At 69.4% G+C, this 115,343-nt stretch carries 96 protein-coding genes, 2 tRNA genes and 2 pseudogenes; 50 read left to right on the top strand and 50 right to left on the bottom strand.

Going from position 1 to position 115,343, the window contains the following annotated elements; translation table 11 throughout:
• The first annotated feature begins 290 nt into the window (after nt 1–290).
• The 4 genes from AC07FN_RS19145 to purM all read left to right on the top strand — a co-directional run bounded on the left by AC07FN_RS19145 (nt 291) and on the right by purM (nt 4,785).
• On the top strand, nt 291–1,091 hold the full coding sequence (locus AC07FN_RS19145) for a helix-turn-helix domain-containing protein (protein WP_132482171.1): 801 nt from the start codon (nt 291–293) through the stop codon (nt 1,089–1,091).
• Nucleotides 1,092–1,457: 366 nt separating this feature from the next.
• Nucleotides 1,458–1,847: a sterol carrier family protein gene (locus AC07FN_RS19140; RefSeq protein WP_397527784.1), complete on the top strand. Its 390-nt coding sequence runs from the start codon at nt 1,458–1,460 to the stop codon at nt 1,845–1,847.
• 131 nt (nt 1,848–1,978) lie between these two features.
• A complete protein-coding gene (gene purF, locus AC07FN_RS19135) occupies nt 1,979–3,565 on the top strand; it encodes an amidophosphoribosyltransferase (protein ID WP_478396819.1) in 1,587 nt (528 codons plus the stop codon).
• A gap of 107 nt (nt 3,566–3,672) precedes the next feature.
• Nucleotides 3,673–4,785, top strand: coding sequence for a phosphoribosylformylglycinamidine cyclo-ligase (purM, locus tag AC07FN_RS19130; protein ID WP_478396818.1), 1,113 nt, complete (start codon nt 3,673–3,675; stop codon nt 4,783–4,785).
• A 453-nt stretch (nt 4,786–5,238) separates the two neighbouring features.
• On the opposite strand, the gene AC07FN_RS19125 is transcribed toward purM, so the two are convergent.
• Nucleotides 5,239–5,427, bottom strand: a complete 189-nt coding sequence (locus AC07FN_RS19125; RefSeq protein WP_093264158.1) for a DUF3073 domain-containing protein — start codon at nt 5,425–5,427, stop codon at nt 5,239–5,241.
• Nucleotides 5,428–5,664: 237 nt separating this feature from the next.
• Between AC07FN_RS19125 and AC07FN_RS19120 the strand changes: the two genes are divergently transcribed.
• On the top strand, nt 5,665–6,552 hold the full coding sequence (locus AC07FN_RS19120; RefSeq protein WP_478396817.1) for a DUF8083 family protein: 888 nt from the start codon (nt 5,665–5,667) through the stop codon (nt 6,550–6,552).
• Nucleotides 6,553–6,644: 92 nt separating this feature from the next.
• On the opposite strand, the gene AC07FN_RS19115 is transcribed toward AC07FN_RS19120, so the two are convergent.
• The 4 genes from AC07FN_RS19115 to AC07FN_RS19100 form a co-directional block, all read right to left on the bottom strand.
• The gene (locus AC07FN_RS19115; protein ID WP_478396816.1) at nt 6,645–7,454 is read right to left on the bottom strand and encodes a methyltransferase domain-containing protein; all 810 of its coding nucleotides are present in this window, start codon (nt 7,452–7,454) and stop codon (nt 6,645–6,647) included.
• Nucleotides 7,455–7,617: 163 nt separating this feature from the next.
• Nucleotides 7,618–8,178, bottom strand: coding sequence for an RsiG family protein (locus tag AC07FN_RS19110; RefSeq protein ID WP_478396815.1), 561 nt, complete (start codon nt 8,176–8,178; stop codon nt 7,618–7,620).
• A 127-nt stretch (nt 8,179–8,305) separates the two neighbouring features.
• A complete protein-coding gene (ygfZ, locus tag AC07FN_RS19105; protein ID WP_452613218.1) occupies nt 8,306–9,448 on the bottom strand; it encodes a CAF17-like 4Fe-4S cluster assembly/insertion protein YgfZ in 1,143 nt (380 codons plus the stop codon).
• Nucleotides 9,445–9,885: a Fur family transcriptional regulator gene (locus tag AC07FN_RS19100; RefSeq protein WP_478396814.1), complete on the bottom strand. Its 441-nt coding sequence runs from the start codon at nt 9,883–9,885 to the stop codon at nt 9,445–9,447. Before AC07FN_RS19100 ends, ygfZ begins: the two co-directional genes overlap by 4 nt.
• Nucleotides 9,886–10,038: 153 nt before the next feature.
• Here AC07FN_RS19100 and AC07FN_RS19095 point away from each other — a divergent pair, with 153 nt between their 5' ends.
• Nucleotides 10,039–10,887 (top strand): aminodeoxychorismate lyase, encoded by an 849-nt coding sequence (locus tag AC07FN_RS19095; protein WP_452613219.1) that lies wholly within the window; start codon nt 10,039–10,041, stop codon nt 10,885–10,887.
• Between the two features lie 178 nt (nt 10,888–11,065).
• Here AC07FN_RS19095 and AC07FN_RS19090 read toward each other — a convergent pair whose 3' ends face one another.
• Together AC07FN_RS19090 and AC07FN_RS19085 are read right to left on the bottom strand one after the other, a co-directional pair.
• A complete protein-coding gene (locus tag AC07FN_RS19090) occupies nt 11,066–11,578 on the bottom strand; it encodes a DinB family protein (protein WP_478396813.1) in 513 nt (170 codons plus the stop codon).
• An 80-nt stretch (nt 11,579–11,658) separates the two neighbouring features.
• Nucleotides 11,659–12,300 (bottom strand): heme-binding beta-barrel domain-containing protein, encoded by a 642-nt coding sequence (locus tag AC07FN_RS19085; RefSeq protein ID WP_478396812.1) that lies wholly within the window; start codon nt 12,298–12,300, stop codon nt 11,659–11,661.
• A gap of 247 nt (nt 12,301–12,547) precedes the next feature.
• Here AC07FN_RS19085 and AC07FN_RS19080 point away from each other — a divergent pair, with 247 nt between their 5' ends.
• Nucleotides 12,548–13,294: a class I SAM-dependent methyltransferase gene (locus AC07FN_RS19080; RefSeq protein ID WP_397527791.1), complete on the top strand. Its 747-nt coding sequence runs from the start codon at nt 12,548–12,550 to the stop codon at nt 13,292–13,294.
• 65 nt (nt 13,295–13,359) lie between these two features.
• On the opposite strand, the gene AC07FN_RS19075 is transcribed toward AC07FN_RS19080, so the two are convergent.
• The 7 genes from AC07FN_RS19075 to AC07FN_RS19045 all read right to left on the bottom strand — a co-directional run bounded on the left by AC07FN_RS19075 (nt 13,360) and on the right by AC07FN_RS19045 (nt 17,424).
• Entirely contained in the window at nt 13,360–13,659 is a 300-nt protein-coding gene (locus tag AC07FN_RS19075; protein WP_478396811.1) for a DUF1416 domain-containing protein, read from the bottom strand.
• 38 nt (nt 13,660–13,697) lie between these two features.
• Nucleotides 13,698–14,546 (bottom strand): sulfurtransferase, encoded by an 849-nt coding sequence (locus tag AC07FN_RS19070; protein WP_358581457.1) that lies wholly within the window; start codon nt 14,544–14,546, stop codon nt 13,698–13,700.
• A gap of 30 nt (nt 14,547–14,576) precedes the next feature.
• The gene (locus AC07FN_RS19065; RefSeq protein WP_478396810.1) at nt 14,577–15,026 is read right to left on the bottom strand and encodes a DUF4395 domain-containing protein; all 450 of its coding nucleotides are present in this window, start codon (nt 15,024–15,026) and stop codon (nt 14,577–14,579) included.
• Nucleotides 15,027–15,135: 109 nt separating this feature from the next.
• On the bottom strand, nt 15,136–15,210 hold the full coding sequence (locus tag AC07FN_RS19060) for a putative leader peptide (RefSeq protein WP_358389814.1): 75 nt from the start codon (nt 15,208–15,210) through the stop codon (nt 15,136–15,138).
• A 163-nt stretch (nt 15,211–15,373) separates the two neighbouring features.
• Nucleotides 15,374–15,817, bottom strand: a complete 444-nt coding sequence (locus AC07FN_RS19055; protein WP_478396809.1) for a TlpA family protein disulfide reductase — start codon at nt 15,815–15,817, stop codon at nt 15,374–15,376.
• Entirely contained in the window at nt 15,814–16,617 is an 804-nt protein-coding gene (locus AC07FN_RS19050) for an LmeA family phospholipid-binding protein (RefSeq protein ID WP_478396808.1), read from the bottom strand. Before AC07FN_RS19050 ends, AC07FN_RS19055 begins: the two co-directional genes overlap by 4 nt.
• Before the next feature lie 48 nt (nt 16,618–16,665).
• Entirely contained in the window at nt 16,666–17,424 is a 759-nt protein-coding gene (locus AC07FN_RS19045) for an alpha/beta hydrolase (RefSeq protein WP_478396807.1), read from the bottom strand.
• Nucleotides 17,425–17,611: 187 nt separating this feature from the next.
• On the opposite strand from AC07FN_RS19045, the gene AC07FN_RS19040 reads away from it, so the two are divergent.
• Nucleotides 17,612–18,355: a winged helix-turn-helix transcriptional regulator gene (locus AC07FN_RS19040; RefSeq protein WP_358581468.1), complete on the top strand. Its 744-nt coding sequence runs from the start codon at nt 17,612–17,614 to the stop codon at nt 18,353–18,355.
• A 271-nt stretch (nt 18,356–18,626) separates the two neighbouring features.
• Here the strand turns inward: AC07FN_RS19040 and AC07FN_RS19035 are convergent, their stop codons facing one another.
• Entirely contained in the window at nt 18,627–19,850 is a 1,224-nt protein-coding gene (locus tag AC07FN_RS19035; protein ID WP_478396806.1) for an APC family permease, read from the bottom strand.
• A gap of 402 nt (nt 19,851–20,252) precedes the next feature.
• Between AC07FN_RS19035 and mshD the strand changes: the two genes are divergently transcribed.
• The 5 genes from mshD to pstB all read left to right on the top strand — a co-directional run bounded on the left by mshD (nt 20,253) and on the right by pstB (nt 25,364).
• Nucleotides 20,253–21,206: a mycothiol synthase gene (gene mshD, locus AC07FN_RS19030; protein WP_478396805.1), complete on the top strand. Its 954-nt coding sequence runs from the start codon at nt 20,253–20,255 to the stop codon at nt 21,204–21,206.
• Nucleotides 21,207–21,424: 218 nt separating this feature from the next.
• Entirely contained in the window at nt 21,425–22,540 is a 1,116-nt protein-coding gene (gene pstS / locus AC07FN_RS19025) for a phosphate ABC transporter substrate-binding protein PstS (protein ID WP_478396804.1), read from the top strand.
• Nucleotides 22,541–22,706: 166 nt separating this feature from the next.
• The gene (gene pstC / locus AC07FN_RS19020) at nt 22,707–23,666 is read left to right on the top strand and encodes a phosphate ABC transporter permease subunit PstC (RefSeq protein WP_478396840.1); all 960 of its coding nucleotides are present in this window, start codon (nt 22,707–22,709) and stop codon (nt 23,664–23,666) included.
• A complete protein-coding gene (pstA, locus tag AC07FN_RS19015) occupies nt 23,663–24,577 on the top strand; it encodes a phosphate ABC transporter permease PstA (protein ID WP_358581475.1) in 915 nt (304 codons plus the stop codon). The genes pstC and pstA overlap by 4 nt, the downstream gene beginning before the upstream one ends.
• Before the next feature lie 10 nt (nt 24,578–24,587).
• Entirely contained in the window at nt 24,588–25,364 is a 777-nt protein-coding gene (gene pstB / locus AC07FN_RS19010; RefSeq protein ID WP_452613228.1) for a phosphate ABC transporter ATP-binding protein PstB, read from the top strand.
• Between the two features lie 207 nt (nt 25,365–25,571).
• Here pstB and AC07FN_RS19005 read toward each other — a convergent pair whose 3' ends face one another.
• A complete protein-coding gene (locus tag AC07FN_RS19005) occupies nt 25,572–26,159 on the bottom strand; it encodes a TetR/AcrR family transcriptional regulator (protein WP_478396803.1) in 588 nt (195 codons plus the stop codon).
• A gap of 87 nt (nt 26,160–26,246) precedes the next feature.
• On the opposite strand from AC07FN_RS19005, the gene AC07FN_RS19000 reads away from it, so the two are divergent.
• Together AC07FN_RS19000 and AC07FN_RS18995 are read left to right on the top strand one after the other, a co-directional pair.
• A complete protein-coding gene (locus AC07FN_RS19000) occupies nt 26,247–27,131 on the top strand; it encodes a zinc-binding dehydrogenase (protein WP_478396802.1) in 885 nt (294 codons plus the stop codon).
• 1 nt (nt 27,132) lies between these two features.
• The gene (locus AC07FN_RS18995; RefSeq protein WP_478396801.1) at nt 27,133–28,026 is read left to right on the top strand and encodes a TIGR03564 family F420-dependent LLM class oxidoreductase; all 894 of its coding nucleotides are present in this window, start codon (nt 27,133–27,135) and stop codon (nt 28,024–28,026) included.
• Between the two features lie 268 nt (nt 28,027–28,294).
• Here the strand turns inward: AC07FN_RS18995 and AC07FN_RS18990 are convergent, their stop codons facing one another.
• Nucleotides 28,295–28,651: a nuclear transport factor 2 family protein gene (locus AC07FN_RS18990; protein WP_478396800.1), complete on the bottom strand. Its 357-nt coding sequence runs from the start codon at nt 28,649–28,651 to the stop codon at nt 28,295–28,297.
• 106 nt (nt 28,652–28,757) lie between these two features.
• Between AC07FN_RS18990 and AC07FN_RS18985 the strand changes: the two genes are divergently transcribed.
• Nucleotides 28,758–29,636 (top strand): helix-turn-helix domain-containing protein, encoded by an 879-nt coding sequence (locus tag AC07FN_RS18985; RefSeq protein ID WP_478396799.1) that lies wholly within the window; start codon nt 28,758–28,760, stop codon nt 29,634–29,636.
• A gap of 269 nt (nt 29,637–29,905) precedes the next feature.
• Here AC07FN_RS18985 and AC07FN_RS18980 read toward each other — a convergent pair whose 3' ends face one another.
• The 6 genes from AC07FN_RS18980 to dusB all read right to left on the bottom strand — a co-directional run bounded on the left by AC07FN_RS18980 (nt 29,906) and on the right by dusB (nt 37,454).
• Entirely contained in the window at nt 29,906–30,751 is an 846-nt protein-coding gene (locus tag AC07FN_RS18980) for a helix-turn-helix domain-containing protein (protein WP_478396798.1), read from the bottom strand.
• Between the two features lie 133 nt (nt 30,752–30,884).
• Nucleotides 30,885–31,532, bottom strand: a complete 648-nt coding sequence (gene phoU, locus AC07FN_RS18975) for a phosphate signaling complex protein PhoU (RefSeq protein ID WP_478396797.1) — start codon at nt 31,530–31,532, stop codon at nt 30,885–30,887.
• A gap of 99 nt (nt 31,533–31,631) precedes the next feature.
• On the bottom strand, nt 31,632–34,406 hold the full coding sequence (locus AC07FN_RS18970) for an LCP family protein (RefSeq protein ID WP_478396796.1): 2,775 nt from the start codon (nt 34,404–34,406) through the stop codon (nt 31,632–31,634).
• A 254-nt stretch (nt 34,407–34,660) separates the two neighbouring features.
• On the bottom strand, nt 34,661–35,533 hold the full coding sequence (locus tag AC07FN_RS18965; protein WP_478396795.1) for a GGDEF domain-containing protein: 873 nt from the start codon (nt 35,531–35,533) through the stop codon (nt 34,661–34,663).
• A 295-nt stretch (nt 35,534–35,828) separates the two neighbouring features.
• Nucleotides 35,829–36,170: a hypothetical protein gene (locus AC07FN_RS18960; protein WP_478396794.1), complete on the bottom strand. Its 342-nt coding sequence runs from the start codon at nt 36,168–36,170 to the stop codon at nt 35,829–35,831.
• A gap of 135 nt (nt 36,171–36,305) precedes the next feature.
• The gene (dusB, locus tag AC07FN_RS18955; protein WP_478396793.1) at nt 36,306–37,454 is read right to left on the bottom strand and encodes a tRNA dihydrouridine synthase DusB; all 1,149 of its coding nucleotides are present in this window, start codon (nt 37,452–37,454) and stop codon (nt 36,306–36,308) included.
• Nucleotides 37,455–37,599: 145 nt separating this feature from the next.
• Here dusB and AC07FN_RS18950 point away from each other — a divergent pair, with 145 nt between their 5' ends.
• From AC07FN_RS18950 to AC07FN_RS18940, 3 genes are all read left to right on the top strand, one after another.
• On the top strand, nt 37,600–38,493 hold the full coding sequence (locus AC07FN_RS18950) for a hypothetical protein (protein WP_478396792.1): 894 nt from the start codon (nt 37,600–37,602) through the stop codon (nt 38,491–38,493).
• 84 nt (nt 38,494–38,577) lie between these two features.
• A complete protein-coding gene (locus AC07FN_RS18945; protein ID WP_478396791.1) occupies nt 38,578–38,892 on the top strand; it encodes a hypothetical protein in 315 nt (104 codons plus the stop codon).
• Nucleotides 38,893–38,900: 8 nt separating this feature from the next.
• A complete protein-coding gene (locus AC07FN_RS18940) occupies nt 38,901–39,923 on the top strand; it encodes a WXG100-like domain-containing protein (protein ID WP_478396790.1) in 1,023 nt (340 codons plus the stop codon).
• 7 nt (nt 39,924–39,930) lie between these two features.
• Here the strand turns inward: AC07FN_RS18940 and AC07FN_RS18935 are convergent, their stop codons facing one another.
• From AC07FN_RS18935 to AC07FN_RS18925, 3 genes are all read right to left on the bottom strand, one after another.
• Nucleotides 39,931–40,617 (bottom strand): YqeB family protein, encoded by a 687-nt coding sequence (locus tag AC07FN_RS18935; RefSeq protein ID WP_478396789.1) that lies wholly within the window; start codon nt 40,615–40,617, stop codon nt 39,931–39,933.
• Complete coding sequence (locus AC07FN_RS18930; RefSeq protein ID WP_478396788.1) at nt 40,614–41,222, bottom strand: TetR/AcrR family transcriptional regulator; 609 nt, start codon at nt 41,220–41,222, stop codon at nt 40,614–40,616. The genes AC07FN_RS18935 and AC07FN_RS18930 overlap by 4 nt, the downstream gene beginning before the upstream one ends.
• Before the next feature lie 198 nt (nt 41,223–41,420).
• Nucleotides 41,421–42,038 carry a superoxide dismutase family protein gene (locus AC07FN_RS18925; protein WP_478396787.1) on the bottom strand — a complete coding sequence of 206 codons (618 nt, stop codon included), beginning with the start codon at nt 42,036–42,038 and terminating at the stop codon, nt 41,421–41,423.
• A gap of 217 nt (nt 42,039–42,255) precedes the next feature.
• Here AC07FN_RS18925 and AC07FN_RS18920 point away from each other — a divergent pair, with 217 nt between their 5' ends.
• Nucleotides 42,256–43,179, top strand: a complete 924-nt coding sequence (locus AC07FN_RS18920; RefSeq protein ID WP_478396786.1) for a DMT family transporter — start codon at nt 42,256–42,258, stop codon at nt 43,177–43,179.
• 152 nt (nt 43,180–43,331) lie between these two features.
• On the opposite strand, the gene AC07FN_RS18915 is transcribed toward AC07FN_RS18920, so the two are convergent.
• Nucleotides 43,332–44,477, bottom strand: a complete 1,146-nt coding sequence (locus tag AC07FN_RS18915; protein WP_478396785.1) for a S8 family serine peptidase — start codon at nt 44,475–44,477, stop codon at nt 43,332–43,334.
• A 473-nt stretch (nt 44,478–44,950) separates the two neighbouring features.
• Complete coding sequence (locus AC07FN_RS18910; RefSeq protein WP_478396784.1) at nt 44,951–48,166, bottom strand: right-handed parallel beta-helix repeat-containing protein; 3,216 nt, start codon at nt 48,164–48,166, stop codon at nt 44,951–44,953.
• A gap of 390 nt (nt 48,167–48,556) precedes the next feature.
• Between AC07FN_RS18910 and AC07FN_RS18905 the strand changes: the two genes are divergently transcribed.
• On the top strand, nt 48,557–49,357 hold the full coding sequence (locus AC07FN_RS18905; protein WP_478396783.1) for a sensor histidine kinase: 801 nt from the start codon (nt 48,557–48,559) through the stop codon (nt 49,355–49,357).
• Nucleotides 49,358–49,507: 150 nt separating this feature from the next.
• On the opposite strand, the gene AC07FN_RS18900 is transcribed toward AC07FN_RS18905, so the two are convergent.
• The 4 genes from AC07FN_RS18900 to AC07FN_RS18885 form a co-directional block, all read right to left on the bottom strand.
• On the bottom strand, nt 49,508–50,359 hold the full coding sequence (locus tag AC07FN_RS18900; protein ID WP_478396782.1) for an oxidoreductase: 852 nt from the start codon (nt 50,357–50,359) through the stop codon (nt 49,508–49,510).
• 129 nt (nt 50,360–50,488) lie between these two features.
• Nucleotides 50,489–51,367 carry a helix-turn-helix transcriptional regulator gene (locus AC07FN_RS18895; RefSeq protein WP_478396781.1) on the bottom strand — a complete coding sequence of 293 codons (879 nt, stop codon included), beginning with the start codon at nt 51,365–51,367 and terminating at the stop codon, nt 50,489–50,491.
• Between the two features lie 341 nt (nt 51,368–51,708).
• Entirely contained in the window at nt 51,709–51,987 is a 279-nt protein-coding gene (locus AC07FN_RS18890) for a hypothetical protein (RefSeq protein WP_478396780.1), read from the bottom strand.
• A 76-nt stretch (nt 51,988–52,063) separates the two neighbouring features.
• Nucleotides 52,064–52,279, bottom strand: a complete 216-nt coding sequence (locus AC07FN_RS18885) for an HC3 family zinc finger protein (protein WP_478396779.1) — start codon at nt 52,277–52,279, stop codon at nt 52,064–52,066.
• 114 nt (nt 52,280–52,393) lie between these two features.
• Here AC07FN_RS18885 and AC07FN_RS18880 point away from each other — a divergent pair, with 114 nt between their 5' ends.
• Nucleotides 52,394–53,236 (top strand): helix-turn-helix domain-containing protein, encoded by an 843-nt coding sequence (locus AC07FN_RS18880; protein WP_478396778.1) that lies wholly within the window; start codon nt 52,394–52,396, stop codon nt 53,234–53,236.
• Nucleotides 53,233–53,517: a DUF397 domain-containing protein gene (locus tag AC07FN_RS18875; RefSeq protein ID WP_478396777.1), complete on the top strand. Its 285-nt coding sequence runs from the start codon at nt 53,233–53,235 to the stop codon at nt 53,515–53,517. Before AC07FN_RS18880 ends, AC07FN_RS18875 begins: the two co-directional genes overlap by 4 nt.
• 6 nt (nt 53,518–53,523) lie before the next feature.
• On the opposite strand, the gene AC07FN_RS18870 is transcribed toward AC07FN_RS18875, so the two are convergent.
• Together AC07FN_RS18870 and eccCa are read right to left on the bottom strand one after the other, a co-directional pair.
• A complete protein-coding gene (locus AC07FN_RS18870; RefSeq protein ID WP_478396776.1) occupies nt 53,524–54,255 on the bottom strand; it encodes a response regulator transcription factor in 732 nt (243 codons plus the stop codon).
• A gap of 55 nt (nt 54,256–54,310) precedes the next feature.
• On the bottom strand, nt 54,311–58,291 hold the full coding sequence (gene eccCa / locus AC07FN_RS18865) for a type VII secretion protein EccCa (protein WP_478396775.1): 3,981 nt from the start codon (nt 58,289–58,291) through the stop codon (nt 54,311–54,313).
• A 303-nt stretch (nt 58,292–58,594) separates the two neighbouring features.
• Between eccCa and eccD the strand changes: the two genes are divergently transcribed.
• The 11 genes from eccD to AC07FN_RS18810 all read left to right on the top strand — a co-directional run bounded on the left by eccD (nt 58,595) and on the right by AC07FN_RS18810 (nt 90,876).
• The gene (eccD, locus tag AC07FN_RS18860; protein WP_478396774.1) at nt 58,595–59,965 is read left to right on the top strand and encodes a type VII secretion integral membrane protein EccD; all 1,371 of its coding nucleotides are present in this window, start codon (nt 58,595–58,597) and stop codon (nt 59,963–59,965) included.
• A 165-nt stretch (nt 59,966–60,130) separates the two neighbouring features.
• Entirely contained in the window at nt 60,131–61,564 is a 1,434-nt protein-coding gene (eccB, locus tag AC07FN_RS18855; RefSeq protein ID WP_478396773.1) for a type VII secretion protein EccB, read from the top strand.
• Nucleotides 61,565–61,670: 106 nt separating this feature from the next.
• Nucleotides 61,671–62,012 (top strand): hypothetical protein, encoded by a 342-nt coding sequence (locus AC07FN_RS18850; RefSeq protein WP_478396772.1) that lies wholly within the window; start codon nt 61,671–61,673, stop codon nt 62,010–62,012.
• Between the two features lie 12 nt (nt 62,013–62,024).
• Nucleotides 62,025–62,306, top strand: a complete 282-nt coding sequence (locus AC07FN_RS18845; protein WP_478396771.1) for a hypothetical protein — start codon at nt 62,025–62,027, stop codon at nt 62,304–62,306.
• A 20-nt stretch (nt 62,307–62,326) separates the two neighbouring features.
• On the top strand, nt 62,327–62,650 hold the full coding sequence (locus AC07FN_RS18840) for a hypothetical protein (RefSeq protein ID WP_478396770.1): 324 nt from the start codon (nt 62,327–62,329) through the stop codon (nt 62,648–62,650).
• Between the two features lie 99 nt (nt 62,651–62,749).
• The gene (locus AC07FN_RS18835) at nt 62,750–64,834 is read left to right on the top strand and encodes a coiled-coil domain-containing protein (protein WP_478396769.1); all 2,085 of its coding nucleotides are present in this window, start codon (nt 62,750–62,752) and stop codon (nt 64,832–64,834) included.
• 34 nt (nt 64,835–64,868) lie between these two features.
• Entirely contained in the window at nt 64,869–65,297 is a 429-nt protein-coding gene (locus AC07FN_RS18830) for a YbaB/EbfC family nucleoid-associated protein (RefSeq protein WP_478396768.1), read from the top strand.
• The gene (locus AC07FN_RS18825) at nt 65,287–65,607 is read left to right on the top strand and encodes a hypothetical protein (RefSeq protein ID WP_478396767.1); all 321 of its coding nucleotides are present in this window, start codon (nt 65,287–65,289) and stop codon (nt 65,605–65,607) included. Before AC07FN_RS18830 ends, AC07FN_RS18825 begins: the two co-directional genes overlap by 11 nt.
• 163 nt (nt 65,608–65,770) lie before the next feature.
• A complete protein-coding gene (locus AC07FN_RS18820; RefSeq protein WP_478396766.1) occupies nt 65,771–89,053 on the top strand; it encodes a scabin-related ADP-ribosyltransferase in 23,283 nt (7,760 codons plus the stop codon).
• Nucleotides 89,054–89,264: 211 nt separating this feature from the next.
• The gene (locus tag AC07FN_RS18815; protein ID WP_478396765.1) at nt 89,265–89,792 is read left to right on the top strand and encodes a type VII secretion system-associated protein; all 528 of its coding nucleotides are present in this window, start codon (nt 89,265–89,267) and stop codon (nt 89,790–89,792) included.
• Between the two features lie 139 nt (nt 89,793–89,931).
• Nucleotides 89,932–90,876, top strand: coding sequence for a hypothetical protein (locus tag AC07FN_RS18810; RefSeq protein ID WP_478396764.1), 945 nt, complete (start codon nt 89,932–89,934; stop codon nt 90,874–90,876).
• Between the two features lie 25 nt (nt 90,877–90,901).
• On the opposite strand, the gene AC07FN_RS18805 is transcribed toward AC07FN_RS18810, so the two are convergent.
• Both AC07FN_RS18805 and AC07FN_RS18800 read right to left on the bottom strand, forming a co-directional pair.
• Nucleotides 90,902–91,336 (bottom strand): MerR family transcriptional regulator, encoded by a 435-nt coding sequence (locus AC07FN_RS18805; RefSeq protein WP_478396839.1) that lies wholly within the window; start codon nt 91,334–91,336, stop codon nt 90,902–90,904.
• Between the two features lie 51 nt (nt 91,337–91,387).
• Nucleotides 91,388–92,383 (bottom strand): GlxA family transcriptional regulator, encoded by a 996-nt coding sequence (locus AC07FN_RS18800; protein ID WP_478396763.1) that lies wholly within the window; start codon nt 92,381–92,383, stop codon nt 91,388–91,390.
• A gap of 141 nt (nt 92,384–92,524) precedes the next feature.
• Between AC07FN_RS18800 and AC07FN_RS18795 the strand changes: the two genes are divergently transcribed.
• Nucleotides 92,525–93,115, top strand: a complete 591-nt coding sequence (locus tag AC07FN_RS18795; protein ID WP_478396762.1) for a cysteine hydrolase family protein — start codon at nt 92,525–92,527, stop codon at nt 93,113–93,115.
• A gap of 81 nt (nt 93,116–93,196) precedes the next feature.
• On the opposite strand, the gene AC07FN_RS18790 is transcribed toward AC07FN_RS18795, so the two are convergent.
• Complete coding sequence (locus AC07FN_RS18790) at nt 93,197–93,697, bottom strand: hypothetical protein (protein ID WP_478396761.1); 501 nt, start codon at nt 93,695–93,697, stop codon at nt 93,197–93,199.
• A 221-nt stretch (nt 93,698–93,918) separates the two neighbouring features.
• Between AC07FN_RS18790 and AC07FN_RS18785 the strand changes: the two genes are divergently transcribed.
• The 3 genes from AC07FN_RS18785 to AC07FN_RS18775 all read left to right on the top strand — a co-directional run bounded on the left by AC07FN_RS18785 (nt 93,919) and on the right by AC07FN_RS18775 (nt 96,537).
• Nucleotides 93,919–95,100, top strand: coding sequence for a hypothetical protein (locus AC07FN_RS18785; protein ID WP_478396760.1), 1,182 nt, complete (start codon nt 93,919–93,921; stop codon nt 95,098–95,100).
• A gap of 28 nt (nt 95,101–95,128) precedes the next feature.
• Nucleotides 95,129–95,587 (top strand): hypothetical protein, encoded by a 459-nt coding sequence (locus AC07FN_RS18780; RefSeq protein ID WP_478396759.1) that lies wholly within the window; start codon nt 95,129–95,131, stop codon nt 95,585–95,587.
• Nucleotides 95,588–95,922: 335 nt separating this feature from the next.
• The gene (locus tag AC07FN_RS18775; RefSeq protein WP_478396758.1) at nt 95,923–96,537 is read left to right on the top strand and encodes a response regulator transcription factor; all 615 of its coding nucleotides are present in this window, start codon (nt 95,923–95,925) and stop codon (nt 96,535–96,537) included.
• 211 nt (nt 96,538–96,748) lie between these two features.
• Here the strand turns inward: AC07FN_RS18775 and AC07FN_RS18770 are convergent, their stop codons facing one another.
• Entirely contained in the window at nt 96,749–97,864 is a 1,116-nt protein-coding gene (locus AC07FN_RS18770; RefSeq protein ID WP_478396757.1) for a sensor histidine kinase, read from the bottom strand.
• A 149-nt stretch (nt 97,865–98,013) separates the two neighbouring features.
• On the opposite strand from AC07FN_RS18770, the gene AC07FN_RS18765 reads away from it, so the two are divergent.
• Both AC07FN_RS18765 and AC07FN_RS18760 read left to right on the top strand, forming a co-directional pair.
• On the top strand, nt 98,014–99,087 hold the full coding sequence (locus tag AC07FN_RS18765; protein WP_478396756.1) for a carbohydrate-binding protein: 1,074 nt from the start codon (nt 98,014–98,016) through the stop codon (nt 99,085–99,087).
• A gap of 101 nt (nt 99,088–99,188) precedes the next feature.
• The gene (locus AC07FN_RS18760) at nt 99,189–99,314 is read left to right on the top strand and encodes a hypothetical protein (RefSeq protein ID WP_478396755.1); all 126 of its coding nucleotides are present in this window, start codon (nt 99,189–99,191) and stop codon (nt 99,312–99,314) included.
• 59 nt (nt 99,315–99,373) lie between these two features.
• Here the strand turns inward: AC07FN_RS18760 and AC07FN_RS18755 are convergent, their stop codons facing one another.
• Nucleotides 99,374–99,811 (bottom strand): nitroreductase family deazaflavin-dependent oxidoreductase, encoded by a 438-nt coding sequence (locus AC07FN_RS18755; RefSeq protein WP_478396754.1) that lies wholly within the window; start codon nt 99,809–99,811, stop codon nt 99,374–99,376.
• A 93-nt stretch (nt 99,812–99,904) separates the two neighbouring features.
• Nucleotides 99,905–100,627: a DUF4232 domain-containing protein gene (locus tag AC07FN_RS18750; RefSeq protein ID WP_478396753.1), complete on the bottom strand. Its 723-nt coding sequence runs from the start codon at nt 100,625–100,627 to the stop codon at nt 99,905–99,907.
• Nucleotides 100,628–100,962: 335 nt separating this feature from the next.
• Between AC07FN_RS18750 and AC07FN_RS18745 the strand changes: the two genes are divergently transcribed.
• The 6 genes from AC07FN_RS18745 to AC07FN_RS18720 all read left to right on the top strand — a co-directional run bounded on the left by AC07FN_RS18745 (nt 100,963) and on the right by AC07FN_RS18720 (nt 104,096).
• A tRNA-Lys gene (locus AC07FN_RS18745) sits at nt 100,963–101,038 on the top strand.
• Between the two features lie 608 nt (nt 101,039–101,646).
• Nucleotides 101,647–102,012: a DUF1622 domain-containing protein gene (locus tag AC07FN_RS18740; RefSeq protein ID WP_478396752.1), complete on the top strand. Its 366-nt coding sequence runs from the start codon at nt 101,647–101,649 to the stop codon at nt 102,010–102,012.
• Between the two features lie 48 nt (nt 102,013–102,060).
• Nucleotides 102,061–102,156 (top strand) — tRNA-OTHER (locus AC07FN_RS18735).
• Nucleotides 102,157–102,269: 113 nt separating this feature from the next.
• On the top strand, nt 102,270–102,659 hold the full coding sequence (locus AC07FN_RS18730; RefSeq protein ID WP_478396751.1) for a hypothetical protein: 390 nt from the start codon (nt 102,270–102,272) through the stop codon (nt 102,657–102,659).
• A 223-nt stretch (nt 102,660–102,882) separates the two neighbouring features.
• Nucleotides 102,883–103,509 carry a ClpP family protease gene (locus tag AC07FN_RS18725; protein WP_478396750.1) on the top strand — a complete coding sequence of 209 codons (627 nt, stop codon included), beginning with the start codon at nt 102,883–102,885 and terminating at the stop codon, nt 103,507–103,509.
• Nucleotides 103,506–104,096, top strand: a complete 591-nt coding sequence (locus AC07FN_RS18720) for a ClpP family protease (protein WP_452613281.1) — start codon at nt 103,506–103,508, stop codon at nt 104,094–104,096. The genes AC07FN_RS18725 and AC07FN_RS18720 overlap by 4 nt, the downstream gene beginning before the upstream one ends.
• Nucleotides 104,097–104,105: 9 nt before the next feature.
• Here AC07FN_RS18720 and AC07FN_RS18715 read toward each other — a convergent pair whose 3' ends face one another.
• From AC07FN_RS18715 to folP, 3 genes are all read right to left on the bottom strand, one after another.
• Complete coding sequence (locus AC07FN_RS18715; protein WP_478396749.1) at nt 104,106–104,453, bottom strand: helix-turn-helix domain-containing protein; 348 nt, start codon at nt 104,451–104,453, stop codon at nt 104,106–104,108.
• A gap of 284 nt (nt 104,454–104,737) precedes the next feature.
• A complete protein-coding gene (locus AC07FN_RS18710; RefSeq protein ID WP_478396748.1) occupies nt 104,738–105,487 on the bottom strand; it encodes a dihydrofolate reductase family protein in 750 nt (249 codons plus the stop codon).
• Complete coding sequence (folP, locus tag AC07FN_RS18705; protein WP_478396747.1) at nt 105,487–106,302, bottom strand: dihydropteroate synthase; 816 nt, start codon at nt 106,300–106,302, stop codon at nt 105,487–105,489. Before folP ends, AC07FN_RS18710 begins: the two co-directional genes overlap by 1 nt.
• A gap of 261 nt (nt 106,303–106,563) precedes the next feature.
• On the opposite strand from folP, the gene AC07FN_RS18700 reads away from it, so the two are divergent.
• Nucleotides 106,564–106,956 carry a VOC family protein gene (locus AC07FN_RS18700; protein WP_478396746.1) on the top strand — a complete coding sequence of 131 codons (393 nt, stop codon included), beginning with the start codon at nt 106,564–106,566 and terminating at the stop codon, nt 106,954–106,956.
• A gap of 60 nt (nt 106,957–107,016) precedes the next feature.
• Here AC07FN_RS18700 and AC07FN_RS18695 read toward each other — a convergent pair whose 3' ends face one another.
• A complete protein-coding gene (locus AC07FN_RS18695) occupies nt 107,017–107,958 on the bottom strand; it encodes a bile acid:sodium symporter (protein WP_478396838.1) in 942 nt (313 codons plus the stop codon).
• Nucleotides 107,959–109,255: 1,297 nt separating this feature from the next.
• Between AC07FN_RS18695 and AC07FN_RS18690 the strand changes: the two genes are divergently transcribed.
• Nucleotides 109,256–109,912 (top strand): YeeE/YedE family protein, encoded by a 657-nt coding sequence (locus AC07FN_RS18690; protein WP_478396745.1) that lies wholly within the window; start codon nt 109,256–109,258, stop codon nt 109,910–109,912.
• Nucleotides 109,912–110,328 carry a YeeE/YedE thiosulfate transporter family protein gene (locus AC07FN_RS18685; RefSeq protein ID WP_358580050.1) on the top strand — a complete coding sequence of 139 codons (417 nt, stop codon included), beginning with the start codon at nt 109,912–109,914 and terminating at the stop codon, nt 110,326–110,328. Before AC07FN_RS18690 ends, AC07FN_RS18685 begins: the two co-directional genes overlap by 1 nt.
• Nucleotides 110,329–110,464: 136 nt before the next feature.
• Here AC07FN_RS18685 and AC07FN_RS18680 read toward each other — a convergent pair whose 3' ends face one another.
• The 4 genes and pseudogenes from AC07FN_RS18680 to AC07FN_RS18665 form a co-directional block, all read right to left on the bottom strand.
• On the bottom strand, nt 110,465–111,496 hold the full coding sequence (locus tag AC07FN_RS18680) for a tetratricopeptide repeat protein (RefSeq protein ID WP_478396744.1): 1,032 nt from the start codon (nt 111,494–111,496) through the stop codon (nt 110,465–110,467).
• A 196-nt stretch (nt 111,497–111,692) separates the two neighbouring features.
• The gene (locus AC07FN_RS18675; RefSeq protein ID WP_478396743.1) at nt 111,693–112,094 is read right to left on the bottom strand and encodes an arsenate-mycothiol transferase ArsC; all 402 of its coding nucleotides are present in this window, start codon (nt 112,092–112,094) and stop codon (nt 111,693–111,695) included.
• Nucleotides 112,091–112,980, bottom strand: a pseudogene (arsB, locus tag AC07FN_RS18670) (ACR3 family arsenite efflux transporter). The gene AC07FN_RS18675 and the pseudogene arsB overlap by 4 nt, the downstream one beginning before the upstream one ends.
• A 188-nt stretch (nt 112,981–113,168) precedes the next feature.
• Nucleotides 113,169–113,531 carry an ArsR/SmtB family transcription factor gene (locus AC07FN_RS18665; RefSeq protein ID WP_478396742.1) on the bottom strand — a complete coding sequence of 121 codons (363 nt, stop codon included), beginning with the start codon at nt 113,529–113,531 and terminating at the stop codon, nt 113,169–113,171.
• An 80-nt stretch (nt 113,532–113,611) separates the two neighbouring features.
• Here AC07FN_RS18665 and AC07FN_RS18660 point away from each other — a divergent pair.
• A pseudogene (locus tag AC07FN_RS18660) lies at nt 113,612–114,049 on the top strand (ArsI/CadI family heavy metal resistance metalloenzyme); the annotation flags it as partial.
• A 2-nt stretch (nt 114,050–114,051) separates the two neighbouring features.
• Here the strand turns inward: AC07FN_RS18660 and AC07FN_RS18655 are convergent.
• Nucleotides 114,052–114,699 carry a cation efflux transmembrane domain-containing protein gene (locus tag AC07FN_RS18655; RefSeq protein ID WP_478396741.1) on the bottom strand — a complete coding sequence of 216 codons (648 nt, stop codon included), beginning with the start codon at nt 114,697–114,699 and terminating at the stop codon, nt 114,052–114,054.
• Nucleotides 114,696–115,034 carry a Cd(II)/Pb(II)-sensing metalloregulatory transcriptional regulator CmtR gene (gene cmtR / locus AC07FN_RS18650; protein WP_358580035.1) on the bottom strand — a complete coding sequence of 113 codons (339 nt, stop codon included), beginning with the start codon at nt 115,032–115,034 and terminating at the stop codon, nt 114,696–114,698. The genes AC07FN_RS18655 and cmtR overlap by 4 nt, the downstream gene beginning before the upstream one ends.
• Between the last annotated feature and the right edge of the window lie 309 nt (nt 115,035–115,343).

The following is a 115,343-nucleotide window of genomic DNA, read 5'->3' as shown; positions in this document are numbered from 1 at the left end:
GCGACACGCGGGCCCTTCCTGGATCGCCAGGAAGGGCCCGTCCGCGCTTGACGTCGAGCCGCACAAGGGCTTTCCAGCCGAGTGGCCGCCTGGCGTCGATTGCTCCATACGGGGGATCTTGGGATGCGGCCAAAAGGGGTCAATCAAAGGTCGATCCGCTGCATCCGGCGAAAGTCGGTTCCTGCGGTCGTTCCCGGTGGATACGTTGCCAACACGGGGGTGTTTCAGTGTCCGTCGCGGTGCCGATGCCTAATCGGTGCTGCTGGGGGCACATCGAGGAGGGGTGTGCCGTGTTACCCGGATACACCGAGGAGCTGACGCAGTCGCCGACTGCGGTGGACGAGCCGGCCAGGGACACCGCCACGACCGAGCCGCTGACCGAGCGGGCCGTGCGGGCGCAGGTCGCGTCGGTGACGCGCGCCGCCCGGGCCCAGTCGGGCAACGGCGGCGTGTTGCAGGTCGTGCACGGGGCCAAGCGGGTCGGCTGGGCCGCGTACGAGCTGCAGCGCAACGCGACGCAGCTGGTCCAGGGCGTGGCGAAGCCGCCGTACGTGACGACGGGTCCACTGGACTCGCTGGAATCGCGCAAGCTCGCCGAGGGCGTCCAGTACCAAGTGCTCTACGACCGGTCCGCGCTGGCGCGCCCGCCGCAGCTGGACATCACCACCAAGCTGGTCGCGATGGGCGAGCAGGCGCGGGTGATCCACGTGGCGCCGACCAAGCTGATCATGGTGGACAACGAGATCGCGCTGCTGCCGCTGACGGTGAGCGAGACCTCGGTGGAGAGCGCCGTGGTGGTGCGCAGCTCGGCGATGCTGGCGGCGATCGCCAGGATCTTCGAAGACCTGTGGCGCTTCGCGGCGCCGTTCACCGCGGACCAGGACCTGTCGGGGCACGAGCTGCAGCCGACGGAGGAGGAGCGGTGGATCCTGTCGCTGCTCGCCTCCGGTGCCACGGACGACACGATCGGCAGGCTGATGGGCTTCAGCGCGCGCACGGCGCATCGCCGGGTGCGGGAGCTGATCTCGAGGCTGGGCGTGGAAACCCGCTTCCAGGCGGGCATGCAGGCGGTCAAACTCGGCTGGCTCTGACCCCCTGGTGATCCGCAGTTTCAATTGAAACTGCGGATCATCGGCGTGTCGCACCCCGACACGCCGACGCCTGTGGACAACTTCCGCAATTTCAATGGAAATCGGACCTTCGATTTCCATTGAAATTGCGTGTCCCCGGTCCCCGAGGAGGCCCGTGCCCGGTGCCGGGAGGACGGTGCCGGGAGGCCGGGGTCGGGAGGCCGGGGTCCGGGGTCGGGTGCCTGGAGTCCAGGGTCTGGAGTCGGGTGCCTGGTGCCTGGTGCCTGGTGTCGGAGCCCGGAGCCCGGGTCTGGGTCCGGGGCCGGAGTCGGGGCCGGGGCCCGGAGTCGGGGGTTTGGGTGTCGGGTGCGTTCGTAGGCTTTGGGCATGCCCAGTCGCCGTGCCGTTGATCCCGGGGAGATGCGCGATGCCGTGCTGGCCGTTCGGTCTTGGCTGGACGGCGAGGCGGCGCAGCCGGCGCGCGCCGAGCTCGCCGCCGCCGTGCGGTTGAGCCTGCGGACGTTGGAGCAGGTCGCGCCCGGCAACAGCGTCGAGGTCCGGGTGCCGCCGTTCGCGGCCGTGCAGTGCGTCACCGGCCCGCGGCACACCCGTGGCACGCCGCCCAACGTCGTCGAGACCGACCCGCGCACCTGGCTGCTGCTGGCGACCGGGCGGCTCGACTGGGCCGCCGCCCTGGAGCGCGGGGCGCTCACCGCCTCCGGCTCCCGCTCCGACGTTTCGCAGTGGCTTCCGCTGGTCCGGATCGACGAGCCGTGACCGAACCTGCACGTCGCGTCGACCGCCGGTCCGAGGATGAGATGGCGAACACGCATCGGGGCGGAGTTGGGCCGGTTGCCACCTGTTTACACTGAGGTGTAACTCCGGCTTCGTCCTTCAGGGAGTTCTCGGTGGTCACCGACCGGCCCGAACCGGCAAACGCAAGTACCCCAACGGACCTCTCCAGCCTCGAGCGCGACATCCCCCGCGAGGAATGCGGCGTCTTCGGCGTCTGGGCACCCGGCGAAGAAGTCGCCAAGCTCAGCTTCTACGGGATCTTCGCCCTCCAGCACCGCGGGCAGGAGGCCGCCGGCATCGCCGTCGGCGACGGCTCGCAGGTGCTCGTCTACAAGGATCTCGGCCTGGTCAGCCAGGTCTTCACCGAACAGACCCTGGCGTCGCTGCGCGGCCACGTCGCCGTCGGGCACGCCCGGTACTCGACGACCGGCGGCGGCAGCTGGGAGAACGCCCAGCCGACCTTCCGCACCACGGCCACCGGCAACGGCCTGGCCCTGGGTCACAACGGGAACCTGGTCAACACCGCCGAGCTGCTGGACCGGGTCGTCGCCGAGGGCGTCGACACCACGGCCAACACGTCGTCGCCGGCCAACGGCTGCGAGCGGGCCACCAGCGACTCCGACCTGGTGACCGGCCTGCTGGCCGCGCTCGCCGTGGACAAGGGTCTCGAACAGGCCGCGATGGAGCTGTTCCCGACGGTCCGCGGCGCGTTCTCGATGGTGTTCTGCGACGAGCAGACGCTCTACGCGGTGCGCGACCCGCAGGGCGTCCGCCCGCTGGTGCTCGGCCGGCTGGAACGCGGCTGGGTGGTGGCCAGCGAGACGGCCGCGCTGGACATCGTCGGCGCGTCGTTCGTCCGCGAGGTCGAGCCCGGCGAGCTGCTCGCCATCGACGGGGACGGGCTGCGCTCCCAGCACTTCGCCAGCCCGAAGCCGAAGGGCTGCATCTTCGAGTACGTCTACCTGGCCCGCCCCGACACCACGATCTCCGGCCGCTCGGTGCACGGCACCCGCGTCGAGATCGGCCGCCGGCTGGCCAAGGAGCACCCGGTCGACGCCGACCTCGTGATCCCGGTGCCCGAGTCCGGGACGCCCGCCGCGATCGGCTACGCGCAGGCCTCCGGCATCCCCTACGGCAACGGCCTGGTGAAGAACTCCTACGTCGGCCGGACCTTCATCCAGCCGTCGCAGACCATCCGCCAGCTCGGCATCCGGCTCAAGCTGAACCCGCTGCGCGAGGTGATTCGCGGCAAGCGGCTGGTCGTGGTGGACGACTCGATCGTCCGCGGCAACACCCAGCGCGCCCTGGTCCGGATGCTCCGCGAGGCCGGTGCGATCGAGGTGCACGTCCGGATCGCTTCGCCGCCGGTGAAGTGGCCGTGCTTCTACGGCATCGACTTCGCCTCCCGCGCCGAACTGGTCGCCAACGGCCTGGACATGGACGGGGTGCGCCGCTCCATCGGCGCGGACAGCCTCGGCCACGTCTCGCTGGACGGGCTCGTCGCCGCCACCGAGCAGCCCCGCACCCGGCTGTGCGCGGCCTGCTTCGACGGCGACTACCCGATCCCGCTGCCGGAGGACGCCCGGCTCGGCAAGTACCTGCTGGAGGGCCTCAACCAGGCCGAACGCGGTGTCGCAGGGCCGGCCGAACCGGTGCTGCCGAGCAGCTACGGCGCGGCCGACGCGCTGCAGCGGCCCTGAGAATCGCACCGTTCCCGCACCCGGGTTCGCCATCGGCGCGTAGCGTTGTCCGTGCTACACATGCGCGTCCGGCGAACCGAAACTCGCACCAAGATGTGGAGCCAGTCGTGTCCGAAGACCTGCTCGCAGGGTCTGCCCAGACCGGTAGTCCGAAAGCCACCTACGCCGCCGCGGGCGTGAGCATCGAGGCCGGTGACGAGGCGGTCGAGAAGATGCGCCCGTGGGCGAAGCGCGCGACGCGGCCGGAGGTGATCGGCTCGCTCGGCGGCTTCGCCGGGCTGTTCCAGCTCAAGCTCGACCGCTGGAAGGAGCCGGTGCTGGCCTCCTCCACGGACGGCGTGGGCACCAAGCTGGCCGTCGCGCAGGCCATGGACGTGCACGACACGGTCGGCATCGACCTGGTCGCGATGGTGGTGGACGACCTGGTGGTGTGCGGCGCCGAGCCGCTGTTCCTGCAGGACTACATCGCGGTCGGCAAGGTCGTGCCGGACCGCATCGCCGACCTGGTCAAGGGCATCTCGGAGGGCTGCGTGCAGGCCGGCTGCGCGCTGCTGGGCGGGGAGACCGCCGAGCACCCCGGCATGATGGCGCCCGGCGAGTACGACATCTCGGCCACCGGCGTCGGCGTGGTCGAGGCGGACGCGATGCTCGGCCCGGACAAGGTCCGCCCGGGCGACGTGGTGATCGCGATGGGCTCGTCGGGCCTGCACTCCAACGGCTTCTCGCTGGCCCGGCACGTGCTGCTGGACATCGCCAGGATGCCGCTGGAGGGCCACGTCGAGGAGTTCGGCCGGACCCTCGGCGAGGAGCTGCTGGAACCGACCCGGATCTACGCCAAGGACTGCATGGCGCTGGCGGCGGAGGCGGGCGTGCGGACGTTCGCGCACGTCACCGGCGGTGGGCTGGCGCAGAACCTGGCGCGGGTGATCCCGTCGGGGCTGACCGCAGTGCTGGACCGGGGTAGCTGGACGCCGGACCCGGTGTTCCGGCTGATCGCCCAGCGCGGCCGGGTCGAGGCCGACGAGATGGAACGCACCTTCAACATGGGCATCGGCATGGTCGCGGTGGTGACGGCCGAAGACGTGGACCGCGCCCTCGCGGTGCTCACGGCCCGCCACGTGCCGGCCTGGGTCCTCGGCGAGATCGCCAAGCAGCCCACCGTCGAAGGCACGAACGAAGAAGATCGAGTGCTCCTCCGCGGCAACCACCCGCGCTTCTGAGAACACTTGCGGGCGCGGTTCGGGTTCTGTCCCGAGCCGCGCCCGAAACACGTGATCGCGGCCGGGAATCCTGATGGGGTCTCGGTCGTTGAACCGATTGTCGGCGTGCGCGTGTGCCCCCGGGCTCCAACTATCGCCTGCTGGGAATACCGTTCGGCTGGAGCCCAGCAGCGCCACCCGCCGAGAGGCGGCCCGCGCGCGCCGGCTTCGTCTTGCCCGCCGGACTTCCGCGCGCGCGTTCGCCTTCTTGCTCAGGCCTTTTCGGATTGCAGCGCACAGACGTGAGTGGCGTCGCCGGTGAACCCGGCAACGCCACTCACGGTGCTCCTCCTATGTGGGACTTGCGAACTCGTCAACCCCACCCGCTCCTTGACATCGGGTCAGACGAACGACTCCGACGTACCTCGCCATCGAGCGAACAGCGTTCATCCGCTGTCCCCGTGGAGAAGTGCTTCAACGTCGGTCGTAGTCGTAGTCGTCATACCCATCGTCGCGCGAGTCATCGCGGTCCTCACGGGACCACTCGCCGGACTCCGAGACGGACAGCTCGCGCTGCAACGCCTCTATGTCCATGGACGGGGAACTGTACTTCAGCTCGCGGGCCACCTTCGTCTGCTTGGCCTTAGCCCGGCCGCGCCCCATGGCTCGACCCCCTCGCACAGGGTTGCGGGGCGGACAGGGGAATGTCGGCCCCGCATGATCTCGACAACTTTTCCTGTAACTACCGTACCGTGTCGAGGCGGTTCAACGCGACGTGGTGCCATGACTGAGTGCCCGTGTCTTGGGTGACGTCCAACTCTCCCCCTCCGAGGGCCCTTCCCACCCCTGTTTTCGCTGCCCGGAGAGCCAGCCGCAGGCGATCCCGGGGCGCATGACACGATGCTCGCTGTGCCAGAGCCGTTCGTCGCCTACCTGAGGGTGTACGAGCCCCTGTCGGCCTTCGACTCGCCGCTGCGCGAGGAGCTCGAGGCGGCCGTCGCGCAGGGGCCGGTCGACCCGTTCGACGCCGGAGTGCGGGAGCAGGACGTCTGGCTGCGCAGCCAGCTCGCCTCGCCGCCCCGGCTGCTGCCCGGCGAGACCGCCGACGGTGCGATCGCGGGCGTCGGCGACGTGCTGGTGCTCGATCCGGCGGACGTGCCGAGCGCGCCGTCGGCCACGGTGGGGCCGGGCCCGCTGGTCTGCCCGCTGGACCTGCGCGGGCGGTCCGCCGCGGCGCTGGTCGGCTTCCTGGGCGATGCGGAGGTCCCGCTGCGGACCGCGGCGCTGCAGGTGCCCGCGGAGAAGGCCAAGGTGCGCGCCACCGCGGTGGTCAGCGAGCTCGCGGGCGGCGGAGTACACGTGCTGTCGTCCACCTGGACCGTCCCGCTGCCGTGGTTCGTGCTGATCGATCCGGCGGAGCGTTGCGTGTTCACCGAGCCGGGCCGGCGCCGGGTGTGCTGGCGGGCGGCGATGGCCGACGCGCGGCGCCGGGTCGCCCGGGCGCACTCGATCGGCCGGAAGTCCATCGGCGAGGAAGGGCCGACGCGGATCCTGCGGGAGACCGGCCGCTGGCTGGAGCGCTTCCACCCGCATTCGGCGGTGGAGCTGGACTACGGCGGCCTGGTGCAGCTGATGACGTCCAGCGACCTGGACGCGGACACGTCGGCGGAGGACGTGCACGCGATCGTCGACGCGATGGAAGCCGACGACGCCGAAGACGTCGCGACCCACTACGAGTCCCTGCGGGACTTCTGGGCGGAATTCGCCGCTCGCGAACGCCACAACTGACGACGAACGCACCACGCGCCACCCTCGCGGAGCTGGTGGGCCCGTGAGTGTTCTGGGGCGCTACAGCACCCCAGAACACCCACAGCCGGAGGTCAGGGGCGGCAGGTGATCTCGCCGTTCAGGACGGCGAACCAGCCGTCTTCGGCGGCGATCCAGGTGTGCCAGGCCGCCGCCAGTTCCTCCAGCTCCTCGCGCGTCGTCAGGCCGTGGGTGAGGGCCTGTTCGGCGAAGGACGACCGGCGGATGCGGTCCGCCCACAGGTTGCCCCACCAGGAACGCTCCTCGGGCGCTGCGAAGCACCACGCCGACGCCGTGCACGTGATGTCCTCGAAGCCCGCCTCCAGCGCCCAGGTCTTGAGGAAACGGCCGCCGTCGGGGAATGCCTGGTTGCTCTGCGCCACCTGCCGGTACAGCTCCAGCCAGCGGTCCAGACCCGGATTGCCCGGCGACCAGCGCATGCCGCCGTAGTCCGCGTCGCGGGCCGCCACGACGCCGCCCGGCTTGCACACGCGCCGCATTTCCCGAAGCGCGGCAGGCGGATCGGTCAGGTGCTGCAGCACCTGGTGGGCGTGCACGACGTCGAAGGAGTCGTCGGCGTAGGGCAGGCGGTAGACGTCGGCGTTGGCGAAGGCGATGTTGTCCAGGCCGCGTTCGGCGGCTCCGGCCCGGGCGATCTCCAGCGGCTCGTCGACATTGTCGATGCCCAGCACCTCGCCGGGGCCGACCAGGGTGGCGAAGTCCAGCGTGATGGTGCCCGGCCCGCAGCCGATGTCGAGCACGCGGGTGCCCGGCCGCAGGTGCGGGATCAGGTAGGCGGCGGAGTTCTCGGCGGTCCGCCAGCGGTGCGACCGCAGCACGCTCTCGTGGTGTCCGTGGGTGTAGGTGTCCGGCTGCGCACTCATGACATCCATCTCAAAATATGGGAGATCAGTACCAATATGTGAGCGTACTCTGAGGAAAGTCCAGTTGGGAAGAAAAAAACTCGTGAGCGTTCGATCCGGTGAGAACCGGATCGAACGCTCACGAGCTGCGTTCAGATCGTCTACTTAGGACGCCGTTCGGCGGTCAGGGCCGGTCGCGTTCCTCCGCGAGCCGGTCGTCCACGGATGCCGCGCCCTCGCGGTAGCGGCGGGCGATATCCGCGTTCAGCCGGTCCACCACGCCCTGCACCTCCCGGCGGCGCTGGGACACCGAGTCCTCCTCCGCGGTGTAGGCGCCGAGGGCCTGGTCGAGCTTGGCCTCCGACAACGACATCACGTCCGAGAGGTCGACATCGGAGATCAGCGCCTCTACGTGCCTGCGGTGCGCCTCGGCCCGCGACGGCTCGGTCGTCTGGTGGCGGCCGGAACCGGCGGCCGGCCCGACGGCGTTGTCCGACAGGATGTTCACCAGCTGCTCGACGACCGAGGCGGATCCGCCCTCGCGGCGCCGCCGCTGCTCGGCGCGCACGATGTCGATCCGCGCGTGCAGAACCCGGCGCAGGTAGGAGAGATCCGTTTCCTCCTGCGCCGCCTCGTCCCGCAACGCGCGCACCTCGCCGAGCGTGCGCTGTTCGATATCGCTGGTGTAGTCCGGGGCCAGGACCCTGTCGATTCGGCGCCGTCCACCCGGGCGGACTTCGATCACGTGGCCATCCTCCGGCAATTCTGTGCAGTTCGCCAACAGTTCGGGCGATGTTGTTGCAACAACGGTGCTCCCCCGGCGCGTTGGATCACGCGCGGGGTGGCGCCTCCAGACATACCCGCCTCGTCAACTACCGGCCGCGAAGCCCCTGGGCCGCGATCCGCCCCGGCGGCTCGCCGGTGTCCGGCGGTACCGAGTCCGGATCCACCGCGGCCGCCACCGCGCGATCCTGCTCCGGATCGCCGGCGACCAGTTCGCCGTCCACCGGCGCCGACCGCTTGAGCAGCGCCAGCGCCACCGGCCCGAGCTCGTGGTGCTGCACCACGCTGCCCACCCGGCCCACCTTGCGCTCGCCGAGCCACACCGGATCACCGGTCTCCGGCAGGATCTCCGCCGAACCGTCCAGGTGCAGCAGCACCATCCGCCGCGGCGGCTTGCCGACGTTGTGCACCTTGGCGACGGTTTCCTGACCGCGGTAGCAGCCCTTGGCCACGTGCGCCGCCACGTGCACCCAGCCGAGCTCGTGCGGGATCGCGCGCTCGTCGGTGTCCAGCCCGACCCGCGGCCGCAGCGCCTCCACCCGCAGGGCCTCGAAGGCGAGCGTGCCGGAGGGCCGGATGCCCGCGTCGGTCAGCTTCGTCCACCACTCCACCAGCGATGCGCGCGGCACCACGAGGTCGATGGTGGGCAGCGCGCGGAACGGCACGTACCGGCTGAAACCGCCGCCGGGCAGGGATTTCACCTCGTACGGCTTCGACGGCACCGGCGCGAACTGGGCGAGGATGCCGCCCGCGTCCGGGCCGACCGCGGTCAGCACCGCGAACTCCTCGGTGGCGTCCCGGGGCTCCACTTTGGACCAGAAGCGCATGGCGTCGAGGTACTCCAGCAGCGACTGCCTGCCGTCCACGCCCATCGTCGGTAACGCGCTGGTGGCCTGGGCCCCCGCATCGGCGTCCAGGTAGACGACCCCGTCGTGGTGCGCGACGAGCACGTGGCAGTCGACGCGGCCCTGGCTGTCCAGCACCAGCGCCTCGGTGCCCTGCCCGTCCGGCAGCTCCGTCAGGTGCTGCGAGAGCACCAGGTGCAGCCAGCTCAGCCGCTCTTCGCCGGGCACCGCGATGATCTGCCGGTGCGAGCGGTCCACCAGCACGGCGGAGCGGGTCGCCGACCGCTGCTCGGCGAACGGGTCGCCGAAGTGCCAGGGCACACCGGCGTCCACCGCATCGTCCGGCGCGGGCACCGCACCCGGCAGGTCCAACAGGGGTGAGCTCATCGGCGCTCCTCGGCGGCGTCGGTGTTGCGGCAGTTCCGGCAGGTGCCGGACAGGGCCAGGTGGGTGGCGTCCAGGGCGAACCCGAACCGCGCGAGCAGGTCGCGGCCCAGGTCGTCCAGCAGCTCCGTCGAGACCTCGTCGATGGTCCCGCAGCGGTGGCACGCCAGGTGGACGTGCTCGTGCTCCTCGACGGAGTAGGTCGGCGCGCCGTGCCCCAGGTGCGTGTGCCGCACCAGGCCCAGCTCCTCGAGCAGGTCCAGGGCGCGGTAGATCGTCGTGATGTTGACCGTCGATGCGGTGCCCTGCACGCGCCGGCAGACCTGCTCCGGCGTCGCGTGCCCGAGCTCGCGCACCGCGTCCAGCACCAGCTGGCGCTGCGGTGTCATCCGCATGCCGCGTTGGTGCAAGGTGCTGCGCAGCGATCCCTGGTCGCTCAATGCCCGCTCCTGTGCTCGGCGCGCTTGAAGTTCCTTCGATCGTAACTCCGCGCCGGAATGCTCGGATCGGCTCGTTGAGCGGGGCGGGTGGTGTTGCCGGCCGCGTGCGCGGGGCGGCCGTTGTCTCCGGCGCGGAGGTTCTAGGCTTCCGGCATGCGCGTACTGGCACTTTTGGACGGGACCCTCGTTGATCCGGAGGCGCCGCTGTTCCGCGCCGACGACCTCGGCGTGATGCGCGGCGACGGCATCTTCGAGACGATCCTGGTCGCCGACCGGAAGCCGAGGGAACTCGGGCCACACCTCGACCGGCTGGAGCGCTCCGCCGGCCTGATGCAGATGCGGCTGCCCGAGCGCGCCGCGTGGGAGCGCGTCGTGCAGGTGGTCATCGACAACTGGCCGTGGGACACCGACCCGCAGATGGCGCTGAAGCTCGTGTGCACCCGCGGCGTCGACGGCGGCGACGGCACCCCCAACGGCTTCGCGATGGGCATGCAGATCGGCCCCGACACGCTGCGCAAGCGCGCCGAGGGCGTCGCGGCGGTGACGCTGGAGCGGGGCTACGCGCCGGACCTGATGGACCGCGCGCCCTGGCTGCTGCTGTCCGCGAAGACCCTGTCGTACGCGGTGAACATGGCCGCGATGCGGGAGGCCGAGTCGCGCGGCGCGGACGAGGTGATCTTCACCGCCACCGACGGTTCGGTGCTGGAGGGGCCGACCTCGACGGTCGTGCTCGCACAGGGCCGCACGCTGCTGACCACGCCGCCCAGCTCGGGCATCCTCAAGGGCACCACCCAGGGCGCGCTGTTCCGCGCCGCGGAGCAGGCGGGCTGGAAGACCGAGGTGGCGAAGTTCCCAGCCTCGGCGCTGTTCGAAAGCGACGGCGTGTGGCTGGCGTCGAGCGTCCGGCTGATGACCCAGGTGCACACCATCGACGGCACCGAGGTCAAGACCGACGCCGACCTGCACGCCGAGATCAACCGCCTCTACGAGTCCAACTACTGATCACCGGCACCGGGTGACCGACCGGCCGCAATTTCAATGGAAATCGAACCTTCGATTTCAATGGAAATTGCGGCCGGACGGCGTGTCGCTCCGCGACACGCCGAAGGTTGTGGATGACTTCCGCAAGTTCCATTGAAATTGGACCTTCGATTTCAATGGAACTTGCGGTCCCGCCAGGTCAGCCCATGGTCTTCTGGCCGTCGATCGTCTCGCGGATGATGTCGGCGTGGCCCGCGTGCTGGGCGGTCTCCGCCGCGATGTGCAGGAGCGCCCGGCGCACCGTCCAGCGCACCCCCTTCTCCTCCTGCCACGGGGCGTCCGGCAGCTGGTGGGAGAGGTCCAGGTCCGGCAGGGTCGCGACGATCTCGTCGGTCCGCTCCGCCACCTCCGCGTACTCCGCCAGCAGCGATTCCAGCGTTTCCTCGTCGGTCGGGTGGAAGGTCGCCACCTGCTCGGCGAACGCCGCCTCGTCGTAGGCGTCGAACTTGCGGCCGTTGCGGATGAAGTCGGCCCAGTTCCGCTCGACCGCGGTCACGTGCTTGATCAGCCCGCCGAGGCACAGTTCGCTCTTGGTCGGCCGCAGGCGGGCCTGCTCGTCGGTGAGGTTCTGCACCGTGTGCCGCAGGAAGCCGCGGTGCGCCCGCAGGAGTTCCAGGATGTCGGCGCGCTCGCCGGTGAGAGTGCTGGTCATGCTCTGCCTGCCTCGGGTTCGTCGGTCAGCTGATCAGAACGTAGCCCGGGGGTCTGACAAGGAACGGCCGAGCGGGGACGTCAGCCGACGACGCGGTCGAGCTTCGCGGACAGGCGCGGCTGCAGCTCGTGCTCCGAGGTGGCCCGCTCCTCGACGTAGGCCAGCGAGCCTTCGACGACGCCGTAGAGCCGGGTGGCCGCCGTGACGTCTTCGCTGGTCGGAGTGCGCAGGACCGCGTCGGTGCCGAAGTGCCAGGTGGTCTGGCCCTGCGGCTTGCCGAAGAACATCTCGGCGACGCCGGTCTCGTGCAGGATCATCAGCTCGATGGTGTCGTCCGCCTGGGGGCGCAAGAAGCCCACCTCGCGGAACGCGGGCGCGACGACCTTGCCGCCCTCGCCGTCGAGCCGCCACGCGCGGCTCTCGCAGGTCAGGAACGGGCGGCCGTCGTGCGCGATGGTCACCTGCTGGACGAACCAGTACGACTCGTCGAGCGACGGGTGCGACGCCTCGCCCTCGCCGCGCCACACGCCGACCAGCGGCAGCAGTGCGAGGCAGGCGTCGTTCAGCGACGGGCCCATCCGCAGGTTGGCGGTGTCGCCGACGCCGGGCAGGTCGTCGTACTCCGGGACGTTGCGGTCCCGGGTCAGCTTGGCGCGCTCCTCGGCCGCGGCGACCGCGGCGTCGCCGCTGCCGCGCTGTGGTTCGTTCGGCGTAGCAGTCATCGCGTCGAGATTACCGGGAGCCCCGGATCAGTCGCTGTGCAGGCGGTACACCACGTAGCAGGCGAACCAGATGGTGGCCAGCGCGGCGAGCCCGACGAGGGTGACGAGACCGTAGTGCAGGAAGTCGATAAGTTCCACGCGCAAAGGATAACCACCGCGGCGCCCGTCCGGAGTGTGGCGTCGGGCATGATCTGCGGGCGGATACCGCGCCGAACTGCGACGGGCCGACAGCAGGGACGGGGATCACATGGACTTCGAGACGTTGCGCGAGCGGGCGCTGGCCTTCCGCGAGGATCTGCTGGCGCGCAAGGACAAGATCGCGCCCGCCGACTTCGGCTGGTACCCGTACGACACGATGGCGAACATCTTCCACCTGGACGCGCTGCTGACCGGCGAGCAGCGCTCGGTGTTCGACCGGATCGCGGGTACCCGCATCGCGGACATCGGCGCGGCCGACGGCGACTTCGGCTTCTTCCTGGAGGCCGAGCTGGGCTGCCAGGTGGACGTGATCGACAACGCGCCGACGAACTTCAACGGGCTGCGCGGCGCGCGCCGGCTCGTCGAGGAGCTGGATTCCGGCGTGCAGGTGCACGAGATCGACCTGGACGCGCAGTTCCGGCTGCCCGCCGAGCACTACGGCGCGGTGTTCTTCCTCGGCCTGCTCTACCACCTGAAGAACCCGTACTTCGTGCTGGAGGAGCTGGCCAAGCGCGCCGACCTGTGCTTCGTGTCGACCCGGGTCGCGCAGGTCGCGCCGGACGGCACCCGGATCCAGCAGCTGCCGGTGGCGTACCTGCTGGACCCGGCCGAGGCCAACAACGACGCGACGAACTTCTGGATCTTCAGCGAGACGGGCCTGCGCCGGCTGTTCGACCGCACCGGCTGGGAGGTCGTGGACTTCACGACGGTCGGTTGCCAGGAGGACTCCGACCCGCGTTCCCAGGACCGCGACGAACGGGCTTTCGCCCTGCTCCGGTCCAAGTCCGCACGCTGACCGCAGTGGACGAAAGGGCGCCCCGCACCGAACCGGTGCGGGGCGCCCTTCGCGTTGGGAAGAACTCAGGCGACGGCGATGTCCACCGCGTGCACGCCCGGTCCGCTGGTGGTGACCGCGGTCTGGCCGTTGCCCTCGCGGTGGAGGGCCCGGACCGTCCAGTCGCCCGGGGCGGCGTAGAAGGTGAAGTCACCCTCCGGCGAGGAGACGACCTCCGCCGTGAACTCGCCCGAGGAGTCCAGCAGGCGGACGAAAGCCCCGCCGACCGGCTCGCTGCCGGCCCGCACCTTGCCCGTCACGACGACCTGGTCGGTGTCCTCGGCGACCGCCGTGCCCGACTGCTGCGGCGCTCCGCATCCGCTCATGCTCAACTCTCCTAACCTGGAAAACTGGACCGGGATGGTCAGTTCTTGGCCGCTTCGGCGGGGTTTTCGATCGGGACGCCGACGAGCGAGCCGTACTCGGTCCACGAGCCGTCGTAGTTCTTGACGTTGGCGTTGCCCAGCAGCTCGCGGAGCACGAACCAGGTGTGCGAGGAGCGCTCGCCGATCCGGCAGTAGGCGATGGTGTCCTTCGACGTGTCGAGCCCGGCGTCCTGGTAGATCTCGGTCAGCTCGTCGTCGGACTTGAAGGTGCCGTCCTCGTTCGCGGCCTTGCTCCACGGCACGTTGATCGCCGACGGGATGTGGCCGGCGCGCTGCGCCGACTCCTGCGGCAGGTGCGCCGGTGCCAGCAGCTTGCCCGCGAACTCGTCGGGCGAGCGGACGTCGACCAGGTTCTTGTTGCCGATGGCGTCCACGACCTCGTCGCGGAACGCGCGGATCGAGGTGTCCGGCTCCTGCGCCTTGTAGGTGGTCGCGGCCTTGTTCGGCTCGTCCTTGGTCAGCTCGCGGCCGTCGAGCTCCCACTTCTTGCGGCCGCCGTCGAGCAGCTTGACGTCACCGTGCCCGTACAGCTTGAAGTACCAGTACGCGTACGCGGCGAACCAGTTGTTGTTGCCGCCGTACAGGATCACCGTGTCGTCGTTGCTGATTCCCTTGGCGGACAGCAGCTTCTCGAAGCCCTCGCGGTTGACGAAGTCGCGGCGGACGTGGTCCTGGAGCTCGTTCTTCCAGTCCAGCTTGATGGCGCCCGGGATGTGCCCGCCGTCGTAGGCGGTGGTGTCCTCGTCCACCTCGGCGAACACCACGCCGGCGGTGTTCAGGTTCTGTTCGGCCCACTCGGTGGAAACCAGGACCTCTGCGCGGCTCATCGAGCGACTCCTTCGTTGATCTTCGGTGGTTCAGCGGGTGTCTGATGTGGACGCCCCGACGGGCGCGACGCGCCGGAGCAAGAGGTACATCTGGCAGCCGAGGCAGTAGCCGAACACCGCGTTGAGCAGCGCCGCCACCAGGGCGAACGCGTTCGCGACGAGGCCCAGCGTCGTCCACTCGGCGGCGTAGCCGATGGTGGCCACCAGCGCGAAGGCGAAACCGACCCCCTGGGAGAACCGGACCGGTGCCGGTTCTTCGCGTTCGGCCGGATCGACGGGCTCGAGGCGTGGTTGCACTGCCTGCCGGAACACGTAACCCCACGGGTTGAGCCGCATTCCGAGGAACGCGCACATCCCGAACAGCACCATCTGCGCTGCGAGCACCCGCCAACTCGCGGTGACCAGCCCGAGCGCGAGGATCGCGCTGGTCATCGCGGCGGTGAAGCGGACGCCACGCGGGTCGAGCGTTGCGGCGGACATGGGGCCTCCTGACTCAGTGGACTTCGACTGCCGAGTCCGTCAGGCGGTTTCGGAGAGCACACCCCAGCCACGCGCGGCCGTGCGATGTGCAAGACGTACTACCGCCCGGTCAGCGCCCGCAACACAGGCTGCTACCCACGCGGCAAAGATCCACCGCGCGCCTCCGGGTCAGCAGTACATGCACGGACCGGAGGTTACCGGCTAGACCGATCGGCGGGAAGGTCGTTCACAGGGTGAGACGGCGAGCGGTGGGCCTTGCCGGACGGCGGGGAACGTGATCGCGCTGCCGATCGGCGGTGTGATCACGGGTGCTCAAGGGCGTGGGAAATCGCCCGGATGGACCAGCGTCACGCGAGGTGGGGTTGCAGGGCGGTGGCGAGGTCGTCTCGGCGCGGGACGCCTCCGACGCGGAACAGCTCTCGGCCCGCGTCGTCGAGCACGAGCGTCGTCGGGGTGCGGTGCACTCCCAGCGGCGTCGACCACTCCGGGTGATCCGTGAGGTCGACCTCCACGTGGCGCACGCCTTCGGTGCGCCCGACGAAGTCGGCCAGCAGGATGCGGGTGTGCCGGCAGGGCGCGCAGAACGTGGTGGACAGCTGCAGCAGCGTCAGCTTGGCGTCGGTGTCCGGGGCGTCGGCGAGCTGCTGCCGCAGGCCCTCGGGAAGCTTGTCGAACATGCTCTCCTCGCCGCCGGTCGCCTTGCGCACTTTGCCTTCCCGGGCCCGCCACACCAGGCCGAACACCGCGGCGACGGCGACGGCGATCAGCAGTGCCCAGGTGCCCGCGTTCACCCCGTGGTCACCCCGCCGGCGTTGATGGTGACGTTCTCCGCGATGCCCTCGATGACCAGCGCGCCCCGCTCGACGCGCACGGCGGTCGGCTTGATCTCGAACGGCAGCATCCCCGGGTCGAGGGTGGTGCTGAACTGCTTGAGCACCGACTGCTCGAACAGCTTCGGCAGCTCGATGCGGCCCAGCGCGCTGTTGTTCAGGTCCAGCTTCCGCGGCTCGATCTTCATCTTGTCGTCGACCAGGGACAAGACCGCGATGACCCGCACCTTGTTGTCGGAGCCCGCGATGTTCACGGTGCCGTCCAGCTGGACCACGGCCTTGGTGTCGTCGGTGCCCGCCGCGAGCTGCTCGTCGGCGCTGCTGATGTTGCCGTCGTCGTCGGCCAGCGCGTCCTTGGGGGCCGGCTCGATCGTCAGGTCCTGGATGCCGATCAGCCGCGCGATGTCGGAGGCCTTCAGCTTCACCCGGCCGACGAGCTGGTCGACGGTGATGTGGTCGGCGGTGCCGGAGATCACGTCGGCGGTGGACACCCGCGCGCCGTGCAGGTCGGCCTCGATGCCGACCTCGTTGAGCTGCCCGACCTGCACCGCGTTGGCGGCCAGCTGCACGTCGCGGTAGTTCCCGGCGATGGCCTGGGTGAGGAACGGGAACCCGTTGATCCGCACGTCCGGGTTCTCGCGGAGCCGCATCTGCTCGGCGAGCCGCTTCGACACCTGGTACTCGGCGATCGCGGCAGCGCCGAAGTCGGCGCCCACCAGGAGGCCGACGATGATCACGAGGGCGATGGCGAGCTTCTTCACCGAGCGGTCCGTTTCTCGTCGGGGTAGCGGGCCGGTGGCCTTCGGGGTCTAGCGGCCACCACGATCGGGTGGCCCTACTGTATCGGCCGCCCAGCCGGCGATGCGGTCCACCAATTCGGCGCTGGTCGAGCTCTCGGCGTGTCGCATGCCCGGGACCAGCCAGAACTCGCCGCCGCCCGCCTCGCTGAGCGCCACCGCGTCGGCCACCGGGAAGTAGTGGTCCTGGTCACCGTGCACGACCAGCAGCGGCACCGGGATGCGCGACGCCAGCTCGATCGGCGAGATCGGCACGTCCGGCCAGGGCGGGGCGAGGCGGACGCCGAGCAGGCGGGCGCTCCAGCGGCCGTGCGGCTGCTCGAGCAGCCAGTGCACCCTGCGCATCGCGGGCGTCTCGCGGACCCACCAGCGCGCCGGGCTGCTCACCGAGATCACCGCGTCCGGCGGCGTGGACAGCGCCGCGTGCCGCAGCACCACCGAGCCGCCCAGCGAGAACCCGACGGTGACCACCTTGCGGCAGCCGAGCTCGCGGAGGCGCTCGACGGCGGCGGCGATGTCCAGCGCCTCGGCGGGCCCGACGGTGGTGCGGCCGCCGGAGCGGCCGTGCCCGCGGAAGTCGACCGCGAGCACCGGGGCGTGGCTCGCCAGCCGTTCCAGCACCCGCCGCACGGCGGGCTTGCGCACGTGGTTGGTGAAGCCGTGGCCGACCACGAAACCGAGGTCCGCAGGCAGGCCCCGACCGGGGTAGAGCAGACCGCGCAGCGACGTGCCGTCGGCGGCGGTGAGCGTGACGTGGCGCACCCGACACATGCCGGTAACAAATGGTCGCCCATCGTTCACAAATGTGATGCCGCCGGTTGGACCTGGGTTTTTCCGCCGCATTTCGGTTATTCTCCTTGCCATCCACAGGCAACGACGCCGGGCCGTCCCCCGATTGCGGATGGCCGCTCTCCCACCGGTCGTCGGTGTTTCTCGCCTTGGGACGGAGGCCCCTCTGATGAGCTCCGAACTGCTCCTGCTTACCAGTGAATCCGAGTGCGAAGCGGTGCTGCCCGCGCTGGCGCTGCTGCCGCACCGGGTCCGCACCCTGCCCGCCGATCCAGGCGCCATCCTCTCCGGCGGCGCGCACGACGTGATCATCGTCGACGCCCGCAACGACCTGGTCGGCGCGCGTGACCTGTGCCGCCTGCTGGCGGCCGGGGACGTGCCGGTGGTCGCCCTGGTGAACGAGGGCGGGCTGGTCACGATCAGCGCCGAGTGGGGCGTGGACGACATCCTGCTGCCGACCACCGGCCCGGCGGAGATCGACGCCCGCCTGCGGCTGCTGGTGTCGCGGCGCACCAGCGCGGGCTCCGGCGGCGACGGTTCGCTGAGCGTCGGCGACCTGGTGATCGAGGAGGCGACCTACACGGCGCGGCTGAAGGGGCGGGCGCTGGAGCTCACCTACAAGGAGTTCGAGCTGCTCAAGTACCTCGCCCAGCACGCGGGCCGGGTGTTCACCCGGGCTCAGCTGCTGCAGGAGGTGTGGGGCTACGACTTCTTCGGCGGCACCCGCACGGTCGACGTCCACGTGCGGCGGCTGCGCGCGAAGCTCGGCCCGGAGCACGACTCGATGATCGGCACGGTCCGCAACGTGGGCTACAAGTTCGTCCGCCCGAGCCGCGGCGGCTCCGCGCGGGCGGCCGAGCAGGCGCACCCGGAGCTCGAAGCGATCGAGCGCGAGACGGTCGACGCGTACTGATCCACCCGCGAAGGAGCCTCCGGCCGGGGCTCCTTCGCGCATTCCGGGCGATCCCCGGTGGAATTGTTGATCTTCGTCCAGTGTCGGATTCCTGCTTCTGCCTAGAATTGGGGCGCCCGATTTTAGGCAAAATTTGAAACTTCTCTTCCGCATTGCGGTATCATTCGGTGATGTTTAACTGCGGCGGGGTGCAATTTCGCGAGAAATTGACGTTCTCCGAGTGGTGGTCAACCAATTCCGCCCGCCCGACGACCACGCGGGGTGATCGAGGTCAGGCGCGGTGGCGCCAGGCCCAGACGGCGGCGCCGAGCGCGAAGCAGGCGAGGCCGCTGAGCACCGATGCCCACGGCAGCGCGAACGCCAGAACCGCGCAGCCGACGAGGCCGAGCACCGGGAGCGCGCGCGGGAACCAGCGCTGGTCGCGAGGCAAGGTGAACGCCGAAGCGTTGGCGATCGCGTAGTACACCAGCACGCCGAACGACGAAAAGCCGATCGCACCCCGCAAATCCGTGACGAGCACCAGCACGACGACAGCCGCGACGATCACCAGCTCCGCGCGGTGCGGACTCGCGAAGCGCGGGTGCACCGCGGCCAGCGGAGCGGGCAGATCGCGCTCCCGGGCCATCGCCAACGTCGTCCGGCCCACCCCGGCGAGCAGCGCGAGCAACGAGCCGAGCGCGGCAACCCCGGCGCCGACCACCGCAACCGGCGCCAGCTGCGACAAGCCGCCGGCGCGCACCGCGTCGGCCAGCGGAGCCGACGACGCCGCGAGGCCCGCCGGGCCGAGCGCCACCAGCAGCGAAACCGCCACCACGAAGTACAGGCACACCACGATCCCGAGCGCGACCGGGATCGCGCGCGGGATCGTCCGCCGCGGATCGCGGACCTCCTCGCCGAGCGTCGCGATGCGGGCGTAGCCCGCGAACGCGAAGAACAGCAGCCCGGCGGACTGCAGGACGCCCAGCGGCGCAGGCGGCGGGGACGCCGAGGCGGCAGCCGAGGCACCCCCGAGCCAGATCGCGAGCAGCGTGCACGCGAGCGCCGCGAGCGTGACCGCGAGCAGGATGCGAGCGAGCTTGGCGGTGCGGGTGACGCCGACGTAGTTCACCGCGCCCAGAGCCGCGGCGAACGCCGCGGCGACGGGCTTGTCGGCGGCGGGGGCGAGGTACTCGGCGGCCGTCAGGGCCATCGCCGCGCACGAGGCCGTCTTGCCGAGCACGAAGCCCCAGCCCGCGAGGTAGCCCCAGAACGGGCCGAGCCGTTCGCGGCCGTAGACGTAGGTGCCGCCCGCCGCCGGGTAGCGGGCCGCGAGTACCGCCGAGCTGCTCGCGTTGCAGAACGCGATGATCGCCGCGATGACCAGGCCGATGATCAGGGCCGATCCGGCCGCTGCCGCCGCCGGGGCGAAGGCGCTGAACAGGCCCGCTCCGATCATGGACGTCAGCCCGATCGTCACCGCGTCCGCGGTGTTCAGGCGTCGGCGGAGCTCGGTCACGTGGTCCTCGCATCTGTCGGCACATCTGCTCCTGAACTCGTCGACCCTCCGGCGGCCTCTCGCCCCGCCCCGCTCGGGGCCAGGGGCCAGGGCCGGGGCCGGCCACGATTTCAATGGAACTTGCGGATCAACGGCGTGTCGGGGCCCGACACGCCAGGGGATGTGGACAACTCGGGGTGGCTGTGGACAACTTCCGCAATTTCAATGGAAATCGGACCTCTGATTTCCATTGAAATTGCGGACCGGGACCCGGCTGGGCCCCAGGTTGGAGCGGGTTGGGGCTCAGGCCGGGACTCGGGGCGAGCGGTGGTGTTCGCCTGGGTTGGCCTTGGGGCGAGGTGGCTTCGGGAAATTAGCGTTCTGCTCGCGTCAACCGCAAGGTTCGTGGGTAACGTCGGTGGCGTGCAGCTGACTTGGCGAAACGGACTGGACAGCAGTGAAGCGGCCGAGGTCATGGCCCTGCTCGACAAGGCCGAGCAGGCCGACGGGGTGGCCCCGGTCGGCGAACACGTGATCTTGCGCCTGAAGGCGCATCGCGACGTCATCCACCAGATCGAGCCGGTGCAGGCCGACGTGCGCTCCGAGCACTTCGTGGTGCGCGACGCCGGGAGCGTCCTCATCGGGTACGCGCACCTGGACACCGAGCACGAGAAGACCGCCGGTCAGCTCGTCGCCGAGCTGGCCGTGCACCCCGACCACCGCCGCAAGGGCGTCGGCGCCCGCCTGGTCGAGGCGCTGCTGGACCGCGCCGAGCTCTCCCTGGAACCCGCGCCCGACCTGGGCCGCCTGCGGATCTGGTCGCACGGCGAGCACCCCGGCGCGGTGCGGCTGGCCGAGCGCTTCGGGCTCAGCCGGCCCCGCGAGCTGTGGCGGATGGGCCGGGACCTCGCCACCCCGGAGCTGCCCGAGCCAGAGCTCGCGGAAGGCGTGCGGATCCGCACCTTCCGGGCAGGCCGGGACGAACCCTCCGTGGTCGAGGTCAACCATCGGGCGTTCTCCTGGCACCCCGAACAGGGCGGCATGACCGAGCAGGACCTGCGCGCCAAGGAGCGCGAGGAGTGGTTCGACCCCGCCGGGTTCTTCCTCGCCGTGGACGGCAAGGACCGGCTGCTGGGCTTCCACTGGACCAAGGTCCACCCCGACGGCATGGGCGAGGTCTACGTCGTCGGCGTCGATCCGGCCGCGCAGGGCGGCGGGTTGGGTCGGTCACTCACGGTGGCCGGATTGCGTCACCTCCGCGACACTGGATCCCGTCAGGTGATGCTCTACGTCGAAGGTGACAACGCGCCCGCAATCAAGGTCTACCAGCGGTTGGGATTCGAGAAATGGGACACGGACGTGCAATTTGGGCGCTGATCGATCTTTGCCCTGAGTCACTGGTTCACCTGAGAACCGGGCCGCCAATCCCCCGTTCGACTGTGGGCCTGCTTACTTAGCGTGCCTTGTTCACCTTCCGTTCACTTCGATGGCGAAGGCCGTCCACCCCGACTCCCTAGCGTCCCTGGCGAGCGGCAAAACACGGGCCTGCGCCTGCTCGGCCGCGCAACCGCAGGGTTTCCAACTGGAGGAACGAAGTGAAGATCAAGCGGCACAGCGCTGCGTTCGCCGTTCTCGCCGCGGGCGCGCTCGTGCTCGCCGGCTGCGGGTCGGACCAGAACACCCCGCAGGGTGGCGGCAACCCGGCCCTGGACGGCCTCCAGGTCGAGTGCGGCACCAAGCCGGTCTCCGGTGAGGGCTCCTCCGCGCAGAAGAACGCCATGGATGTCTTCGCCCGTGACTACGGCCTCAAGTGCGCCGGTCAGAAGCTCAACTACACCAAGTCGGGCTCCGGCAAGGGTGTCGCCGCCTTCACCGCCGGCCAGATCGACTTCGGCGGTTCCGACTCGCCGCTGAGCGAGGAGAAGGGCGAGGTCGCCAAGGCCGCCGAGCGCTGCCAGGGCAACCCGGCCTGGAACCTGCCGATGGTGTTCGGCCCGGTCGCCATCTCCTACAACCTGCCCGGCGTCACCGACCTGACCCTCAACGCCGACGTGATCGCCAAGATCTACCAGGGCCAGATCAAGAAGTGGGACGACCCGGCGATCAAGGCGCTGAACCCGAACGCGCAGCTGCCCGCCAAGGACATCGTGCCGTTCTTCCGCTCGGACGAGTCCGGCACCACCGAGAACTTCCAGAAGTACCTGACCACCGCCACCGGCGGCACCTGGACCGGCAAGGGCAAGCAGTTCCAGGGTGGCCCCGGCATCGGCCAGGGCCGCGACGGCAGCGACCAGGTCGCGCAGTCGGTGAAGGCCACCGAAGGCAGCATCACCTACGTCGAGTGGTCCTTCCCGAAGAACCTCGGCCTGGGCATCGCCAAGATCGACAGCGGCGCCGGCCCGGTCGAGCTGACCACCGCCAACGTCGGCAAGGCCATCGAGGACGCCGAGATCAAGGGCGAGGGCAACGACCTGCGCGTCAACCTCGACTCGATCTACGGCAACAAGGCGCCGGGCGTCTACCCGATCGTGCTGAACACCTACGAGATCGTCTGCTCCAAGGGCTACGACGCGGAGACCGCGAAGTCGGTCAAGGCGTTCCTGACGGTCGCGGCCAACGCCAACCCGCAGGAGCTGGAGAAGGCCGGCTACGTGCCGCTGCCGGAGTCCTTCAAGACCAAGGTCCTGACTGCGGTCAACGCCATCTCGTGAGTAACCCGGGTCGCACGTACCCAGGGTGAAACAAGGGTCGAACGGACGAAGTGAGAGGCTGCAAACAGCAGTGACCGACTCGACTAGAGCCGATCAGCGCCCCGCGGACACCGACAACGGTGCGCCGCGGGGCGCTTCGGCGCCCAGTTCCGGACCGGAGGCTCCCATTTCCGCTCCCGAAACCACCGCGGGCACGAAGGTCCGCATCGGCGACCGGGTGTTCTCCACGGTTGCGACCGCCTCCGGCGCGTTCGTGGTCGCGCTCATCGCCGCGATCGGCATCTTCCTGCTGATCCGCGCCGTTCCCGCGCTGCAGGTCGACCAGGTGAACTTCCTGTTCAGCAGGGAGTGGAACACCTCGAACCCGAACGACCTGAGCTTCGGCATCATCGACCTGGCCTGGATCACGGTGGCCAGCTCGGTGGTCGCGCTGGTCATCGCGATGCCGATCGCCTGCGGGATCGCGCTGTTCCTCACCCAGTACGCGCCGCGGGCCCTGGCCCGCCCCTTCGCCTACATCGTCGACCTGCTCGCCGCGGTGCCGTCGGTGATCTACGGCCTGTGGGGCTACCTGGTGCTGGGCCCGGTGCTCAAGCCCGTCGCGCTGTGGCTGAACCAGAACCTCGGCTGGATCCCGATCTTCGCAGGCGGCAACGCGCCGACCGACTCCGGCGCGAACGTCTTCACCGCCGGCATCGTGCTGGCCGTGATGATCCTGCCGACCATCACCGGGGTGAGCCGCGAGGTCTTCCAGCGCACCCCGAACATGCACATCGAAGGCGCCCTGGCGCTCGGCGCCACCCAGTGGGAGGTCGTGCGCACGACGGTGTTCCCGTTCGGCCGCAACGGCTTCATCGGCGGGTCGATGCTCGGCCTGGGGCGCGCGCTCGGCGAGACCGTCGCGCTGACGATCATCCTGAGCATGAGCACCGCGCCGCCGAACTACAGCGTCTTCGACGCCGGCGCCACCTTCGCCTCCAAGATCGCGCTCGGCTCCGGGGAGTTCAACAACAACCTGCAGGTCGGCGCCTACATCTCGGCCGGTTTGGTGCTGTTCGTCATCACCTTCGCGGTCAACGCGCTCGCCCGTTGGATCGAGAACTCCAGCGGTAAGGGGAAAGCATGAGGACCGACACCGCTGACGTGGAGCAGCTCGCCACCCCGCCGGCGTTCCAGCGCATCAGCTTCGGGCGGAAGTTCAAGAACAACCTGGCCACCACGCTGTTCGGGGCGGCCTTCGTGGTCGCGGTGGTCCCGCTGCTGTGGGTGCTGTGGACGCTGCTGGAGCGGGGCCTCAAGCCGATGTTCGGCTCCACCTGGTGGACGAACTCGTTCAACGGGCTGCTGCCCAACGACTTCGGCGGCGGCATCAACCACGCCCTGATCGGCACCCTGCTGCAGGGCCTGGTGTGCGCGGTCATCTCGGTGCCGCTGGGCATCATGGTCGGCGTCTACCTGATCGAGTACGGCCGGGAGTCCCGGTTCGCGCGGATCGCGACCTTCATGGTCGACATCCTCAGCGGTCTGCCGTCGATCGTCGCGGGCCTGTTCATCTACGCGCTGTGGATCACCACCTTCGGGTTCAGCCGCAGCGGCTTCGCGGTGGCCCTGTCGCTGGTGCTGCTGATGCTGCCGGTGGTCGTGCGCGTCACCGAGACGATGCTGCTGATCGTGCCGGACGAGCTGCGCGAGGCGTCTTACGCGCTGGGCGTGCCCAAGTGGAAGACGATCCTGCGCATCGTGCTGCCGACCGCGCTGTCCGGCATCCTGACCGGCGTGATGCTCGGCCTCGCGCGCGTGCTCGGCGAGACGGCACCGCTGCTGATCTTGGTGGGTTACTCGAGCTCGATCAGCTACAACCTCTTCGGAGGTGAGATGGCGTCGCTGCCGCTGGTGATCTACATGGAGCGCAGCACCGGGACGGTGGCCGGTGACTACCGGATGTGGGGCGCCGCGCTGACCCTCGTGCTCGTCATCATGCTGATCAACCTTGTCGCGTCGCTGCTGTCCAAGCTGCTCGCGATCAAGACGAAGTAGGGACCGAAACATGGCCAAGCGTCTCGACATCAAGGACCTGAACCTCTTCTACGGCAAGTTCCACGCCGTGCAGGACGTGACCCTGCAGGTGCCCGCCCGCAGCGTCACCGCGTTCATCGGCCCGTCCGGCTGCGGCAAGTCGACCGTGCTGCGCTCGCTGAACCGGATGCACGAGGTCATCCCGGGCTCTCGGGTCGAGGGCAAGGTGATGCTCGACGGCGAGGACATCTACGCCAACGACGTGGACCCGGTGCAGGTGCGCAAGACCATCGGCATGGTCTTCCAGCGGGCCAACCCGTTCCCGACGATGTCCATCCGGGACAACGTGGTGGCCGGCCTGAAGCTGGCGGGCGAGAAGAACAAGAAGAAGCTCGACGACGTCGCGGAGCGGGCGCTGCGCGGCGCGAACCTGTGGGAAGAGGTCAAGGACCGGCTGAACAAGCCGGGCGGCGGCCTCTCCGGCGGTCAGCAGCAGCGGCTGTGCATCGCGCGAGCGATCGCGGTGCGGCCGGACGTGCTGCTGATGGACGAGCCGTGCTCGGCGCTGGACCCGATCTCGACGCTGGCGATCGAGGACCTGATCTCGCAGCTCAAGCAGGACTACACGATCGTCATCGTCACTCACAACATGCAGCAGGCGGCGCGGGTGAGCGACCAGACGGCGTTCTTCAACCTGCGCGCGGTCGGCGAGCCGGGCCAGCTGGTGGAGATCGACGAGACGGGCAAGATCTTCTCCAACCCGACGCAGAAGGCGACGGAGGACTACATCTCCGGCCGCTTCGGCTGATCATCCCCAGTTTCAATGAGGTTTTTCCAACCTCGTTTTGCGTGGCGGTGCGGGTAGCGGAACCTCAGAGGCTTCCTGGTCTGTGGGTGCCCCTCCTGATGTATGTCCGATACACGGCGGAGGGGCCGTCCTCGCCAGGAAGCCTCTGCCTCGGGTGTCCCAGTTTCAATTGAAACTGGTGTGGGTGCCCGACTCAGGACCCTGGTTTCAATTGAAACTGGGGTCCTCTTGCTTTCGGGGTGCGTCGAGCAGCGCGGTGACCATGGATTGGACCGCGCTCGTGAAGGCGCCGGGGCCGCGGGTCCGCATGTGGCGGATCAGGTCGGCGTCGAAGGTCGCCAGGATCGCGTGGCTCAGGAAGTCCGCGTCCAGGTCCGGGCTCTCCGCCGTGATCAGGTCCGCGATGTGCTGCGCCCAGAAGCGGTAGCTGGGGTCTTCGTGCTTGTGGTCGGCGCAGGCCGCTTCGTGCGCCGACAGGAGCGAGGCGTTCTGCTCGCCGATGCCGGTCAGCTCCACCAGGAACGCCATCAGCCGCTCGCGGGTCGGCGCGCCCGGGCCCAGCGGCGGCGGCCCGCTGGTGACGTTCTCGCGCAGCGCCCGGGAGCGCTCCTCCAGGATTTCCCTGATCAGGCCCGCGCGGCTGCCGAAGCGGCGGAACACCGTGCCCTTGCCGACCCCGGCCTCGGCCGCGACCTCGTCGAGCGAGACGTGGCCGCGCTCCGCCAGCAGCCGCTCGGCCGCTTCCAGCACCGCCTGGCGGTTGCGCGCCGCGTCGGCTCGCTCCTGCTTCGGCACATCCCCTCCTGAAGAACCGGACCGTCGGTCCGCCTATGCTACCGTCGATTAAGCGGACCGACGGTCCGGTTAATGCTTGGAGAGAACATGCGAGCACTCGTCGCCGATCCGGCGGCACCCGCGAAGTTGCGCCTTGCCGAGGTCTCGGAGCCGGAGCACGGGCAGGTGCTGCTCGACGTCCACCACATCTCGCTCAACCACGGCGAGATCGCCTTCGCCGGGCGGCTCGCCCCGGGCACCGTCCACGGCTACGACGCCGCGGGCGTCGTCGTGCGGGCGGCGGAGGGGAGCCCGCCGGTCGGTGCGCGGGTGATCGCCTTCGGCGCGGGCGCCTGGGCGGAGCGCATGGCGGTGAACGCCGATGCGGTGGCGGAGGTTCCGGCGGCGGCGGACCTGGCCGACGCGGCGGCGCTGCCGATGGCGGGCTTGACCGCGCTGCGCACGCTGCGGACCGCGCCGATCCTCGGCAAGCGGGTCCTGATCACGGGGGCTTCCGGCGGCGTCGGGCGCTTCGCCGTGCAGCTCGCCGCGATCGGCGGCGCGCACGTCATCGCGCAGGCCAGCCGGAAGGACGGCCTGGCGAAGCTGGGCGCGCACGAGGTGGTGTCCGACCTGGCCGGCGTGCGACCGGTCGACCTGGTGCTGGACAACGTCGGCGGGCAGCTGCTGGTCGACGCCTGGAAGCTGGTCAAGCTGGGCGGGAGCGTGCAGAACATCGGCTGGACCTCCGGCGAACCGGCGGTCTTCGAGCCCTACTCGATCTTCGCGGTCGGGCCGTCGAAGTCGCTCAACACCTTCGGCGACGTCGCCGCGCCCGCCGCGGATCTGTCCACATTGGCCGATCTGCTGGCGGCGGGCCGGATCTCGCCGGAGGTCGGCTGGCGGGGCTCGTGGGAACGCCTCGACGAGGCCGCCGAAGCGCTGCTGCAGCGGCGGGTTTCGGGCAAGGCCGTGCTGGACGTGAGGGGCTGACATGCGGATCGGGCTTTGCGTCGATGAGCGGGGGCTCTCGCACGGCGATCTGCTGGCAGTGGTTCGCGACGCCGCGGCCGACGGTTTCGGGAGCTTCTGGCTGGGCCAGCACGCGTCGTGGGACGTGCTGACCTCGCTGGCCGCGATCGGGGCGGCGGTGCCGGGCATCCGGCTCGGCACCGCGATCGTGCCCACCTATCCGCGCCACCCGCTGGTGCTCGCCGGCCAGGCGCTCACGGTGCAGGCGATCACCGGCGGCCGGCTCGACCTCGGCATCGGGCCGAGCCACCGGGTGATCGTCGAGGACCAGTTCGGCTACTCCTACGACAAACCCGCGCGGCACGTCCGGGAGTACCTGGCGGCGCTGGGGCCGCTGCTGCGCGGCGAAGCCGTCGACTTCCGCGGCGCGACGCTGCGGGCGGCCGGGCAGGTCGAGGTCCCGGGCGCCGAGCCGCCGTCGCTCCTGGTGTCGGCGCTGGGGCCGACGATGCTGCGGATCGCGGGCGAGCTCGCGGACGGCACGATCACGGTCTGGGCCGGGCCGCGGGCGCTCGACGAGCACATCGTGCCGACGATCCGGGCGGCTTCGGCACAACCGCGCGTCGTCGCGATGGTCTCGGTGTCGGTGGTGTCCGATGTGGACGATGCTCGCGAACGGTTCGCCGCGCAACTCGCGATCGCCGGCGAACTGCCCGCCTACCGGGCGGTGCTGGACCGCCAAGGGCTCGCGGGCCCGGAGGACGTCGCCGTCTTCGGCGACGACGCGGCGGTGGAACGCGCGCTGCGCCGCTACGCGGCGGCGGGAGCCACCGAGCTCATCGCGGCGCCCTTCGGGACCGACGAGGAGCAGCGGCGGACCCGCCGGCTCATGGCGGCGCTGAACGGCGCGGCCTGACCTGGTGTCGTGAGTGGCGATGGTCGCTGGAGAGCCTGTTTGCAAACTTGCTCTGCGTGGCGGTGCGGGTGGCGGAACCTCAGGTGCCTTCTCGCTGTGGAATCCCCGACTCATGAATAGCCGATTCACCACGTCGGGGCTGTCCTCGCGAGAAGACCCCTGAGAACCCGCGGCGGTGCGAGTTGCGGTAGGGCGGGCTAAGCGGCTTCGCCGCTTCAAAGACAACAACCCGCCCCACCGCACCTCAACATCCCTCAGGACTGGGGCATCACATCGCCGGGACCTTGTCGAGGAAGCCGTGCACCGCCCGGATCCGGGCGTTCTCGTCGAGGACCGCGACGTCGAAGCCGACCACCACGGCTTCGCCGCCCGCCGGGCCGAGCTCCCAGGTGAAGCGGGCGATGTCGTGGTGGGCGTCGAAGACCTCGCCCGGGCGGAACGCGTAGTCCGGGAACTGGGCCTGCACGGCCGCGATCGTCGCGTCGATGGCCTCCCGGCCCCGCACGTCGGCCAGCGGGTCGGTGTAGGTGCCGCCGTCGGCCCAGAGTTCGTCGACCATCGCGCGGCGCTTGTCGGCGTCCCGCTCGTTCCAGGTGGCGAGGTAGCGGTCGAGGAGCTCGTTCATGGTGGAAACCCTTCCGTTCTGCGGTTCGGTGAGCACCACTGTGCGGCGCGGAAGTCATCGCGTCGATTACCCGGGAGGTAATGGTGCCGGCGGCTAATGTCGTGGTGTGACAACGGTGAAACAGCGCCAGGTGGGCGTGCTGCTCCGGGAATGGCGGGAGCGTCGGAGGCTGAGCCAGCTGCAGCTCTCGCTGGACGCCGACATCTCGACGCGGCACCTCAGCTTCGTCGAGACCGGCCGCTCGAAGCCCACCAAGGAGATGATCCTGCGGCTCACCGAACGGCTCGACGTGCCGCTGCGGGAGCGCAACAGCCTGCTGCTGGCGGGCGGTTACGCCCCGGCCTACCCGGCGAGCGGCCTGGACGTGCCGGAGCTGGCGGCCGTGCGAGCGGCGCTGCGCCAGGTGCTCGCCGGGCACGAGCCGTACCCGGCGCTGGTCGTCGACCGGGCGTGGCAGCTGGTCGAGAGCAACGCCAGCGTCGGGCTGCTCCTCGAAGGCGCGGCCGCGGATCTGCTGGCGCCGCCGGTGAACGTCCTCCGGCTGAGCCTGCACCCCGAGGGCGTGGCGCCGAACATCGCCAACCTCGGCGAGTGGCGCGCCCACGTCCTCGGCCGGCTGCGCCGCCAGGCCGCGGCGACCGCGGACCCGGCGCTGGCCGAGCTGCTCGCGGAGCTCCGCGACTACCCGTGCGACCAGCCGGAACCGGAGGTCGAGCTACCGGGGGCGAGCGATGTCGTGGTGCCGCTGCGCCTCCGCCACGGCGACCGGGAGCTGTCGCTGCTCAGCATGACGACGGTCTTCGGCACCCCGCTGGACGTGACGGTCGCGGAACTGGCGATCGAGTCCTTCTTCCCGGCGGACCAGTCCACAGCGGACTTCCTCCGCGCACGCGCCCCGATTTCCCGTGAACCGTCCACAGGCTCCGATGAGTTGTCCACAGAGGACTTCAATTTCAATGGAAATCGGACCTTCGATTTCCATTGAGCGTTTTTCATCCTGGTCGGTCCGCAGCCGCGGGTCGCAAAGCTGCACGTCGGTGAGGTGTCGCATGCGCCGCAGGCGCATAGCCCACCTACGACGCCGGCACCGCCGCGGGTTCTCAGAGGTTTCCTGGCGAGGACGGCCCTGACGCCGTGTATTGGGCATACATAAGTCAGGGCACCCACAGTCCAGGGAGCCATTGAGGTTCCGCTACCCGCACCGCCACGCAAAACGAGGTTGGAAAAGCCTCATTGAAATTGGGGACCTCCGGGTCAGGCGGGGGATTCGTCGGCTATGGCTGAGATGAAGGCGCTGGAGTCCTTGGGGTTCAGGGCCCGGGTGCAGACCTGCTCGAACGACTTCAGGTAGTCCGCCGTGTCCTCGGGCTTGTCCAGGAACCGGGAGTTCGCCGAGTCGCCCAGGTGCACGACCTGCGGGTCGGCGTCGTCCGGGAAGGAGAACACCGCGATCCGGTCGCCCATCAGCGGATGCTCGCCGGTGCGGAACGGCAGCACCTGGATCGTGACGTTGCGCCGGTAACCCAGCAGCACCAGGTGCTCCAGCTGCTGGCGCATGACCGCGGGGCCGCCGACGGCGCGCCGCAGCGCCGCCTCGTCGAGCACCGCCCACAGCTCCAGCGGGCTCTCCCCGAGCAGCCGCTGCTGCCGGGTGGAGATCACCGTCAGCCGCTCCTGCAGCTCGTCCGCCTCGCCGGCGGTCAGCAGGGCCCGGCTGTACTCGGCGGTCTGCAGCAGCTCCGGCAGCGGATCCGAGCCGTAGCAGCTGACCGCCTTCGCCGAGGTCTCCAGGCCGAGGTAGGTCTGCAGGCCGGGCCGCTGCGCGGTGCTCGGGTACTGCTGCCACCAGCCGCGCTGCTTGGAGTCCTGCGCGAGGTCGACCAGCGTCGAGAGCTGCTCGGTCGTGGCGCCGTAGAACTCGGCCATCAGCCGCACGTCGGAGGTGCGCACCGGCACCCGGCCGAGTTCGATCTGGCTGATCTTGCCCTGGGAGCAGTCCAGGTGAGCGGCGACTTCGCGGTGCGTGCGGCCGGCGGATTCGCGCAGTCGCCGCAATTCGCTGCCCAGCCGTCGACGGTGCACGGTCGGACTCTTACGCACCGGACACCCCGCCGGAAGCAGTTCGGAATCTTCTCACCCGAACGAGCATCGCACACGACGATCGCAACATCGAGTACTGAGACCGAGTATTAATACTTTCCCGGCCGAATGACCCGTGACCTGCGACGACGGCTCAGCTGGTCGGCATCTTTCCGGTCACGACGAACACCACTCGGCGGGCCACAGAGACGGCGTGGTCGGCGAAGCGCTCGTAGAACCGGCCCAGCAGCGTGACGTCCACCGCGGCCGCCACCCCGTGCGACCACTCCGGGCTCATCAGCACGGTGAAGAGGTGGCGGTGGAGGTCGTCCATCTCGTCGTCGTCCTCTTCGAGCCCGCGCGCGGCCTCGACGTCCTGCGTGCGGATCACGGTGCGGACCCGGCCGGCCAGCTTGACGGCGATCCGGCCCATCTCGGCGAAGTACGGCTGCACGTCCTGCGGCAGCACGGCGTTCGGGTGGCGGCGGCGCGCGGTCTTGGCCACGTGCAGCGCCAGGTCGCCCATCCGCTCCAGGTCTTCGGCGGCGTGGATGGCGGAAATGACCGTGCGCAGGTCGCCGGCCACCGGCGCCTGCAGCGCCAGCAGGCCGAAGGCGTGCTCCTCGACGCGGGCCCGCGCCTCGTCCACCTGCGCGTCCTCGTCGAGGACCTGCTCGGCGAGCGACAGGTCGGCCTCCAGGAGAGCCTTCGTGGCGCGCTCCATGGCGGTGCCGACCATGGCCGACATCGAAGCGAGTTCATCGGCCAGCACGCCGAGCTGTTCCTGGTAAACCTCACGCATGACAACCAGGGTACTTCCCGCCGGAATCGGACAGAATGCCCTGTGGTGAACCGCCGGTGAACGGGCCGTGATGAACCAGTACTCGCGGCTCGGAGCGGTTCAGCCGCAGAGGTCCGTTCCGGCGTTCACCGTGGACAGCCCGTCCGGCACGGCCGGCGGCTGGTTCGGGTCCGCGGGCTGCTGCTGCATCAGGCCATTCGCTGCCACGGCACCCCCGCCGCTGGGCGTGGCGGTGACGGCCGCGGGTCCGCCGTTGCCCGACATGATCGGGGCGTCGTCGAGGATCGCCTGGAACAGCGACTTGGTGTCGCCCTCCCGCAGCACCTCCATGCCCTGCTCGTCGGCGTAGCCGGTCGTGGGCACGGTGATGAAGGTCACCCGGCTGGCGTCCAGGCCCTGCATCTGCTGGCCCAGGTCCATCAGCCGGTCGACGCCGATGTTCTCGCCGAAGGTGTTCGCGCTGACCGCCTTGACGAAGTCGCCCAGCTTGCCCGGGTCGAGCAGCACCTGGCTGGACATCGTCTTGCGCAGCAGCGCCGACAGGAACAGCTGCTGGCGCTGCATCCGGCCGTAGTCCGAGGTCGGGTCGCCCTTGACGTGGCGGGCGCGCACGTAGTTCAGCGCCTGCTCACCGGTGAGGGTCTGCCGGCCGGCCTGGGGCAGCACGGTCCCGAGCGTGGAGTCGATGATCGGCTTCTCGGTGCAGATCTCGACGCCCTGCACCGCGTCCACCATGGACTTGAAGCCCTGGAAGTCGATGCCCAGGAAGCTGTTCACGCGCAGACCGGAGATCTGCTGGATGACCTTCGTCGTGCACAGCGGACCGCCGACGGCGTAGGCCGAGTTCAGCCGCACGCCCTTGTCCGCCGGAACCTGCTCGCCGGTGTACTTGCCGGTCGTCGCGTCCCAGCGCTCGCAGGTGGGCCGGTCGACCTTGAGGTCGCGCGGGAACGACACCAGCACGACCCGGCTCCGGTCGGCCGGGATGTGGGCGATGATCGTGGTGTCCGAGCGCGCCCCGGGCTCGTCCTGCTCGCTGCCCACGCCGTCCTCGGCGGTGGCGCCCGCCCGGGTGTCCGAGCCGACCAGCAAGAAGTTCTGGTCGCCGGTCTGCTTGGCGATCTCCTTGATGGAGTCCGAATTCGGGTCCAGCGCCTGGACCGACGGCGGGCCCCAGAGCGTGGTGGCGCCCCAGGCGATGCCGAGGGTCAGGAACACGGTCAGCGACGCGGCCATCGCCACCGCCATCACGATCAGGTTCGTGCGGCGCTTGCGCTGCTTCTTCTTCCACTCCATCCGGGACTGGCCGTCGCGTCCCTCGACGAAGTCGAACGGGATGTCGGTGCCGAGCTCCGGCTCGCGGCGCTTGCCCAGCAGCCACGAGTACTTCTTGCGCCGGGCTTCCTCTTCGGCGGCGATCTCGTCGTGGACCGCGGAGAACCGCGCCAGCGTGGCGTCGATCTCCTTGATGTCGTTCTTGCGCTCCTCGCCCGTCTCACCGGGCTCGTCGGCGTCATCGACGTCGTCCAGGTCGTCGAAGTCGTCGAGGCCGTCGAGCTCGGCGGGCGCGACGATCGCCGTCTCCTCGGCGTCCGAGGTCGGCGGCGCCACCGGCTTGGCGATGGTGGTCTTGTCGTCCCGCTTGGGGCGCGCGACCATCGCGGTCTTCTCGGCCGGCGGCGGGCCCGCGGGCACGGCCGGGTGCTGGGTGGTGGCTTCCAGGTCCTCGTTCACCGGAGGCGGCACCGGGCGGCCCGCGGCGGGGCGCGGCGCGCGGCGCGGCGGCTTGGTGGGCGCAGGGGCGGACTCGCCGGTCAGCGCCTGGGTTATTCGGGTCGGTTCGGCCGCGGGCGGCTCGGCGGGTGCGCCGTTGCGGGCGGGCGGCTGACCGGGGGCTCCGCCGCGCATGGGCGGCTCGATCGGAGCGACGTTGCCGACGGGCCGCTCCGGCATGCCGTTGCGGGCCGGGGGCTCTGCTGGGGCGCCGTTGCGACCCGGCCGTTCGACCGGGGCCCCGTTGCGGCCGGCGGGCGGCTCTACGGGTGCGCCGTTGCGGCCGGCGGGCGGCTCTACGGGTGCGCCGTTGCGGCCGGCGGGCGGCTCTACGGGTGCGCCGTTGCGCCCAGCGGGCGGCTCTACGGGTGCGCCGTTGCGTCCGGCGGGCGGCTCCGCGGGTGCGCCGTTGCGGCCGGCGGGCGGCTCTACGGGTGCGCCGTTGCGCCCAGCGGGCGGCTCCGCGGGTGCGCCGTTGCGCGTCGGGAGGTCGGCAGGGGCGCCGTTGCGTGCGGCCGCTCCACCGGCGAACGCTGCGGCGGCACCGCCGAGGTTCGGGCGGGCGCGGCCCGAAGGGCCGTCGGCGGGCCGTGCGGGGGCCTCAGGGCGCGCGCGGCGGCGGCCCTGGCGGGGCTGCTCGCCGTTCGGAGCCTGGGGGGCGTGGGAGCCCGCCGCAGGCGGCGCCCAGCCGGGCGGCGGCGTGGCGGGCGGGGTGCCGGGGTTCGGCGGCGGCGCGGGGCGGGAGCGGCGCGACGCGCCCTCCGGCGCGGTCCACCCGCGCGGGTCTGACTGCTCCGCCGGGCCCGGCGGGATGTTCTGGGGCGGTCGCGCGGCGCGGCGCGGTTTCGACGCCTGCGGCGGCTGCGGTGCCGGGGGTGCTTGCGGGGGTTCCGGCTCGGCGGCGCGACGGTGGTTGGAGCCGTTGCCCGGGGCCTTGCCGTGCTTGGAGAGCAGGTCGATGACGCGGGTGCCGCCCGTGCCGTCGTCGCTCAATGCGCGCCTGCGTCGACCGGTCGAAGCGGCGGTGGCGTTGTCGGCGACGTCCTCGTCGGGGCGGGAACGCCGGTGCCCGAATTCGCCATGCCGGGGGTCTTGCGGCACGCGTTTTCCCTCCCACCTGCGAAAGCCAACGGTCTACGACTACTGCCGACGCGCTCGATACCCCCCGACGCGTATCGGTCGGCGCCTACGAGATAGTACGGCCGATCGCCCGAATTGACGATAGTGGGCGACAATTTCTTCACAATCAGTGCACGATCATGCCCTGGACCTCGTCGAATGCGGCCAACTGTGCTATGCAGGTTGACCGGAGTAAATGTTTCTCGAATACACCCTGTGCTTTCGCATGATCGCGATCAGTAACCGTCGGCCCGCCGACCCGCGGCCCCGCGCCGTCCCGCTGCAATTCCGGCCAAACGGACTTCGGCTCCGGTCCGGTACGCGACCGCGTTGCGCCCCGACTGCTTCGCGGCGTAGAGCAGAGCGTCCGCGCTGAGCAGCTGCTGCTCGGCCGACACCGGCGCGGAATCGGCCGTGGTGTGCTCGTGCGCCACGCCGGCGCTGACCGTCACCCGCAGCCCCGGTGCCATCTGCGCCCACGGGAACCGCTCCACCCGGCAACGTGCTGCTTCGCACACCGCGACGGCGGCCGCGGGCTCGATGTCCGGCAGCACCAGGACGAACTCCTCGCCGCCGTAGCGGGCGCAGAACGCGCCGGTCGGCAGCACCTCCTGCAGCAGGTCCACGACGCGCTGCAGCACCCGGTCGCCGAGCAGGTGCCCGTAGGTGTCGTTGACCTGCTTGAACCAGTCCAGGTCGACCAGTGCCACGGCCAGCCCGTGGTCGGTGCCGACGTGGTCGGCCAGCAGGTCGGCCAGTCGTTCGTCGAGGTAGCGGCGGTTGTAGCTGGCGGTCAGGCTGTCCCGCAGGCTCTGCTCGCGGGCCTCCGCGTGCTCCCGGCGCAGCCGGTTGACCTCGTGCCGCAGCTGCTCCGGCACCCGCGGCGCGTCCGCGGTGGACTTCAGGTCCAGCGCCGACCGCAGGTGGTGGTACGCCTGCCGCCACTGGCCGCGCGACGCGAGCAGGCTCGCGATCGACTCGTGCAGCTCGGCCATCCCGGTCCCGTTGGCCAGGTCCTGCCGGGAACGCCTGCCTGGAGGCAGCGCGATGGGCGGCTCGTCGTCACGCAGTGGCTCCGGCCCGGCGAAACCGTTGCGCAGTCCGGTCATCGCACTCACCTCCCGTCCGTGGTGTCGTCGGGTGGGACGGATCGCTTGAGCTGCTCTGACTCGCGCACCGCCCTAATTCGCTCGACCGGCTGACCCTGGCCTGGTCCGAATTGGCGAGCGCCGCGCGAATCCGCAGCTGCCTTGGATGTGTACCGGGCGGAGGGGTGTGTGTGGAAGCAAAACGGATCGGACCCACCCGCACGGACGAGCAGACCAGTGTGTGTTTCTCATCACCGCATTGCAAGTTCATCGGTTTGGCCCGTCCTTCGCGTTACAGCGCTTGAGCGCGCAACAATTACCAGGATGGACAAGGCGCGAATCCGTGCATTCGGCCGTCCATCAGCACCAGGTGTTGCGAACCGATCTGATGGCCGGTGGTGCTGCCCGCCGACCTGGTGGTCACCTCGACTCCGACCACCCAGATCTCGCCGCGCGGCTTGGCGCCGTCCGGGGCGAAACCCGGATCCGGCCGCAGCGTCGACAATGCCGGGTCGAGTTCGACCGTGATCGTTCCGAGATCGCAGGTCTGGTCCTGGAAATCGGGATGTTGCGTGCGGCGGAAGAACTCCTGTTGCGCTTGGGGTCCTTGCGCCGCGGCGGAGTTGTTCTCCGCGAAGTACTGCTCGGACAGTCGCATCGACTCGGATTCGGTTGGCGGCTGGGCACATCCGGCCGCGAAAAGCAGCGCCGACACGCCGACGAGGAAAACCGATCGGTGGCGAATTCGGCGCGCCGCAACGGAATCGCGGGTCGTGGTGCGCTGCGCGGTCACTCAGCCGCCGCTGCTGTCGATCTCCGCGCCGACCGGCACGGTGGCGTCCTCCGGGTCGTCCAGCCAGCCCTCCGGGAGCACGACCTTGCCCGCCGATCCCTGGCGGCCGCGCGGGCCCTCGCCGTCGGCCGGGAACGGCACGTCCGGGTCGAGCCCGGCGAGCAGGTCGTCGAGCTGGGCGAGGCTGGACACCAGGCCGAACTGGTGGCGCAGATCGGAGCCGACGGGGAAGCCGCGCAGGTACTGCGCCATGTGCTTGCGCAGGTCGCGCAGGCCCTTCTCCTCTCCCATGTGGTCGGCGAGCAGCTCGGCGTGCCGCCGGAGCACGGCGGCGACCTCGCCCAGCTTCGGCCCGGGCGGGATCGGCCGGCCGGCGAACGCGGCCTGCAGGTCGCGGAACAGCCACGGGCGGCCGAGGCAGCCGCGGCCGACCACCACGCCGTCGCAGCCCGTCTCGGCCATCATCCGGAGCGCGTCGTCGGCGCTGAAGATGTCGCCGTTGCCCAGCACCGGGATCGTCTTGACGTGCTCCTTGAGCCGCGCGATGGCGGTCCAGTCGGCGGTGCCGGAGTAGCGCTGGGCCGCGGTGCGGCCGTGCAGCGCGACGGCCGCGGCGCCGTTCTCCTCGGCGAGGCGGCCCGCGTCGAGGTAGGTGATGTGGTCGTCGTCGATGCCGATGCGGAACTTCACCGTCACCGGGACGCCCGCCGGTTCGGCGGCGCGGACCGCGGCCGAGACGATCTCGGCGAACAGCCGCCGCTTGTACGGCAGGGCGGAGCCGCCACCCTTGCGGGTGACCTTCGGCACGGGGCAGCCGAAGTTCATGTCGACGTGGTCGGCGAGGTTCTCGTCGACGATCATCTGCACGGCCTTGCCCATGGTCACCGGGTCGACGCCGTAGAGCTGCATGGAGCGGGGGTGCTCCTCCGCGTCGAAGGTGATCATTTCCAGGGTCTTCGGGTGCCGTTCGACCAGCGCGCGGCTGGTGATCATCTCGCACACGTACAACCCGGCGCCGTACTCCCGGCAGAGCCGCCGGAAGGCGACGTTGGTGATGCCGGCCATCGGCGCGAGCACCACCGGCGGATCGACCTCGTAGGGGCCGATCTTCAAGGCGGGCTTGGACAAGGTGGCGGTCACGCTGCCCATTGTCGCTGACGCCCGAAACGACCTTCAGCCGCCGCGACATCGATGGTCGCGCCGGGGTCATCGCCGACCGCGGACCGCCCGCACAGCCGCGGAGGCGCGGCGGAAGGCGGTGGTGTTTTCGCACGAAAACGGCCATCTTGTCCGCATGATCGCCTATCGCGGCTCAGGACCGTACTGCTACTCGCACAGCCTCGTCATGATGCTCGGTGCGGATGCGCCGGACGTCGGCGTCGTGGAGACGCTGACCGGGAGCCCGTTCGGCGTGCAGCTGGTCGGCGGGTCGCTGCCGTTCTTCGATCCGCCCGGCTGGGACCCCGAGATCGGCGTGGACGACGCCATGGCGGCCCTCGGTTGGGCCGCGGAGACCACCAGCGGAGGTGACGTCGATGCCGCGCTGGATCGTCTCTCGGCGAGCCTGGCGAACGGTCCGGTCATGGTCGGCCCCGTCGAGATGGGGCATCTGCGGTACCAGCCGGGCATGACCGGGCCGGTCGGCGCGGACCACTACCTCGTGGCACTCGGCATCGACGACGAGCACGTGCTGCTGCACGACCCGCAGGGCTACCCGTACGCACGCCTGCCGGTGGGCGACTTCGTCGCGGCGTGGGCAGGCGACACCATCGACTACGGCGAGCCGTTCACCTTGCGCACGAACTTCCATCGGACCGCGCAGGTCGATCCGGATGACGCCATCCGCGCATCGCTCGACCGCGCGGCCCACTGGTTGCGCGCCGAGCCGGGCAGCGGCACCGCCGCGCTCGCCCTGGCGGAGCTGTTCGAATCCGGCTGCGAGGACGACATGCGCGAACAGCTCGTCGACTTCGTGATCCGCGTTGGCGCGCGGCGGCTGTCGGACGCCGCGACGTGCTTGCACCGGGTCGGTCGCACCGAGGCGGCGGTCGTCCTCGCCGAGCAGGCGCGGCTGGTCGGTGCGCTCCAGCACCCGCTGGTCACCGGCGACGACCGCGCAGCAGCTGCGGTACTGCGCGCGCTCGCCCCGACCTACGACGTCCTGCGTGGCCACCTGGACGCGGGATAGGGCGCGGTCGGCAGTTCGCAGCCCAGCGTGGCCTGAAGCGGTCAGGGGGCCGCGGCGGGCCTTCTGGGGGGCCAGGCTTCAAACATGGCGGATCCCCAGTGCATCCACATGAAGCCCGAGGACTTCGAGCACCTGTCCCGGGTGCTCACCGCGGTCGGCGAGGACATGCAGACCGGGTGGAACCGGCACCGGGCGGCGATCGAGGCGGGTGAGTCGCGCATCGGCCGCGATCCGCTGGGGAGTGCGTTCCGGCGCGAATACGGCCCGGCCAGGGAATCCGTTGTTGCGCTGGCGGATCCGTTGCCGGGGCGGTGGCTGACGCAGGGGAAGAACGGCACGGACGCGGTGGCGATCTACTTCCTCGCCCAGCAGGACGCCGCCGGCTGCTTTCCGCGATAGGAGGGATCGTGTTCATCCCGGAACCGGCCGACCCGAACGGACTCTGGAATGCCGTGAAATCGACGGACGCCGAGTTCTGGTGGTGGCCCGAAACCGACCAGGACCGCATGCGCGAGCTGGCCGGAGCCTGGCGCGACGCCTCGCTGTCGTTCACCACACCTCCTGTCCATTCCGGCGAATTCGGCGAAGCGTGGCCGGACTCGGCGGGGCAGATCTTCGCGACGCACGTCGGCCACATCGTTGCCGCGACCGGTGTGGTGCGGCTGAGTTGTGTGCAGCAGGGCCACCACGTCGCCTTGTTCGCGGATATCGTCGAGGCCACCAAAAGCAAGATCAGCAACCTCATCTTCAGCAACAGCGAGGCGTACGGGGCGCTTCCGAAGATGCGGGAGAGGCTCGGCTCGTTCGCCGCGGACGTGGCCATCCAGGTCCGGCGCATCGTGGACGACGCCGCTCAGCAGGTCGAGTACCTCGATTCCGGTGTGGCCAGTCAGCGCAAACCCGGGGACGCGTTCGGGGAGTTCGGCGACATCGTGGCGTACATGACCGACGAGATGGTCGACAACTCCAAGGATCCCAGGGTTCTCGACCTGCAGGAGAAGAACCGGCCCGGCGGAATCCTGAGCGGTCTGGAGAAGGCCGGCGCCTACGTGGACTGGGGCAACCTCGTCAAACCCGGCGGGGAATGGGACCACAAGTCGAAGATCCTGGCCATGACGGTCGAGGACAACACGTACACGCCCATTCCCGGGGTGCCCGGCGAGATCCGGTACGACACGTGGTCGAACATCCACTACGGCTACGTCGGGCTGGAGGCGGGGTTCAGCGAGGACGAGCTGCACGCCGGCGCGAACGTCGCCGACTACGGCACGCAGGACCGGACCGACCCGACGGACCAGGCCGCCGTGCAGTTCGGCATGGACCTGCACGAGAAGTACGGGCCGGAGGAGCTCACGCCCGAGATCGTGCAGCAGGAGATCGTCGCGAACTACGCCGACCTGGTCCGGTCCGGCGTGATCCGTCCGATGTGACCCCCGATCAGCCGATCCGGCGGTACTGCTGGGTGTCGTCGCGGTCGCGGAGCACCACGCCCGCCGCCTGGAGCTGGTCGGCCAGGTCCGCCGCCGCGCCGGCCTGCTTGTCGGTCAGCGCCCGGGCGCGGGCGCGCAGCAGCCCGTTGGCGTGCTCGTCGAGGCCCGGCTGTCCGTCCGTCCAGCGCCGGAACTCCCGTTCGTGCGGATCGCTCATGCCCGCCCACGGGTAGCCGAAGCGCTCGAAGGTGGTGCGCACGGCGGTCTTGGAGAGGTCGGAGGCCTTGTGGCGGGCGATCTGCTTCGTCTGCGCGTCGAGGAACACCAGTTCCTTGCCGTCCAGGAACACCGAGCCGATCGCGTCGCGCGGGATGTGGCGGTCGGCCCCGTCCTGCCGCAGGCCCACGCACGCGGCGTTGACCGTCAGGACCAGGGCTTCCTTCTGCGCCGTGCTCGCCAGCCAGGCACCGATCAGGAGGCCGGCGAGGGTGAGGACGGGCACCGCCCAGACGGTCGGCAGGGCGGCGGCCAGCCGCAGCGGGCCGGGCGCATCGCCGACGGCGTCGACGATCCACTCCACGACCGGTTTGACGAGGAACCCCAGGCCGAAACCGGCGGCGCCGCAGCCTGTTCCGAGCAGCCACAGCACGACGTTGGACATGCGGAGGGTGACGGAGGTTTCGGTGGGGGTCATGCGGGTTCTCCAGCGGGTTCGCACGGGTGGGAGAGCAACTTCGCGACGATCCGGCGCAGCATCGGCCGCGGGTCGCGGCCGGGGTCGGCGTTGACGAAGGCGCCGTCGATGACGACCTCGATCGCCTCCGCCGTCTCATGTGGATCCAGCGCCGGATCGATGGCTCCGGCGCGGATGCCGCGCTCGACGAGTTCCGCGAACCCCGCGCGCAGGATCGCCGAGTTCTGGCCGATGACCTGCGCCAACTCGGGGTCCTTGCCGGCCTGCCGCAGGATTTCGACGAGGAGGCCGGGGGCGATCGGGCTCATCGCCTCGGCCGCCAGCTCGTCCACCATCGTCAGGATCGACGCCACCGGGTCCTCGCCCGCGGTGCACCGCTGCACCAGCTCGCGGGAGGTGGGCAGGTCCTGTTCGAACACCGAGCGGAACACGGCGCGCTTGTCGGCGAAGTAGTAGAAGACGCTTCCCGAGCTGACGCCCGCGGCCTTCGCGATCTCCGCCGCGGAGGTGTTCTCGAAGCCCCGCTCCGCGAACAACGTCGCGGCCGCCTCCGTGATCGCCTTGCGCCGCGCTGCGGAGCGTGCCGGGTCGACTGTTCGAGCCATGCCACCAGGCTAGCAAATTAACTGAGTACTCAGTTAAAGAATCAGACCGGAAGAGGGGGCGCCTCCGGCCGGATGGCCGACAGGCGCCCCTCCTACTGCCTTCTCGCATCGTGGAATCTTGGTTCTGTTTCCGCAATTTCAATGGAAATCGGACCTCTGATTTCCATTGAAATTGCGTTCCGCCGCGGTGCGGTCCGGTCAGAACGTGGCGTTGGTGCAGGCCAGGCGGCCGCCCGCCGTGCCCGCCTTGCCGGGCTCCGTGTGGGTGTGCATCTCGTGGATCACGAACGACTTCGCGTCCTGCCGGTTGTCGAAGGACCAGTTGCCCTCCGCGGTGGCCGTGCCGTTGCCCTGGGCGTCGGTGTGGAAGTCCAGCCACACCTCGTTCTGCGGGTTCGCGTAGGCCGGGTCGACCGACGGCTTCACCGGGTCGGCCTTCTCCTGGAAGTGCGGGCCCGCGTCTTCGCCGGTGGGGCCGCAGGGCTTGGTGTGCACGTGGGCGCCGTAGTCGCGGTTCGGCTGCAGGCCCTCGACGTTCACCGCGATCTTGGTCTGGCCGTTGGTGCGCTCCGAGGACAGGTTGACGCGGGAACCGGCCGGGACCTGCTCGGGGTTGTAGGTGATCGCGGTGGCGCCTTCCTTGTAGGGCTCGAAGGTCGCCGACGTCTGCTTGGCGGCCTGGTGCTCGCCGTGTTCCTGCGTCGCGGGCTGCTCGGAGGGCGCCGGGGCCTGCCCGCCGCCGCATCCGGCGATCAGCACGGCCGCCGTGCACAGGCCGAGGACCGAGCCGGTCAGGCGAGAGCTCTGGTGAAGCATGAGGTATCCGTCCTTTGTCATCACTGTCCGAATCGACGCCGATTCTGCCCGCGATCGCCGACGCGCCGAAACCGGCGTCCAGCGGTGGCCCGGATCGAGCGTATGGCGGCGGGCGGTCCGTGTCCTGTCGTATGAACAGGGGTACGAAAGCCGCAGATCGCGTCCCAGATGGCGAGCGGCCGGCCGGACGGGCGGGGCGAGATCATAGATTGTGGGCATGGGGTTATCGCGGGGCGCGGATCGGACCTGGCTGGTGGCGTTGGCCACCGCTATGTGGGGCACCGATGCCCTGTGGCGGCAGCCGCTCGCGACGAGCCTGCCGTCGGCGAGCGTGGTGTTCTGGGAACACGTGATCATCGTGGTGCTGCTGGCGCCGTTCCTGCCGCGCGCTTTGCGTGCTCTGCGGGCCTGCGGCTGGCGGGAACGCGTCGCGATCATCGTCGTCGGGGTCGGCTCGTCCGCGCTCGCGACCGCGCTGTTCACCGCCGCTTTCAAGTACGGCGACCCCGTGACGCCGCTGGTTCTGCAGAAGCTGCAGCCGATCTTCGCGGCCGTCGCCTCGTTCGCCCTGCTGCGCGAGAAGTTGCGCGGGCGCTATTTCGCCTTCGCGATCCCGGCCCTGATCGGGGCCTGGCTGCTGGCGTTCAAGAACCCGCTGCACATCGAGGTTTCGCAGGTGGTGCCTGCGCTGCTGGCGCTGGGCGCCGCGGTGCTGTGGGCGGCCGGGACGGTGCTGGGGCGGTTCGTCAGCCGCAGCGTTCCCGCGCGGGACGTCACGACCCTGCGGTTCGCCATCGGGCTGCCGGCGGCGTCGGTGATCTTGCTGTTCAGCGGGTCGCCGGTGGCGGTGGGCTGGCACAACGCGTTCGGGCTGGTGCTGCTGGCGCTGATCCCCGGGTTGCTCGCGCTTTGGCTCTACTACATCGGTTTGAGCACCACTCCTGCTGCGCGGGCGACGCTCGCCGAGCTGTCGTTCCCGGCGACGGCGGCGATCGTCGGCGTCTTCGTGCTGGGGGCGGAGTTGAGCGCGACCCAGTGGGTCGGGTTCGTGATCGTGGTGGCGATGGTGGCCGGGCTCGGCTGGCACGAGCGGGTCAGCACCACGAAGCTCGTCGAAGTTCCGGAGACGACGCGGGTCTGACCCCGGCGCGTTCCAGCGGCCGTGTTGGTTGCTGCAGGACGGTATTGGGCGTGATGGCGCTTGCCTGGGAAGTGGCGAAGTGCGGTGCGAGTTCTCGAGCCGTCGCGATGGGCGCTCAGCGGGCTTGCGGGCACCCGCCTTCGGGTGGGGGCTCAGGGGGCTGCGCGCCAGCCGCGCTTGCGGCCTCGGGGGATGATCACCGCCGCGATCGTCACGGCCGCGATCACGACCGTCGCCGCCGTTGCCACCACTGCCGCCGTCACCTCTGGCGTCGTGTCCACGGGCGGTGGCATGTGGACCGCTGCCGGGACGACGGGCGGCTTTCCCCCTGCGGTGGGGAATTCCGCCGTCAGCGCTGCGTCCGGATCGATGACTCCGCTGCCGAGCAGCGGGTCCGGGGCGTTGCCGGGCGGCGGGTAGGCGGTGTCGCGCAACCGGCGTGCCACCTCCTGCGGGGACAGCGCCGGGCGGTACGACAGGACGAGCGCTGCGGCGCCCGAGACCTGCGCCGCCGCCACCGCGTCGCCGCCCGAGACGAACAGGCCGTTGCCGCGCGGGCCGATCCCGGTCATCATCGCGCCCGGGGCGGCGAGGTCGACCTTGATCTCGGGTGCCGAGGCGCGGACCGGGGCGCCGTTCGGGGCGATCGCCGAGACCGCGATCACCTCGGGATATGCGCCGGGGAACGACGGGACCGCCTTGTCCGGGTCGCCGGTCGAAGCGGGCGCGATGACGACGGCTCCGGCCGCCGTGGCATCCCGGACTGCGGCGGCGAGAGCGCCGTTGCCCTCGGTGACCGCGGCCGAGACCTGGATGACCCGGGCCCCGCCCGCGATCGCCGAGCGGATGCCGTTGGCCACACCGTCCGCCGTGGCGTTGCCCGCCTGGTCGGTGGCGCGGACGGCCACGATGCGCGCGCCGGGGGCGATGCCGGTGAACCCGCCGCCCTGGCGGGGCGTGGCGGCGATCAGGCCCGCCACGAAGGTGCCGTGGCCGACGCAGTCCTCCCCGGCGTTGACGACCCGGCCGGCCAGGGCCGGGGACGTCGCGTCCACGCCGGTGTCGACGACCGCGACCGTCACGCCCGCGCCGTTCGCGTGCTGCCAGGCGCGGTCGGGACGGAGCATCGCCTGCGCCCACGGGATGTCGTTGGTGTCCACTGTAGACGCCGTGCGGCAGCCCTGGTAGATCGACAGGACCGGGGTGATCGGTGGCAGGTCCGGCGCGGCGCTCGCCGCCGGAGCGGAAAGCATCGAGATGACCCCGAAAACGGCCGACCACTTGGCACAAGTTCGCACGCCCCGAAGCTATGCCCTGACGCCCGAAGGCGACACGTCCCGAAAAGGGGATCGCCGTGCCGGGGCGGCCGCCGCCGGGTCTGCTGAGTCCGCAAGTTCATTGAGGTTTTTCCAACCTCGTTTTGCGTGGCGGTGAGAGGCTCCCTGGTCTGTGGGTGCCCCTCCTGATGTATGTCCAGTACACGGCGTCAGGGCCGTCCTCGCCGAGGGAACCCCGGAGGGGGCACCGTGAACCCGCGGTGTGAGTGTCGTAGGTGGGTTATGCGCCTGCGGCGCATGCGACACCCCATCGACATGCAGCTTTACGGACCCGCGGCTGCGGGCCGACCAGGATGAAAAACTTCGATTTCAATGGAAATTGCGGCCGGACGGCGTGTCGCTCCGCGACACGCCGAAGGTTGTGGATGACTCCCGCAAGTTCCATTGAAATTGGACCTTCGATTTCAATGGAAATTGCGGACCCCTGGGAGTGGTCAGAGGGGGAGGTCGGAGGGGTGGAGGTTCCGGAGGTCTTCGAGGGTCGGCGACTGGAGGGCGCTGATGCGGCCCGCTTGTCGGGTCATCGTCGACTCCAGGAGCTGGCGGGCGTAGCGGGCGTTGCCGAAGTTCCGGTCTCGCGGCACCTGCTCGAAGTGGTCCAGCAGCGCCGCTCGGACGGCCTCGCCGCACTCGTAGCCGTTGGTCTCCGCCGTGCGCTCGAAGATGCTGACCAGCTCCGATGCCGTGTAGTTCTCGAACTGCACGTGGCGGGAGAACCGCGAACCCAGGCCCGGATTCGAGTCCAGGAAGTCCTGCATCTCCGCCGGATAGCCCGCGACGATCACCACCACCTCGTCGCGGTGGTCCTCCATCAGCTTCACCAGCGTGTCGATCGCTTCGCGGCCGAAGTCGTTGCCGCCCGAGGACGTCAGCGTGTACGCCTCGTCGATGAACAGCACGCCGCCCCGCGCCCGCTCGAACGCCTCGCGGGTCAGCTGCGCGGTGTGCCCGATGTACTTGCCGACCAGGTCGGCTCGTGCGACCTCCACCAGCTGGCCCGTCGGCAGCACGTCCAGCCCGGTCAGCACCTCGCCGTAGAGCCGGGCCACCGTGGTCTTGCCGGTGCCGGGCGGCCCGGCGAACACCAGGTGGTTGCTGATCTTCGGCGTCGGCAGGCCCGCTGCGGCCCGCCGCTTGTTCGCCTCCAGCAGGTTGACCAGGTCTTCCACCGCCGACTTCACCGAGCCGATGCCGATCATCTCGCGCAGCCTGGTCAGCGCCGTCGGCTTGTCGTCCGCTGCGGATTCCGGCTCGGCGCCCACGTCTTCGGGCAGCATCCGGGACAGCTCCGGCCCGTCGGCGTCCGGCAGCGCGGCCAGCCGGACGGCCTGCCGGTCGATCATCTCCTCGAAGAGCTTGCGGGCGGCGCGGCCGTTGCCGAAGTCGGCGCCGCGGTGCATCCGCCCGAAGTGCTGGTCGAGGGCCTCGCGGGTGCCTTCGCCGAGCTCGTAGCTGTGCGCCTCGCACATCTTCCCGACGATGGTGACCAGCTCGGGCACCGAGTAGTTCTCGAACTCGATGGTGCGGTTGAACCGCGACGCCAGGCCGGGGTTGGAGGCCAGGAATCCCTGCATCTGCTCGGAATACCCGGCCGCGATGACCACCACGTCGTCGCGGTGGTCCTCCATCAGCTTCACCAGCGCGTCGACCGCCTCGCGGCCGAAGTCGGGGCCGCCGCCCTCCTGCGCGTTCAGCGTGTACGCCTCGTCGATGAACAGCACGCCGCCGAGCGCCTTGTTGAACGCCTCGGTGGTCTTGATCGCGGTGCCGCCGACGATCTGCGCGACCAGGTCGGCGCGCGCGACCTCCACCAGGTGGCCGCTGCGCAGCGCGCCGAGCGAGGCGAGCACCTCGCCGTAGAGGCGGGCGACGGTCGTCTTGCCGGTGCCGGGCGGCCCGGCGAAGATCAGGTGCCGGCTCATCGGCAGCGCGGGCAGCCCGGCCGCCTCGCGGCGCTTGGCCATCTCCGTCAGATTCACCAGCGTTGTGACCTGCTCCTTCACCCCGTCCAGTCCGACCAGCGCGGTCAGCTCGACCAGCGGCCCGGCCTCCGCGTCGGTGGTGTTGGCGTTGTCGCGGCTGTCCAGGTTCTCGATCTCCAGCCGGTCGCCGCCGCTGCCGGTGCTGTTCGGGGTGTTGACGCCCGAGCCGCCGTTGCCGGTGGCCGTGCAGTTGGTCACCGAGACCGGTTCGGTCGTCTCGACGCGGACGCCGTCGCGGGTGTTGTCGACCAGTTCGCACTCGTCGAGCGTGGCGCGGCCGCCGCCGCTCACCAGCACGCCGTGGCCGTCGTTCTTGCGGATCTTGCTGCGCAGCATGGTCAGTTCCGCGTGGTCGGCGACGGTCACGCCGTCGCCGGTGCAGTCCCGCACCTCGCAGTCCCGGAACATGCCGGTGCCGCCGGGTTCCACGGCCACGCCGGTGGCGGCCCGGATCACGGTGCCGCTGACGTACGGGTCGGCGTCCTCGCCGATCCGCAGGCCGACCTTGGCGACGTCGCCGATCTCGGACTCCTCGATCCGGCCGTGCCCGCCGCCGAACACCGAGATCCCGTCGCCGCGCGCCTCCTGCACGGTGACCCGCCGCAGCATCGGGTTCGCCCCGGCGCCCACGCTGATCCCGGTGCCCTCGACGTCGCGCACTTCGAGCCGGTCGAACTCCGCGACCGACTCGTCGGTGAGCACCACGCCTTCCTTCGCGCTGTCGTGCACGGTGGTCTCGCGGAAGCTCGGCCCGGCCAGCTCCCCGACGTGGATGGCGGCCTGCTTGGTGCCGAACACCCGCAGTTGTTCGTAGCTGCCCTTGGCCTTGTCGGTGATCAGCAGGCCGTGCGCCTTGCTGCGGCCGACGCGGCAGCCGGTCAGCACCGGCTCGCTGCCGCCGAGCACCACGACGCCGTGCTCCCGGGTGCCGGTGATCGAGCAGTCCCGCAGCGTCGGGCGGCCCGTGCTGTTCAGGTAGGCGCCGATCGCCACGTCCTTGACGGAGGTGTTGCTGATGGTGGTGCTGCTGGAGCCTTCCAGCGCGATGGCGGGCTTGTCGGTGCGGGAGATCTGGCAGTCCTCGACGGTGCCGCGGGATTCGGCGTTCGCGCAGATCCCGTTGCCGCGGCTGTCGCGGAGCACGCAGCGGCGGATCGTCGGCGCGGCGCGGTCGCTGATCACGATCGCCGAGCTGCCGAGGTGCTCGATCACGCTGTCCTCGACGACGCTGCCCGCCTCGGAGGTGTCCACGATCCCGGCGCCGGAGGCATTGGTGACCCGGCAGTCGCGCATCGCCAGCGAGCCGGATTCCCTTGCCAGCACGGCGGTCCAGGCCGAGCCGGTGACCTCGCAGTCGTCCATCGCGGCCTGACCGCGCGGAACGTCCACAGTGGGCAGTTCGGGGTCGCGGCCGCGCAGCACCAGGCCGCTGAGCTGCACGGCCTCGGACACCACCCGCACCGCGCTGCCGCGGACCGGGGCCAGCTCCACGGTGCGCGAGCCCTCGGCGGCGGTGATGGTGACGACCTTGGTGATCACCAGGTTCTCCTGGTAGCGGCCTGGGTGCACCGAGATGACCGCTCCCGGGCGGGCCTGCTCCAATGCCGCCGTGATGGTCCGATGACCGTCGGGCCCCTCCGGGCGGACCGAAAGCACAGGCCGTGCCACGCCACTCTCCTCCATCGACCGCGGATCCAACGACCGCTAAATCCGCTTTGCATTGAAACGGTGTTCCCAGCCTGCCTTGCGCGGTGCGCGAGCGTTAGTCCCAACAACGTCGCCCTCCGACCCCTTTTCATGGGACTCCCGGAGCGTGGTTGCCGGGAGGTTAAATGGAACGGACGATTCGGAGAGCCGGCCGTCCCACCCGGACCGGGCGAACGCACTTGAGGACTGTTTCGAGAGTGGCTTGCGCAGCAGTGCGGGTGGCGTGCAGGAAGGACCGCGCTCGCGGAGAACCCCGCGGGCAGGTCCGCGAGAACCCGCGGCGGCGCGAGCCGCGACCCGCACCGCGAGCGGCCACCGCCGCCGAAGGAACAGATCTCAGGGGTGACAGACGTGGCCAGGGTGAGCAAGGCGCTGGCTGCGATGTGCCTCGCATCGGGAGCGGTCGGGTGGGCGCTCGGGCGCTGGACCCGCCGCTACCCGCAGCCGGAACTCCGCTGGCTGCGCCAAGAACTCACGGCCGCGAGCAACGCGCTGATCGAAGCGGAGCAGGGCCGGGCCGACCTGCGGCGCGCGCAGCGCGAACTGATCACCGCCATCTCCCACGAGCTGCGCACCCCGCTGGCCACCATCCGCGCCGCGGCGGAAGCGCTGCAGGACGGCGTCGCGCAGGAACCCGAGCGATACCTGGAAAGCCTGGTCGGCGGCGCGCAGCGGCTGAACCGGGTGACCGGCGACCTCTTCGAGCTGGCCCGGATCCAGGCGGCGCCGGTGGACCGGATGCCGACCCGGCTGGCGGACCTGCTGGATTCGGCGCTGGCGACGGCGCTCCCGGTCGCCCTGGAGCGCGGAGTGCGGCTGCACGGCGTCGGCCTGGACAGCGCGACCGATCCGGTGCTGGTCGACATCGCGGTGACGACGCGGGCCCTGACGAACCTGGTGATGCATGCGGTGCGGCACACCGTGCCGGGCGAGCCGGTGACGGTGACGGCGGTGGTGTCGGGCGACGAGATCGAGGTGATCGTGGTCGACGGCTGCGGAGGGCTCATGGACCTCGGCGACTCCGTCGAGCCGGGCGACGTGGGCCTGGCGATCACCCGCGGCCTGATCCGCGCGCACGGCGGAGACGTCCGGATAGACCAGGTCACCGACGGCTGCCGCTTCATCGCCCGCGTCCCGGCGGGCATTTCGTGATGTGGGGGGACCGCCGGGATGCGGGAGAAACCTGCCAAGTGCTCGGGTAGTGCCTGGTACGGACTACCAGTTGGGTTCCCGCGGCGAGCAGGATAAGTCCGGCGCGGTCGCCTGACGGGGACCGCGCCGGACTTGCTGAATTGTCCAGCGTCAGGCGACTGTTACTCCGCCTTCGGTGGAGTCGGTGGAGCGGCTGAGGTTCTCCCAGGCGTCGAAGTCGTCCTGGACGCGTTGGCGCCCGGCGGCGACCAGGCGTAGCGCGTCCGAGCCGAGCAGGACGTGCACGGGAGGCTTCTCCACGTCCAGGAGGGTGAGGATGGCGTCGCCCGCGCGATCGGGGTCACCGATGCCCTGACCCGCGAGGGCCTGGCGGCGGGTCCGGATCGGGTCGAACAGCGCGTCGTAGTCGGCGATGCTGCGTGGTGCGCGGACCAGCGACCTACCTGCCCAGTCGGTTTTGAACGCGCCCGGAGCTACGGCGGTGACCCGCACGCCGAACTGGGTGACTTCTTGGGCGAGGGTGTCGGTGATGCCTTCCAGGGCGTGCTTGCTGCCTTCGTAGAACGCCAGTCCGGGGAAGGTGGTGTGCCCGCCCATCGAGGTGATGACGAAGATGTGGCCGCCGCGCCGTTCCCGCATGCCGGGTAGGACCGCTTTCACGGTCGCTACCGTGCCGAACACGTTGACCTCGAACTGGTGGCGCAGATCCGCCATCGATGACTCTTCGAAGGTGCCTTCGAGCCCGTAGCCGGCGTTGGCCACGAGCACTTCGATCGGGCCCAGTTCCGCTTCGGCGGCCCGCACCGTGGGGTCGATCCGGTCCTCGTCGGACAGGTCGAGGATGAAGGCCCGGGCGCGGTCGGGGTCCAGTGCCTGGAAGGCGGCCGCGTGCTGCTCGGTGCGCACGGTGCCCGCGACCCGGTGCCCGGCCGCCAGGGCTCGCCGGGCGATGGCCAGTCCGAGCCCGGTGCTGACGCCGGTGATCAGGAATGTCTTGCTCACTACGGGTGTCCTTTCGTGGATGAGTGCCAGGCCGCGGGGCGTGCGCGGGCACGGCGGCATCGACCCCGCGGGTATGGCGGGGTCGTGTCTGGGTGGTGTTGGTGCTGGATCGCCCGGTTCGGGCGGTCGTCAGGACTCGGCGGCGGTGTCCCGGGTAGTCCGCGCGGTGGCGGGTTCGCTGCCCCAGCTGGCCAGCAGTCGCAGGCGTTCCTGAGATGGCGAGCCGGACGGCGCGCAGTAGACGACGAGCGATTGGCCCGGGTCGGCGACCGAGTTGAAGATCTCGTACTGCAGTTCCAGGTCACCGACGACAGGGTGGTGGAGGCGTTTGAGGCCGGTGCTGCGTTCCTGGACGCGGTGTTCTGACCACCACGCCGGGAACTCGGGTGAGCGCATCATCAGCTCACCGATCAGGTTGGCAATGCGCTGGTTTTGCGGCTGGGCGGCGGCGGCCAGCCGCAACCCGTGCACGTAGTCGCGGGCGACGCGTTCCCAGTCGCACCACACCAGGCGAGCACGCGGATCCAGCAGCGTCCAGCGCGCCATGCTGCGTTCCCGGCGCGGCAGCTCGGCCACATCGGGAAACAGCAACGCCCACAACGTGTTCCCACCGACGACAGTGAGGTTCCGGTCGCTGACGAAAGCAGACGCCAGATCCATCGACTCCAGCACCTGTCGCAGCGCCGGTCGTAGCCGTGACGAGTGCTCGGCCCGGTCCTTGTGCCCGGCTGCGGTGCCCGCGAGGGCGAACAGATGCCGCCGCTCGATGTCATCGAACCGCAGCGCGTCGCAGAGGGCATGCAGTACCTGTTCGGACGGCTGCCGGGCGCGGCCTTGTTCCAGCCGGGTGTAGTACTCGGTACTCACCCCGGCCAGCTGCGCGACCTCACCGCGCCGCAGACCGGCGACCCGGCGACCGGCACCGAACTCGACCGGCAGACCGATCTCATCCGGCGTGAGTCCGGCACGGCGGGCCCGCAGGAAGTCGCCCAAGTCGTTTTTGCCCATGCCCTGAGTCTGCTCGTCACCCAGCCGATCACCAAGGGCGTGGCTGGCCCTGCCAGTACTACACACCAGGTCGTGCGAGGCCGCGAGACCCGGCGAGGTCCGCCGAGAAACGGGCATGGGTTATGCCAAGCCCATTGCAAAGAAGACTGCAAGCCGGGCGTGCTCGACGGCCTGCGGAGTCTGGTCAACGGTGACCGGGCGCGTGGGGTCGGGGGTATCGCGCCCGGTCACCGGGGTGGGCCGGTGCGGGTGGGGGGTTGGGGGAGGTCGCCGCACCGGCCCTGCTCGGGGTCTCGTGAGTGGTTTGGATTGCTATAGCGCTCCAAAGCACTCACGAGCGGTTACGGGCGCAGGTGGTGGCGTCCGGTGGGTTCGTCTGGGTCGGTGGTGGGGAATTCCGGTGGTATGCGGGGATGTTCGTGTTCCGATCCACGCTCGTCTTCGCGGGTTTCGGCTTCGATGTCGGCGATGAGGTGCCAGACCGTGTAGGCGCCTTCACCGCCTCCGGCGTGCTGCCCTGCCGTCGTGAACGCGATGGCTCGGGCGGGGATCTGGGTGGTGAGCATGGCGAGGATCAGCAGGTTGAACAGGACGAACGTGCTGAGCTGAATCCAGAACATGGTTTCTCCCTGGTGTTGATGTTTTCGCTGGTCAGTGGTCGTGAGTGGCTGTGGCTGCTCTAGCGGCCATAGCCACTCACGACCACCCGGCGGTGATGCGCCGCCAGCAGTCCATGCAGGTGTCCTCGCGGATCCAGTCCACTTCGGACCGGTCGTGCAGCTCTGCTGCGTCCGCTTCCGCTCCGCAGAACGCCACCACCGGCACACTGGCGGGGGTTTTCGTTGCTGTGATCGGGAAGGCGTGGCGGCCTCCTGTGACTGGGCGCCAGACGTAGGTCAAGTAGTCGGACATCCAGACCTCGCTTTCTGGAACGGTTTAGGCAAGCTTGCCCGAGATTGGGCAAGGTGATCAATTACACGAAAGAGCGAGATCAAACGGGTGGTAGGGCGCTCGTAAGCTGTGCCCATGTCGGACACCCCACGGGCACGCGCTCTGGCGAAGGAACTTCGGGCCGCTCGCAACGCTGCGGGCTTGACCGCGCGGGAGTTGGCTCGCGTGCTGGGCTGGTCCGAGGCGAAGGTCAGCCGGATCGAAACCGCGCGACGCGGAATCCTGGTGCAGAACGTCGAAGCGATGCTCGACGTCCTCGGGATGAAGGGCGAAGACCGCGAACGACTGCTGAAGATGGCCCGCGACATCCGCGAACCAGCCTGGTGGGAGCTCGGCCGTGAGCTTCCTCAGCAGCTGACGGCGCTGATCGATGCAGAACAGCGTGCAAAGACGATTACGGATGTGACGCTCAACGTGCTGCCCGGTTTGCTTCAGACCAGGGCATACACGCGGACGGTGATGGAAGCATCCGGTGTTCCCGAAGACCGGATTGACGACCACGTGTCGATTCGGCAAGTCAGACAGGGGATTCTGAGCAAACGGGATCCAGTGGCGTTGCGCTGCTTCATCGACGAGACCGCGTTGGCCAGGCCAATCGGCGGTGCCAAGGTGATGGCCGATCAGCTGCGGAAGGTCATCTCCGCCAGCGAGGAACCGAACGTCACGATCCGGGTAATCCCGCTTTCAATTGGCGCGCACGCTGGCTTGAGCGGCACCTTCGTGCTTTTCGAGTTCATCAAGACTCGACCTGTTGTGTACCTGGAAGCGCGGCGCTCGGGCGCGTTCATCGACGAGCCGAGCGACGTAGCGCTGTTCCTTGATGCAGTGGAACGACTGGAAGATCATGCTTCCTCCCTGGCGGCCTCGCAGGAGATACTGCAGAAGTACCTGGAGCAGTACGAAAGCGAGGCGACATGACGCCTGAGTTAGGCGGCTGGCGGGTGTCCGGCTACAGCGGCCCGCAGGGAAACTGTGTTGAGGTGGGTTGGTCGAAGTCCTCCTACAGCGGGAGCCAGTCGGAGTGCGTCGAGGTGGGTTGGTTGAAGTCTTCCTACAGTGCGGCTGAAGGCAACTGCGTCGAGGTTGCTTTGGCTCCCGGCATGGTTGGGGTTCGGGATACGAAGGACCGGGACGGGGGCACCCTGGTGTTCTCCCGGGCTCAGTGGGCCGCTTTCGTCGGCGGGCTTCGTCGCTGGTAGGTCGCCTTATGGCTGGGTGGGGCCGAAGCGGTAGCCGACTCCCCAGACCGTGATCAGGATCGTCGGGTTCGCCGGGTCCGTTTCGATCTTCTCGCGCAGTCGGCGGACGTAGACGCTCACCATCGACGAGTCGCCCACCTGCCACTGCCAGACGCGCTGCATCAGCTCGTCCTTGCGGAACGTCGTCCCCGGGTTCGCGAAGAAGAACTCCAGCAGGTCGCGCTCCCGCCCGGTGAAGCGCAGCGGCTTGCCCGCCTTGGTGACCTGGCGGGTCGTCGGGTCGAACGTCACGTCCTCGATCCGCTGGAGGTGGGATGGCGGCGCCTGCTGCGCGGGCGCCGAGCGGCGCAGCAGCGCCTGGGCGCGCAGCACGAGCTCGCGGGGGCTGAACGGCTTGGTGACGTAGTCGTCCGCGCCGAGTTCGAGGCCGTGGATCCGGTCGTCCTGCTCGCCGAGCGCGGTGACCAGGATGATCGGCACCGTGCTCTGCTCGCGGAGCTTGCGGCACACGTGCGTGCCGTCCAGGCGCGGCAGCATCCGGTCCAGGATCACCAGGTCCGGGTTGAAGGCGGCGAAACCGTCGAGCGCCATGACGCCGTCGCTGGCCACCGCGACCAGCATCCCGGCGTGGTTGAGGTAGCTGGCGATGACCTCGGCCATCATCGGATCGTCCTCGACCACGAGCACCCGATGCCGGCGCACCGCGCCCGGGCCCGCGCCGGAAGGTCCGCTGTCCACCGCCCGCCTCCGCTCAATCCCGACAGAGCCGAAGACTATCCGGTGAGCCGCCTCCTCAGCTCCTCCCGCCCGGCCCTGGGGCGGTTTCGCCGGAAACCGCCGGGTTCTTCCGGTGCGGGGTCTGGAGCTGGACGGTCTTCCGACGGGTGATGTACTGCGCTCGGCCGGTCGGGAGCTTCTTCGGGCGGACGTCGTGGAACACCTGGCCCTCCGACGGCGGGCAGGACAGCAGCACCGCCGGGGTGTTCACCTCCAGCAGCCGCCGCACCAGCGGGTCGTACATGGCGCGGGACAGGCCGTTGGCGCTGCGGGCGACGATCAGGTGCAGGCCGACCTCCTGACCTTGCGCGAGGCATTCCAGCATCGGGACGAACGGGTTGTCGCTCGGATCGGAGCTCAGCATGTCGTAGTCGTCGACGATCAGGAACAGCTCCGGGCCGGTCCACCAGTCGCGCTTGCTCAGACGCGCCGGACTGATCTCCGGGCCGGGCAGGCGCTCCCGCATCGCCCGGGACGTTCCCGCCACCGCCTCCCGCACGATGTCCTTCGAAACCGCGTAGCCCAGCCGGTACTCCTCGGGCACCACGTCGAACAGCTCGCGGCGGAAGTCCACGAAGGTGATCCGCGCCTGGTCCGGCGTGTACTGATGGGCGACGGAGGCGGCGATGTGCTGCAGCAGGTTCGTCTTGCCCGTCGAGTCGTCGCCAGCGATCAACAGGTGCGGGTGCTGGGTGAAGTCGTGCCACAGCGGCTCGATGTCCTCGCCGGACAGGCCGAGCGGGACCCGCAGCTGACCGGTCGGGGCCGGCAGGTCGGCGACGTCGAGGACCGCCGGCAGCATCTTCACCCGCGGCGCGGGCGGGCCGTGCCAGGCGGAAGCGATGGTGGTGATCAGCTCCTGGGTGCCCTCGGCGGTGTCGCCCGGGCCGTCCAGGCGCGGCAGGCCGGCGAGGAAGTGGGCCTGGTCGTCGGTCAGACCGCGGCCGGGGATCTTCGGCACGGTCGCCGCGGCGCGCATGTTGATCGTCGACTCGACCGCGTCGCCGAGCCGCAGCTCGAACCGGGTGCCCAGCTGATCCCGCAGGCCGGAGGCGACCTCGCCGCCGCGAGTGGCGGTGATGATGAGGTGGATGCCGTAGTTCAGGCCGCGGGTGGCGAGCAGGGTGAACTGCGGCACCAGCTCCATGAAGTCCTGGCGGATCGTGGCCCAGCCGTCCACGACCAGGAACACGTCGCCGTAGGGCTCGTCGGCGAGCTCGCCGGCCGCGCGCCGCCGCCGGTAGGTGGTCATCGAGTCCACGCCGAGTTGCGCGAACCGCTGCTCGCGCTCCTCCAGCAGGGCGTTCACCTGGTTGATGGTGCGCATCATCCGCTCGATGTCGAGGCGGCCGGTGACGCCGCCGACGTGCGGGAGGCCGGCCAGCGAGGAGAGCATGCCGCCGCCGAAGTCCAGGCCGTAGAACTGCACCTCGCGCGGGGTGTGCGTGAGCGCGAGCGTGGTGATCAGGGTTGCCAGCAGGGTGCTCTTGCCGCTCTGCGGGCCACCCGCGATGAACACGTGCCCGCCGGAGCCGGACAGGTCCGCCAGCAGCGGCTCGTGCCGCTGCTCGAACGGCCGGTCGATCACGCCGACCTGCACCTGCAGGGTGTGCTGCGCGGCGTCCACCGCGTTCAGACCGCGCTCCGGGTCGATCGCCAGCTGCGGCAGCATCTGCTCCAGCGTCGGTGAGACGTCCAGCGGCGGCAGCCAGACCCGGTGCGCGGGCGGCCCCGAGTCGATCAGCCGCTGCACGGCGATCTCCAGCAGCGATTCGCCGCCTTCCTCCTGCGGCACCTCGGGTTCCTCGGGCATCGGCGGCTCCCGAGGCGGGACGTAGGAGGTGCCGTAGGGCACGATCTGGCGGGCCACCACGGCCTGGCGGACCTCGCGCCGCGCCTGCCGGTAGGTGCCCGAGACGTAGGCGGCCTTGAACCGGATCAGAGTGTCCACATCGGTCTTGAGGTAGCCGGCGCCGGGCTGCGACGGCAGCTGGTGGGCGTCGGGAACGCCGAGCACGCCGCGGCTTTCCATCGCCGAGAAGGTGCGCAGACCGATCCGGTACGACAGATGCGATTCGAGCTGGTGCATGCGGCCCTCGTCGAGGCGCTGCGAGGCCAGCAGCAGGTGCACAGAGAGGCTTCGGCCGAGGCGGCCGATCATCACGAACAGGTCCATGAACTCGCGGTGCGCGGCCAGCAGCTCGCTGAACTCGTCGACCACCACGAACAGCGTCGGCAGCGGATCCAGGTCAGCGCCGTCGGCGCGCGCCTTCTCGTACTCGGTGGCGGAGCTGAAGTTCCCGGCCTTGCGCAACAGCTCCTGGCGGCGGATCAGCTCGCCGTGCAGGGCGTCCTTCATGCGCTCCACCAGCGACGCTTCGTCGGCGAGGTTGGTGATGACCGCGGAGGTGTGCGGTAGCTCGTCCAGGCCGAGGAACGTCGCGCCACCCTTGAAGTCGACGAGCACGAAGTTCAGCGTTTCCGACGAGTGCGTCAGCGCGAGCGCCAGCACGAGGGTGCGCAGCAGCTCGGACTTGCCGGAACCGGTGGCGCCGATGAGCATGCCGTGCGGGCCCTGGCCGCCCTGCGCGGACTCCTTGATGTCCAGCTCGATCGGCGTGCCGTCGCCGGTGACGCCGATCGGCACCCGCAGCCGCGCGCCGCCGGAGAACCGCTTGGCGTGGACCTTCGCCACGTCGTAGCCGCGCAGGTCGTTGATGTTGAGCAGGGTGGTGAGCTCGAAGTCGGAGGCCAGCGGCTCGGTGGTGTCGGTCGAGATGGCCAGCCGGTAGGGGGCGAGCAGGCGGGCAAGGGACTCGGCGCGGACCGGGCTCAGGAAGTCCGGTCGGCCGATCGGGGAGGTGTCCTCCTTGCCCGCCCGCCCGATCCGCACCAGCTCCGCGGTCTCGGGGGTGACGCGCATGAGCAGGGTGCGGGGATCGGGGTGCCAGTCCAGGGCTTCACCGAGGTCGATGACGGTGACGTTGCGGTAGCCCGAGCCGGTCATCCGGCTGCCGGGCGAGGCCTGGGCACCGTCCATGAGCACCACGACGTAGGGCTCGTCGTGCGTCGGCATAGCGTCCCGGTCGAAGAACGGCCGCCCGGCGAGCTGTTCGCCGAGCAGGCCTTCCAGCTCGCCTGCGGTCTCGGCGACCAGCCGAACGGGGCCGGCGCCGTCGGTGTCGGTCGGGTGCAGGCAGTGCGGCAGCCACTTCGCCCATTCCCAGTGGGCCATCTCCCGCCCGAGGACGACGATCCGCAGGTCCTGCGGCGCGTGCAGCACCGCGAGCTGCGCGACGATCGAGCGCACCATGCCGCGGGCGGTGTCGAGGTCGCCGCGCAGCAGCACCCGGGCGTAGGCCCGCAGGTAGACCGGGACCGGCTGGTCGGAGACCGTGGCGTAGGCGCGGATGAAGCGGCGCAGGGCGTGCGCGGAAAGCGGTTCGAGGTCCTCGACCGGCTTGGTGGTCAGCTCGGCGATCTTGGTGCCGAGCTGCTGGTCGCCGACGGCGATGCGGACCTCGCCGAAGTCCGGGTGGTCCGGCCGAAGCTCCCACAACCGGGACGTGCGCACCAGTGACCACACGGCGGTCGGTTCGGGATGCCGCCAGGTCTGGGCGCGGCGCTGCGCCACCACGGTCTTGCGCACCTGGCGGCGCACCTGGCCGAGGTAGCGAAGGTAGTCGCGGCGGGACCCGGACATCTCCCGCTTCCGTTCGGAGGACGCGCGCAGGAAGTTCGCCGCGAGCATGCCGAGCGCGGCGAGGACCATCATGCCCATCGCGAAGTACATGATCGTGCCGCCGCCGCCCATGCCGGGCCGCAGGAAGATCATCACCATCGCCAACGAGCTCAGCGCCATCGGCAGGTAGGTGATCATCCCGGAGAAACCGCTCTGCACCTCCGGTAGCTCCGGGGGCTCCTGGAGGTTCAGCTCGCCGGACGGCATCGGCGGCCCGGGTTGCCGTTCAGGACGGCGGAACAGCGTGACGCTCACGCGGATTCCCTTCCCGCTGGGGAAAACTGTGACCAATGCAGAATTCCACTGGTGCGGGGGGATTTTCAGGTCACGTAAATCGGCGACAGCACCATTGCCGAATCACGCCCTATGGTTTCGGTCAGGACGACGGCGCACTCGTCTCAACGCGAACCTGCTCCGCGCCGTCGGCCGTTCCGCCTCGAACGCAACTGTCCCCCGGGCGATCGAGGCACCACCGGCGGCGTCGGGCACCGAAGCATGGGTCCGGTGCCCGGCGCAGCCGGATTCCTTGAACTCTCCGCCAAAAGGGAGCGTGAACCGGTGAGCACCAGCACGGTTGCGGGCCTGTGCCGCTTGTCCATCCGGTCGCCGGACCGGAACTTCGATCTCGCGGTGCCCACCGATGTGCCGCTGATCGATCTGATGCCGACCATCGTCAGCTACGCGGGAACGCAGGTCGAGGAAGCCGGCCTGGAGCACGGCGGCTGGCTGCTGCAGGACGTCGGCGGCGAGCCGCTGGACGAGGAGGCAACGCCGGAGACCCTCGGGCTGTACGACGGGCAGGCGCTCTACCTGCGGTCGCGGCAGGAAGCCATGCCCGCGGTGCACTTCGACGATCTGGTGGACGGCGTCGCGACCGGGATGCAGGAGCGGCCCGGTGCCTGGAAGCCGGTCGCCACGAAGCGGCTGCTGCACGGGTTGACGCTGGTGGCGGCGGGTGTCATCTGGCTGGGGCTGCTGCTGCCCGGCGATTCGCTGGTGCGGTCGGTGGCCGCCGGTGTCGTCGCGTTGCTGCTGCTGGCGGCCGCCGGCTCGGCGTCGCGCGCGGTCGGCGACGCCTTCGCGGGCACGGCTTTCGGCGTGGCGGCGGTGCCGTTCTTCGCGTTGGCAGGGTTCCTCGTGCCGGGCCCGGAGGCGACTGGCATGGCGGCGCTGCTCGCCGCGTCGGCGACCGCCGCCGGCGGGGTGGTCCTGGCGCTGGCGGCCTCCGGCACCTACCCGCATGCGTTCCTGGGCGTGCTCGTGGTGTGCGTCTTCGGCGTGATCATGGCGCTGCTGATGCTGGTCACCGACACCCTGGCGGAGGCAGTGGCGGCGACGTCCGTCATCGCGGTGGTCTTCGGCGCGTTCATCCCGGGCTTCGCGTTCCGCGTCGCGGGGTTGAGGATGCCGCCGCTGCCGACGAACTCAGAGCAGCTGCAGGAGGGCATCGACCCGCACCCGAGCCGCAACGTGCTGGACCGGACCGTGGTCGCCGACCGCTACATGACCGCGCTGTACCTGGCGGTCGGGGTGATCTGCGCGGCGGGCGTCACCGGCTTGCTCACCGAGCCGGGCTGGCCGACCTACACGATGGCCGGGGTGCTGAGCGCGGTCCTGCTGCTGCACGGCCGCGACGTCGGCGGCGTCTGGCACCGGCTATCGGTGGTGGTGCCCGGCGCTTACGGCTTTACGGTGCTGGTCCTGGCGCTGTCCACGCAGGAGCTCTTCGGGCGGCTGCTCGTGTTCGTGGGCGTGGCGCTGGTGGGCGTGGCGCTGATGGTGGCGGGCTGGATCGTGCCGGGTAACCGCCTGGTCCCGTATTGGGGACGGGCCGCGGACATCCTGCACGTGCTGCTCGCGGTGAGCCTCCTGCCGCTGATGCTGCTGGTGCTGGGCGTGTTCGCCTGGATCCGGGCCTTCAACGGCTAGGGCGTGCTTCTCGGCTCATCTCGCGCAGCAAGGCGCTGGATGAGGTTTTGGCCGGTCAAGGGTCGTGCGCGGATTGTGCTGCCGTAGCAGCGAAAAGTGCGCACGGACCCACCTGCTCGTGGTGATTTTTCGAGTTGACGAGAGTTTCGCAGAGGACGTGGGAGCGTGCAGTCGCGGCGGGATCAGGTTCAGGCGCACATGTTCGTCATGGGGCGGCTCAGCGCCGGCATGTTGCGGGCAGACCCCGACATCGCCGACACGCCGCAGCGGCGGACGTCGCGCGGCGTGTCGATCGGGATCATCGTGTCCGTCCTGCTCGGGCTCGGGACGTTCCTGTTCGGGCTGATCAAGCCCGGCGGGGCGACGGCCTGGCAGGCGCCGGGCGCGATAGTGGTGGAGAAGGAGAGCGGGGCGCGCTGGATCTACCTCGACGGCGTGCTCCACCCGGTGCTCAACCAGGCGTCGGCCCGGTTGCTCGCCGGTGACCGCCTGCAGGTGCACACGGTTTCGGAGAACTCGCTGCTCGGCACGCCGCGGGCGGCACCGATCGGGATTCCCGGGGCACCGGACGGGCTGCCGACGGCCGCCGCGCTGAGCTCCGATCCGTGGCTGTCCTGCGCCGGGCCCACCGGGGGCGCCCGGGACTTCGCCATGCTGGTCGGCGAGGCCGACGGCATGCCGCTGACGGAAACCGACGGCGCCCTGGTCGCCGGCCCGGACGGCGCGGTGTTCCTGGTGTGGTCGAGCCGAAAGCTGCGGATGGACACCGAATCCGCCGGTCCCGCCGCGCTCGGCTACGGCACCACCGATCCGATCAAGGTGCCCGCCGGGTTCCTCAACGCGCTGCCGACCGGGCCCGACCTGGTCGCGCCGGAGATCGCGAACCGCGGCGAGGCCGGGCCGCAGCTCGCCGGCGCGCCGAGCGTGATCGGGCAGCTGTTCCGCGATGCCGCGGGCAAGCCCTACCTGCTGACCAAGGCCGGCCTGGTGCCGCTCACCGACACCCTGTTCAAGCTGATCGGCGGTGACCCGCGCACGCAGGCGATCGCCTACGGCGGACAGCCGGTGGAACCGCGGCGAATCGGCGCCAAGGACATCACCGCGCACACCGCCCCGCCCGCGGCCAAGGGCGAGCTGACGCGCGACGGGGCGTTCCCCGAGGTGCCGCCGGCGCTGGTCCCGGACGACGAAGAGCAGGCGCTGTGCGCGTCCACCACGCCCGGCCCGCCGGTTTCGACGAGCGTTTCCCTGGTGCCCGAGGCGGTCGTGGCCGAGGCGAAGCCAGTTGTGCCGCAGCCGGGGATCACCCTGTCCTGCCCGCGGCCGGACCGGGTGGCGGTGCCGCCGGGCAGCGGCGTGCTGGTCGCCGCGCTGTCCACCGGCGACATCGCGCAGTCGACCACGTACCTGGTGGCCGACAACGGGGTGAAGTACCCGGTCCCGTCGGCGGACGCGGCGAACAAGCTCGGGTACACGACGCCTCCGGTGGCCATGCCCGCGATGCTCGTCGACCAGCTGCCCACCGGCCCGGCGCTGGACCCGGCGAAGGCCGGCCGGCCGGTCACCGCGCTGCCGCCGGTGACCCCGGCGCAGTGCTGAATCCCCTTGCCACGTCCCTGTTCTGGGATGTGGTAGGGGCGAGCAGGTGGCCTTAGTTTCTGAGTTGTCCGGCAGCAATCCCTTCGCACGAACCCGGAGGAGTGGTGTGAGCAGCCAACCGTTTATCGATCTCAACGAAGAGGTCCACAAGCAGAAGGTCTCGGCCTTCAAAGATCACATCGCGTCGATGAGCACCATCGCCACCACGATCGGGGGCTTCGAGGCCGAGCTGCGGGCGGCCTACAACGGCCCGGAGACCGAGATCTTCGGTCGCAAGATCCAGGAGTGGGTGACGAACTACAACACCGTCAAGGGCAAGTTCGACGAGGTCGTCAACCAGCTCGGCGTCACCAACAACAACGTCAACAACATGAGCAACAACAACGTGAACCTGGCGATGAACCAGGACATGAGCCCGAACGCGTTCTACAACGGGATCAAGGGCTGAGGAGCGCAGACCATGAGCCTTCACATCGACACCCGCAAGGTGAACGAGATCCTGGACCGGTTCCACCAGGAGAACAACAAGATGCAGCAGCTGATCGACCAGGTCATCAGCGACGGCAACGGCTTGAGCGCCGTCTCGGCCGGTGCCTGGAAGGAGGCCTGGTCGGGCGCTCAGGGCCAGGTCAACGCCGCCAAGGGCAAGATGCAGGAAGCGTTCGGCAAGGCCACCTTGATCCTGCAGGACATGAGCGACGGCCAGATCAACACCGACTGGCGGAACGCCCAGGGCTTCTAGGAACAGGCGGTCGGTGAGTCATGGCCAAGGAAATCACTCACGACAAGTCGGCGACCGATCAGTACCGCGCGATGTTCGAGGAGTGCCGCAAGGATCTGACCAGTGCCCCCGAGATCATCGCTCTGCAAGGAGCATTCGACATCCTGGCGGGTCAGACGAACGAAGGCAAGCTCATCGCCTCGGAGTTCAAGCGGTCCCGGGAGAACATCGCTACCCAGGTGCGGAACCTCGTGCTCCAGACGCTTCCCGACCTGACCGGGAAGTTGAACCTGGTCGACAAGAACTTCGAGAGCACCACGGAAGAGAACAAGGAGAAGGCAGGCGGCGTCACCGTCACCTTCTGAACCGGGCTTTCCGGCCGGTCGCACCAGACCGGCCGGAAGTTTCGGGAGGGCCCTGTCGGCGAGTGGCCGAATCCGGTCGCATCACGGAGGTTTCGGGCGATGGCCTGGGAAGACGTGCTCAACACCATTGCCGAGAAGGCGGTCGCGAAACGCGATGACCTGACCAGCAAGCAATGGATCCGGGGCGTTGACTACGACAACGTCGGCGAGGGTGTTTCCGACTCGTGGGATTTCACGAAGTCGACCAACGCCGAGAAGCAGACGACGACGGTGCGCCGGCAGGGTGGCGAGGGACGCGGTAACGTCATCACCGACACGACGACCCTGAGCGGCACGGTCCGGGTCGGCGTGATGATCAATTACGCCGAGTTCGAGAACCCGGAAGGGCCGTGGTTGCAGATCCGCGGCATCGGCGGGAACATCCTCGATCCGCTGGTGCACGCGCCGCAGCAGAACCAGGTGCTCAGCATCCCGAGCTTCGGCTACGCGATCAACGCCCTGAAGAACGCGGCCGCGAAGATCAAGAGTTGGGCCGACAGGTTCGCGGAAGAGGCCAAGAGCATCGAGACCGGCGGCAACTTCCAGGGAGAGACCGCCAAATCGTTCCAGAGCCTGCTGCAGAACGGCAGCCATTCGCTGGAGCAGTTCGCCAACATCGTCGGTGACCCGCTGGTGCTGGATTCCTTGAAGGACAGCCAGGACAAGTACATCGCCGAGGTCAACGGCTTGCTGGCCGCGTTCATCAGCTGGCGGGATCACGAGAGCGGGCTGTGGTCCCCGGTGAAAGCGGTGGAAACGGTCTTCAACGAGAACGTGCAATCCATCACCCACGTGAACGGCACGGTCAAGTCGATCAACACGACCTGGGGCGAGTTCGAGGTCCGCGACGCGTGGGAGGAGAACCTGCGCGGGAACATCGAGCAGGCCGCCAAGGACAAGTGGAAGAACCACTTCTCCTCGCACCTCGACACGCCGCTGCCCGGGTTCCACAACCCGCTGTTGCACAGCCTGCAGACCACGGCGAACCGGATCTACCCGGAACCGCAGATCAAACCGTTCTCGTCCACCTATTCGCCGAGCAAGGACGACCCGGCGAACAAGGAACTCGACGAGATGAAGAAGAAGCTGGACGAGGAGAAGCAGAACCTCGACGACTCCAAGAAGGAGCAGCAGGAGCAGAACGAGAAGGACCTGCAGGACAAGCAGCAGGAACTGCAGGAGAAGACCTCCGACCTCAACGACGTGACCGGGAAGAACAAGGACACCCTGGGCGGCGGTTCGGACGGTACCGGCGGCGACGCGGACCTGGACGGGCTCGACTCCGCCGACGACGAGCAGAAGCAGGGACTGGGCGGGAACAACTCGTCGACGTCAGACCTGACCGGTACCGGGGGCGCGGGCAAGGATGGGCTCGGCCCGGCCGGCGGCATGTTCGGCAACGGCAACGGGCCGGTCAACTCCGGGCTGGGCTCGACGAACGGTTCCGGCAAGTACGACCCGAACGGCTCCGGCCAGAGCTCCATCTTCACGCCTGACGGCGAAGTCATGCGCGGACCGGACGGAACACCGCTGTCGGTGCCCAACGGATCGGTGATCAACCCCGACGGCACCATCACCAAGCCCGACGGCTCCAAGGTGCTCGGCCCGGACGGCAAGCCGCTGGTGCTGCCCAAGGGCTCCACGATCAAGCCCAACACCTCGCTGCTCGACCCGAACGGCACCCCGTACACCGGGCCGGACGGCAAGCAGATCTACGCGCCGAACGGATCCCGCCTCAGCCCCACCGGCCACCTGGTGGACCCGATGGGCCGGTCGATCTTCGGCCCCGGCGGCAAGTCCATCGTGGTCCCCGACGCGGTGCACAACAACAAGCTCGGGCTGGGCGGTGGGCCCGGCAAGAAGCTTCCCCTGTCGCCCGCCGAGATCGGCGATCCGACCAAGCGCACCACGATGAACTCCTCGGCGCTGGACGACAAGCTGCGCAAGCCGTTCTCGATGTCCACCGAGACGGGCGGTTTCGGCCGCGGCGGGCAGAACGGGCAGCAGCCGATGATGCCGCCGCCGATGGCCGGTGGAGGCGCCGGTGGCCCGGGCGAGAAGGAGCGGCAGCGCACCACCTGGCTCTCCGAAGACCCGGACAAGTGGGGCCTGGAAGGCGGTTTCACCACCGCCATCGGCCGCTGAACTCCGGGAACATCCAGGAATTTGGGAGGACGCAGTGAACTTCGGCAACCTGCAGGCGCAGTTGGACCAGGCCCTCGCCGAGCTGAACAAGCAGCGGGAAGAGTTGCAGCAGGTCGAGGCAGACCTGGTCAAGCGGACCAAGTCGGTCCGATCCAAGGACCGGATGTTCACGGCCACGGTCGATGCCGGCGGCAAGCTGTCCAAACTGGAGTTCCACGACGACCGCTACCGGTCAATGGCGAAGGCCGAGCTGGCCGCGGCCATCGTCAAGATCGTGGCGGAGGCCCAGGACCAGATGACGGCCGAGATCAGCGAGGCCGTCCAGCCGCACCTGAGCGACACCGAGGAAATGCGCAAGTCGATGCGCGACGAGTCCGCGTGGGGCGACTTCCTGGCACCGCTGCTGGACATGCAGCAGGAGACCTCCGCCTGGCTGAAGGAGAGCCGCGGCAATGGCCGATGAAGAAGAGATCATCGCGATCCCCCCGGACCTGAAGACGAAGTTCGCTTCGCTGGGCCTGGCCGAATCGGATGTCCGGCGGGCCAGGGAGATCTGGGCCGGCCTGGACGACGAGCTGAACGTCGCAGCGGGAAACGACGACGAGACGGCCAGGTCCATCAAGAAGCAAGCCACGGTGCTGAACAAGAACATCACCGAGATGCTCTCCGCGCTCGGTGACCTGTTCAACCTCACCGAGGTGAAGGGCAAGCGCGCCGCCGACAAGCACGAGGACCAATCGGACCACAACTCGGACCTTTCGAACAGCCTGTGAACCGGGAGACGGCCGGCGTTTCCGCGGGCACCTGACCGGCCGGAACTCCAGGGCACGGTCTTTCCGGCAGAACTGCCCGCGCCGAGCGGGCGCGCGACGAAAGAAGGACCGACCGCTTCCGAAGGCCGGAGGCGGATGACCGGGAAAGGGGATGTCTTCGTCCATGGCGTTGTACATCCCTCCCGAGCATTCCAAGGCGTTCGCGGGCCTCACCGGCTCGGAGTGGCCCGAGGCCGACGAGGACCGGTTGCGGGCGCTGGCCGACCGGTACGAGGACCTCGCCAAGGAACTGGACTCGCTGCAGGGGCACCTGCACACGTTCGTCCGCAACATCAACGAGGCGATCGACGGCCGGATGGCGAAGGCGTTCGCCGACTACGCCAACCAGTACATCTCCCCCAACAAGGAGGGGCAGATCCCGCTGGAGTCGGCCGCCAAGGGCGCCCGCGGGATGCACGACTACCTGCGCAACACCGCCGCGCAGGTCGAGTACATGAAGATCCAGGCGATCGGGCAACTGATCTTCATGTTCGTGGAGATCGCGATCTCCATCGCGCTCGCGGTTCCCAGCGGCGGGCTCTCGCTGCTGAAGATCCCGCTCATCAAGGCCATCACGCAGGTGGTGCTGCGGCTGCTGATGCAGCTGCTGATCCACACGATCATCTCGCTGGCGATGGAGACCATCTTCGCCGCCATCCTGGACGCGGCGATCCAGCAGTGGCAGATCGACCAAGGTCTCCGGGACAGCAAGGACGACGAGCTCACGAGCAGCGCGATGAAGGGCGCGGCGGTCTCCGGTGCCCTGGGCGGCATCGCGAGCATGGGCGCGCAGGGGCTGGGCAAGTACCTCTCCAAGGGGCTTGCGAAGCTGCTGAACAGCAAGTTCATGAACAAGTTCCTGCCGTTCAGCAAGCTCGGCAGCAAGTTCAAGGACTTCGACGACTTCCTCGGCAAGGGCGTCAAGGATTCCTTCCCGGAGGGCGCGCCGGGCAAGTTCGCCGACGACCTGGCTGCCAAGACGAAGAGCTTCTCGACGTACTTCATGACCGGCTTCGGCGGCGACAAGATGAGCAACTTCGCCGGCATCAAGGGGCTCACCAAGACGCTCACCGCCGGCCCGGGCTTCAAGTTCAAGGAACAGCTCGGCTCGGTGTTCGCGAAGAACTTCGGAAAGGAGATGGGCGAGAAGCAGGCCAAGGAGCTCGGCGAGAAGGTCGCGCAGACCATCACCAAGAACGTCGGCAAGAACCACCCCGACGTGCTCAAGAAGGAGCTGGGCGACGTGCTGTCCCAGCACCAGAAGGTGCTGGGCAAGGAGACCGTCGAGGGGCTGACCAAGAACTACCCGGACGCCATCCAGAAGGCGGTGCTCGACCACCACAAGGGCACCAAGATGTTCATGTTCGGCACCTCCGTGCTGGGGTCGCCGGTCTACGGCGTCCACGGGGTGCTCAGCGAGGGCTTCAACAACCTGTTCTTCGGCGAGGAGCACGAGTTCAAGGTCAGCTGGTACAGCTTCACCGGCGGCATGGTGATGGGTGCCGCCGAGCACCTGGGCGAGAGCTTCGTCGGAGATCCGCTCTCGGACAAGGTCAAGCAGGCGGTGTGGGGCGCCGACCACCCGAAGATGTCCATCCCGGACGCACCGTCCGCGTCGGACCTCAAGACCGAATCCGACAACACCTCGCTGTACAGCAACACATCGACGGTCAACGACGAGAGCGACACCTCGTCCGATGACAACAGGTCGGTCCGGTCGTGGATGTCCGACAACACCACGAGTTCGACCGGCGAGTTCCCCGGCGACACCACCTCGGACGGCTTGGACAGCAACAGCCACGACAGGAACACCCGGGACGAGAACCGCGACTACGACTCCGACTTCGACACCAGCGACGTGGACGAGTCGGACCTCGACATGCTCGAAGTGGACGATCCCGAGGAGCAAGTCCGCCAGCACCAGCAGGATGTTTCGAGCGGCGAACAGCAGGTCGTCGCTCCGCCGCAGGGCGGCATCGCCCCGCCGACCCCGGTGCAGACGACGTCCGGCCCGCAGAATTCCACCGCTCCCAGCACGACGCCGCAGTCCGCCTCGAAGTCGGGAGGCCCGGGGCCCAGCCAGAGCAACACCCCGAACTCCACGCCAGAGACGCCGCAGAAGCTGGTGACGGAGTCGAGCACTCCCACCCGGCCAGCGCCGAACATCACCGACGACAGCGCGGTGCCGCAGGGCCCCGCGCCGACGCAGCACGGCCAGCAGGTCTCCACCGAGTCCGGGCCGCCGCCGTCCACCGGCTCCGGCAACACCACCGCCACCACTGCGCCCCAGCATGTCGGCACGGACGGCCAAACCGCGCCGACGCCGCTGAACCAGGTCGCAACCAGCTCCGATCCGCCGGTGCCGCAGCCCAACGACACCGTCGTGCGCCAGGAATCCCCGGTGCAGCAGGCGCAGCCCGAGACGAGGGAGGGCGACGACAACCCGCCGAAGCAGGACGGCGATCGGAAGCAGCCGGACTTCCGCTTCAACGACGAGGGCCAGCGCAGGCTGGACGACCTGCGGCTGCGGCACACCGACGACACGATCGAACAGCAGCCGTGGATGCGTCCGAAAGGGCACACGCCGTTCGACCCGAAGCAGCTGGCCGAGGGCGAGTGGGAGCGCCTGCGCAACTCGGCTCCGGTCGTGACGGTGAAGGTCGAGCCCGTCGACGTGCTGGGGATGGCGAAGGACGGGGACAAGCACGGCACCGAGTACGAGGTGCCGGCGCAGACCTTCGAATCCAGCACCGAATTCGACGCCGACGGCAACCCGCTGCTGCGCAACATCCACGACGTGGTGACCCACGTGTCCGCCACCGACCTGGCGAACGTGAAGCGGCACAAGTTCGGCCAGATGCGCGGGACCGTCGGCTACGACCTGCGGAAGATCCAGGTCGGCCCGAACGCCCACGTCCAGGAGTACACGCACAAGATCCACCTCGTCGGCGGCACGCCGGAGCAGCGCGCGCACGTCATGAACGCGACCAAGGCCCTGGTCGCCGAGAAGTTCAACGCGGGTTACCAGCTGCCCAGCGGCGACGAGTTCCTCGTGAACCTGGAGTTCGTCGGCAAGGCCGCCGACGCGCACAACACCGTGAACCTCGTCGAGCAGGACGCGAAGAAGTCGAAGGCCACGGACCAGGGGCACTGGGTCCTGGGCGAGAACGAGGGCCGCTACCTCCACGAGATCGGGCACGCCCTGGGCCTGGTCGACGAATATCTCTTCAACCACCACGACATCGCCCCGCCGGTGTTCAACAGCAAGCCTGTCCGGCCGGAGGGGCTCGCCACCGAAAGCACCGCCGGGAAGAAGCCGCCGGCTCGCCGGCACCGGGTCCACGACTCGAAGAACAACCTCATGGGCGCGAGGCCGAGCACGGACCAGGATCTCCAGCCCCGCCACCTGTGGCAGATCGAATGGCTCGCCCGCGAGATGGGCGCCTTCAACATCTCCCAGGCGAACACCCGCAAGACGGTGACCGACACCGACGATCCCGGTCTCGAACCGAAGGCCCCGCACCGCCGCGCCGCGGCCGAGGACTCCGGCGAGGACATCGAGATGTCCGCACTGTCGAACCAGGGGCAGAACAGCGGTGCGCATCCGAACACGGACGCCTCGACCACCAATGCGAACGAGCAGTCCGGAGGATCGGCGGCGAAGGACTTCGCCGAGCAGCTGCTGAAGGGCCTCGACAACGACAGCCGGGGTCCGGGCTTCCTGGAGACGATGGGCCGGTTCGAGGACTCCTCGACGTCCGGCGCACCGAAGCTGGAGCTGACCGACACGGGGCTCGGCAGCATGCGGGACGACTTCCTGCGGGCGGCCGAGAAGCTGCAGAAGATGCCGGCGAAGGTGCCGATCACGCTGGTGCGCGACGGCGTCATCACCGGCAAGACCATCCGCGTGGAGAAGCTGTTCGACGTCGTTCCGGGCCCGGGCGAGGGCAAGACCCGCTGGCAGGCCGCGCAGCAGGTCGCGGAGAAGGTCGCGGGCGGAATCGACCTGGGCGACGTGAAGGCCACCGAGAACCTGACCGGACAGCTCACGAAACTGGTCTACAACAGCGGTGAGCTGGGCCTGCTGAAAGCGCTGTCCAACGGCAGGTTGTTCAAGGTCGCGGTGGACGTGCCGAACGCCGATGGCAGCGGCACCACGACGCAGCACCACGACGTGCACCTGAAGCTGTCGCTCACGGATATCCGGGCCGGCGTTTCGGACACGAACCTGCAGCAGAAGACCGTCAACGAGACCGCCGAGGCGTTCCACAACAGCAAGGAGAACGTGCGCCGCACGCCGTTCAACGCGGCGCTGGGCGTGGTGCTGTCGGTGGCGCAGGGCGTCGTCAACGTGGTCCCCACCCTCACCTTGAACGGGGATCGCGGCAACAAGTTCGGTGCCCGGCACTCCGATTCGGTGACGAGCACGGTGAAGTTCAGCTCGGCGAAGAGCATCTTCGACGTCGACTTCGACCTGCGCTGGGAGGCGGATGGCGCACTCTCCGGGCAGGCCCACTTCGGCACCGCGAAGCTGGCCTACTCGAAGGAGCTGCTGGCCCCGGCGGTCGACGCCCTGCGCGAGAACGTCCCGGTCCGCAAGGATCCGGTCGCGCTGCCCACCGAGGTGACCGAGCTGGCCGCCGATGTGGACGCGGTCAAGCTCGGCAACCTGCACAAGGACATCTTCAAGAACCTCCCGGACCACATCCGCAAGCACACCCAGTGGTGGAGCGACCTCAGCGCGAAGGTCAACGCCGGGAAGTTCGAAGAGGAGTCCGTCCCGTCCCTGGCACACGGGTTCTCCATCACGCACCGCCCGGACGTCGGGAGCAAGCTGCCGCGGTTCCGGTTCTGGCAGAGCACCAAGCCCGCCGAGTCCACACTGCACTTCCAGCCGAAGGTCCGCGGCTACGAGGACCTCGGCGAGTTCACCGCAGGCATCGGCATCGACCGGCGGCACACCTACGAGGAGCTGCAGGAGAGCAGCACCACGATGGGCTTCGAGCCCGGTATCCGGGTCGGCGGGGCGGGCGAGATCCTGCCGCACCTGCAGGCCGCGCCGAACGGGCACCTCGGCATCGGGGCTACCAGCAAGAGCACCGACACCAACAAGGTGTCCTGGACGTCCAAGCAGAAGCTGCTGGTCGACGCCCCGATGCGGCTCTTCCGGCTGGACACGGGCTTCCAGGTGGACCTGGAGACGCGGCAGGCCGGCGACCTGAAGGTCACCAAGCACGACCTCGGGGTAAGCGACGGCGGGGCGTACTACGTGTCCGTCGAGGAGTCGAAGACCAAGGCGTTCCGCGATGCGCTCGACGCAGCCCTGCAGAGCGAGAAGCCGGTGTCGTCCGGCCCGCCGCCGAAGACTGCGCTGGACCCGCAGCGAGCCGCGGCGCTGCGCACGGTGGTGTCCAACAACGGGCTGCTGAACGACCTGAAGCACGTCGAGAACGCGCACCAGGTCTTCGAGAAGGCGTACGACCTGATCGTCGGCCGCCTGAACGACCAAGGAGTCGAACTCGACGAAGCCGCGCTGCGCGACATCAAGAGGCAGCTCGCCGGGCTCGGCGCGTTCGAACTGGCGGCCAAGTTCACCCGGCTCGCCCACCACTACGACGACCTGCCCGACAATCCCCTGCAGGTGCAGGTGAACCACGGGAACCGGCACTACGCGGTCACCGTGGACGGCTTGCTGGGCGACGTGCTGGCCGAGCACAAGAAGGGCAAGATCGTTTCGACCGGCACCCGCTCCTACAGCACGAACTGGCGCGAACGGGACAAGAACACCCTCGGTTTCCAGGGCAACCTGGGTTTCATCCTCCGCGGGCGCCTGGCCAAGGACGGCTTCGGAAACCCGAACTACGCCGGCGTCGGGGCCAGCTCCCAGGGCAAGGGCGACGGCCACCGGCTCGGCGGCCACCTCGCCGCCTCCGGCCACGAGAACAAGCTCAAGTACGCCGGTCCGGGCAGCATCGTCGAGCGCGCCGTCACCTTCCGCGTGCAGGTCCAGGAGACCCTCGACGTCAGCCTCGGCGATCGGCTGAACGCGGCCGTGCGCAAGCCGTCCGACCTGACGAAGCTCGGGCAGTCGCAGATCCGCACGGATCTCGGTGAGGTGGACGTCGACGCGATCGCCGGCTACCTGGTGCCCGCGCCCCTGATCGACCTGCCGGCGAAGCTGCAGACCGATGCCCCGCTGAGCGGTGATGCCCGGACGAAGCACATGGAGCAGAACCCGGAGGCGTTCGCGCAAGAGGTGCGGGACGCCATGCTGGTCTGGTCGCCGGACAACTACCGGCCGCTCAACAGCGAGTTCCGGGACCTGCAGACGGCGAACGGCAACCAGTCGAAGCTGTGGTTCACCAAGCCCTTCACCCAAGCCGACGACATGAGCCGCCAGTGGTTCGACATCGTGCAGCAGGCGGCGGGCGAAGGCCCGCAGACGCGCAACTTCGGGACGGTCGACGGCTACGCGTTCGACCGGCGCGGGGCCGGGGGTTTCGAGTACAAGTACTACAACCCGGTGCCGCTCGGCACCGTCGACGGCATGAAGTGGCACGGCGCCACCACGAGCGAGAAGTCGGTGCACGAGGGCGTGGGCTCGGGCATCGCCGGCGACGTGAACGCCACGGTCCTGTTCGGTGTCGGCGAACTCGGCGTCGGCGTCGGCTATCAGGCCGAGAACAGCGACCGGGACGCGCTGGCCAGCACGGACAAGCAGACCACGGCGTCCAACGCGTCGCCGATCCACTTCTACCTCGTCGACCTCGACGCGACGGTGTTCCACGACACCTGGCAGGAGCTCTGGGGCCAGACCAACACCAAGGGTGCCGACATCGCACCTAAGATCGTCAAGCCGACCCAGGGCAGCACGGAGTTCTTGCACCGGAAGAGCGCTGTGGTCGCGATCACCGAGGACCAGCGCGTGGCGCAGGGCCTGCCGGCGCCGGACGGGTGGGCCTCGCCGCACGTCGAGCGCGTCGAGAAGCCCAACGGGGTGCCGGTGCTGAGCCGGATCGGCGAGGCCCTCGACAAGGACGTCAAGGTCGTCGACTTCATCCCGCACGGGAACAAGAGCCTGTTCGACTGGGCGGTCAAGTCCGTCGCGGAGAAGTTCCCGAAGGTGGTGCCGCACTGGAACCCGTCCGGCGGCGGGCGCCCGCCGGCGTTCGACCCGGTGCGCGCGCTGTCCGGTCTGAACAGCCCCGGGGCGATCCGGCAGATCCTCAACGGTGGCTGGACGCACACCTTCACCCGGGCGAACTTCTTCAGCGGCAGCACCCGCTACACGGTGAAGATCACCTTCGAGCCGGTCGGTCCGGCTACGCAGCTGATCCACCAGGGCTCCGGCGGCTCGGCGGAGACCGCCTACAACGTCTCGGCGGAGAAGCAGGGCACCCGGTCGGTCAAGACCACCGCCGGTCTCGTCCTGCGCCCGATGATCCCCAACGCGCACGGCAGCGCTGGACCGGCCACCGTGTTCGGCGGGCACGTGGCGGAGGGCGTCGAGGTCAGCAACACGGTCACGGACAACTACCAGCACCGCACCCGGACCGGCGACATCGCGCAGTTCGAGCAGGGCGGGCGGTTCAGGATCGAGCTGATCAAGGTCGACCGGCCGTCGCTGCTGGTGAGCACGCTGACCAACGGCCTGGCCGGGGGCAAATCGTTCCGCGACCCCGGCTCGCGCACGGTGCACACCGACGACGGCTTCACCGGCGTGACGCGCCTGGAGCTGCCGGAAGGCCTGATCGACAGCGGCGTCGACGGCCACTCGCGAGGCGTGCCCGCGCCCACCGACCTGCCGTCGGAGATCACCGCGGACGTGCCAGGGATGTCGTCGTTCCACGTCACCAAGGTGCTTCCCGGCGACCTGTCCCAGAAGGCCGCCGACCTCATCGGCGGGCTCGGCACCCCGGAGGCCCGCGCGTTCGGGCCCGGGACGGCGAACCGGAACAAGCTGGAGACCTTCCTGTCCCCGGAGGTGCTGCAGAACAGCGCGAGGAGCTTCCTGAGCGAAGACGGCCAGACCATCAAGTTCGAGGTGCCGGACCGCACCCGCAACGAGCAGATCCGGCTCCGCGTGAAGATGCGGTTGTTCGACCCCGAGCACGAGGTGTCCTGGAAGCTGCCCGCGCAGCAGCAGAAGCACGATCGGAAGCACACCGGCCACCTCACCACCAACGCGGAGAAGGGCGGCTACCTCGGGTTCGGCAATCTGGCCATGGTTCCACCGAGCACCAACAACACCGGCTTCAACCCGCTGACCCGCAAGACCGCGACTCAGCTGGGCGTCCAGGACGTCACCAAGGAGGAGGGCAACGAGAAGACGTCCAAGGCGGAGCTGGAGCGCTTCCACGGCAGCGTCGTCTACGAGATCGAGGTGGAAACCCAGAAGCGCGGCGGGAAGTGGGGCAAGGCCGGCGACGAGCGGGTGCAGTACCCGAACAGCGTGTCGTTCGACGTGGGCGCCGCGGATGCGGCGAAGGTCCGCTCCCACGACGAGAACACGACCACCACCGAGGGCCGGACGACCGGTGCCACCTCGCGGTCGACCGGCCTGGACCTGTCCGGGATCGAGGAGCTGGCCGGCGCCGACGAAGAGCTGGCCGCCTACTACCGGGCCGTGCAGCAGCTGTCGAACGCGGACCCGAACAATCCGGGCGAGTTCGATTCGCTGCTGAAGTCGATCCAGGAAGCCCCGCAGCAGCGGGAGACGCCGGTTCGCGATGACGATGCCGCGAGCAAGACCCAACTGTCCGATGTGGAGTCGCTTGATTCGTTCGGGCTCCCGAAGCCGGATGCCCTGTCGCGGGGCAAGCAACCGGTTCTGCGGGACGACGACGTCGCGAGCAACGCCCATCTGTCCGATGTGGACTCCATCGACTTCGACGGGTTCCAGACCCCGATCCAGGCCCACCTCGTCGATTCGGGTCCTTCGCGGCAGCACGCGGGCCTGTCCGGCGAGGGTTCGAACAAGGTCCTGGGCGCCACGACGCTCGTGGAGTCCGATTCGGAGGACGTCCCCAAGCCGTCCAGCGACTCGTCCAACCTGTCCGATCTGAACGGCGGCCCGGCCTTCGACGAGCGGACGCCGGTTCCGCTGGCCAAGGACAAGACGATCACCACCGATGCCGCGCTGCTCAAGATCGGCGAACACTCGGTCGCCGACCTCGACGCCGCCCGGGCGAAGCTGCTCGACATGCTCGTCGACGGGGTGCGGAACAACCAGCGGAACCCGCTCGACGCCGATGCGCTGGCCGCGCTGCGCACGCACCTGGAGACGCTCGACAGCGGTCGCGGCCCGGTGGGCCTGCTGATCTCCCTCAGCGAGGGCGTCATGGTGCCGATGGGCGACGACCGCCGCCTGTGGCTCCACCTCGACGCGAAGACCGCGGCCCACGTGCTGAACGTCCCGCTGGCCGAGGCCGCGATGCAGCAGGCCGCGCTGGAGACCGCGCCGGCGGGCGGTGGCTCCCAAACCCACGCCCACCAGATCTCGGTGAACGTGGTCAGCGGGGTGATCACCCCGATCGGCGAAGACCTGCTCTACGTGCTGCCGCTCCTGGAGCTCTCCGGGGAGACCGCGGTCAAGCTCGGCTTCACCGAGACGGACAGCAACCTGCACGTCCTGAAGAACAAGATCGACGATGTCTTCGAGGTCGGGTTCGAGCTGCACGCGACGCTGCACGACAAGGACGCGGCGCCGGTCGAGATGATCAGCGAGCTGCCCGAGAAGGCGCATCTGGGCTACCCGGCCGATGCCGTTGGGAACAAGATCACCGATCCCGTGCGCCACACCCTGCCGCCCGGGCGCCAGGCGCCGGCGATGCCGTTCGCGGCGGAGAACCTCATCGCCGCCGTCACGGGCTACACCGGCCTGCGGGGCTTCCGGCAGAAGGTGCTGGACCTCCTGGCGGACATCGCGCCGCACGACAAGGCGCTGAACCGCAACGTCGCGGACCGGATCTCCGGCCACGGCCTGATGGACAACTACCTGCGCGGCGTGTTCACGAAGATGTCCGTGCCCGCCACCTCGGTCGTGCAGCTCGACCCGAAGCGGCCTGCGATCGACGGCCTACCGCCGGAGCTGGACACCGTCGCGCGGTTCCTGCGCAACAAGTTCACCGCGGGCAACCAGCGGCTCGACCTGAACCTGTCCGGGGACTTCCGCCTCCACGGCGTCGAGGAGGTGAGCACGTCCACCGTCACGGCAGGTACCACCCGGCGGCGCAACTTCGGGTTCACCTTCGGCAACAGCGCGAGCGGCGGCTTCGGGCTGGGCGTCACGGCCCGCTTCCTGAAGACCGTTACCGCGGTGATGAACGCCCTGCTCCCGGTGCAGGCGGGCATCAACGGCGCGTTGAGCGCGGGGGTGGGCCAGGACAAGGGCTTCGGCGGCAAGGAGAAGCCCTACCTGAAGGAGAAGGCCTTCCACACCTCGGAGGGCACGAAGTACGAGCTGAAGATGTCCCTCGACTTCTCGATGTCGGTCGACGTCGACGGCAAGCCGCACCAGAAGCAGGTTTCGGGCAGCGAACAGATCAGCGTGTACGTGACAGTGCGCGACGAGAACAAGGCGAACTTCGAACAGGTGCTGAAGTCCGCGCTGGACGGTTCGCTGCAGCGCCCGCCGCTGCCGAAGCCCGACCCCGACCTCACCGAGCAGCGGAAGAAGGACTACGCCGCCCTCGCCAAGAACACCCCGCTGACGGATCTGAAGTACCTGCACGGTTCCGAGGGCGTGCTGGACAAGGTGCTCCGGGCCGGCCGGGACGCGCTGATCGCCGACACCTCGCTGACCACCGACGAGCGCAAGCAGCTGCTGGCCGAGCTGGCGGAGAAGGCCGCCGCGCTGGACCCGGTGAAACTGGTGCGGGAGTTCAACCAGATCGGCACCACCTCCATCGCCACCGACGTGGAGGTGGGCGGCCGCAAGTTCGCGGTGCACAGCGACAAGTGGGCCATCGAAGCGCTGGAGGACTTCGAGCGGCAGCTGCGCAAGCAGGGCATGGAGCTGGAGGACTGGCCGAAGGTCTACCAGCAGCTCCTGGAAAACCAGCAGGAACGGGCCCGCGACCGGGGCAAGCACGCCTACATCGCGGCCTTCGACTTCGGCGACTACAAGATGGAGGTGTCGGTCACCGGTACCCCGAAGGACGTCCTGCGGGCCGACCACGTGGCACATGCCGAGCTCTCCAGCACCCGCGGCGTCGAGGTGTCCAACAGCGGCAGCACCGGCACCGGTATCGCCGCCAAACTGCTGGTCAACGGCCGGTTCCGGATCCGGAACTTCGTATCGGCCCCGGGCAACCGCCTGTACTTCAACGCCAACCTCGGCGGCCACGCCAAGAAGTCCTGGAGCACCAGCTCGGGCGCCGGTTCCGCCTCGACCATCGAGACCAAGCAGAACTACCGCGGCCCGGCGGTGCGGCTCCAGCAGGGCCTCGACCTGGACGTCGTGGTCAAGATGTCCGGCAAGGGCGGTCTCCAGCGCATCCGCCAGGCCACGGTCGAGACGGTGGCGGAGTACCAGGTCCCGGAGTTCAAGGCGAACCACGCCGACGAGCTGCACCAGGGCACCGTCGAGCTCCTCCCCGCGGGCCAGGACGCGACCACCCGCTCGGACCTCGGTCCGCAGCTGCCGTCGGACAAGCTGCTGGTCGTCTCGGCACCCGCCGGTGACAAGCTCTTCGAGCTGTTCAAGGAGCACTCGAAGCAGCTGCAGGTGGACGGCACGCACGCGGTGAAGGCGTGGTGGGAGGACGTCCGGCTGAAGCTGCCCTTCACCCACCGGTCGACGTCTCACGTGCTTCCGGAACCCAACGCGTTCGCCACCGCCGCGTCGGTCGCGCACCAGGGTCCCAAGGTGGTCGCCAACGCGGTCAAGGACGGTTCCTGGGGGCGCTACGACCGGTCGTCGATGGAGCAGGCAGGCATCACGTTGTTCGGCTCCAAGGTGCTCGGCGAGGTGCCCGCCGATCTGCTGACGGCCCAGGAAGCCACCAAGCTGAGCGGCAATGTGTCGCACGGCACCGGCACCGGCCTCGAAGGCGGCGTCAACGGTCAGCTCGGCGTGATCGGCGTCGACGGCGTGGCGACCCTGGCCGGCTCGTGGGGGACCGGGCAGTCCGGCTCCAGCAGCGGCGCCACGAAGATCACCCAGCAGGTGCCGCAGGAGAAGCAGGTGCTGGTGCTGGCCCACGCGGTGGTGGACCAGCGGGTGAGCACCAGCCAGAACGCGCTGCACGGGGACCTGTTCAACCCCTATCCGGCGAAGGGCAGCAGCAAGACCCAGAGCTACCTGATGCGCGATGCGTACCTGGTGGTGATGTCCGAGCGGGAGGCCAACGCCCTGTTCGACGGCGTCGCGATCCCGTTCGGCCCCGAGAAGCCGGCCGCCGGCCTCGCCGACCTCGGCAAGGCGTTGAGCTCCGACGCCAGGCTGACGAAGCTGGCCACTTCGAAGCCGCTCGGCGAGCCCTTCGTGGAGTTCCTCGAAAAGCACGCGCCCGCACTGGTGCGCGGTGCGGACCAGCCGACGTCGCGGCGGCTCCAGCAGCTCGACAACCCGGCCATGCAGCAGAAACTGCTCAACGGCGGGGTGACGTTCTACGAGCGTGCCCCGAAGAAGCTGGGTGCGCGCTACTTCTCTCTGCACGTCTGGGCCGAGCCCGTGCAGGGCTGGAACCAGCGGGCCAACGTGACGGACCTGCCCACCTGGCGGTCCTTCTCCGAGACCCAGGGCGGCCACGAGGACCAGCGACAGCGCTCCACCGCGACGAACAAGGGCGTGTCCGGCGCCTTCAACATCCTCCTCGACACCTCCGACCCGACCGTCATCACCGGCCCGTCGGTGCAGGCCGGTTACAACCGCGGCAAGGCCGAAGATCTGTCCACAGGGGACACACGCAGGCAGCGCAGCACCCGGACCGAGCACGGCGACGAGCACGTCGTAGTGCAGCTGCCGGTGGAGCTGCACTACGAGGTCAAGTACTACAAGGCCGACTCCTTCCTGTTGGAGACCCTCAAGCCCGAGACGTTCCGCGACGCGGGCGCGGTGTCGACCACGCTCGACACCGTGCCGGCGCAGGCCACGCTGCGGATGCCGAAGTACCTGCTGGACGTGGTCGGCCACAGCTGGGGCCTGCGCCCCGGCACGTTCGCCGCTGACGACAACAACGTCACCGAGGCTGCGTTGAGCGCCAAGTCGCTGGAGGTGACCAAGCAGTACCGCAACGGCCTGGTCGATCTCGCGGCCCAAGCCGTCGGCAGGGCCGCCAAGTCCGGCACGGACGTGCTCCCGGCCGCGCAGCGGTTCGCCGGGCACGCCAGCCCGCACCGGATGCAGCTGGGCGAGCTGCTGTCCGACGAGATGCTGCGCTCGAACGCCAAGGAGTTCATGACCGGCGCGGTCGCGCACGAGACGAAGCTGGCGGAGAAGGCGTTCGCCAGCGACTACGAGATCGGGATGCAGTACCAGCTGGCCAACCCGCGCCTGCTGACGGTGCTGCACACCAACGGCGGGGAGACGTCGCAGGACCAGATCTGGTCGGTGTCGGAGTCCAAGGCGAAGGGCACCGGCACGCAGTTCGGGCTTGGCAGCACGAGCATGAAGGGCGACGTCTACATCGGTGCGGAGGCCGCAGGCGGCCGCAAGAACAAGTCCACAGAGGACTCCTTCGACGGGATCGAGCGGAAGGTCTTCACCGAGCACGGGCCGCAGACGCGCTACCTGTACTCCTTCGACGTCCAGTACACCGCCATGGCCAAGGCGCTGTCCCGCTTCGGCATCGAGACGAGCCACCAGCAGGACGCGGTGCACCGGGACGGCCTGTGGGCCACGGTCACCAAGGAGGAGGCCGAAGCCCTCGGCTGGGAACTCCCCAAGGCCGTCACCTCCCAGATCGCCCAGCACACCAGCGACGACGACCAGGCCACGAACGCCCACACCGAATCCTCGACCACGAACCAGGACGACGGACCGCCGCTGCGGCCGACGCCGATCGAGGACCTGCCGGAGGGCTCCGGCGCGAACAACCTCCTGAACGAAGCGGATTCCCAGGACCAGTCCACCGAGGAAGCGGTCGACGACGAGACATCGACGACCGAGCCGGTCGAGGACGCTGTTTCCGGCACCCAGCAGGAGTGGGCGGCGAAGTACGCCAAGCTGGAGGCGTGGCTGCCGAAGGGCAAGATGCCCACCGACCCGGGGGCGTACGACCAGGCACATGCGATCGCCGCCGAGGCCGGCGTGCACTTGCTGAGCATCGACGCCACCGACACCGCGGGCCGGCGGCATTTCGACGACCACATCAAGATGATCTGGCAAGAGCTGAAGAACGGCTCGGAGGCGGCGAAGGACTTCGCCGAGGGCCTGGTGCGCAACCACCCCGACCTGTACCCGCCCCGCCCGCGCACCTTGGGTGGTTCGCAGAACTCGGCGCACCAGGCGGGCGAGTTCGGCTCCGACGAGGCAGGCCCGTCGAACCGGGCTGATTCGTCCAACGCGGCCGGTTCGTCGAGCTCGTCGCGACCACAGCAACAGGACTCCAAGCAGCCGAGGGAATTCCGGTTCTCCGACATCCAGGCGTCGATCGCGCAGGAACTGGGCGTCTTCGCGAACCAGCTTTCCGGGCTGGCCCAGGAGCAGGGAGTCCGGCAGGTGGTGGACGAGGAAGTGGCCGCCGGGCTGGACCCGAGGGTTGCGTGGACGAACGTGCTCCGCTCCAGGCTCACCAGCTTCAACCTCGCCGACATGGGCGTTCCGCCGGTGATCACCGGGCCTGGCCTGTCCGTTGCCGACCTCGCACAGGGCATCTTCGGCTCCGGGGCGTCCCTCGCCGGCATGGCGGAGGCGATCGCCGGCTCGGCCCTGTCCGCGGCGGGGCTGGCCCACGCCCACGGGGGCCCGGACTTCCGCAGCGAGGTCGGCCGGCAGCTCGGTGTCACGACCGACGACCTGGGCCTGCTCGACCAGTCGCTGATCGGGCGGGACACCCCGCCGGAGTCGGTGGCCGCGAACCTCCGCGATGCGCTGGCGGAATACGGGCTGCGTCCGGAGGACCTCGCGGCCTTCCGCGGCCAGGTTCGGCAGTTGGGCCGGACGGACCTGGACGGCTTCCGGAACTACCTCGCCCAACACGGCATGAGCGTGGACGGGACGCGCCGCGGCAGGTTCGGCCACGCGGCCCAAGCGTGGCCGAACGTCATGAAGGCCATCTCGATCGCGTACCACCCGAACCGGCACGGGCTGCGTCCCCTGATCGCCGGCTGGCAGCTCGGCCTGCGGCCGGGAGCCCGCGGTTCGCGCGACTTGGTGGACATGGCCACCTACGCGAACACCCACGGGCTGGACGCGAGCGACCGGACGGCGCTGGTGCGCGAGGTCGACGAGCTGCGCCGCGCCGGTCGCGGCGAGCTGTGGACGGCGGCGCGGGGCTGGGGAATCCAGCTGGGCCAGGTGCGCGATCTCGCCGCGATCTCCGATGCCGCCATCTTCCCGGCGCTGCGGATGTCCTGGCTGGGGAGCCTGGCCACCCAGGAGCCGCTGCACGAGGTCGCGGCCAGCGCCATCGACGGCTGGCTGGAGCTGGCCGACCTCTCGCCGGGCTACCTGCGGTTCTTCCGGAACATCCCGGCGGTGGGCCCCGGCGAGCTGGCGAATTTCAGCGACTACCTGGACGCCCGCCCCGACTCGGCCACCACCAGGTCGGACCACCTGATCCGGGACTGGTGGCAGGGCCTGATGGGCCGGGGTGCCGAGCTCGAGAGCTGGTCCCGGGAGCACTTCCCGCAGCTGTGGGGCGAGTCGTGGTTCGACCCCGCGCGGGACACCGCGCGACTGCGCAACCTGGTGGACGTCCACGGCCTCGACGCGACCAGGCTGGCGGAGTTGAGCCAGGTGCTCGGGCGGGTTCCCGACGAACTGCCGCGCGCAGCGCGGGCCAACGACCTGGACGCGCCGACGTTGTTGCGGGCGGCGGCGGAGCTCCGGGCGGAGCCGTACGCGCTGGCGACGTTCTTCCGCAATGACTGGAACGCCATCTCGACGGACGTCGAGGACGGGCAGGCCGGTCTGGCGGAACTGCAGAACGTGCTGGTCAGCCAGGGGCTGACCAGCACGGCGGCGTGGGAGGAGTACCTGGTCGGCCGGCGGCGCAACCCGTCGCAGGAAGCCGGTCCCGTGACCCCGGTCCCGACGTACCAGCCGCCACCGCCGCCGTACGCGGAGGCGGTGAGCCAGGCAGCGGCCGAAGACACCGCGGCCAACCCGGCTCTGAGCCTGGCCGACCACATCCAGTCCGAGCTGACGCTCACGACGCAGCAGACGGACGCGGACTCCTCGGCCGCGCAGCAGGAAGCGGGTGAGAACGGGCAGCCGAACGAGATCGACACCGTCACCACCGAGGACGCGCCCGAGCACCAGAACACGGCGGCCACGACTTCCACAGTGGACGACAACTCGATGTCGCCGGGCGACGACGACTCCCTGAATCCCGCGGTGGATTCGGGTGCGCGCAGCGATGCGCCCTCCGACGGCTGGGACCGCAGCGAGCTCCGCCACGACGATGCGCCGATCGGTCACATCTGGCGGTCCCCCGACGGCGAGCACCTGCTGCTCATCGACGTGCTGGGCGCCGCCCACCTGGTCACCGCGCAGACGCCGCACCAGGACGGCATGACGACGCTGCACTTCGCCGCCGGTGAGCACGTGGCCGTCAGCCTGGACACCGGGCAGATCGGCGAGTTCAAGGTGGCCGCGATCCAGCTGGAGCACTGGTCGGACTCGGCCGTGACGGGGCCGAGCCGACCTGCGGAGAACTGGGGCGCGCCGCAGGTCACCGGCGGAGCGGTCACGCAGCTCAGCCCGGACGGGGACTGGCGTCGCACGGCGCACCCGAACGGCTCGATCACCGTTGAGGTGGCGAAGCAGGGCACGCACGGCGAGCACATCCGGGGCGAGCTGCGCCGCAACGAGTTCCGTACCGGCTTCGGCCAGGTCGAGGACAAGGCGAAGCTGGCCAGCTACCAGTTCGTCCGCAACGACCTGGGCGCCCCCGGGCCGCCGGTCGGCGTCTCGGGAACCTACGTCGGCCAGCAGCACCCGATCGCGCCCGCGCCGAGCCCGCAGCCGGCCGCCGACCCGAAGTCGGTGGCTGCCGACCCGACCGCGGACCTGAGCAACATCTACCCGCCGCCGCTGTGGCGGACGGACGGCAATGTCCTGTTCCGCATCGACCGGCGCGGTCCGGTCATCGTGTTCCCGGCCGGCTTCGCGCCGCTGAACACGTCGAACCGGATTCCGCTCGGCGGTTACGACGACGACGGCGGGTTCTCCGCCGACAACATGGACATCGCGCAGTACGTGCACCAGAACTACAACTCGATGTTCGTCAGCACCACCCGCTCCGCGTCGTTCGGCATCGAGGGGACTCCCTGGCAGTTCGAGATCGTGGCGCCACCGGGCGGTGTCGACGTCAACGCGACGCTCGGACCCGCCACGAACAAGGCGTTCGAGCAGGAAATCGGGTTCCCCGGCGGCGTCGGCAAGCAGTACGTGCGGTCCGCACTGCTCCAGGAGAGCGGCCTGCACGTGGTCAACCCCCACTACCGGGGAGCCGCCGGCGACCTGCTGCCCGAGCCGACCCTGGGCCAGCTGGTGACGCTGACCAACGCCATGTCCCACAACGGCTGGCAGCTGCACCAGCTACCGGAGGGCACCGGGCCCGACGAGACCGCCGAAGCCGCGCTGGTCCAGGCCATCCGCGACGCGATCCCGCAGATGTCCGAGCAGATCGCGACCGAGCTCGGCATCTCGGTCCAGCAGTTGGAGCAGCTCCGCGCCACCACGGACTTCGACGAAGCGACGCTGCTCGGCCTGGCCCGCGCCTTCGCATCGGACGACCGGTTCGGCGCCGCCGATCTCCTGGAGCTGAGCGGGTTCACCAGCGGCCTGCGCGGCTTCCTGGAGGCCAACGGCATCGAGGACACCGATCGGCTCTACACCGACTCGACCGAAGACCTGGCCGGGCTCGGCGACAGCCTGCACGAGGCCATCACGTCGATGCGGCCCTGGCAGGCCACCGCGCTGGCCCAGGAGCGGATCACCGCGGGCTTCGAGCCGACTGACCAGGACTACCAGTTCTACCAGCGGCTTTGGGCGGAAGAGCAGCTGCTGGCGGCAGACGATGAAGTGTACGAGTTCTCGGCCGAGCACGACCCGAACCTGCTGCAGGGTGCGCTGTCGGACATCGAGCTGTACGCGGCGCAGCAGGCGGCCTCAGGTGCCCTGGACGACGCGGGCCACCTCGGCTTCTCCGCGGGCCTGCAGCAGCAGCGACCGCAGGCGATGCTCATCGAATCGTTGGTGAACAACGGCGTGCGCCGGTTCCCGGCGTTCACCGGCGCTCAGGTGACCGGCGGGGCTCGGTGGGCCGGCTGGCTGGCCGAGGCCCAGCCCGGCGACGAGGTGAGCCTGTCCGCTGCGGCCTTCGCTTCGGCGAACGACACCGACGGCGACGTGGTTTTCCGCCCGGCACCTGGCACGAACTGGCAGTCGGCGTACCTGCTGCCGCAGGACAACGTCGGCTTCCCGGCGGGCAGCCGGTTCCGGGTTGTCGCCACCGACGGCGGCGTGACCGTGCTCGAAGAGGTCGTCGCCGTGCCGACGGAGAACACCGGTGTCCCCGGTGCGGAGAACGGCCTCTCGGTATCGACGGCGGGGCAGCTCACCGGCAACAGCGCTGCAGCGGAGAACTCCGTTGGTGACGAGGGCGCGTCGAGCGCCCTGGGGACGTCGCCGGAGCCGGACGGCCAGGACGGGACCGCGCAGGACGATGTCGAACAGGCGGCAGACGGTGCGGCGTTCCACGACCAGGAGCCGGCGGAGCAGATCCTCCAGGACTTCCAAGCGGCAGAAGGGGATTACGCCTTCTACACCGGTCTCTGGCAGAGCAGCGGGCGACTCCAGGAAGACTTCACCGCGGTGATGGGCTTTCTGTTCGGCCAGGGAGCCGAGACCGCGATGACAGGGACCTCGGCCGACATCGAGCTCATCGCCGCGCACCACGCGGCATCGGGCGTCCTGGATGCGGCCGGCTTCCGCAACGCCCTCGCGTCGGCACGAGGCGACCAGGACGCGAACGCGCTCGTGGTGGATGGCTTGGTGAACAACGGCGTGCGCCGGTTCCCGATGGCCACCGCCGCCGGGGGAACGGTGGCCGGAGGTGCGGCGCGTGGAATGGGCTGGCTGGCCAACGCGAAGCCCGGCGACGAGGTGGGCCTGACCGCCACGGCCTTCGCGTCGACGTCGGCGAACGACGGAGAGGTCGTGTTCCTGGCCGCGTCCGGCGCGGAATGGGGATCGGCACACCTGTTGCCGGACGGCAAGCTCGGTTTCCCGGCGGGCAGCCGGTTCAAGGTGATCTCGACCGGCGGCGGCCTGACGGTGCTCGAAGAGGTCGCACCCGGGAACGTGGCGCACGATCCAGAAACGTCGCAGCACTCACCTGCCCAGGGCGGTGCGGAACAGTCGGACTTCGCCGCGGGGCCGGCGGTGCACGCCGGAGGAGACCAGTCCGCGCACATGCTGTCGCCCGATTCGGTGGAGCAGCGGGGTGTCGGCCACCTCGAGCCCGGCCCGATCGAGGACATCGTGTGGGGCGAGCGGCGGCTGATCCGGCACACCGGCGACAACATCGGCCACTTCAGGCTCGCCGCCAACGGTAACCAGGTGCTGCTCGTCGACCGGATCGGTGCGGCGCACCTCGGCGTCTTGCACTCTGACACCGGTGGGAGCTTGGTGTTCGAATTCCCGCACTGGAACGACAGCGGCAAGTACTACCGGCAGTTGGAGTTCACCAAGGCGACCGGCGAAATCACCGCCCATCCTGGTGGAGTCCGCACCCTCTACTCGAACGACGGCGTTTCGCCGGTCTTCCAGGCGCCGGTCCGGTCTCCGATCAAGTTGGCCGAAGGGCGCCGTTCGTCCGACGCCGATGCGCTTCTGCCCCACGGGATCTGGGAGCAGTGGCAGCCGGGGGAGATTCAGGGCGGTCGCGTGGTCCAGTACAGCGCGGACTGGCTGTGGCTTCGCACCACGTCCCTGGACGGCAGCATTGAAATCGCCGCGACCGGCACCTCGGATGCCATCAACGTCACGGCGAAGGTTCTCGGTGGCGAGTACGTCTGGTCGGGGCCGGATGCCCTGGGCCGCACGAAGATCGGTGCCATGCACCCGGTCGAGCCGGGGATCCCCGAGCTGCTGAGCTACGAGTGGTCGGACGGCAGGCCACCGGCGGCCGTCACCGATGTGCCCTTCCACAACACCGTCCCGCGGCCCCAGGTGATCAACGAGCCGTTGTTCGTCTACCGCGTCGACAAGCTCTCGCCTGGCGAGATCTTCAGCGTCAAGCGCGCCGATGGCGCCGACGGCGAATGGCGTCCGGGCTTCTCCCCGCGCAATCCGGGCAACTTGCGCCCGGACGGTCACAACATCTCGTTGGTGGAGTACGTCGAGAAGAACACGAACTCGATGTTCGTGAGCACTTCGCTCAGCTCGCGCTACGCCAAGGAAGGCACGCACACCTGGCAGTACTGGATCCTCGCGCCCGGTGGCATCGCGGCGAACCACACGCTCGGTCCCGCGACGGACATGCAGCGAGAGCGCGAGATCACCTTCGCCGGCGGTATCGCCCAGAAGTACATCCTCGGTGGCAGGTACCTGGGTAGCGGCTCGATCGAGATCGACGGCGTGCTCTACCAGCCGGGACACTTCGTGCTGAACGCGAACGTCTTCGACGGGATGCCGGAGTACCTGCCGAAGGCCGCTTCGGAGTTGATCGCGGCGGAGGTGCACAACCACCTCTACCAGCGAAGGGAAGAAGGACAGGTCGCCGTCATCGCCCAGGAGCAACTGGCGTTGTTCAACGAGCCGATCGAGCATGCGCTGGCAAGCGGCGACGAGAAGGCGTTCAACGAGGTGCTGGCGGAGCTGCGGGCCGCGATCGCCGCCAGCGGCGCCGCCGGGATCGAGTCGATGTCCGTGCCGATGTCGCCCCCCACCTTCGGTAGCTACTCCTCGGCTCGAGGCAATGGCCACACGCCGGCGTCGGTCGACACCGATGACCCCACGACGTCAGCAGTGGACCCTCTTGGGCAAGACGATTTCGAGCAGCCGGTCGCCGACCTGGACTCGTCCGTCCAGAGCATGGAGGAGCTGTTCGCGCAGGTGCTGTCGCCCGATGCGGTGCACCAGTCGAGCGACGACGCCACCACCGATTCCGAGTCCGCCACCGATTCCGGGTCCGACGACGAGTCCGGTGTGCTGCGGGGCTGGGGCGCGGACCAGGAGATCTTCTTCAAGCCGAGTGCCGTGCAGGTGCGAACGCTGACCAGCGCCGACAACGAGGCGATCGGTGTCACCTTCCTGAGCGACGCGGAATGGGTCGAGCACATGCAGGCGTGGGCCGAGGAGGGTGGTAGCGCCGCCAAGGAGAACTACTTCTTCCCCGGATCCGTCCAAGAGTTCTCCCAGTCCATCGGCCAGCCAGAGGACCTCTCGAACTCCCAGGCCCCCGTTCCTTGGGCCGACTCCTCCGAGGCCCCGTTCGTCATCAACGCGCATGCCGGCCCGACGGCTCTGAAGGTCACGCTGTTCAACGGGAGGACGGTGTCGGTCGATGGAGCGACCTTCGCCGAGATCGTCGCGAAGTCGGCGGCGTTCCGCGCCGCGCGCCCGACGTCCGCCACCGGCTCCTACCTGCTGCTGGCGTGCGCAGCCGGCAAGCTCACCGAGCCCGGCGGTGCCGCCTACGACTTCCAGCAGGCCCTCCCGAACTTCGACCGCGGCGGCGCCGTGTTCGCACCCACCGAGGAAGTCACCGTCGGGTTCATGAACGACGAGGAATCGTCCTTCCCCTACACGGTGATCACCGACGGTGGCAGCTGGAACGCATTCGACGGCGCGCAATCGCCGGTCACCGGGGACACCGAGGCCGGCACCGGCGGCCCGTCGACGCAGCGGCCAGCCGACAACGAGCACACCGCGAACATGGTGCCGGAGAGCTCCGCCGGTGGCGGAAACCACACCCTGCAGACGTTCGGCCACGACCAGAGTTCGGACGAAACCGCCGTCGCGGAGCGCGGGATCCAGGGGGTCGAGTGGGGCGAGGAGCTGAAGATCTCGCGCGCGACCGGGCCGTCGACGCAGTCCGGGGCTGATCCCGTGCGGCGCACCTTCGGCAGCTTTTCCTCCACCGGTGGCACAGCTGGCACCGGCGATGCGTCGGTGACCACCACCGACGGGTCCACGACGACCACCGAGGACGGGGCCGGACAGACCGACGCCGGTTCGGACTCGCCGGTCGAGAACCTGGCGGACCTGTTCGAGCAGGCGCTGGCGCCCAAACCGGCTCAGCAGACCGACGACGGCGCTTTGTCGAGCCCGACTCCGGATTCCCAGCCGGGCAACAGCTCGGATGTCGCGCGCGGCACGAGCTACGACGGGCAGGAGATCTTCTTCAACCCGGCCGCCGTTGAGTCGCGGCCGTTGCTGGGGCGCAACGACGAGCTGATCGGCGTCACCTTCGTGACGGACCCGGACGAGCTCGCGAACTCCTCCGACCAGCACGAGATCCCGTTCGTCAACGTCCGCGAGGCCGGTTCGCCCGGTGCGTCCTACGAGTCATGGCGGCAGGAGTACGACCGGCTGTCGAGGTGGGCGGAGAAGGGGAAGATCGCTGATGCGCCCCTGCCGATCGCCCGGGCGATCGCGCACCAGGCCGGCGTCAAGCACCTGAGCCTTGGACCGGAGGATGCCGCCGCCCAGGCGCAGTACGAGCGGGATCTCGCCATGATCGACCGGGTTCGCCGGGAGCAGGGCGATCGGGCGGCCCTGGAGTTCGCCCGCGGGTTGAAGGAGTTCACCGACAGGTATCCGAAACCGGCGGGTGGCCTGCTGGGGGGTGTGAAGCACGACCTGCTCGTGCCCGAGGACCTGGACCGGGGGATCGTGGAGGTGCAGCCGGACGCGGTGTACCGCTTCCTCGACACCGAGCCGGACGTGGCGCTCGCTGACGGGCTCGTGCCCAAGGAACCCGAGAACGTCCGGCCCCTGGAGACGCACGTCGGGACCACCGGACGCACCCAGTTCGTGTCCACGACCTACGACTCCGGACTCAACTTCAATCGACGGCCGTACCGCTACAAGATCGTGCCTTCGGAGACGGGCATCGACGTGGCCGAAACCTTCCGGCGTTGGGGTGTCAGGTACTCCTTCCCTTGGGAGAAGGAGGTCGCCTTCACGGGAACGATCCCGCCGGCGGACATCGTCGAGATCCGGAACAACGAGACCGGGGAAGTGGTCTGGCGCCGTCCACCGCCGCCGCTCGCCATGGACGCCTGATGCCGGAATCCGGCATCGACGAGAACCAGACCCGGGACCTGGTCGAACCCGAACGTCTTCGACGGAGCGTCAGGCTGCTGGCAGTGCTACCCGGGTATGAAAGGCGACTGCGGGAGTTGTTCCCCTTGCCCGGAACGACATCCAGGCCAGACCGGTCCCGCCGGACGAGAAGGACGAGCGGTAGCGTGATAGCTGGTAGGAGGCTTTTGCGATGAGTGGTGGTTCGGCCCTGCCGGAGGAGCCCCGGTGGGTTTTCCTGATCGACCCGGCTTGGCAGGCGCAGGGCGGCGATCCGCAGCGGCCGCCGCGCCAGGCCGTGGTGGGTGGCTGGCACGTCGAGGCCGACGGCACGACCGGTCGTTTCCACGCCAACGTCGACTACTCGCCGTCCGGCCCGGACTCTCCGACCGACCCGGTGGACGCCACGTTGCGGCTGGTCAACAAGGGCGAGGCCACCGCCGACGCGCTGCTGGCGACGCTGCGCGAAGCGGTGTTCGGGATCGCCGTCGACGAGGCGGGCAGCCCGGTGGTCGCGCCGGCCCCGGACGGCGTGGCCTCGATGTTGGTGACCACGGCCCCCGCACACCGCAAGCGGGTGCGGGTCGCGGGCTGGCGGGAGGCCAGCGCCTCGGAGCTGGTCGGGGCGTTGCCGGCCGAAGGCGTCGACGTGCTGATCAACCCCGGTTCGCGCGCGTCGATGCGCATCCTCGCCGGCGCGCTGCGCAAAGCCGTCGCGTAACCCCCGGTGGGGCCGCAGTTTCAATTGAAACTGCGGAACGTCGGTCCCGGGGTGGAGTCCCGATATCGGTTACTTGCCTGCCCGCCCGATCTCGGAAAGATTCGACGGGGCAACGTGGTTCTTCGGTGAGAGGTGCGGGATGGGTGAACAGGACCAGGCGCGGCACGAGCTGTTGCTCCGGTTCGCGCCGCTGCTGCCCGACGACGTGGTGTGGCAGGCGCGGCGCTGGCTGGCCGCCGGGCAGTGGTCGCACGCGGTGCGGCTGATCGCCCAGGTCTTCGGCGACCGCAACGACCCGCTGCCGCCGGAGGCCCGCGAGGTCTTGCTCGACGGCGTGGACCCGGCCACGGCGGAACTGGTCGCCCCGCTCGCGGACGCGGTGGACTTGACCCTGCTTGTGTGGGAGTTCCGCGTGGCGGACGACGACTTCTCGGCGGCCTGCGCGGACGTCGTCGGAAAGTACCTGGATTCGCAGCCGGGCAAGCACACGGCCTGGCAGGTGCTGCGCCTCCCGGAGGGCGACACCGCGAACCCGGGCCGCCTGATGCACCTCGTGGAGACCCAGGCCGGGCCGGAACCGCACATGCTGGCGGCGGAGCTCGCCGACCGGTTGTGGGACGCGGGGATCGCCAGCCCGCAGGTGGAGGTGTTCCGGCCGGAAAGCGCGCTGGACTTCCACTACCACGCGGGCGCGTTGGTGGAGGGGCGCGAGATCTACGCGGTGGGCCCGCAGCCCACCATCGAGCTCGCCCGCTTCGACGAGACGAGCGAGGACCGCGAGCCCGAAGGCCCGGACCGCGACGCCCAGGTCGCCTACCTCGAATCCGGCGAGCCGCTGACCGAGGAGGCGGACCGCATCCCGGATCTCTTCGCGGGCGACGACGAACCCGTCGTCCCGGTCACGCTGCGCACGGATGGAACCTGGATCTGGTCCGAGCTGACCACGTACTACCTGGCCAACCGCGGTATCGCGCTGCCTCCGGCCCTGCGCGCCCACATCGCCGAAGCGGGCCCGACGGCCCGAACCCCGACTCGCAGGGAATGGGTGGCGATGGTGGCCCTCGAAAACGCCGAACCCGCCTGACCGCCCGGTTCGCCCGGGTGGCGGGTCAATTCCGTGCGAAATTCCGCCGCGCCCCACCGGGTGCCGAGGCAGTCGGCGGTTCCGGGGCCTCGCCGGTGCGGCGGTACTCCAGGACCGCGTCGAGGTACTCCGTCACCGCGTCCCTGTTCTGGGTCAGGCACCTGATCCGGTCCGTCATGCGGTCCCGCTCGTGCTCCAGGGTTGCGATCATCTCCGCCGTCGCGTCGGGGAAGTAGATCACCCGGGGTTTGTCCAGGCACGGCAGGATCTGCTTGATGATCCGGGTCGGCAGCCCCGCGTCGAGCAGCCCGCGGATCTGCATCACCCGGTCCACGTTGTAGTCCGCGAATTCGCGGTAGCCGTTGGGGGAGCGGTCGGCGACGATCAGCCCCTGCTCCTCGTAGTACCGGATCAACCGCCGCGAAGTGCCGGTCCGCTCTGAAAGTTCCCCGATGCGCACGCCCAACTCCCGAACATTGACACGCATGTGATGGCTGGATCCTAAGCGCGGCTACCGCTGCGGGGCGTACTGGAAGCCGCTGCGGTATTCGCTCGGGGTGGTCGCCAGTTGGCGGCGGAAGGCGCGGATGAGGGTGTCGACGGTGCCGAACCCGCAGGTGGTGGCGATGCGGTCCAGGGTGGCGTCGGTCGATTCCAGCTGGTTGCGGGCGAGTTCGACGCGGGCGGATTCGATGTAGGCGGTCGGTGTCATGCCGAGTTCCGCCTTGAAGATGCGGGCGAGCTGGCGTTCGGAGACCTGGGCGTGTTCGGCGAGCTCGGCGAGGCCGATGGGCCTGGTCAGGTTGCCGGTGATGTAGTGCCGCAGGTCCTCGATCCGGCGCGTGGTGGAGACCGGTTCGAGGGGCACGGAGAACTGGCTCTGCCCGCTGGGGCGCTTCAGGTACATCACGAGATGGCGGGCCACGCGAAGCGCGACGGGCTCGCCGAAGTCCTCGGCGACCAGGGCCAGGGACAGGTCGAGGCAGGAGCTGATGCCCGCGCCGGTCCACACGGCGCCGTCGCGGATGAAGATCGGGTCGGCGTCCACGGTGACGGCGGGGTGGTCGGCGGCCAGCTGGTGGGCGGTCGACCAGTGCGTGGTGGCGCGCTTCCCGTCGAGCAGGCCCGCGGCGGCCAGGATGTGGGCGCCGACGCACACGGAGGCGATGCGGCGCGATGTGCCGGCGAGCTGCTCGACGCGGGCGGTGACGTCCGGGTCCGTCAGGGCGGTCACGCGCTGGTCGGCGTCGATGCGCACCGAGCCGGGAACCAGGAGTGTGTCGATGCGCTGGCCGCTGACCTCGTCGAACGTGGCGTCCGGCAGGACGCGCACGCCCGCCGCGGTGGTGACCGGATCCGTGGTTTCGGCGGCCAGGAGCACGCGGTAGCCGGTGTCGGTGTCGACTTCCCGCTGTAGCAGGGCGAACACCTCCGGCGGGCCGGTGATGTCCAGCAGGTCGACGCCGTCGAAGACGACGATGACGATCAGCCGCTTCAGCGCGGGCACGGGCTCTCCCTCCGACGCGATGTCCAGATCTGCAAGTTGATCGTCATTGCAGACACCACGGCGCGATCGTAGCGTCGATCACATAGGCGCCACCAGGGTGCCGAGCGATCCCGAAACCCCATCTGAGGAGGGCTTTTCCCCATGGCTTCCACGACGCTGCGCCAGCTCAACGGCCTCGGCGAAACACCGGCGACCCTCGCCGACGTCACGCTGATCCTGGTCGACTACCAGAACACCTACACCCGTGGCGTGATGGAGCTGGACGGTTGGCAGGCGGCGCTGGATTCCGCCGCAGCACTGCTGGCTCGGGCGCGCGAGGCGGGGGCGCCGGTGATCCACATCGTCCACGACAGCGGTGTGGGCACGCCTTACGACATCCGCGCCGAAATCGGCCAGATCCACCCCAGCGTGGCGCCGGTCGACGGTGAGTCCGTCGTGGTGAAGCACGCGCCGAACTCCTTCCACGGCACCGATCTGGAGCAGAAGATCGCGGCCGCAGGGTGCGAGAACGTGATCATCGTCGGGTTCATGACGCACATGTGCGTCACCTTCACCGCCGAAGGCGCGTTCCTGCGCGGCTACGCGCCCACGGTCGTCGCGGACGCGTGCGCCACGCGGCCGCTGGCGGGAGCCGGGGTCGAGCTGTCCGCCGAGCAGATCCACCACAGCGCGCTGGCGACGATCGGAGACATCTACGGGATCGTCGTGGCGAAGGGATCGGACCTGGAGTAGCCCGCTCGGCCTGGTTGGATCCCGTGCGTACTTTGTGCTGCTGCAGCGACATGAAGTACGCACGGGTCTTTTGGCGCTCGGCTAGCGGTTCAGCGCTCTGATGGTCTCGTCGGCCCAGGCGGTCCAGTCCTCCTTCGGGGTTTCCGGAGCTGGGGCGGCTCCGACGTCGTCGGGATCGGGGCCGGGTTCTTGCCCCGCCGCGGGATGTTGTCCAGGTAGACGCTCGTCGACGTCGAGAACTTCCCGTGCGGGTTGAACGATCCCCTGCCCGCGTCCAGCGCTCCGGTGAACGTTCTCCGCCCGTACCCCTCGTCGCCGCTCGCGCCCGATGTCGCATCCTGCCGCTGCTTCCGCCGCGCCGACGGCCGCGCCCCATCCCGCGTTCAGCGGGAGGTCGGCTCCGAACTGGACGGTCGCACCCTTCCCGGTCTTCGCGGCCGACCCGTCGAACAGGTGCGATCCGAGTGCCTTCGCGCCGCCGACCTTGATCGCGTTGCCGAGCGCTCCCGCCCCGATGCCGACGGCTCCGCCGATCGCGCCGTTCTGCGCCGAGATCAACCGATCCGGCCGGTTCAGCGCCACAGGTCGGCCGGAACCCTTGCCGTATCTGAACGTGCAAGTGCGCTTCCCTGACGCCCCTGTCCCTTATTCGGTTACTTGTCGAGCAGCGCGATCTTGACCAGGCTCAATGCCCGGGGCCTGGCGCGGTCGGCACTCCGGGTGAGACGGCTCCGCAGCGCGAACCGCACAACCCCGACCCGGCGGGAGCGGCTGGCAGAGACTCGACCGATGGGAAGCGAGAGATGAGCGCGAGCGGCAGCAAAGATCAGACCACCGAGGGCGACCACCCCTGGGAGCAGGACAAGCACTACGGCGCGAGCGAGACCGGCGTCGCCTACCTTGCCGATCGCGAGCTGCGGAAGTCCAATGCGGACACCGAGATGATGCCCGCCATCAAGGAGTCCGCCCTGGCCGAGCCGGTCGCCGACGCCGGCACCGGCAAGGCCACGGCGGTCGAGGCCGAGGCTGCGACCGCGGCCGCCACGGCGACGGCCACCAAGGCCAAGCCCGTCGCCGCCGCCAAGACCGCCAAGACCGCCGACGTCCCGTCGCGTCCCGGAAACCGTGTGTCCAAGCCGGTGGTGGCCGCCGCGGCCGTGGCCGGTCTGGTGCTGCTGTCCGTCCCGGTGCTGATCGCGGGCCTCCTCCAGAACGACGACACCCCCTCGCGCGCCCTGCCGAATCCGGCGGCCTACGAGGACGACGCCCAGGCGCAGTCCGGTTTCATCCCGGGCATGGCGCAGGAGCAGCCGGTCCCGCCGCCGGGCATCCCGGACGGCAACCTGGTCCAAGGCCCCCCGCCGCCGGGCATCCCGAACGACGGCGCGCCGGTGCCTCCTCCGCCCGCTGGGGAGATCCCGCGCGGCGAGGTGCAGCCCGCAGTCCCGGCCGACCCCGCGCGCACCGCTGCCCACCCGGTCGTCTTCTCCGGGTTCGCCGGGCCCGGCTGCGGGAGCGGTAGCTTCAGCCGTCCCGGCTACTACGTCAACGGCAACCAGGGCTGGCTCAAGAGCGACGGCGCGCACGCGGCCGACGGTTGCGACGGTTCGTACTCCTCCTTGCCGATGTCGGGTGACCCGAATCGGGACGGTGACAACTCCGCGGTCTGGCGGTTCACTACTGGTGACGTCAAGCAGGGCAGCTGCCAGGTGTCGGTGTTCGTGCCTCGCGGCGACCTGCAGCACGTCGGCGGCGACCCGAGCTACTACACCGTCTACCAAGGCGACCAGACCAAGGGCCCGTCCGGTGATTTCCGGGTCTTCCAGACCAACCGGCAGGGCAGCTGGGTCGACGGTGGACGGTTCGCGGTCACCGGCGGACGGCTGACCATCAAACTGCACTCCCGCGGCAAGGACTGGACCGACAAGGGCCCCACCTACGCGCACCACGCCGCGGCGCAGATGAAGATCGACTGCAGCGCCTGACGGAAGTCGGCGAATTCAGGAGGAAACCGTGTTCGTTTGGGATCAGGGCGTGATCATGCCCTCCGAGATGGACGGCTTCGACGAGCTCGACGAGGTGTTCCTGCACCTCGCACCGGAAATGTCGGACAACCTCAGCGCTGCGGTTGCCAACCACCTGGACAACGGAGACGAACTCGCGGCCGCCCAGGCGCTCGCCGCGTTCGCCGAGCGTCGGCAGCTCCCGGTCTCCCGGGCCGACCGGCGCACCCTGCGGGACGTGATCGAGTCGCACAACGGCGACCTGACCTGCATCGACCTGCTCGACGGCCGCGCAGGCGCACGGCTGAACGGCGACACCCAGCTGCTCCCGGTCCTGCCCCGGCCGGCCCGGGAAACCGTGCCCATGCGCACGGCGCCCCGCCCGCACGTCGCGGACGTCGCCGCGGCGCAGACCGCCGTGCTGCCGGCCATCCGGCCGCTCGGCACCGGAGCGCACCGCCGCTGGTGACCCGATCTCCCGGCTCCTCCCGCGGGCCGGGAACGCGCTGCACCGCACACTCACTCCCGCGCCCAGAGTGTGCGGTGCAGTCGCGCATTACCGAAAGTGCGCGATCGATTACCGCGGGCGCGCGATCCTTACAGATTCTTACAAGGTCCGACTGACGTTTACAGACCGTTGGAATCTCTTCGATCCCGGCCATTCCGCAGGTAGCGTTCCTGGTGTCAGAGAGGCCGCGGGCTAGTCGGAAATTCCCTAGCCCCACCAATTCCGCCGAATCGCGACGAACAGCCGAAAGACGTCTGTGCCGCGGCGCGAACCGGCGACACTGGGAGTGAAGAACGTTGCTGGTTCGTGTGCTGTCCGACGTGACCGTGTTCGCCGACCGCCCCGAGTTGCAGGAGAAGATCTCCCGGCTGCTCGACCAGGCCCCCGAGCGGCTGTCCGGCGCCTCCGACGTCGCGGTGCTCGCCTACGGCGGAACGCTGCCGGCGGACGCCCTGGTGCACTGCGTTTCGCGGCTGAGCCGCTCCTACCGGGTGCTCGTGGTGCTGCCGGAGCAGGCCGCCGCGCAGGTTCCGGAGCTGCTGCGGGCCGGCGCGCTGGGCTTCATCGGCGACGGCTGCGACGACCAGGAGTTCTACGACGCGCTCGGCGTGGTGGCGCGCGGCGCGGTGTACGTCGCGTCGGGTTCCCGGGCGGCCCTGATCGGCGGCGGCGCCCCGGCGGAGCCCGCGCAGCAGGTGCTCACCCGGCGCGAGCAGGAGGTGCTGCGCTGGATCGCCGACGGCTACACGCACTCCCAGGCGGCCCGGCGGATGGGCCTGTCCGGAGCGACGGTCGACACCTACGTCAAGCGGATCCGGGCGAAGCTGGAGGTCCGCAACAAGGCGGAGCTGACCCGCAAGGCGATCGAACTGGGCGTCGTCCGACGGGAACCCCTTCTAACAGCCGCCTGATCCCCAACCGATGCCCCGCCCGACGACGCCCCGGACACCCCACGCACGCCACCACCCGAGGCTCGGTCCTCCGCAATTTCAATGGAAATCAGAGCTCTGATTTCCATTGAAATTGCGGAAGTTGTCCACAGGTCCCGGTGTGTCGGGGTCCGACACACCGAAGGTCCGCAGTTTCAATTGAAACCGCGGCGGAGGCCTGGTCGAGCCGGGACTAGCCGGCCAGCGGCAGGGACGCGGTGAACTGGCAGCCGCCCTCGACGTTCTGGACGGAGACGCCGCCGTGGTGCGCCTCGATGATGCCGCGCACGATCGCCAGCCCCAGCCCGCCACCGACGTCCTTGCCCGCCGGGCGGGACGGGGTTCCCCGCCAGCCCGGTTCGAAGACCTTGTGCAGGTCCGCCTCCGGAATTCCGCCGCAGGCGTCCGAAATGGACAGCACCGCCCGGCCCTCCGCCGCGTGCGCGCACACCGTGACCGCGCCGCCGGGGTGGGTGTGCCGGACGGCGTTGCTCAGCAGATTCTCCAGCACCCGGTTGATCTGGCGGATGTCCACCCGCACCGCGACCGGCTCGATGCCGCCCGGCACCAGCCGGACGCCGCGGCTGCGGGCCTGCGGCTCGATCGCGGTCACCGCGTCGCTGATCAGGTCCGCGAGCGACACCGGCGTCAGCGACAGGGTCAGCGAGTTGGACTGGATGCGGGACAGGTCGAACAGGTCGCCGACCAGGTGGTCCAGCCGCTGCGTCTCCTGCAGGATCAGGCCCAGGTAGCGGTCCTGGTCGCGGGCCATGCCGTCCTGCAGCGCCTCGGTCATCGCCCGCAGGCCCGCCAGCGGCGTGCGCAGGTCGTGCGACACCCACGCGATGAGCTGCCGCCGCGATGCCTCCAGCAGCTGCTCCTGCTCCCGCGATGCGGTGAGCGCGGCGCTGGTCGCGGCGAGTTCCTGGGTCAGCACGGCCAGCTCCGCCGAGCCGGACTGGGCGGGCGCCGCGAACCGGCCGTCCTCGCCCATGGTGCGGGTGGCGCGCGCGAGGTTCCGGCTGCCGTGCAGGATCCGCCTGCCGAGCAGCAGGCACAGCATCACCGACACCGCGGCCGTCGGGATGCACGCCAGCAGCACGGCGGTCATGCCGCGCACGGTGAAAAGGTCCAGGAATGCGAGCACCACGAAGGTGAAGCCGATGGAGATGATGGTGATGACCGCGAGCATCATCATCATCACGACGAGCGATCCCCGCCGCAGGAACCACAGGATCCAGGCGCCGAGCAGGCCCACGGCCACCGAGCACCACAGCGATACGAGCGCGACGAAGATGAGGTCGTGCATGACCTTCGTTTCTGTTGCTGTCGACCAGGTGTTTACGTCTGGTAAAGGTGCATCAGCGGTTCCCCCCAGATCGGGGCAAAGTATAAGCTACGGGCTGAAACGCGGTGTCCCTTTCGGGAACGTCGCCTTCCCCGATTTCTGGAGTAAGTGTGGCGTCGAATACTGATCGGAACGGGGGCGCTGGGTCGCCCGAGGACCGCTCTCTGGATTCGCTGCCGCCGGAGCTGCGGCTCTACGTGCCGGCGGAGGGCACTCCGATCGAATCGGCGAAACCCGACGAGCCGTCCTACGAAAAGGTCCCGCTGGCCTCGCTTTCCGGCGCGGCGCGGCCGGAACCGGCGCCCGCCGCGGATGTTCCGCCCCAGTCGGCCAAGGACGTCGGCCTACCGTCGAAGGTTTCGCTGATCTCCCTGGCCGCCGCGGCGGTGATCCTCGTCTCCGTGCCGTTCGTGCTCGCGGTGCTGCTCTCGCGCGACGACGCCCCGGGGCTCGCCAACCAGGCGACGCAGATCGACGCTGAAGGAGAACTGGGGCTGCCGGCCGGTGAAGGCGTGGAGCCTGCGGAGCCGGTGCTGCCCACGGAGCCCCCGCTGACCGCGAGGGAAGAAGTTCCCGTGCGGCAGGAGCCGACCGAGGCGGACAAGCCGCTGCCGCCGCCGGAGCAGCCGCAGGAGAGCGGGCCGAGCGGCAGTGACACGCTCATCGCCGGGGCAGGCTGCTCGAACACCGCGACGGAGCAGTACCAGGCGGTCAACTTCTACTCGAACGGCGCCGAGGGCTGGTACAGCCGCAACGGCGGCGCCGGCGACGGCCGCTGCCGCGGCATCTTCGACGCGATGCCCATGTCCGGCAACGCGAACAAATCCGGCCCCAGCAACTCCGCGAAGTGGACCTTCGACGTGTCGGCCAAGGTGATGGTCGGCACCTGCGCGCTGTCGGTATACATCCCGAACGACAGCGACCGCCGCAACGTCGGTGCGACCAGCGCGCACTACTCGATCTTCAACTCGTTCGACCACAGCGGCACGGACGTGGTCGGCGTGAAGGACATCAACCAGGTCGCCAACCTCGGCAAGTGGCTGGACCTCGGGTCGTACAAGATCACCCAGGGCAAGATCTCGGTGAAGCTGCACGACCGGGGCGAGGACTACGCGGGCGGCGCGGACGGCGAAGGCGCCCACATCGCGGCCACCCAGATCCGCGCCACCTGCACCCCGGCCTGACGCGGCTACACCGCCACCCGGGCGCCGTCGCTCTCCTTCTGCGCGCGGAGGGACTGGAAGTTGTTGTCACCGCTGAAAATCCGGACTACTTACTGTCCGCTGTGGACGAGCACTCGCCCGGCGTCGCAGTGGTGGACGTGCATCGTGGCGGCCGTGGAGGTTCGACCCGCAGGGCGGATCTCGCGGTGCTGCGCTATCTGGAGGCGCGGTTCGCGGTCGCGGAGTGAAGTCGGGGGGGGGGGGGGGGGGGGCCCCCCCCCCCCCCCCCCCCCCCCCCCCAACCATGCTAAGCAGCCGGTTCCAGCACGAACACCGGAATCTCGCGCGAGGTCTTCTCCTGGTAGTCCGCGTAGTCCGGATAGGCGGCGACCGCGCGAGACCACCACTGCGCCTTCTCGTCCCTGGTGACCTCCCGCGCCACGTAGTCCCGGCGCGTCGGCCCGTCCTGCAGTTCGACGGTGGGGTTCGAAAGCACGTTGTAGTACCAGACCGGGTGCTTCGGCGCCCCGCCGAGAGAGGCGACGGCGGCGTAGGAGCCGTCGTGCTCCACGCGCATCAGCGGGGTCTTGCGGAGCTTCCCGGACTTGTTGCCCTTGGTGGTCAGGACGATCACCGGCAGCCCGCGCAGAGTGGTTCCCCTGGTGCCGCCCGAGCCTTCGTACTCCTCGACCTGGTTGCGCACCCACTCCGTCGGGCTGGGTTCATATTCGCCGGTCAGCGGCATTGAAGCGCTCCTAACGTCAGCGTCAACGGCGCCTGTGGAACGCCCCCTGAGAGGCCCCTATTCCCCTGCCGCAGACCGGCGAACCCGCCAGGATCAGTCGAAGACGGTGACGCCCTGGGCGGCGGGCTGCAGCGTGCCGACCTTCATCGACTTGATCGGGAACTCCGCGTAGAGCCCGCCGTTCTCGCTGTTGGTGCCGTCGGTGCCGAAGATGGTGGCGTTCACCGCGTCGCCGGCGCCCGGCACGCCGACCTGGAAGCCGGTGGCGACGAAGGTGTTCGAGTCACCCTTGTCACCGAATTCGATGAGCACGCCGGCGAAGCCGGTCTCGCCCGGGTCGAGGCTGAAGTCCGTCGGGCCGCCCGGGATCTCGACCTGCTGGGTCGGCACGTCGATGGTGCTGTTGGTCATGTCGAGCGGCGTGACCGTCGCCCAGCCGTTCAGGTCGCAGACCTTCTGCGACTTGTTGGTGACGGCCATCAGCAGGACGCCGGGGCGGTCGGGCTGGACGTTCAGGTCGACCTTGAAGTCGCTGGAGGTGCACTTGGCACCGGTGGTGCGCTGACCGCTGCCGGGCGCCTGGCCACCGGCCGTCGTGCCGGCGGAGGGCTTGGAGTCGCTCGTCGACTTGCCGTCACCGGCGGACTGGTCGGGGTGGAACTCGCCGGGGGCGATCCCGGCGGCCGCCGCGGACCCGTCGGTGGTGCCCTGCGTGGTCTGCGGCGCGGCAGCCGGCTGGCCGCATCCGGCGAGCAGGAGGGCGCCCCCGACGAGTCCGGAGATCGCGCCGAGCGTCCGAGTGCGGTTGAGCTGCATTGGTGTCCCCTTCGTAAAGCTGTTTCGTTCCCCTTTGCCCCGAAAGACGTGTACCGCCCGCCGAGGTTGTCAATGAGCCGAAAGAAGTTTTCAAAAACTCGCTGACCTGCAGTGATGTAATCACATGATCACGCTGCTCCCGAAGCCGGGCGGAAACGGGTGAAGCGCCCCGGCGCCGAACGTAGACAGCCTCGGGCGCTGCGGCGGCCACGAGCCGGAGAGGGTGGGGGAACCCCTCACCGCAGGGCAAGGCGGTGCGGATGTGACCTTCATCGACGAAGAAGCTGCGACCGGTACCGCACAAGATCGCCCGGACCTTGTAACCTTGGGCACGCGGGTCGTTAGCTCAACTGGCAGAGCAGCGGACTTTTAATCCGCGGGTTCAGGGTTCGATCCCCTGGCGACCCACCAAAACCCCAGGTCACAGACCTGGGGTTTCGTGTTTGACGGCCCGAGTGCCACTAAATTGCCAAGATTCCTCGCTACTCGGTGGAGCCCGCGAACTCCAGAGCCACGACGATCGCCCGGGGCCCCTGCCGTCGGCCGAAGTAGTGGTCTTGCGTCGTGGGCACCCGCGAGTGGCCCAGCAGGTCCGCTACCTCGCGAGCAGCCAGCCCAGCGTCCGCCCAGCAACGTGGCGACCGTCTTCCGCAGGGTATGGAAGGTCGCCCACTCGTACCCCGCGCGAACGCGAAGCTGTTTCCACGTTACAACTCCAGTCGTGCACGGACTCGGCTTGTTGGTCCTGGGGTTGCCTGGCTGCGGTCCGGCTGCGAAGACCCGGAGAAGGTCTCTCAGTTCGGATGAATCTTCCGGACGTCATCTCTGGCCACGGGCGAATGTCCGCTCATGCCGATGAGGTCGCGTTGGTCAGAACGCCTGGTCAAGAGTGGTTTCGCGCGTTTGCGCTGGCAACTTCCTGCGGGGACCGTACGTTCCGGGGGCGGATCCGATTGGCGGCCTTTGCGAGAGCCGTCCTCGGTGTGAGGCAACGGGGGCTGCTGGGCGGCAGAGGGGGAATGGTGGAGTTCCAACACGTCGCGGATCTGGTGGGCAAGGGCGTCGACGCCGTCGGTGTGGCCACGATTGTTGTGGGAGCGCTCGCCGCGATCACTGTCGAGGGCCTCCGGCTCGTGCGTCGGCAGAAAGGCGTGTACCGCTCCTTCCGCCGCCGACTCGGCCAGTCGATCCTGCTCGGACTTGAGTTCCTCGTCGCCGGCGACATCATCCGGACCGTCGCGGTCTCGCCGACGTTCGAGAGCCTCGGCGTACTTGCCGTCATCGTGGTGATCCGCACGTTCCTCAGCTTCTCCCTCGAACTGGAGATCACCGGCCGGTGGCCCTGGCAGAAGACGGCCGAGGCGGCGACCGGAGCTCGCGAGTGACACAACGGCTGTCCCTGGCCGAACTGGGTTCAGTGTTCGATCCCAGCAGCGATCCCGGTGACGGTCGCCGGTCGAAGTCGACGAGGTCCGCCAAATAAGGTCTCCTGAAGCGGGTGTCGCAGGTTCGAATCCTGCCGGGTCGCGGGCAGCGGTGAAGCCTGCCTGTAGTCCTGAATCAGATTGCCGCTCAACTGCCACGAATCAGCCGCCGAGTTCCCACGCGACCGCAGTGCAGCAGAACCAGGGGGAGAGTCGAGATGCCGATGATCGTGTGGTGGCGCAAGCCGCCCAGCGCCAAGGGGCGCTCTGATGGGCGAGCTCTCGTCGCAGCACGCGTGTGCGTCGTCGGTCCATGGGTGTACCTCGTGGTCTTCCTGCCCGTGGCCGTTCTGGCGCCGGCCACGGCACAGATCGGCCAATGGGGTCTGCGGGTACTGGTGGTCATGGCCGTAGTCGGTCTGGTCGCCGTGTTCGTCCGGCGGCCCTACGACGATCAGGATGGTGACCTCGGCTTCACCCTCGGCTTCGGATCGCTGCTGTTGGTGCTGCCTGCTCTGCTGGGCGGGTTCTGGCCACTGGCTCTCCTTCCGCCGATCGTGCCGATCCTCATGGTGGCCGCGGCGATCCGCAGGCGCATGCGGCGATGAGTCCGTACAGGATGCCTGCATGCCCGCGCGGCGACGAGCGCGTCACATGCGCAGGGCGCCGGAGTGAGCGATCAAGGAGCGATGCTGGGCGCGCCGCTCCTATCGTCAGACCGGCTGGGTCGCGAGGTCCACAGTGGACAGTTCGGTACCGGGCTGCTGAGGGCTGATCTGCTCACAGCAGAGAAACCCGGGAAGTGTGCCGGGGTGGCGGCATTGTCGGGGCATGACGGACCACGAGAAGCAGCCACTTTTCGACCACCGACTCCGAGAACGGTTCTTCAGCCAGCGGGTACTGGTCCTCGACGGCCCGCTCGACGACGACAACGGGACCGTGCTCGCCACCCAACTGCTGTCCCTCGCGAGCGAGGATCCCGGGAAGGACATCGCGTTGTGGATCCACTCGCCGGGCGGCTCGGTCTCCGCGATGCTGGCCATCCGTGACGTGATGCGGCTCGTGCCGTGCGACGTGGCCACGCTCGCGCTGGGACTGGCGTGCAGTGCGGGCCAGTTCCTGCTGTCCGCGGGCACACCGGGCAAGCGCTTCGCCCTCCCGCACGCCCGCATCCTGATGCACCAGGGCTCGTCCGGGATCAGCGGATCGGCGGTCGAGGTGGAGGTGCAGGCGGACGACCTGCGGCACACCCGGGACACGGTGCTCGGGATCATCGCGGAGGACACCGGCCAGCCGATCGAACGGATCTTCACCGACTCGCTGCACGACCGCTGGTTCACCACCGAGCAGGCACGCGAGTACGGCTTCATCGACCACATCGTCGACAGCCTCGACCAGCTCGTGCCCGTGCGCACGCACAAACTGGGGCTCGGCGCGGCGACGGGAGCCGGTGAATGAGCACCTACACCATCCCCAACGTCATCACGCGCAGCGTGGGCGGCGAGCGGATCATGGACGTCTACTCGCATCTGCTGTCGGAGCGGATCGTCTACCTCGGCACCGCGATCGACTCCGGCGTGGCGAACGCGTTGATCGCCCAGTTGCTGCACCTGGAGGCGGACAACCCGGAACGTGAGATCAACCTGTACATCAACTGCGAGGGCGGTGACCCGTCCGCGATGCTCGCGCTGTACGACACGATGCGCTACATCAAGGCGCCGGTGGCGACGACGTGCGTGGGCCAGGCGGTTGCGGCCGGTGCGGTGCTGCTGGCCGCGGGCGAGGCCGGGCACCGATCCGTGTTGCCCCACACCCGGGTGGTGCTGCACCAGCCCGCGGCGCAGGGCCGCGGCGCCATCCCGGACCTCATCATCCAGGCGGACGAGGTGGTGCGGGTGCGCACCCAGATGGAGGAGATCCTCTCGGCGCACACCGGTCGCGGTGTCGCGGACCTGCGGCACGACACCGACCGGGACCGCGTGTTGGACGCGGCGGGCGCCGTCGACTACGGGCTCGCGGACCGCGTCCTCGACCACCGGACCTGAGACCGCGTCTCAGGCGGCCATGAGCACGGGTCCCGCGGGACGGCGCCTGACCGCGGGGCCCGCGCCGCGTCGCTGCCGGACGTCGCCCGCGATGCCGGCGAGCAGGTCGGCCAGGTCGACGCCCAGCGCACCCGTGACCGCGGCGATCATCTCGCTAGAGGGCTCCTTGCGGCCGCGTTCGATCTCGGACAGGTACTGCGGCGAGATGCCGGCCCGCTCCGCGATGTCGACGAGGCGGCCACCCTGCTCCTCCCTGGTCGCACGCAGGCTCCGGCCCAGCACCTCACGCCACAGCGGTTCCGGCTCACGATCCGGCATCGGGGTGCGCTTCTGGTGGAAGGGGAGGATGTCCGCCATACCGTCATCCTGACACCGGCCCCCCGCCCGGAGGCAGCGGTTCCGCTCCCGGCGGAAACACCCGACTCGGCCCGCAGGGCATCGTCGATCGCCGACATGCCGCCGAGCGTGTGAGGTGGGAGGCGGGGAAGTTGCCCGCAAACGGCGGCAGGCAACGCGAAATCCGCCCCCTGCGTTCGTGCAGGTAACCAAAGGTGTTGGCAGACAACGGCAAACGTCGATGGTCACGGAAACCAGATCCACGGGGCACCACGCCCCCGGGGAGAAACGAAGGCCGCGCCGGTTCAGGGCTTCGCCGGACGGTTCCGCACCAGGTAGCGCACCAGCATCGCGCCGTCTTCGGTGAGGACGGATGCCAGCTCCATGTCGATGGGGTCGAGCGGCAGCCCAGTGGCGATCCGCCCGTGCTCGCCGCTGACCAGCAGCGGCGAGATCGTCAGCCGCAGCTCGTCGACCACACCAGCGGCGAGCAGTCCGCCGAAGAGGTGCGGGCCGCCTTCGCAGTCGATCCGGTTCAGGCCGCGTTCGGCCAGCGCCTCGGTCGCGGCGGCGAGGTCGACGGTGTCCTCCCCGGCGATCAGCAGTTCGGCGCCGGCCTCCTCCCAGGCCTTCTGCTTCTTCACCGGTGCGGTGGCGCACGTGATCACCAGGGTCGGCGTGGCCGCCTCGGTGATCACCGGCGCATCGATGGGCAGGGACCTTCCGGTCGTGACCACGGCCGTCGGCGGGACATCCCGGAGCCCGTGACGACGACGCAGTTCGAGCGTGGGTTCGTCCGGGTGCACGCCGCGGAACTCCTCGACCATCGCGGTCGTGGCACCGACGAGCAGGACGTCCGCGAGGTCGCTCCCGAGCTTGAGCACCTGCTGATCGGCTGGGCTGGAGAGCTGGCGCGCGCGGCCGCCCACTTCAACGGCTCCGTCAGCGCTGGAGACGTAGTTGACGACAAGCCATCGGCGGCCCGCTGGGTACGTGTAGAGGCGTTCGAGCTGCTGATCGTCCAGGTCGGCGTGCTCTGGCCAGATCTGCTTCATCACGAGATCCATTCCTGCTCGCGCGCCGGAGTCCGCGTGCCGTTGATGCAGGCGACCATCTCCAGCGTGCGCCGAGTCGGCAGAACCTGGTGCACGCGGAACATCGCCGCCCCGACGCGGGCCGCGATCGCGGTGGCCGCCAACGTGCCCGTGAGGAGCTCCTCCCGATCGGCGACGTCGAGGTCGAGGCTTTCGCGGACGAAGGTCTTGTTCGACAGTGCCATCAGCACCGGCCAGCCCGTTTTCACGATCTCCTGCACCCGCGCCACCAAGGCCAGGTGGTCGGGTGTGTTCTTCCCGTACCCGGTGCCGTCGACGAGGATGCCACCGCGCGGGACGCCCTTGGATTCGGCGAGCTCGGCCAGCCGCACCGTCTCGTCCAGCACCGCGGTGACGACATCCTCGTAGTCCGAGCGAACCGGCTCCGCCCGGGGGACGCGGTTGGAATGGGTGCACACGTAGCCGGCCTCGTAGGCCGCCGCCACGTCGAGGATCTGCGGGTCGGCGGCGCCCCACGCGTCGTTGATGATGTCGGCGCCGGCGCGGCAAACCGCGTCGGCGACCTCGTGCCGCCAGGTATCAACGCTGATCAAGACATCGGGATGCGTTGCCCGGATCCACTCGACGGTGGGCAGCACCCGCCGGATCTCCTCCTCGGCGTCGACCTCCGCGCCGGGGCTCGCGGTCACGCCGCCGATATCGATCACATCGGCGCCTTCCGCAACGGCGCGATCGACAGCCACCTTGGCCGCGTCCTCCTCGAACGTGGCACCCCGGTCGTAGAAGGAGTCAGGCGTGCGGTTGACGATCGCCATCACCAACGCCCGGTCTCGAACCACTCGCCGGCCACGGAACGAGAGGTCGAATGCGCTAGAGCCGAGTTCCTGCACTGGCCCGATCCTTCCTGCGGTAGCTGCCCGAGCCGCCGTTACCCTCTGCAACCGGATGCGCTCAGGGGTGGATACGGGCCAGTCTGCCAGAGCTGATCGCGCTTGTACCCGGGCAACGTGGCCGACGTCCTGTCGGGAGGTTCGCGCCGACCGGGCCGGATTCGTGATCGGCCTAGAATCGCGAGGATGCGGGTGGAGCTGGCGGCGCTGGTCGTCGAGGACTACGACCGGGCCATCGAGTTCTTCGTCGAAGCACTGGGCTTCGAACTCGTCGAGGACACGCCGTCGTCGACGAGTGATGGACGTCCGAAGCGGTGGGTCGTCGTTCGGCCGCCAGGCGGGGAAACCGGCATCCTGCTCGCTCGCGCGGACGGTGCGCAGCAGGCTGCCGCGGTGGGGAACCAGTTCGCGGGCAGGGTGGGTCTGTTCTTGCGGGTGGACGACTTCGACGCCGCGTTCGACCGCATGGTCAGGGCCGGGGTCGAATTCGTGACCGCGCCACGCGCCGAACCTTATGGGCGGGTCGCCGTCTTCCTGGACATCTCGGGCAACCGGTGGGACCTGCTCGGGCCGGCATGAACGGTCGCCGCGAGCTGCTCGTACGTCACCTCGCTCGATCGGCGTCGTCCGGCCCGGGAATCAGCGGGCGGGTAGGAGCCGGGGCACTGCTCGGACGTAGATCACCATGCCGACGACCTCGACCAGGGTTTGGGTGACGACCACGACCGCCGCGATGGCCAGCGCGTCGGGCAGGGCCAGGGCCAAGGGGAGAACCACCAGCGAGTTGCGGGTGGCGCCGGTGAACACGATCGCGCGGCCGTCCGGGACGTCCAGGCGGAACAGGCGGGCAACGGCGCGCCCGGCGAAAGCCATGACGACCAGGAAGAGCACGTAGCAGGGCACGACGCGGGCCACCGCGGCGAGGCCGTCGCTGAGCTTCGGCACCTGGGAGGCCACCACCGCCAGCAGGGTCGCGGCCATGAGCGGCACCATCAGGGTGCTCACCGCGTCGGCCAATCGTCGTCCGGCTTTCCGGCGAGCCGCCCAGGCTTGGGTGAGCCAGGCCAGCGTCAGCGGGATGACGATCAGCACGACGAACGCCTCGATGAAGGGACCGGCCTCGACGACATCGGCGAGGTCCGAGCCCAGGAACAGGAAGAGGAAGCCGGGCAGCAGCACCATTTGCGCGAGGAGCAGCAGTGGTGTGGCTGCGAGCAGTCGTTGGCTGCTGCCGCCTGCCAGCCCGCTGAAGACGATCACGTAGTCCACGCACGGCGTCAGCAGGACCAGCAGCACTCCCAACCGCACGGCCTGGTTGGCGGGCAGGAATGTGAACATGGCTGCGACGACCAGCGGTACCACCACGAAGTTCACCACCAGCGCGGCTCCCAGGAACCGGCCTGCACGCAGGGAGCGACCCAGCTCGGCGGCCGGTACCTGCAAGAACGTCACGTACAGCAGAGCGGCGAGCACCGGGTTGATGGCCTGCTCCAGGCCCGGCCCCGCATCGGGGGCGGCCCAGCCCACGACAGCCCCAGCCGCGAGCGCGCCCACGTAGACGGCGACCTGGTGGCGTTCCATGCCTGCGACCAGGCCCGATGCGGACGACAACGTTCGTGCTCCTTGCAGGGTGCGGACGAACCAGCAACGCGGCGAGCCGGGTCAGGCCGTCGGGGATGGCGTCGGTGCGGCTTCGCACCAGCCACTCGCTCGATCTCTTGGGTTTCCCGGTGCACGAACAACGTCGAACGTCCATGGGTGACCATCTCCGGTGGGCGTTCTTTTCGTGCTCTGTGCAGGTAACGAAGGTACGCGTCCTGCGTCATCGACGGCCGTGAGTCGCGAACGGGGTTCCTCGGCCGCGCCCTCGGCGACTGGTGAATAATCCGCGACTTCGTCCGGCTCGCACCATTTGACCAGCAAAGGGGCGCGTGTGGCATGTGAGTCAGCAGGTCACGGTAGTGACTTCACCAGATTTCGCCTCTCCGCGTGCAACTGCGGGAGGCTGCATAACCGCGCGATATTAAGTAGGACGAATTCCACATGGCCTGGCATCGATTTGAGAACGCTCGTATCACGGTGCAGTAACCATATTCATCGATGTTTTGTTATTTAATCGTGAACATGTCGGAAAGCTGCTGGTCATCGTGCCTTTTCGATTGGGATTCGCCTTTTTGCCGGACGTGTAACGGGAGTAACGAGCCGGGGGATGCGTCGTATTAATAGTCCGGAGGGGGATCGCGTTACGGTGTGTTGCATTCCGCTACGCCCTGCGATCGCTGGTCGGGTTGTGCAAATAGAAGAACGACATGATCGCGCCATATCGCCTACCCCGACCAGGCGGTATGAGCAGGTCAGATCGGAGTAATATGGGCTGCTCCCACGCCCAATCATGCCCCCTCTTCCCGTTGTTGAAGGCAAGCTTGAGCGGCTGGCGCGAATCCTATTGCGACAGCAATGACAGGTGGCACGATTGCGCCCGGTACAAGTTGGCGTCCCGGGGCCAGCTCGTGCCGATCTCGCTGCTCCCGAACGGTGCCGACGTGGGGCACATCAGGAAGGCCGCCGAGCGGTCCGCCACGGCCGAACCGACCCCGCCGGCGCCGCTCATCTCCGAGTCGCCGGAAACCGTGGCCTGGTTCGAGCCGGCGCCGAGACCAGACCTGACCAGGCCTCGTGAGTCGTCGTTCCGTTCGCAGTCCCCCCGACCCCCACAGCCCCCACGGCCACAGCCCCCGCAACCCCCGGCGGCCCCTTCGCGGGCCCCGCAAGTCCCAAGAACCCCACCAACCGCGGACCAGGTAGCACGGCCCACGCGAGCGCAGGGCTCGAAGCGCCGTTGGTGGACCCGACTCGCCGAGTGGATGAGAGGCCCCGCATGAGCAGCTACTGGCCCTGGTGGGCGGGCGCGATCGGGCTCGCCCTGGTCACCATCAACTACACGCTGATCACGGATCGGTCCTTCGGGGTGTCCTCGGCGTGGGATCGCGTCCTGCACTGGCGCGCCGAACGCCGCATCGAGCGGCAGGAGGCCCAGTTCGCCGACGACCGCGCCCTGGAGGAAGCGTTCGCCGCGGCGACCGCCGCGGAGTTCGGGACCCGATCCGAAGCACCCACCTCGCCGGACGTGATGCGCGGTGGCGCGCAGCCGCACGGCCAGGACGCCGGATCCGCGGCGCCCGAGCAGGCCACGACGCGGAGCGTGCGCTCGGCGCCTCTGGTCACCCAGGCCGCCCTGCTCCTGTCGATCTTCGTCGGCGGCTGGGTGGCCGCCGTCGTCGCCGGCCGGTTCGAGGTCCGCTTCGACATGGGCGAGGGTTTCCGCCAGCTCGTCACCGCCGATTCGAACGTCATGATCGGCGTGCTGTTCGTCGGAGGCATCCTCGTCGGCTTCGGCACCCGCTTGGCCGGTGGCTGCAGCTCCGGCCACGGACTCAGCGGCTGCGGGCGATTGCGCCCGGTCAGCCTCGTTGCGACTGCCGTCTTCTTCGGCACCGCCGTCGTCGTTTCGTTCCTGCTGTGGAAGGTGATCTGATGCGTACCAGGGGCGCGGTGCTCGTCGCCAACATCATTACCGGGCTGGCTCTCGGCTTCGTCGTCACCAACATCGGGTTCGGCGACTACACCGAGCTGAACCGCATGTTCACCTTCCAGGACCCCCGGATGCTGTACGCCTTCGCCGGGGCCGTGGCGATCATCGTGGTGATCTTCGCGGTGGTGGGTGTCCGCCGCTCGCCGGGGCGCATCCACGGCGGCGTGATCCCCGGCGCGGTGCTGTTCGGCACCGGCTGGGCGATCTCGGGTGGCTGCCCGGCGATCCCGATCATCCAGGTCGCCAGCGGTTATCTGCCCGCTCTCGTCACGATCGCCGGCGTCATGGTCGGGATGTGGCTGTGCCGTTGGGCGAACGCCAGGTTCTTCCAGCTCGACCGCGGCTCCTGCGGGCTGTAGCGACCGATGCGGGGGCCTGTCCTGGACCGGGCCCCGGCATCCTCTTGGCGTCACGAGGCTCTTCGGATGGCAGCAAAGAACCCCAGGTCGCGGACCTGGGGTTCTTTGCTGCCAGGGACTTTCGCCCGTAGCGCTCTCAGCGGGGCTTGGGGAGGCTCAGCCTCTCCCGCAGCTCCTTCAGGCCTAGGTTCCTTTCCTCGTCCCGGCCGTCCTCGACGTGGGTGTAGAGCGCGAGCACCAGCCTCCGGGCTCGCTCGTACCGCTCCTCGCTCCAGGCCTCCAGGCGGTCCAGGGCCGCGTGCGCCGGTTCGAAATCCCCGGGGAACAGGTTGAATCCGACGTCGACGAGTGCCGGGTTGCTGACCTCCGTGAAGTAGAGGGCTGACTCGAAGGGCTCCCGGATCACGACGCCTTCGCTCACCCCGCTGTTCTCCATCTGGTCGTAGACGAGGTCCAGCCACGGGTCGCCCGCCAGCAGTTCGCCGAACCGGACGGCGACCCACGGGTGCAGCCCCTCGCCGCCGCCCCTGGCCGGGTGGGACTCCCCGTGCGCGTAGCTGAGCACCTGGCTCGCGCGTTCCTTCTCGCCCTGCCCGATCAGCACATGGCCTTCGAGGTGACCCGCGTAGCCGGCGAACAGGTCGTCGCACATCTGTCGCGCGTTCCGCAGCGGCTTGAGGGCCGCGGCCTGGTCACCGCTCTGGAGCAGGAGGTTGCCGAGGAGGATGTTGGCGACGTCCCCGGCATCCGTGCCCTCGTGGACGTCGGCGGCCTGCTCGAAGCCGTTCCGGGCCGCCTCCAGCGCGCCGGTCAGTTGAGCGGCGAGGCTCCCGAGGAGCACTCGGCCGGAGTCCGCGAAGTCCGGGGTGAGCATCACGGCCGCCAAGGGGCCCAGCCACGGGTCTTCTCCCGCAGCGACCTGCTCCAGCCGCTGCCGGCAGGAGTCGCCGAGGCCGTTCTCGCCGAGCTCGATGCCCGCCAGCGCCATGGCCGCATGCCCGGACACGGCGGTGCGTCCCGCGTCGGCGATGTCGGTCAGCAGGGTCCGCGCTTCCTGGGAATCGCCCGCCCGGTACGCCGCCAGCCCGCGCTCGACCTCGTCCGGCACCGGGCTCAGCGGATCGGGGGGAAGCGGCAGGGCTGATCCGTGGTCGTCCAGCAGGGTCATGTAGTTGCTTTCTCTCGTCGGAGCGTTGAGGCGCGAGCATGCCACGAGCGACCGACACCGCTGATCATGAAGTAGGGCCTCGCTCCTCGCCGAACGCTGCGCTCGGCGGGAAACACCGGCAGGCTCGGAAGAATCGGCGGACCTGGACTCAACGGGGCGGCCGAAACCGTTGACCATCAAAGGAAAACGCCGAAGATCAGGATCGGAGTTCGGTCAGCAGGTGGCGGACTCGGCGGTCGATCTCGTCCCGGATGGTGCGGACTTCCTCGACGCCTTTCCCCGCCGGGTCGGTGAGTTCCCAGTCCAGGTAGCGCTTTCCGGGGAACACCGGGCACGCGTCGCCGCAGCCCATGGTGATCACCACGTCGGCGGCTTCGACGGCGTCCGTGGTCAGCTTCGTGGGGATCTCGTTCGACAGGTCGATGCCGAGCTCGCCCATGACGGTCAGGACGGCCGGGTTGATCGCCTCCGCGGGGGCGGATCCGGCCGAGCGCACGGCCACCTCGCCCCGGGCGCGGTGCTGCAGGAGGGCTGCCGCCATCTGGGATCGTCCGGCGTTGTGCACGCAGACGAACAGGACTTCGGGGGTGCGGGTCACGATCGCTCCAGGTGATCGGGGGTGGGGTCGGCGAACCAGCGGCGGGCGGCCAGGGCGGCGTACACCAGGGCGACCAGCACGGGCACCTCGATGAGGGGGCCGACGACCCCGGCCAGGGCTTGCCCGCTGGTGACGCCGAAGGTGGCGATGGCGACCGCGATCGCGAGTTCGAAGTTGTTGCCCGCCGCGGTGAACGACAACGTCACCGACCGCTCGTAGCTCAGCCCGATCGCCTTGCCCAGCGCGAAGGAACCTGCCCAGATGATCGCGAAGTACGCCAGCAGCGGCACGGCGATGCGGGCGACGTCGAAGGGCCGGTCGGCGATCTGGTCGCCCTGCAGGGCGAAGAGGATCACGATGGTGAACAGCAGCCCGTAGAGGGCGATCGGGCCGATCTTCGGCAGGAACCGCGTTTCGTACCAGTCCCGGCCGCCGGCGCGTTCGCCGAGCTTGCGGGTCGCGTACCCGGCCACCAGCGGGATGCCCAGGAAGATCAGGACGGACTTGGCGATCTGCCACGCCGAGACGTCCAGCCCGACCTGCGGCAGGCCGAGCCAGCCCGGCAGCACCGACAGGTAGAACCAGCCGAGGCCGGCGAACGCGATCACCTGGAACACCGAGTTCAGCGCCACCAGGACGGCGGCGGCCTCCCGGTCGCCGCAGGCCAGGTCGTTCCAGATGATCACATGGCGATGCAGCGGGCCAGGCCCACGACGATCAGGCCGGTGCGGTACTCGGGCAGGTCGGGCAGGAACGCCCAGGCCAGCGCGAACATCACCGCCGGGCCCACGACCCAGTTGAGCACCAGCGAGGACACCATCAGCCGCTTGTCGCCGGTGACCGCGTCCAGCCGGTCGTAGCGGACCTTGGCCAGCACCGGGTACATCATCACCAGCAGGCCCAGCGCGATCGGCAGCGAAATGCCGTCCACCTGCACGGCGTCCAAGGCCGGGCCGAGGCCGGGGATCCACCGCCCGGCCAGCAGTCCGGCCACCATGGCCGCACCGATCCACACCGGTAGCAGCCGGTCGAGCGCCGACAAGCGCGCGGCCACCGGGGCTTCTGCCGCCCGGGTCATGCGGTGACCGCCTCGGCGTCGGCCGGCACCAGCACGGACGAAACGGCCCGCAGGGTTTCGGGGCGCACGCGGTAGTAGATCCAGGTCCCGCGCCGATCGCCCTCGATCACCCCGGCCTCGCGCAGCACCTTGAGGTGGTGCGAGATCGTCGGCCCGGACAGCTCGAACGCCCCGGTCAGATCGCACACGCACGCCTCCCCGCCCGCGTGCGACGCGATCAACGACAGCAGCCGCAGCCGCACCGGCTCGCCGATCGCCTTGAACACCCGGGCCAGCTCGGCCGATTGCTCCGCGCTCAGCGGCTCCCGCATCACCGGCGAGCAGCACTGGGCCGCATCCCCGGAGCCTTGTTTCGACATGCATCTATCTTGACAGACGTCGAAGTAAAGGTCCAAGCTGTGGTCGTCTATTTAGATGAACATCTAAGCAAGGGGATGCGATGTCACGCATGCAGCTCGCCCTTCGGGTCGGTGACCTCGAAGGATCGATCACGTTCTACTCGAAGCTCTTCGGCGCCGAGCCGGCCAAGCGGCGGCCCGGCTACGCCAACTTCGCCATCGCCGAACCGCCGCTGAAGCTCGTCCTGCTGGAGGGCGAGGCGGGCCAGGACGCGGTGATGGACCACCTGGGCGTCGAGGTCGACAGCACCGAGCAGGTCGACGAGGCCACCGAACGGCTCAAGGCGCTCGGCCTGTTCACCGAAGCCGAGGAGGACACCACCTGCTGCTACGCCCGCCAGGACAAGGTCTGGGTCCACGGGCCCGGCCGCGAACCCTGGGAGGTCTACGTCGTCAAAGCCGACTCCCGGACGTTCGGCGCGGCCGAGGCGCAGTGCTGCGCCGGGGACAACGACGCATCGGTCGCCGGCGCCTGTAGTGCTCAGCAGCAGTGGTGGCCGCGCCAGGCTTCCCGGCCTTCCTTCACCGCCACCGCCGCGATCACCAGGGCGACGACGGGGTCCGCCCACGACCAGCCGAAGAGGCTGTTGAGCAGCAGTCCCAGCAGCAGGACACCCGACAGGTAGGTGCACAGCAGGGTTTGCTTGGAGTCCGCGACCGCGCTGGCCGAACCGAGTTCTCGGCCGGCGCGGCGCTGGGCCGCCGACAGGAACGGCATCACCAGCAGGGACACCGCGGCCAGCACGATGCCCACCGTCGAGTGGTCGGCCGAGTCCGCGCCGAGCAGGGTTCGCACCGACTCGACCGAGACGTAGGCGGCCAGCGCGAAGAACGACACCGCGATCACCTTCAGCGCCGCTCGTTCCCGGGCTTCGGGGTCGCTGCCGGAGAACTGCCACGCCACCGCGGCCGCGGACGCGACCTCGATCACCGAATCCAGGCCGAAGCCGATCAACGCCGTCGAGGAGGCCGCCGTTCCGGCCGAGATCGCCACGATCGCTTCGATGACGTTGTAGGTGATCGTCGCGGCGACCAGCCACCGCACCCGTCGGGCCAGCACCGCTCGTCGCTGCGGGTCGGCCGTGGTGTCCGTCGCGCAGCAGTCGTCGACGCAGCGATCCTCGCTCACCGCGCCGCCTCGGGCTGGGCCTCGTTGAGGCACGGCTGATCCGTTTCCACGGCGAGCACGACCTGGACCAGCTCGCCGAGCGCGCGCGCCAGGTGGGCGTCGGCCAGGGAATAGCGGACCTGACGACCTTCGTAGGTGGCCACGACGAGTCCGCAACCGCGCAGGCAGGCCAGGTGGTTGGAGACGTTCGAGCGGCTCAGCCCCAGCTGCTCGGCGAGCACGCCCGGATAGCTCTCGCCGTCGAGCAGCGCGATCAGGATCCGGCAACGAGTCGGATCGGCCAGCGCCTTGCCCAGCCGGGCCAGCGCCGCGCCCCGCGTCTCACACGTCAGCATGGGCAGAACAGTACAGCGATCAGTGATATATCAGCAAGGGCTGAACTGTTCGGCTGCCGGACCAAGGGGCGTTCGAGAACGGTGCGCGGCAAGCCCTGGCGGTACCGCGCGGGTGGGGGACACCCGTTGGCCGTGCTCGTTCGGCGGTTTCCGGAGGGTGACGGGAACGTCGTCGCGGGACAACGGCGGAAGTGCTCGTGTCCGGATGAGATCGGAAAGGACTTCCCAATCGGGTTGTCAAGCCGCCGCAGTGATGGGAGGTGAATCTTGGTAGCACTGTCGGTCGCGGATCATGGCCCACAGGACGTT

This window comes from Saccharopolyspora sp. NPDC045941, from assembly GCF_056431445.1.
The sequence above is the reverse complement of the archived record's forward strand: the minus strand, read 5'-3'. Positions and strand labels throughout refer to the sequence as shown.

What these genes read in the sequence shown, in the direction of transcription:
- AC07FN_RS19140 (WP_397527784.1), top strand. Translation starts at nt 1,458, where the DNA reads ATGCCCAGTCGCCGTGCCGTTGATCCCGGGGAGATGCGCGATGCCGTG.
- AC07FN_RS19070 (WP_358581457.1), bottom strand. Translation starts at nt 14,546, where the DNA reads ATGAGCCGCGCAGAGGTCCTGGTTTCCACCGAGTGGGCCGAACAGAAC.
- AC07FN_RS18990 (WP_478396800.1), bottom strand. Translation starts at nt 28,651, where the DNA reads ATGAACGAGCTCCTCGACCGCTACCTCGCCACCTGGAACGAGCGGGAC.
- AC07FN_RS18725 (WP_478396750.1), top strand. Translation starts at nt 102,883, where the DNA reads ATGACGGACCACGAGAAGCAGCCACTTTTCGACCACCGACTCCGAGAA.
- folP (WP_478396747.1), bottom strand. Translation starts at nt 106,302, where the DNA reads ATGGCGATCGTCAACCGCACGCCTGACTCCTTCTACGACCGGGGTGCC.
- AC07FN_RS19075 (WP_478396811.1), bottom strand. Translation starts at nt 13,659, where the DNA reads ATGAGCGGATGCGGAGCGCCGCAGCAGTCGGGCACGGCGGTCGCCGAG.
- AC07FN_RS18740 (WP_478396752.1), top strand. Translation starts at nt 101,647, where the DNA reads ATGGTGGAGTTCCAACACGTCGCGGATCTGGTGGGCAAGGGCGTCGAC.
- AC07FN_RS18820 (WP_478396766.1), top strand. Translation starts at nt 65,771, where the DNA reads ATGGCGTTGTACATCCCTCCCGAGCATTCCAAGGCGTTCGCGGGCCTC.
- AC07FN_RS18960 (WP_478396794.1), bottom strand. Translation starts at nt 36,170, where the DNA reads ATGCGACTGTCCGAGCAGTACTTCGCGGAGAACAACTCCGCCGCGGCG.
- AC07FN_RS18825 (WP_478396767.1), top strand. Translation starts at nt 65,287, where the DNA reads ATGGCCGATGAAGAAGAGATCATCGCGATCCCCCCGGACCTGAAGACG.
- AC07FN_RS18950 (WP_478396792.1), top strand. Translation starts at nt 37,600, where the DNA reads ATGATCGCCTATCGCGGCTCAGGACCGTACTGCTACTCGCACAGCCTC.
- AC07FN_RS18920 (WP_478396786.1), top strand. Translation starts at nt 42,256, where the DNA reads ATGGGGTTATCGCGGGGCGCGGATCGGACCTGGCTGGTGGCGTTGGCC.
- AC07FN_RS19115 (WP_478396816.1), bottom strand. Translation starts at nt 7,454, where the DNA reads ATGAGTGCGCAGCCGGACACCTACACCCACGGACACCACGAGAGCGTG.
- pstB (WP_452613228.1), top strand. Translation starts at nt 24,588, where the DNA reads ATGGCCAAGCGTCTCGACATCAAGGACCTGAACCTCTTCTACGGCAAG.
- AC07FN_RS18895 (WP_478396781.1), bottom strand. Translation starts at nt 51,367, where the DNA reads ATGGGCAAAAACGACTTGGGCGACTTCCTGCGGGCCCGCCGTGCCGGA.
- AC07FN_RS19095 (WP_452613219.1), top strand. Translation starts at nt 10,039, where the DNA reads ATGCGCGTACTGGCACTTTTGGACGGGACCCTCGTTGATCCGGAGGCG.
- AC07FN_RS18815 (WP_478396765.1), top strand. Translation starts at nt 89,265, where the DNA reads ATGAGTGGTGGTTCGGCCCTGCCGGAGGAGCCCCGGTGGGTTTTCCTG.
- phoU (WP_478396797.1), bottom strand. Translation starts at nt 31,532, where the DNA reads ATGCGTGAGGTTTACCAGGAACAGCTCGGCGTGCTGGCCGATGAACTC.
- AC07FN_RS18700 (WP_478396746.1), top strand. Translation starts at nt 106,564, where the DNA reads ATGCGGGTGGAGCTGGCGGCGCTGGTCGTCGAGGACTACGACCGGGCC.
- AC07FN_RS18695 (WP_478396838.1), bottom strand. Translation starts at nt 107,958, where the DNA reads ATGGAACGCCACCAGGTCGCCGTCTACGTGGGCGCGCTCGCGGCTGGG.
- AC07FN_RS18965 (WP_478396795.1), bottom strand. Translation starts at nt 35,533, where the DNA reads ATGACCGGACTGCGCAACGGTTTCGCCGGGCCGGAGCCACTGCGTGAC.
- AC07FN_RS18755 (WP_478396754.1), bottom strand. Translation starts at nt 99,811, where the DNA reads ATGCCGCTGACCGGCGAATATGAACCCAGCCCGACGGAGTGGGTGCGC.
- ygfZ (WP_452613218.1), bottom strand. Translation starts at nt 9,448, where the DNA reads ATGAGCTCACCCCTGTTGGACCTGCCGGGTGCGGTGCCCGCGCCGGAC.
- AC07FN_RS18810 (WP_478396764.1), top strand. Translation starts at nt 89,932, where the DNA reads ATGGGTGAACAGGACCAGGCGCGGCACGAGCTGTTGCTCCGGTTCGCG.
- AC07FN_RS18845 (WP_478396771.1), top strand. Translation starts at nt 62,025, where the DNA reads ATGAGCCTTCACATCGACACCCGCAAGGTGAACGAGATCCTGGACCGG.
- AC07FN_RS18785 (WP_478396760.1), top strand. Translation starts at nt 93,919, where the DNA reads ATGAGCGCGAGCGGCAGCAAAGATCAGACCACCGAGGGCGACCACCCC.
- AC07FN_RS19090 (WP_478396813.1), bottom strand. Translation starts at nt 11,578, where the DNA reads ATGACCAGCACTCTCACCGGCGAGCGCGCCGACATCCTGGAACTCCTG.
- AC07FN_RS19000 (WP_478396802.1), top strand. Translation starts at nt 26,247, where the DNA reads ATGCGAGCACTCGTCGCCGATCCGGCGGCACCCGCGAAGTTGCGCCTT.
- AC07FN_RS19125 (WP_093264158.1), bottom strand. Translation starts at nt 5,427, where the DNA reads ATGGGGCGCGGCCGGGCTAAGGCCAAGCAGACGAAGGTGGCCCGCGAG.
- AC07FN_RS18685 (WP_358580050.1), top strand. Translation starts at nt 109,912, where the DNA reads ATGCGTACCAGGGGCGCGGTGCTCGTCGCCAACATCATTACCGGGCTG.
- AC07FN_RS18930 (WP_478396788.1), bottom strand. Translation starts at nt 41,222, where the DNA reads ATGGCTCGAACAGTCGACCCGGCACGCTCCGCAGCGCGGCGCAAGGCG.
- AC07FN_RS19080 (WP_397527791.1), top strand. Translation starts at nt 12,548, where the DNA reads ATGGACTTCGAGACGTTGCGCGAGCGGGCGCTGGCCTTCCGCGAGGAT.
- AC07FN_RS18935 (WP_478396789.1), bottom strand. Translation starts at nt 40,617, where the DNA reads ATGACCCCCACCGAAACCTCCGTCACCCTCCGCATGTCCAACGTCGTG.
- AC07FN_RS19040 (WP_358581468.1), top strand. Translation starts at nt 17,612, where the DNA reads ATGAGCTCCGAACTGCTCCTGCTTACCAGTGAATCCGAGTGCGAAGCG.
- AC07FN_RS18715 (WP_478396749.1), bottom strand. Translation starts at nt 104,453, where the DNA reads ATGGCGGACATCCTCCCCTTCCACCAGAAGCGCACCCCGATGCCGGAT.
- AC07FN_RS18720 (WP_452613281.1), top strand. Translation starts at nt 103,506, where the DNA reads ATGAGCACCTACACCATCCCCAACGTCATCACGCGCAGCGTGGGCGGC.
- AC07FN_RS18885 (WP_478396779.1), bottom strand. Translation starts at nt 52,279, where the DNA reads ATGTCCGACTACTTGACCTACGTCTGGCGCCCAGTCACAGGAGGCCGC.
- AC07FN_RS18925 (WP_478396787.1), bottom strand. Translation starts at nt 42,038, where the DNA reads ATGCTTCACCAGAGCTCTCGCCTGACCGGCTCGGTCCTCGGCCTGTGC.
- AC07FN_RS19120 (WP_478396817.1), top strand. Translation starts at nt 5,665, where the DNA reads ATGCTCGCTGTGCCAGAGCCGTTCGTCGCCTACCTGAGGGTGTACGAG.
- AC07FN_RS18875 (WP_478396777.1), top strand. Translation starts at nt 53,233, where the DNA reads ATGACGCCTGAGTTAGGCGGCTGGCGGGTGTCCGGCTACAGCGGCCCG.
- AC07FN_RS18890 (WP_478396780.1), bottom strand. Translation starts at nt 51,987, where the DNA reads ATGTTCTGGATTCAGCTCAGCACGTTCGTCCTGTTCAACCTGCTGATC.
- AC07FN_RS18995 (WP_478396801.1), top strand. Translation starts at nt 27,133, where the DNA reads ATGCGGATCGGGCTTTGCGTCGATGAGCGGGGGCTCTCGCACGGCGAT.
- AC07FN_RS18750 (WP_478396753.1), bottom strand. Translation starts at nt 100,627, where the DNA reads ATGCAGCTCAACCGCACTCGGACGCTCGGCGCGATCTCCGGACTCGTC.
- dusB (WP_478396793.1), bottom strand. Translation starts at nt 37,454, where the DNA reads ATGGGCAGCGTGACCGCCACCTTGTCCAAGCCCGCCTTGAAGATCGGC.
- AC07FN_RS19065 (WP_478396810.1), bottom strand. Translation starts at nt 15,026, where the DNA reads ATGTCCGCCGCAACGCTCGACCCGCGTGGCGTCCGCTTCACCGCCGCG.
- AC07FN_RS18665 (WP_478396742.1), bottom strand. Translation starts at nt 113,531, where the DNA reads ATGTCGAAACAAGGCTCCGGGGATGCGGCCCAGTGCTGCTCGCCGGTG.
- AC07FN_RS18770 (WP_478396757.1), bottom strand. Translation starts at nt 97,864, where the DNA reads ATGCACGACCTCATCTTCGTCGCGCTCGTATCGCTGTGGTGCTCGGTG.
- cmtR (WP_358580035.1), bottom strand. Translation starts at nt 115,034, where the DNA reads ATGCTGACGTGTGAGACGCGGGGCGCGGCGCTGGCCCGGCTGGGCAAG.
- AC07FN_RS19045 (WP_478396807.1), bottom strand. Translation starts at nt 17,424, where the DNA reads ATGTGTCGGGTGCGCCACGTCACGCTCACCGCCGCCGACGGCACGTCG.
- AC07FN_RS18710 (WP_478396748.1), bottom strand. Translation starts at nt 105,487, where the DNA reads ATGAAGCAGATCTGGCCAGAGCACGCCGACCTGGACGATCAGCAGCTC.
- AC07FN_RS18835 (WP_478396769.1), top strand. Translation starts at nt 62,750, where the DNA reads ATGGCCTGGGAAGACGTGCTCAACACCATTGCCGAGAAGGCGGTCGCG.
- AC07FN_RS19085 (WP_478396812.1), bottom strand. Translation starts at nt 12,300, where the DNA reads ATGACTGCTACGCCGAACGAACCACAGCGCGGCAGCGGCGACGCCGCG.
- AC07FN_RS18795 (WP_478396762.1), top strand. Translation starts at nt 92,525, where the DNA reads ATGGCTTCCACGACGCTGCGCCAGCTCAACGGCCTCGGCGAAACACCG.
- AC07FN_RS18680 (WP_478396744.1), bottom strand. Translation starts at nt 111,496, where the DNA reads ATGACCCTGCTGGACGACCACGGATCAGCCCTGCCGCTTCCCCCCGAT.
- pstA (WP_358581475.1), top strand. Translation starts at nt 23,663, where the DNA reads ATGAGGACCGACACCGCTGACGTGGAGCAGCTCGCCACCCCGCCGGCG.
- AC07FN_RS18840 (WP_478396770.1), top strand. Translation starts at nt 62,327, where the DNA reads ATGGCCAAGGAAATCACTCACGACAAGTCGGCGACCGATCAGTACCGC.
- AC07FN_RS18690 (WP_478396745.1), top strand. Translation starts at nt 109,256, where the DNA reads ATGAGCAGCTACTGGCCCTGGTGGGCGGGCGCGATCGGGCTCGCCCTG.
- AC07FN_RS18945 (WP_478396791.1), top strand. Translation starts at nt 38,578, where the DNA reads ATGGCGGATCCCCAGTGCATCCACATGAAGCCCGAGGACTTCGAGCAC.
- AC07FN_RS18880 (WP_478396778.1), top strand. Translation starts at nt 52,394, where the DNA reads ATGTCGGACACCCCACGGGCACGCGCTCTGGCGAAGGAACTTCGGGCC.
- AC07FN_RS18730 (WP_478396751.1), top strand. Translation starts at nt 102,270, where the DNA reads ATGCCGATGATCGTGTGGTGGCGCAAGCCGCCCAGCGCCAAGGGGCGC.